The sequence below is a fragment of the Veillonella nakazawae genome, assembly GCF_013393365.1.
Lineage (GTDB): Bacteria > Bacillota > Negativicutes > Veillonellales > Veillonellaceae > Veillonella > Veillonella nakazawae.
Genome location: NZ_AP022321.1, coordinates 85001 through 200343, shown reverse-complemented (window position 1 = coordinate 200343; position 115343 = coordinate 85001). Strand labels below are relative to the sequence as shown.

The following is a 115343-nucleotide window of genomic DNA, read 5'->3' as shown; positions in this document are numbered from 1 at the left end:
GTCAAGAAAAATCTCAACTTTCACCTTATCCTTACATTTGTTCATCACCTAATACCCATATATAATCCAATTACTGATTTCCCTAGTCCCCTCCAAATTCAGAATATTTATATTGTGTTCCTCTAAATACTAATAGTATACTGAAATTACATATGTTATCAGCTTCTACTGATTATTATGCGAAGGAGAGAGTATGAGTTTTTATTTCACTGATCAAATACAGCAGTCTTTCAATAAAATATTCCACCAGTGTAATAAAGATATAGCTTGGGCGGGCAAGGCTGAGCTTGATACCCTTGTGAAACTTGACGAGGAAGGCCAAAAGATTCCTGGTATTGGCGATGTGTATGCTATTTTGGCGCGCGTCTATTCCGGCCCTCAGTTCACCTGGATTGAAGCAGGCTTTCCTGAGGATGACACAAAGGCATATAGTTATTTACATACAGCTATTCGCAAAGGCAGTGCCATCGCTATTTTACAAGCTATGCGTACCTCTGGTGCCCTTACACCAACTATTGAAAAAGAGTTGCCTATGACGAAGGACCAAGCATTCCAGCACGTCTATGAGGGCGCCCAAAAGGGTTGTTCTTACTGTGCCTATGCCATTGCCAATGTATTCCAATGGGGAGATTACCAGTTCTTGCCATCTGCACGAAAGATAGTTAATGAAGGTGAACCATCCGGTGTTGTTCATTTTTTAAAATCTTTATTTGTACAAGTAGATCAACATAGATTGGCAAATAAAGTAACCGCCATTGCGCAGCAATGGTTACATAAATCCGCAGCGGCAGGCCTTGTCATTGCGTACCGCAACTTGCGCCTTACCTATGCCGAGCAAAATAATAAGGCAATGGAAGAACAAGTTATTTTTGAAGGGGCTGCAGCAGGTTTGCCACTCATGACGTATTTAGCTGGCGATATTTGTAAGTCTCGCGGGGAGCATGAACGAGCTCTCGAATATTTTGAGCGTGGCGTAACCATGAATAATGGCATGTGCTTGCGTGAAGCTGCCGAGTACTATGCAAAACCATGTGAGTCTAACAAACGAATTCCTCAAGATATTCAAAAGGCCCTCAGATACTACGAGCGTGCTGCTATAAGCCCAGATTATTTAGACTTTAACGACCACGCTTATGTTACAATGCAAGCCATCATTCTTCGCACATTGAATATCGATGGTCAGTCTCAAGACTGGTCTCGCATCGCTCACTTATTACAACAACCAGCTATTTACACTCTCGATGGTATTTGGCCATATCTCGCTTATGTATTTACTTTCAAAAAAGGTAATACCCCTGCCATAAGAACCGCCATAGAGTGCGTCAATCAGGCTAGCAAATGTTACGATAGATACGGTAGTTATGACTATGCGGACCATCTATGGCAACTGGCCGCCGGCTATTGCTACGAAATTGGGGCCATGACAAAAGAACCTGATTTAGACCAAGCCGTTACGTTCTACGAGCATGCTCGTGAAAGCATCAATCGTCTCAACACAATAAATGATAATTGTTTTGGTACTGGTAAGCCGTTGGCAATTCCTGACGAAGCCTCTGAACGATTAGAAGCCTTTGAACTCGTTGATGGACACTATCAGTACAAAGAAGGCATACAGCAATCTTCTACAACATGTAATCCTATGCCACCTGCATGGCCTCAAAACTCCGTAGATGTATTAGAAATCTTCGAGGACTCTACTACTGGTTGGCGTACTAATAAATACGACTGGAATTTCATCGAGCGCGAATGGGATACACAAAAATACCTCAGTTTTATCATCTATGATAACCGCCAATCCATAGAAAACGTAATTTACGATGTGTACAGTATCGTTATGTTCCATAATGAAGACAAAAACTCTTGTACTATCTATCTATACGGCTACATTGAGGATACTAGCAGACAGGATGAAAACGTGGATCCTAGGGTATATGAAATGAGATACTTCAAGGAGATGTCCATTCCTGCAGGTCTCGCATTAATTAAAAACTTCTATGATAATGCTACATTGCCTGTTATTGATGAAAGCTGGGAGAAAGAGTACAAAAACACTACGCCTCCACGAGAATATGTATTAACTTGTGACAACGATATCTTCTACCTCAATCAATATGAATATCCAAACCAAATGATTAAGGATGCCTTAGAAGGCGTAGCGAATGGCAAGTATAATATTATTGAGGTTCGCCCTTCTAGCCTTGATGATCAATGTATTAGCTATTACATCGAGCGCGCAAAAGGTAAAAACTTACGCATTCGACTCTATGCCACTGTAGATGAAGACAACGTATATGGCTTTGAACGAGAGTCTTGCAACTTAACCTCCATCAACTACTGGATTCAGGAAGCTATAACTAGCAATAAGCTTCCTGACTTAAGCGATTGGGATGAAATTAAAAAGAAATAAGGATATTATTTTATTAAGAACATACTAAAACTAAGAAAGGAGGGATACGTTGGAAACATGGAAACGAACGGTATACATCAGTTTAGTCTGTGTATTCTGTACAGCCTTTGGTGTAAGCCAGTTAGCTCCAATTCTGCCTTTATACTTTCATGATTTAGGCGTACAAACTCCAGAAGCTATGTCCTTATGGTCTGGGTTAGCCACTGGCGCAACCTATATAATCGTTTGCTTAGCAGCACCATTTTGGGGGCGTGTTGCGGACAAAAAAGGTCGTAAAATTACATTAATACGATCTAGCTTTGGCATGGCATTATGCAATGTATTAATTGCTTTTCAAACTACACCCGAAGGGGTTGTTTTAATCCGGCTCATCCAAGGTCTAGTAAGTGGCTTTTACTCGGCATCAATTACATTAATAGCTTCAGAATCACCTATCGAGCGGACGGGTTGGGCCTTAGGATTATTAGCATCTGCTAATCTTGCTGGTTCACTAATAGGGCCTTTATTAGGTGGATATATTGCTGATACAGTAGGCATTCGCAATGACTTCATCATCGTCGGTGCGCTCATGGGTTTAGCTGGTGTGCTGGCTACTATATTCATCCATGAAAATTATGTACCACAACCGAATCCTGAAAAACTTTCCATCCGTAAGTTGAAAGAGCAAATACCGGAATTTAATAGTATTGTCGCATTATGTGTAGCGTCCTTTATCTATGCAATATGCATCATGTCCTTACAACCTGTTATCTCTGTATATATTAAGGGAATCGTTCCTAGTGATACAGAAAATCTAGCATTTATTGCAGGCGCTGTATTCTCCGCTATGGGTATTGCTCAACTTATGAGTAGTTCTCCACTGGGTAAATTAGTCGACAAGATTGGGCCACGGAAAGTATTAGTAGTATCTCTTATTTATGTAGGGATTCTAAATATCCCTCAAGCCTATGTTTCTGATGTATATCAACTGGCAATCATCAGGTTCCTACAAGGTTTTGGTTTAGGTGGCATGTTGCCTGCCTTAAACACTTACCTCTCTTCAAAAACGCCTCGAGAATTTACAGGCCAAGTATTTTCCTATAATCAGTCTTGTTTGTTTTTTGGTTATTTCTTAGGGTCTGTTGGTGGTGCTAGCCTTATGGCATGGCTAGGCTTTACTACCCTATTCTGGGTTAGCGGTGGCTTATTTATTATTTCCGCTCTCTGGATTGGCTTCAAACTTAAATAATATAAAGACATATAAATAGAACCCTATCATGATTGAACTGCACCTCCAAAAATTGGACACAATTTTTGGGGTGCAGTTCATTTTGATCACAATAGGGTTCTTTTATTATGTATTCTAAAATTTAACGTCTTTAATATACCTGTAATTTATGAATTTATAATTTTACAGCTACATTTTAATCTAATTATAGTAACAAGAGCATAATCACTACTGTAGCAATAATACATGGTACAGCATTGCGTTTTGCCATTTCCATAGGGTTAATACCTGCAAGGCCAGCAATGATGATACCTGCGCCTGCTACGGGACTCATACTACGACCGATGCCAGCACCTAATTGAGCCATGGAGCCGAGTTGCATAATACCATAGCCAAAGTCTGCCGCATGAGGTGTTACAGCTCCGTTAAACGCAAGGGCTGCCGCATTACCAGAACCAGAGATAACAGCTAATAAGAATGGACCAAAGGCTGCGCCAATTTGAGCGATTTGTTGAGAGTTCTTCATACCATCAATGAGTGCATTTGTAAGTCCAATGTACTGCATACCCGCAGTAAAGGCTGCCGCCGCAGCCATAAGACCGACTACATCACACATACCATCGCCAGTACCGCGGAAGAATTTCTTAACTGCTTCCGTTACATTCGGACGTACAGCAATAATACCGATAGCTGTACCAATGAGCATAGATACAGGAACAGATATCTCTGGAATTACCGCTACTTGTTTACTACCGAGTACGAGTAATACAAGCGGAATGATTGGGATGATAGCATATAAATAATTTACTTTAAATTCTTTGCCTTCTTCTTCGTTACCATCTTTTAATACATATCCTGTATGTTCCTTTTTAACAATAGCTACGATATTGAGCAAAATAGCTGCTACGACAATGCCAATAATGGCTTGCATAGAGAAACTCGCGATAACGGTCATTACATCTTCACCAGCGAGTTGTGCTACTTGAGGGTTAAACATAAGACCAGGACTCAATGCACTACCCCAAGTCCCTAAGAAAATAGCGGAACCTGCCATCGCTGGATGTACACCGGAGCGAATAAGTGCAGGAATTAATAGAGCACCTACTGCAGCTGCACAGCCTGCCGCTGTAGGCAACGCAATGTTGATCAAGAACGTAATAATAACAGCACCAGGGATGATGATTTTAGTCATCTTTTTAAGGCCTGCAGAGATGAAATATACCATGTGCTCTGTACATTTTGTATATTCCATAACATAACTAAAACCAAGCACTGTACAAATGGTTGGTACAAGACCTGGATTTGTAAGTTCTTTTACAAAGGCTGTCGTACCAGCACCAATCTGTCCACCAATAAAGCACATTAACAAGCCCGATAATAACAACACAAGCCGTGTTTCAAACTGCTTAATAATGGCAATAAACGTCGCCACTACAATAACAATACCAGCAATAACCATAATCTCTCCAATCCATGTATTCCCTACCAATCGCAAGTATCCTCTGCCATTCTATTACGGAATACATCCTTCTAACCACGTAAAATATGATATCTTAGCTAGTTAACACAAATCTAACTAAATTATATCCACCTCAAATATTCCACAATACTCAACCTAGTTAAGTTTAGTACTTTCTAAGCTAAGCTTTCTTAGCACCGTGTCTAATATCTTAGCTCCCGTAACGATGTCATCCATATCTGCAAATTCAGCCGGATTATGGCTAATACCTTCGCGGCATGGGATAAAAATCATTCCTGTAGGAACATCATCAGCCCAATGCATGGCATCATGACCAGCACCGCTTGGCATAGTCATATAGTCTACGCCTACAGACTGAACAGCCTCTTCAATTTCGCGAATCATTGCTGAATGCATCGCCACCGGATAATCTTGTGCAACAGGCTCAATCGTATAGGATAAGCCTCGTTTCTCTGCAATAACATCAATAAATTCCTTAATGAGGGTAACTACAGAATCTCGGGCCACCTTAGAAATACTGCGAATATCTACGCCCAGTTTAACGACCCCAGGAATAACGTTCATCGCTCCTGGCACAACCTCTACTACACCGACTGTACCCACTACTGGAGGCTCTTCTTGCATGGATGCAATCTCCTCAATGCCGAGAATGATTTTAGAAGCCCCACAGAGTGCATCATGACGCAAGTTCATTGGTGTGGCCCCACTATGATCCGCATTACCACGAATGGTTACATAGAACCGTTCTGGTGCAGCAATCCCCGTTACAATACCGATAGGCTTAGCTTCGTACTCTAACACTTTACCTTGTTCAATATGAATTTCTGTGAAAGACTTTACAGGTCTCTTATATTCCATATGCTCAATAGCATCTGGATTTAAATTACGCTCTTTTAATGCGTCATACAAGGAAATGCCTTGTTTATCTACTAAGCGTTGTAAATCTTGCAATGTCAATTCACCGCGCATAGCTTTACTGCCCAATGTAGCCACTCCAAAACGGCTAGACTCTTCACACATAAAGTCCACCACTGCAATGGTATGGTCATGTTCAAAACCATCATCAGTCATACTGCGAACCGCTTCGATAGCAGATAATACACCTACAACACCATCATAATTGCCCCCATTAGGTACGCTATCCGTATGAGAACCAACCATGACAATCGGTAGCTCAGGTTTCTTACCAACCTTATAGCCTATAACATTCCCGAAATCATCTATTTCAACACTCAAGCCCGCATCAGTCATACGGTCAATGATATATTGGCGACCTTCCCAATCAGAATCGGTGAAAGCTAGACGATTTATACCTTCACCAGGTGCAGTCAACTGTGCCATAGAATCAAAGTCCTTAGCTAATCGCTCTCGTCTAATCATATAACACCTCACAATCTAATCCCCATATTACATCTAACTTATAGCCCACTATACATATTTCTATGCATCTATCTATATAGTTATGCATCTATATAGTTATGCATCTATATAGTTATGCATCTATAGTTTGGATATATACATCGCAATATCTCAATCAATATAGCCTATTTTAAATAGTGAGTAGCAATTGTACCTAATGCAACAATGCCATTTAACATATCTTCTTCATCGATATCGAAGAGTGGATTATGATGAGGTGCTTTAATAGCTGAGCCCAATACCATATAGGTTGCTCGACCACCACGATCAATAACACGATTTAAGAAGTAAGCACAGTCTTCACTACCGCCACCGCTATAATCGAATGGAACTTCTTTAAAGATACCTAATGGTTCAATGATAGATTGTACTTCGCGAGCTAAATCATCGCTAATACGGCCTGCAGGAGTTTCACCTTGTTTTGTAATTTCAAAGGTACAATCATGCATTTCTGCGGCACCTTTAATAATGGTCTTAGTGCGTTCAATCATATAATCATTGATCTCTGTAGTAGCACCACGAGTTTCTAATTTAAGTGTTGCTACATCAGGAGTAACATTGCGACCTGTACCACTTTCAAAAACACCTACATTCATGCGTGATGCACCCCCACTATGGCGAGCAATGGCTTGTAAGTTAAGCACAGCTGTACAGCCTGCAAGCATGGCATTTTGAGCCTTTTCTGGAGAACCACCTGCATGGGAAGAATAACCATGGAATACAGCATCAAGTTTTGTAGTCGCTAAAAAGCCATGATCACTACAAGCAAAGCAATTAGATAACTGTTCATTAAATCCGATATGCATGCCGAACATCAAATCTACGTCATCTACTACGCCAGCCTTTACCATCGCTTTAGCACCACGTACGCCTTCCTCTGCTGGTTGGAAGATCAGTTTAATAGTACCCTTCAAGCCATCCTTATGTGTAGCAATATATTCAGCAAGACCAAGGCCCATTGTCATATGTGTATCATGACCACAAGCATGCATAGCCTTCTCATGGCGGGAACGGAAACCATTCTTAGCAGGAGTATGGTTAGATGCTTTAGATTCGATTACATCATTGGAATCCATATCTGCACGGAACGCTACTACAGGACCATCATCACTAAACTTCATAGTTGCCACAATAGCTGTTTTACCATAGCCCATCTTCTCTACTAGTTCAGGATCAGCACCTTCATCCATAGCACGAGCCATTGCCGCTTTCATAACATCCTCGCTAGGCAAACCCATACGAGAATCTAAATCAAGCACTTCTGCACCGAGTGCCACATCATAACCTAAGGCAATTAGCTTTTCAGCTACTTTAGCGGCAGAACGATATTCGAGCCAAGCTGGCTCTGGATACATATGAAAATCTCGACGCATAGCGATAAAATCATCGCGGCGTTGTTGTACAAAATCTTTTACAGACATAGGAACCTCCTAAAAATTAATTAGTACTTATATATTAACTATATGAATAGATAAGTAAATAGTCAACCAAATAGGTCATGTATACAATATAAAGAGACTAGCTATGATATAATAATAGTAACAAAGGAGGTGCCTATGACATTAAATGTTAATAAAGAAAAACTCACCATTTTAGATGTACAATTTGATAATTATGAGGACTTTGATGCAGTTTGGTATGCCGTAGGTTCATCTATGATTGAAGACTTCACTCCTACAACTGAATCAGTTCTAGAATTAAAAAATTATGTTACAAACAGAAGGAAGGAACTACAAATTGGCTAAGAACCAATACAAAAGAAAGTATAATTAAGAACTTAGCTAAAATCTTAGATTGCCTAAATTTCTTTCATCCATTTAGGGAAGGTAATGGTCGCACACAACGTGAAGTTATTCGAGTATTAGCATTATCAAAGGGGTATAAAGCTCAAATTCGTGTTTCTGAAGATGATACTGTATATAATACCTATATGGACGGAACCGTACATGGCGACTTACAGAAACTAGAACTATTATTTGAAAAAATATTAGAAAAAATATAATATTTGATTACAAAAAACACATATACCTCATGGTATATGTGTTTTCGTTTGTTTATTTCATTTCTACTTTATTCAGTTTTTCTAGTACTTCTCGTTTAATTTGACGGTGTCGATCCCAGGCGATAATGAATACGGTTGCAATGATACAAATCATGCCAAAAATACCGACCAGCGTAAGATGATTCCCTAGCAATACCCATCCAAAGATCGCTGCTGAGATTGGTTCTAATGATGAAAGTATAGAGCCTTGTATAGCACCAATGAGTCTAACCCCTTCCATATAAGCATTAAAGGATACGACTGTACCAAGTATGATGATGGCGAATAATCCTAACCAGGTCATGCCATCCCAGAGGGCTTCTGATTCTACTTGTTGAAACATGGCTAAAGATAAAATACCACAGATAAACATGGCAAAGCCCACAATGGATGTGGTGCCATATTTCTTTAATAGCTCAATAGGTTGCAATGTATATACACAGATACTAGCTGCCGATACAAGCCCCCAGAATAAAGCAAGCACATTAAAGTTCGAAACATCTAGCCCTTCTTGCATGACGATACAGAGTGTTCCCACTAAGGCTAATATAATACAGAAAAACTCTGGTACAGATGGCTTTTTAAAGTATCTCAAAAACAAATAGATGATGATCAGCGTAGGCGCAACATATTGAAGGACCGTAGCAATACCGACTCCTGAAATGGCAATGGCCTTGAAGTATGAGTACTGAGATAAAGCAATACCTAAAATACCAAATACTAATAATTTTCCTATATCCTTAGGTTCTGTAAAGATAGAGAAAATACGCTTACCATCCCTTATATAAGCAAGTCCTATCGTCAATATACCTGCTATGAGCAAACGCGCTTCTAGTAGCCACTCCACATTGATATGCTTTGCATTTTCTAGGAATTGTACAGATGTGCCTGAAAGCCCCCAAAATAGGGCACCTAAAATGGCAAGGGCCATACCTTTCCATTGTTTTTTCTCCATACAACCTCCTATCACAACTACTTTCACATTATGTACAATCATAACAAAGAGGCCTCTAAACCGCAATATCCAGCAAAGAGACCTCAAACTATGTACGTTTTTCTAGAGCAATTATAATAACTGTAGCAATAATCATGGCCATGCCAATTAACCCTAATGCACTAAATTGGTTGTCTAACAAAGCCCATCCAAAGAAAGCTGCCGAAATTGGTTCAATAGATGACAGGATTGATCCTGGTACTGCACCTATTCTCTTAACACCTTCTAAATAAGCATTAAAGGATACGATAGTCCCCAAAAAGACAACATTGAAACAGCCAATAACAGTCCATACATCCCACATAGCATACGAATTAGGCTGATGAAATAAAATGGCAGCAACAATACCACTGAGAAGCATACCAAATCCTACAATCGGCAAAGTTCCATATTTATATAGTAAATCTACAGGAGAAACACTATATACAGAGACCCCTACAGCAGATAGAAGTCCCCATACGAGCACTGCCAGTGGAAATTGCTCCATAGAAAAGCCATCATTCCCCATCAAACAAATCGTACCTACCAAGGCCAGTATAACGGAAATAATTTCCCCTTTAGAGGGCCTTTTACCATAACGGGCTAGCATATAAATAATAATCATTGATGGCGCCAAGTATTGAAGCACCGTCGCAATACCGGCCCCTGCTAAAGCAATGGATTTAAAGTATGTATATTGGCATAAAGCCATGCCAAATACGCCAAAAACGATAAGCCCTACCGTATCTTTCAAACTACGAAAGACATGGAAGATAGAATTACCATATTTAAACCATGCATAGACAACAGTCAATAGTCCTGCTGTAATTAATCGCATGGTGACTAGCCATTCCAAGTTCATATCCCTAAAGTTACTTAAGAACTGTACTGAAGCACCTGATACGCCCCATAAAACAGCACCTAATAGGGTTAGTAAGACACCTATAATTTCATATCGCTTCATAGGATTAGTCGCCTAAGAGATCTACATGTACTTTTACAACAACCTTGCGAATTTTAATAGGCTTATCATTAACAGCTAATAGTGGTCTATGGATATCAGATGGGAAGAATACTGTATAGTACCCTTCTAGACAGTGGATGTGTCCTTCATCGACAGCTTCGTTTGGGTAGAAATAACAATCACGATCTGGATGAGACTCCACAGGCTTTACGAGGCCTTTATCTACAAAAAAGCCCATATTTTCTTCCCCATCTACCATGAATTGAATATCTACATAGTTGCGATGAGACTCAGGTTTTGTAGTTTCAAACAATTTTGTTTCTACATCGTCTACATTGGCGTACATCATGTCCCCTTCAATGGTATGACGGCCGCCTGGCAATGCTTTCAAATCTGTATTTTTTAAGAAATCTAAAGCTCGTACGATGGCTTTAGGATAACCCATTTTTGTATAATCTGCAGTAATGCTAGAGAAAAACATATACGATCCTTTCCCGATACATGGAAATAACACCCGATACATAAGCAATTATATTATCTTAATGTTAGCACATATATACATAAAGGACTAGCAATTCTATTATTTCCACTGCATCTATACATACCAATGATTAGGCCCCAATATTCTCCGTTATCGATTAAGCCTATCCTAATCTATTTCAAATCATAGTAAAAGCCCTCCATACGCTACATATATGGAGGGCTCGTGTAAAATACTATTCAAATTTATGACTTACGTCAATTGTTATGCTATTAAGTTGTTACGATATGCAATTATCTATTCAGTTGTAGTGATTCTAACTGTATTTGATACAGTACGTGGACATGTTCTTAACTTTATTCTTGAGTCTTACGAGCAGCGATAATTTCTTCCGCTTGCTTATGTGGAACCTCTTCATAAGTATAGAACTGACGGTTAAATACGCCTTGTCCTTGAGTGATAGAGCGCAATGCAGTTACATAGTCGGCCATTTCAGCCAATGGTACTTGTGCTTTAACAACAGAAATACCTGTTCTTTCACTTTGTTCCATGCCTAATACACGACCTCGACGGCTATTCAAATCACCCATGATGTCGCCCATGAAAGCATCTGGTGCAAACACGTTAACTTCATAGATTGGTTCTAATAGGACTGGTTTCGCCTTAGGAATTACATCCTTGATAGCTTGTGACGTAGCTACTTTAAATGCTAACTCTGAGGAGTCTACGCTATGGTAAGATCCATCCAAGAGTGTCACTTGCACGCCAATCATAGGATATCCCGCAATTAAGCCTTTATCTAGGGTTTCTTTGGCACCCTTTTCCACTGCTGGTATGTATTGTTTAGGTACAGCACCACCAAAGATTTTGTCTACGAATGCAAATTCGCTTCCATCGTATAATGGGTCCACTTGAATCTTAACGTGACCATATTGACCATGACCGCCACTTTGTTTCTTATATTTAGACTCGGTTTCAGCGGAGCCTTTAATTGTTTCGCGGTATGGAATATATGGAGTCACAAGTTTAGCTTGTACGCCATATTTACGATCCATTTTGTTGAGGATATGCTCGAGATGAACCTCGCCCATACAATCGATTTGTAGTTGACGGGCCTCAGCATTTTTCACTACTACGCAAGTAGGATCTTCTTCTGCTACTTTTAGAACAGCACCAGCTAATTTTTCCTCCTCACCTTTTTTCACAGGTTCCAATGCCACTGTGTATAGAGGTTGAGGGAAACGGATAGCGTCGTATGTCACTTTAAAGTCAGGAGCAGTTAATGTATCGCCAGTCTTAGCATTTGCTAATTTCGGTATCACTACGATATCGCCAGCTTTAGCGGCAGATACAGGGATTTGTTGCTTCCCAATAAGGGTAACCATCTTGCCCCATTTTTCTTCTACACCTTGGTTTACATCATAAAGGCGATCGCCTTCTTTTAGTTCACCAGAGAAGATACGTACAAAGCTTTGTTTGCCTGCGAATGGGTCTAACAATGTTTTAAATACGAATGCAGTTAAAGGTTTATCTACATGTACTACACATTGTTCGCCGGTTTCCGCATCAGTTGCGGTCATCACTTTTTTAGTTGCATCCGGCATGTAACGGATCATACGATCCAATACTTGATCTAGGCCAATACGAGATGTGGCACTGCCACACATGATTGGGCACACACGGCCACTAATCATCCCTTCACGCAAGCCTTGGCGAATTTCCTCTAAGGATAATTCTTCGCCTTCTAAATATTTTTCCAACAATTCATCGCTACCTTCAGCCGCGGCTTCTACGGTCATTTCCCGAATTTCTTGAGCCTTTTCGATAAGGTGAGCTGGTACAGCAATCTCTGTTGGTTGGCCGTCCTTGTAAGTAAACGCAGTCATTTTTGCTACGTCTACGACGCCTTCAAAGTTGGCGCCTTCACCGATAGGAATCTGCAATGGCATAATGCCTTTGCCAAATAATTCCCGCATTCTTTCAATAGTACCGAAGAAATCGGCACCATCAACATCCATTTTATTGATAAATGCCATACGTGGCATTTGTAATTCAACTGCATAATCCCATGCGCGAACTGTGTCAGTTTCTACACCAGATGTGGCGGATAGTACCATCAACATACCATCGCAGGCACGCAAAGCGGCACGAACTTCACCATGGAATTCATTATAGCCTGGAGTATCTACGAAGTTAACCTTATGGTCATGCCATTCACATGGAGCCATGCCCAATTGGATTGTTACGTTACGTTTAATTTCTTCAGGTTCAAAGTCCATAATATGTTTATTGTCTTGGCCTTTACCTACGAAATCAACCGCACCAGAGGTTAACAACAAAGATTCGACAAGAGCTGTTTTACCCGCACCATCGTGGGAAACAACAGCAACATTTCTAATTTTATCACTACTGTACTCTTTCATCGGAATCGCCTCCTTAATGGCAAATTACGGCTTTTGCTAATACATTTCGACACCCAAATAGAAAAGTCCTCTTTTTCCGAAAAAATTTATCAAAAAAAGAGGACTCTTTATTAATATTAATTTATATATGAGTATTATCTACCCATTAAAGAGGCACAGCCACTAAGAAGTGCCATGAAAAGTGCCCAAATTATAGCGAAGATTATGGACGTTAAGATACTAGCAATGAATACTTTCATCTTCGTAAGCATTACTTGTGTTGCCATAAGTTCTAAGGATACCCAAATGGATATAACAAGTAAGGCTATTGTTCCTACAAAATAGATAACACCAGCAAAAGCCCTACTATCGAATGCTAAACCTAACATGCCCATTAAAACCAAGATTATCGTATAACCAATACTAAATAATAGTACCCCATACCCTTGTAAATACCAACTAACTTTCATAATCGCTTGTACGTTGTCGGTACCACCCATCTTAGTGATAACCCAGTTATATACATACGAACCGATGGCCACCATCACAAAGGACCAGCCGATACTAATAAGCCATGCAAAGATGAATATAAAGCTGGCACCGATACCGAGTAAATAGGTTAAAGCAGTAAATTCATTATGAGGGAGAAAGGGAATTAACATAGTCCCAAATAAAGCCAATATAATATATGGGATAGCCCACAAGAATACAGTGCCCCAGAATCCTTTTTGCAATGTCCCCGATTGTACAACTTGATCAATACCGCCTTTAAACGGATTCGCAAATAACTGCCAAAAATCAGAATACCATTTTGTCTCCATAATACACCTCATGTAATGGGGCCCCATCTATATATAGATAAAACTACCCCAAAACTTATAATAGGATCAATGAATTAGATACACAGAGAAAACTAAAACTCTCCCGTCCGTTTACCGTAATGTTTGGAGTCACCATTTTGCTTCCACCCAACGGTATCACCAATGGACATAACGCGGCGCGTTAAGCAGTCTTTACATTTGTCTGCATTATCATCTACGCAAGGTTTGTTGTCATATAACAAATACTTTGCCCGATGTTCAGGGATTGTAATGATAGGCATCAAAATATTGGCACCCGCAGCAAGTCCCTTTTCACGGCCCAGTTTATCCAAAGCTTGTAATGCCGTAGTAGCTGCAATATTGACATCTTTCAAGAATAAGCGGGTTAACGCAATCATCTTAAGGCCTAATTGAATACGGCGCAATTTACCAGTTTCATCATCGATGCCCATAGCTAATGCTTCTTGGCCTAGCGGCGTATCGTGATGTACCACATATGGTCCCATACCGATCATGTCGATATCCATGTCGCGATAGAACAAGATATCGTTCACTAAATCTTCCTCTGTTTGGCCTGGCAAACCAATCATGACGCCTGTACCTACTTGGAAACCTACGCGGCGCAAGCTACGTAAGCATTCAATGCGCGTTTCAAAAGAGTGTAGTTCATCTTGAGGATGAATTTTATGATATAGCTCTTTATTTGTTGTTTCAATGCGCAATAAATAACGGCTCGCACCGGCTTCACGCATGCGGCGGTACGCCTCCTCGCTTTGCTCCCCTACGCACATCGTAATGCCAAGGGAACCATCGCCGATGGCCTTAATATCGCGAATGAGATCTACCACATAATCGACGAATATATCATCACTGCGTTCACCAGATTGTAACGTAATAGAACCATATTCATGGTCATACGCCCACTGTGCCATCTTGATAATATCTTCTCGATTCATATCAAAGCGTTCCGTCTTGTCATTTTCACGACGGATACCGCAGTAATTACAATTCTTAATGCATCGGTTCGAAAACTCGATGAGGCCCCGATAATACGCTACAGGCTTTACATATTTCGCCTTCACTTCGTAAGCCTTTTTATATATTAACTGCAACTGTTCTTCATCAGTTACAGACATTAGAAATCTTAGCTCATCCTCTGTTAGCCATTCATCGCCAACGAGGTCTTTTGCAAGGATGTCTTGCACTTGCAAACAATCACTTCCTTTCATAACGAACCGTCATCGATTCGCTTGGTATGGTAATGAAATCTATGTCAGTGACACAGGTAAACCCATTCACTTCGCGCGGCAAATCCCGCACATATTTCACTTGTGCTGTTAAACATTCGTGAGCCATCATACCGCGACTCATTTTTGAGGACGTACTCATCTGTTTAAATGCATCGCCTCGTAATTCCCAAAATTCAACGGTCACTACCTTTGGATGGTTAACCATCTTGGCATATTCTTTAGACGCTAGATTGAGAATCCAATCTTCCTTGTGAAAGTAGGCATCTACCGTTTCACGCCACGTGTCATATAAGTTAATGCCTACCTTATCCACCATATCAAGCCGATAATCGCGTACGCCCATCGTAGGCTCTACAATGCCGTACAAGGCAGACATCACAACAAGATGGCTTTCACCGAAGGCCTTAGCCTCATCGGACAAGTTCTGCCAGTCTAAATATTTGAAAGCAATGCCATCGTAGCTTTCACAAGCTAACCCAACAGGATGGGACTCAAAAGCTTGATAAAAATCAAAGAGCGCCTGCGCCTTATCATCCTTGAGTTTCAAAGCCTTACCAAGGACCGCCACATCTAGGGACTGCACATGTTTTACAATGTCTTGCGTAATGTGCGGTTGAAATTGACCGTCCTGAACCGCAGTATGTACTGCCCCATCATTGCCAACAGTAGTAATCGTTTTGGTCTTACTAGGAGAGAGGACGATTTTCATGGGATAACTCCGCCTTTATAGTTTCCTCTGTCAAATTGTCGATCAACTCAGGATTCCACAACATAAGAGGCACAGCCACTACATGGCTAGCTTTCATTTCTTTACATAAATTAATGCATTCTTTAAGGTAATCAGAATCTTCATCTACAAGATCGCATACGATAACAACGTGACGACCTTTTAAATTTACACCTTCGTAGTCGATGCTGCCAGCAGATACTGTAAGCATGCCAGTTTCTAGACGACCTTCGCTCATGTCGTTCAAGCGAGACATTAGAACGTGTTCGAGCATAGTAGATACAGGTGTTACCACGCGACCAATGCCGATAAGAGCCTCAGGTTGGGCGTGAATAATAACTGTTTTCTTGCGTTTATCAGTTCTAAAATCAACGAGAGCTTTTTCTAAAGCGCCAAAGAACACGAATAATTGCCAAGGATCAAAAGAACCTGTTTGGAACATGTCGATAACAGAGCCATCCTCATCCATATTTAGGCGCGTTAATAATTCCTCTGCAATGTCGTTTACTACAACACTAAAATCAGATTGCATTGCATCTTGTACTTTTACTTCGTCTGCCATTAGGTCCTCCTAATTTCTATCTATTACACTGGTGAGGGAATGTTCCCTACAGGATTTATACTATCTTTAATTGTAACATATTTTATAGCCCACATGGTTATTCATGGATACACTTTTTACATAACAACTATACCAGTTATATGACAAAGTAATTCTAATAAAATAATGTTGCATGATTAATGTAACTTTATAAATTTGAACACCTATTATACAAAAAAAGACCGCTAACACGGTCTTTTCCTATTACCCTACAATGAGTAGGTAAATATTCATAACAGTAACAACAATACCAATGCCCCATAATAGTACATTCGTATATGTATGGTTCGCATATTGCCCCATCACCTTACGGCTACTCGTCATATAGAGCTGCAAGAAAATTGTAATAGGTAGTTGCAAACTCAAGAACATTTGAGAAATCAACAATGCTTGGAATGAATCAGTAACAAATACAATCAACAGCAATGCCGGAATGTATGTTAAAGCCAAGCCTAATCGAGTATGGAAGTCTTTCATATCGTAAGACTCACCAAACATGCCTGCAAATATACTCGCTCCTGCCATACCTGCTGTAGCAGAAGAGGCAAAGCCCGCAAAGAGCAATGCGATAGCAAAGATAGTACCTGCTGCAGGGCCAATGAGAGGTCGTAACAACTCCTCCGCCTGTTCAAGCTCTGTTACTTCAATGCCGTGAGTAAAGAACACTGCTGCCGCCAGTAAAATCATGGCGGAGTTAATCATCCACCCAATCCCCATAGAGAATAAGGTGTCTAGGAATTCATAACGCAATTGGCGCTTCATTATGGAAGGATCTTGCGTATTGAATTGGCGACTTTGGATGATTTCTGAGTGCAAGAACAAATTGTGAGGCATAATAACAGCCCCTAAGATACTCAAAATAACGAGCATCGATTCATTCGGAATCTTAGGATCTACCCAACCAATGCCTGCTGCCGCCCAGTCTACATTGATCATATTGACCTCTACGAGGTACGCCAAGGCAATGAGGGATACGAATCCTGCAATGATACGCTCTAGCTTCCGATAAGAGTTTGTAATGAGCATAACAGTACATATAACGGCCGTTAATACACTACCTATCAGAAGCGGAATGCCAAAGAGCATTTTCAATGCAATAGCAGCGCCGATAAATTCAGCCAATGCCGTTGCCGCAGCTGCAATGCCAGCTGTACTCAACACAAATCGAGATACATAGCGAGGCAAGAATTCATAGGCACATTCTGATAAGCATTGGCCCCGTACAATGCCTAAATGAGCTACGTTATGCTGCAATAAAATCAGCATAATCGTAGATAGTGTTACTACCCATAAAAGTTCGTAACCATAACTAGCACCGGCCGCAAGATTAGCCGCCCAATTGCCAGGGTCGATAAACCCTACAGTTACGATAATGCCAGGCCCTATAAATTTAAAGGCCTCGCTCACCTGGTGCTTACCATTTTGGTGAACAGTAAACAACTGTTTCTTTAAGAAATCAATCATTATAACTCCTTATTAAGGGTTATAGAGTAAAGGTCATCTCCGTTTGCATGCGAGCATCGGTTTTAGATTTTGTATCCTTACCACCGGTATAACGGATGCGCACATTATTATTTACTTTAACACGAGAATCATCAATTTTGAATTTCTTCATTTTTTCTTTGATTTGTTCATCTGTTAAAGCGCGCTCTTCTGGTTTTACCACTTCATCATTAGCTGTATCTAAAGCCTCTTGTTGAGATTTAGATACTTGGTATGTTTTACCAGATTTCTTAGCCTTTTCAGCACGTTTTTCGTCTAATTTTTGACGGCGCTCTCGGGTAACTTTCTTGTCGCGACCGATACGATAGTCCATTACATCACGCATATTTTCTTGATAAATGCGCAATGCATATTGGCGATCGTTTTCGTTCATTTGTTCTCGTTTGGTTACTACCTCATCGATAAGAGGCATAAGCTCATCCTTTGTATAACTTGTATTGCCATCAAAAACAAAACCATGTGTATCTGTAATAGCACCGTGTTTAATTAGCGTTTGTAATGCCGTATACGTCCAATCATTTGGCGTAATTACACCAGCACTCGCATGAAGTTCTACTTTACTAGAACTTCTTACAGTTTCTACATCAGCACTAACACCATCCACCATAGGACGTGCACTTGGAATAGCAATGCTTTCAGCATGAACAAAGCCAACAGAGGCAACAAGACATAATGTGCCGATACCCATAGCGCGACGAAGTAAATTCATGTGACGTGTATATTTCATATTCATAAGAGTCTCCTTAAAATTACATTTTATACAATCTATTATATGAAACCCCTTGTCATACGTCAACTCTATAACCTTACACGCCTGTATACATCAATATTTACAAGACCTTAAACTCATTTGAGTCCTTACACATTAAGGTCCATACCTAGTAAATACTACAATAAACAAAAAGACCTCACATCGCGTGATGTGAGGTCTCAGCATGGCGGAGGATTAGGGATTCGAACCCTAGCGACGGTAACCCGCCCTAACGATTTAGCAAACCGTCCTCTTCAGCCTCTTGAGTAATCCTCCATGCTTTACTGGGTAATCATATCATACCCAATAAGGCATTGTCAATCGTATTATTTCAACATGGATTCGATGAACCAGATTTGTTTTACTACTATATTAAATATAGTATTCTATGTAGCCATCGGGGATTTTCGTTTCCTCCGACTTACCGTTATTAGTACGACGAGGTTTGCGGACATACATATTTTCTGGATCCGTTTCAAAGATAACCATATCTTTAGGAATATCATGTTTAATAACAAGGTTACAACCGATTTTTGTGCGCGCCCCGATAGTAATATCCCCTAAGATTTTTGTACCTGTACCGATGAGCACTTCGTCTTCGATGGTTGGATGGCGTTTTACCTGTTTAGAGGACATACCGCCTAGCGTTACTTGATGGAACAGTGTTACATTATCACCTACGATGGCAGTTTCACCGATTACAACGCCCATACCATGGTCAATAAATAAACCGCGACCGATCGTTGCACCTGGGTGAATTTCAATGCCCGTTACGTGACGAGAATGTAATGCCACACGACGCGCCAAGGTTGGCCATCCCGCCTTATAGAGGCGGTGCGCAAAGAAATGCCAGAATAAGGCCGTAATATGCGGATACGTCCAAATAACCATCCACACGCTTGTTGCGGCTGGGTCAGAATCCATTACGCGCTTAATATTATATTGAATTTTGCCCCATAATTCGCGCAAACCTTGCATCATAGTGACTCCATCTCAAATAACTCTACTCATATAATATATAGTATACAACATATGTGGTCTGTATTCCTATACATAAGATGTTTTATCTATGCTAAATCTGTTACTTTACGTATTCATTATTAGCAAAATCCAAAAGGGATAAATATTTTTCTACCCCATCTGGTGCAATAACCACTATATTCGCCTTTGGTTCTTCTCGTGCAATACGCTTAGCTGCTACGATAGCTGCCCCCGCTGAAAGTCCAATAGAAACACCGCTTTCACGCATAAAGGTTTGTACTTCGCTAAAGGCTTCTTCGTCGCTTACAGTTTGTACGCCGTCCATCAAGCTTTGGTCGAAGTTTTCAGGAATAAAGCCCGCACCAATACCTTGAATTTTGTGTGGACCGCCCTTACCTTCTGTAATGGCCGGAGATCCTGTTGGTTCCACTGCGATAGATTTCAGATTCGGATTATGCTCTTTCAATCGTCTAGTAACACCTGTGAAAGTACCACCTGTACCGATACCTGCCACAAATACGTCTACATTCGGTACTTGTTCTACGATTTCAGTGCCCGTAGTACGGTAATGTATATCTGGATTCGCAGGATTTACAAATTGGCCCAAAGTAAACGCATTAGGATATTTCTCTAAGATTTCATTTGCTCGTTCAAGAGCGCCCTTCATGCCCGTTTCTTTTGGCGTTAAGATGAGCTGTGCACCGTACGCCTTGATAAGTTCACGACGTTCTTTACTCATGCTTTCAGGCATAATAATTACAGTTTTAATATGTAAGATAGCGCCCACCATGGCAAGAGCAATACCTGTATTGCCACTTGTAGCCTCTACGATGATGCTATCCTCATGGATACGGCCTTTCTCCTTGGCGTCTTGTAACATGCCAAGAACGGCACGGTCTTTCACAGAGCCACCTACATTATATTTTTCAAGTTTTACATAAATATTGGTATTTGGTAATTGATATACCGGCGTTTTACCAATCAGTTCAGTTGTTTGATTTGTTACTATGCTCATCTGATCCTCCCTCTAGCGACAGATGATAAAAATCGTCCTCAGGAATATCCCAAGGACGATATGTATTTCACCTTGTTACTCACTATACACTGGGTATAAACGTTTATGCATTCTGATTAATACAACCATACTCTAACACCTGAATCAATTCATTGTCAAGAGAATGAGAATAGCTTTTAAAACCCCAAAAGTACAGGAAATAACTAGGTTCATTTATTTACTTGTAAGCACGTCCACCACCACATCCCACGTGATAGGCACAAAGATGATGGCTAAAGATAATCCAATAAAGAGAACGGCCCCCACCAATACGCTTAGACGAGGAACTAAGGATATAACAACGCTCTTTGCCAATCTATATGCTTCACTTAAGTCATGATGTAGCGCCACATGGCCCCATAAAAAGCCTGCCAGTATATAGGAAATAATATAAGGATCAAGGATCACATGTGTGGCTAGTTCATTATTGGTGTGCATAATGCGGTTGATAACAGGTGAAACTAGTACATTGACTAGCATAGCAAGTACCTTGAACCACACAACGCAGACAATATATGTCCACAGACTCCGCTTGGTCATCCACAGCATGTATAGGTATCCTATTATACTTGCCCCCAGCGAACCCTTCCCACGTTCCATGTATCGCTCCATCCAAGATGGCGGCTCCTTGCCCGCCTCTACTTGGCTGTAGTAAAAGGATAGATTTCTTTCACCATGGGCTACATCGACGAGACCCAAAACTTGGAATACCACAAGCAAAAACAAGACAGCTACAACGACTTGGAAACTTTCACTAAAGAAAATATCCATAAAATCAACACCGAGATGGCCTATGTTCTTAAGATTGCCGTATATATCGTAAAAGGCTAGATATATAGCATTTGTTAGGAAAATATCCATAACAAATAGGAGCAGCACAAAAATGATATAGCCGTTCCATCGAGTCCATTTGGTTTGTGATTCTATATAGGTGTTCGTCCCTACCATAATCGACGCAGGGTGTATAGACAAGGTCACACCAATCATAAAAAACATTATGAACGATGTGACCATTGTTAAATATTCGTATGCCATATTAACGGTATGCTACGCGCTCAGGCTGCATGTCGTGGAAATGAAGGCGCTCTTTTGCAGTCTTTTCCCACTCTGTACCAGGCTTGCCGTAGTTTGCGTATGGATCGATGGACAAACCACCTCGTGGCGTAAACTTGCCCCATACCTCGATGTACTTAGGATCCATCAACTTCACAAGGTCTTTCATAATGATGTTGATGCAGTCCTCGTGAAAGTCCCCGTGATTGCGGAAACTAAATAGGTATAATTTCAAAGACTTGGACTCTACCATTTTCTTATCTGGTACATAAGAAATGTAGATTGTCGCAAAGTCTGGTTGACCTGTCATAGGGCACAAGCTAGTGAACTCAGGACAATTAAACTTAACGAAGTAATCATTATCAGGGTGTTTATTATCAAATGCCTCTAATACCTGTGGTGCATAATCAGTAGGGTAATCGGTCTTGTGACCTAACATCGTTACCCCTTGTAACTCTTTTTCAGATCTGCCGGATGCCATAAGGAACCTCTTTCTATAATACGGTATAAGAAATAATTCGTGTGATACTTAATTATATCATAAGAAATTCTAGTTCTTATTTTCTAAAATGTATTCCATAAGAGGTTTCGCCTCATTATAATTACGGTTCTATATATGTAATTAATTGATAGAACAAAAAACATATATACAGCTTTAAAATTTTTTATTGTTAGCGGACATTCTTACTTTTCCCTTGATTCTCAATAACGGGAATATACTTTTTCTTTACAGCTTAAACGCTACAAAAAATCATAGAATTTCAATATACCTAGAACCGCTAAGAAATAAAAGAATACAATCCACACTACATACATCTGTTTCTTTCTAGCCCAATCATAATAACGACTGTGTGATGGCTGCCTGAATAGGGTAGCTGCAACTAAAACAGGTTGTAAAAACCAAGCCATAACAATTGGCACAGCTATGTAATCTAAGAAATAAAACATGCTAAAAAGCATGAAGGGGTATGCAATAATTATCGCCCAAGAGATAAATTTAATAAAACTATAATTAGAATTAGCAATTAAAGATACTAGTAATGGTGAAAGTTTTTTTCTTAAGAGTATCTTATATATGATCCAATAGAGAACAATTGCCGAGTAAAAGATGACTACGAAAACTAAGGGTAAATGAATATGCACAAATACTAACTCCTTTTACGACTTAAATAGTTATAAATATAGGTCCATACCACATAGCTCAAAAGGATTACAATATATAGAGTAACAAAAAAATAAAAATCGACTTCATCCTTGATCATTTCAGGATTTGTAACAATAGTAAAAGGAATAATTATAAGAAGGAAAAGTACAACACCCCTCACAAAATAATTGTAAATTTTTAAAAATAACATATGAGTATTCCTATCATTAAAACCACTCGTTTACAACACAACTAAAATTTTAATATTAATATATCATAAAATTTATATAAGTTTATATAATAAAAATTAGAACAGTCCATCATGATTGCCACATCCTTAACACCATATATCGGCTATGATAAGAGTACTAAGATAGTAAAAGGACGCTATAGTTCTATATCATTCAGTAACACTTATCACTGAAGATTAGACTATAACGTCCTATCGGGTTTAAATGATCATGATCTTAAGATTAATTCAAATATAATCATTTTTTTAAGAGCTTATATATAAAGTACCATCCCAACATAAATATTCCACTAATAATATAAGCACTACCATAGAAGTATATCCAAAACTCGTCACTAGTAACCTCAGGATCCATAACAAACATTAATGTAATGCCTCCTAGGAAGAACACCATTGCAATCCAAAAGATTAAATTAAATACTTTTAAAAACATTTTCACCTCAATAATATGCTAATGCTTATCAAGCACTTCTCGTTCTTTTTTCTATCTTTATTTTCTTAAGCATCATTTGTCTGTATCCTTTTCAAATCATATTTAATTCTATCTTTAGCATATGTAGGTTCAAGGTATCTAATAATAGGTTAAAACGTATAAAAATATGTATAAAGCTACCAGAAATAACCAAGCATATACGCCTACTTTAAAATTAGACTGATGCATCTCTACTTTATCACTTTCAAACTCATTATTCTTAATCATAAAGTACATTCCAACTAAAGAAATCCCCATACAAAATATCCACCACAACAACATAGTGAATGGAGATATTAAATTACGTATGAAAAATATTCCAAATCCGAGTACTAAGCTAAAAGTATAGATAATTCGAGCTAAACTAAGCTTACCTTTATGCGTAATAAGTTTGTATATGAAAAATATAATACCAAATATTATAATCAGATCTTGATACATTACTTATCTACATCCTTTTTCAAATTATATTTAATTCTATCTTTAACATATATAGGTTCAAGATATCTAATAATAGGTTAAAACGTATAAAAATATGTATAAAGCTACTAGAAATAACCAAGAGTATAAAGCACCTTTAAAAAGTTTTTGATGTTTTTTAGTTTTATCCACATCATAATGCTCACTACTAGGTATATAATACATTCCAATCAATGAAATCCCCATAACAACTGAAGACCAAAAAAATAATACAAATATCGAAACTACTTCATGAAGTAAACCTAATCCAATCCATATAGCCATACCTAACATTGCGACAATTCTAGCTAAAGTGAGCTTCCCTTCATGAGTAATTAATTTATATATAAAAAATATTATTCCTGATATTATAATTAAATCCTGAAGCGTCATTTGTCTATATCCTTTTTCAAATCATATTTAATTCTATCATCTATATTCCTTACTAAGCTTCTTTTGAGAGTCAACGGGATATTGCTTTATTTCCCCGCCAAAGGATCTGCTTTTCCTAAAGGATTAAAAAATGTACAAAGATTTTTCATCATATAACTCATTAGCAAAAATATCGCTTATTGTATGCCCCTCTAAACAGGGAATTGTTAAAAAAACATCTAAATCCGACTCTTTAATGACGTATTCATTATTAATCCATATATGTTTATGTAGCAGTGGATGTTTTTCACCATGAGAAAAATCATTATCTACTATTATATTAACACTATTAGTTATAGGTTGAGATATAAAATTTATACCAGATATAGACATATGCTTATATAAATTGCATAAAATTTAAGTTTATAATAAAATTTTCATATATATTTGGTAACGTTAATACATTCAGAGAAATATAACGCCTTATGGAGGTCCCTTATGAAATTAAAACAGCTTATTTTATCTAGTATCGCTGTAGGTGCACTAGCTTTCACATTTGGCGTTGCACAGCCTGCACAAGCAGCTATCGGCATGGAGAATCCAGGTCCAGCTATGAATCTTGAAAAGCCAGCATCTGTTACAACTGCCCATCATATCAATGTAGATGGTAAGGTTGTAGAGCCTATTAATGGTCAGCAAAATGTAATCTATGTAGATGGTCAACCGCTCGTAGCATTACGCCAAGTGTCTGAAGCATTGGGCTATAAAGTAGCTTGGGATGAACCTACTAAGACAGCATTAGTAGACATGAACATCGCTACACTAGCAATCCAACCAGACTCTGCTGAAGTAGTACGCCATGGCAAATTAAAGATTATCAACCTTGATACATCCGAAACCTTCTTGCCTGCAGCTCGCAAAGTAGACGGCACAATCTTTGTAAAACCTCAAGTGTTCAAATTATTATTGAACGACGTGAAAATTACAAAGGATGAAATCTTCATCGCCCCTCAACGGGCACAATTGGCATCCACTACAAACACAGAGGTATCTCATAAGAATGAACTCAATACATTCTTACCACCAGCTCAAGAGGATGTGAAGAAAAAAGAAGATCCAAAAGCAACAGAAAAACCACTTATCAAAATCAAAAAATCCTTAGCCAAAGATACTGTCACAACAGATGAACAAACAACATCTACAGATGTATCTGAATACCAACGTGCTAACGGATTAGATCGATAAGCGAACTTAATAGATTTTTCCACAAACCTATTAAAGCTGTAACGTAATCTAGGCAAAGAAAAAGGTCCCTCAAGGGGACCTTTTTTATTTGTATATAACTTATATAGTTATTCGAAATTAGTTACACTATATTTGATGACTATATTATTTACCAAAACCATAACGGTTAAGAGCTGTGTTACCATTGCCAAATATAGCCATAATTTTAGCCATGAAATAATCAGCCACTGCTACAGAGTATGCCGCAATATCATTGAAATCAGAGTATTTAGGTGCAGTATTATTCGCATTAGTGCTAACAGTTGTAGTACTAGCTTTAGGAGCAGTCAATTTATTTGTAGCAGGTGCAGGATCTGTAACTGTTACAGTAGAGCCCATGGCTGGATTAACATAACCTGTTGGAGTGGATACTGGTGGGCGTTGGGAATCAGTATATTTATAACCATAAGAAGCGTCTGCGTGTTGTGGTGCCAATGTAGCTACACCAAATGCAAGTACAGATGCAGCCAAAACGATAGAGAATTGTTTTGATACTTTCATAAAAACCTCCAAAAACACAAAAGTATTTATCAAAATCATGATAACGGAAGTTTATTATAAACCAGCCAACTAAACGCACAATGAAAGAGAGTTAACATCATTTATATTTCATTTATCAATTAATTTTGACGCTTTCAACGCTATCTTTTACAGAATCCATTTGTCGTTTCAAAGCTTTAATAGATCCTTTTACATCGTCAGGAATCTTGACGTCTTTAAGACCTTTTGCCGATTCCGAGGCACGTTTACTATTTTCACTAGCTTGCTTCATACCCTCTTTAATTCTGTCCATATTCTCATCTAGCTCATCAAATGATTCTTCATCATAGATGATAAAATTACTGCCCCCGTGGGACGTAATATTTAGTGGCCCCATGGTAAGCTGACCATTATCGATGCGAAGCGCATCTGTGGAAATGGTCGTAATATTCGTATTCACCTTCACATCACTAAAGGACAAATGCCGCCCTTTATTGTGAAAATTCCCAGTAATATTTTTAATAGGAATAAGCATATAGTGGCCTTCTCCAGACCAGAAATTCCCCCATACCTCCATGTCACGAGGCTGGCCCTCGCTTCTAAAGTTCAAATTAGCCGACACAGGTACAACAAATTCAGGTGTTTTGAGAGCCTCACTACTATCTAAATCCTTTGCTATCCCTGTAATCGTATAAGCCCGAGTATCTAAGTTATATATGCCCTTTGCCTCTAGCTTTCCGCCGTATACATTGGCATTTACATTTTCAAAGTTCAAAATGCCGTCTTGGTACGTTACATCGCCTACGACATTTTCAAAGGTAAGCGCAGGAATTCGTAAAACAGGCATCGTTACACGCCCTTTAGCCAATGGACGATTAAAATCACCTGTTACCTTTGTCAGCAAGGTCATTGCATCGTGGATATTATCGCCAAAACCGAGTGATGATGGGTCCACACCCTTTACATCAAACTGCAAGTCTAACTGAGGCATGCGATGCTTTAATACATCCTTTAGATCAACACGACCTTTCAGTGTAAGACCATCACCAATGGCTGTGCCACCGAACTTACCCGTTTCCATATCAATACGAATAGCACGGTTACTATCAAGATGTATTTTAGAATTCACGTTCCTCATTACATAGTGACGATTTTTCTGAAAGATTTCCAGCTGGTTATTTCTCAATGTAATCGTAAGATTTAAATGTTGACCGTCCCAATTAAAGTTACGAACCTTCTTGCCCAGTTCCTCCTGCCGCTCTTGAGTCGTCTTTTTAGGAGGTTTAGGTCGCGGCTCTACCTCATTGAGTGGCTTGTTTACATCAGGTGAAGCAGGCACAAAGTCAAGGCGGTTGTTATCGTCTAAATCGACTACAATGGTCGCATCATTTAGCTCGATTCCGTTTATAGCAGAAGCCTTAAAATTCCGTGTTATTACGTCCCACATATTAACGCGAATCTTTCCATCTGGAACTGTGAGCAACTCTCGGCCTTCTGGATCCTTCCATACCAAGTCAGTAAAGGATAATGTCCCCCACGGTGTTGCAGTTAAACTCTCTACCGTTACAGTCCCTCTCATCATCGTTTGACGAGCCATTACCTCGTTAAAAATAACGCCCATCCCACGGCTCGCTATCGTAGCGAGCACAAAGACTATAATCGCCCCAATGGCAAGAAAAGCAGCAATACCTTTTAAGCCTTTCTTATACAATTGTTTATATTTTGTCCAATAAGAATGCACGTAATGTTTCATAGAACTATTATATCATGTTGAGGATGTAAGTTTTACCTAGCACCTGTTAATAATAGTGCTATAAAGCATTACAAAAAAGAAAACACGAGACGATTACCTCGTGTTTTTATTAATATATTTGTTTTAATATTATTAGAAATCATATTCTGGCAAAGGAGAAATCACGCTGGTAGAGTCTAATGTTTCACCATTCATTTTCACATCAATAAGCAAGTTAATTATATCGTCTCGACTAATATCTTTCTTATGCTGATTAGCAATAATAGTTTGAATAAATAAATTCTTGTCATTTCGTGTAATATAAGATATTTCCATAGCCTTTCGAGAAGGATACTGAACATCCAATAGTATACCTGGTGTATTGTTATGCCATACAGTATAAACATTTACTTTTCCAACTTTTTCATCCTGTTTAGGAAAGACATGATTTACTAATGCCATTGATAAAACCTCATTTCTAGAGATGCCCTTTTTAATGGGGTCAACCAATAACAGATGTGCTAAACCCTCTGTTTCGTACACACGAATAGAGCCACTGTCTTTAACCATATCTTGTTTTAGAACTGTACCATTAATTTTATGATATGTAAAATCACCAAGAGTTTCTACTGTAGTAGGTATAGTAATCATAGGCTTTTCCATAATTGAAGGTATTGTATAATTTGCTAATAAGCCTAAATCACGCTTATAGTTAGCATTTTTATCAGAATTCACAATACCAATATGGTACATATAATTTGGCTTATTTTTAAGTGTAAAATTAATCGTACTAATTGTATTTTTTCCAGCACGACCCTGTGAAGTTGCTACATCCCACGTACCATTTTCAATACCTGGATACGTAAACTTTCCACCATCAATAAAAGCATTACTAGAACCTGGATTGTGTTTTGAGAAAGCAGCCTTCATATCCTCTACGGTAAGTTCATCATAACTTTTACCAGATTCAGCCCAAATGCCTGTATTCTTTACTGGCTCAACCTCAATACCAATCATACCTAGATTAGACATAGCATATTTTGTAAATCCTTCACCTCTATTCGCCACCAAACTCCTATTAGATGTGGTAGGCAAGCTAAACTGAATGGAACGATTTTCTCCAGATAATACATAAATGGAGGAGTTATAATTATGTGCTTTATAATCTAGAGCACCTTTATTTAAGATATTTCTTTTTACTCTATTTTTGTCATCTACAGATAGCTCTGAGGCAAACTTTTTATCTAACGCAGATTCGAGTTGTTTTACTGTCTTCTCTACCTTAGCCTGATCTACGATATTATCAGCATACACCACTGCAGGCATTTTAGGGTTTGCCCCTGGAATCGATACATCTGCACCATGTACAGTAAAAACTGTAGTAGAACCAATAATTGCTGCCATTATAGCCATTCTAATATTCATAATACGCTCCAATACTTTCTCTATTACACACATACAAATAACCATAAATGAATATCACATATATTTATATGTATATTTTACTATTTTATAAAAAAAGCAGCAAATTTATAAACTAAAAGTGCACTCACAAAGGTGAGTGCACTTTATGCGTTATAAAAACAAATATTATGCTTTTACTTGTTTACCGTATTTTACAAGGCTTTCAGCTTCAATTTCTTCTTGAGTGCGATAGTCTTGAGGAATATTGGACAAGCGAATCCAGCTGCGTACAGCTTCTACTAATACGATAAGAATCATGAGGAACATAGCAGCACTGAATGCCACTAGAACCCATTTACCAGCTGGGACATAGCTGTTAAATACGTTTTCAAAGTCGGCAGCGATAGCAACGATAGCCATGAGGATACAAGGAATACCTGTTACCCATGCATAACGTTTGCGGCCAAGTCGCATGATAACTGTAGTACCTACAGCCAATGTCATGGTACCTAGTAATTGGTTAGATACGCCGAATAAAGGCCAGATAATACCGATGTTACCTTGTAGAACTAGGTAGCCCCACAAAATACAAATTAAAGCTGCACAACCATAAACGCCAGGAGCCCAATGTTGGTCGTTGAATTTAGGATGGAAATGACCTAATAATTCTTGAAGTAAGTAACGACCTACACGAGTACCAGCATCGATCAAAGTCATGATGAACAATGCTTCGAACATGATACAGAAGTGATACCAGTACCCCATCAAGTGATCCATGTTAGGCAATCTAGAGAAGATATGAGCCATACCTACTGCAAGGGATACGGCGCCACCAGGACGGTGCATCAAATCTTCGCCAACCATCGCAGACAAAGCTGGCAATTCATGAACTTGAAGGCCTAATGCTTTGAAGGATTCAACAGTGGAGTTGATTGCAAAGTAATCATCTGGATGCAACGCAGTTGCGGCGATCAACGCCATCATAGCGATGAAGCCTTCTGTTAACATTGCACCATAACCGATAGGTAAAATTTCTTTTTCATTAGTAAGCATTTTAGGTGTTGTACCTGTTGCGATAACAGTATGGAAACCAGATAACGCACCACATGCGATAGTAATGAAGATATAAGGGAATACAGACCCTTTCAATACAGGACCGCCACCCCAGATGTAAGGAGTTACAGCTGGCATTTGAATTTCAGGCATTACGATGATAATGCCAAGAGCCAATGCGCCGATTGTACCGATTTTAAGGTATGTGGACAAGTAGTCACGAGGAGCAAGCAATAACCATACTGGCAATGCTGCTGCAAAGAAACCATACACGGCAAGCATGATTTCGATGGTTTGCAAGTCATATGTAAACCAAGAAGCATATTCGCTAGCTGCTACGTTTGGACCGTAGATAATAGCTGCGAAAATCAACGCTACACCGATAATAGTTGCTTCTTGAATTTTACCAGGACGCAACCATTTCAAATAAATACCAATGAAAATAGCGATTGGAATGGTAGCAAATACGGAGAAGAAACCCCATGGGGAGTTATGCAATGCGTTAGCTACTACTACGGCCATACCAGCAAGGGTGATGATCAATAGGAACAATGTAGCAAGCATAGCACCAAAACCAGCAAATTTACTGATTTCTTCACGTGCAATATCCGCAATAGATTTACCATCATAGCGAACGGATGCGAACAAGATAACCATGTCATGTACAGCGCCGGCTAATACAGAACCGATAAGGATCCATAATGCACCAGGCAAATACCCGAACTGGGCTGCGATAACAGGACCTACAAGAGGGCCTGCACCAGCAATCGCTGCAAAGTGATGACCAAATGTTACCCATTTGTTAGTTGGCACGTAATCGTGACCATCATTGTGGACCATAGCTGGCGTTGGACGATTTTCATCCAATGTTAATACTTTCGCCGCTATGAAAGCCCCATAAAAGCGGTACGCTAAAATTAGAATACACGCGGAGGCTATAACTAAGTAAATACCATTCATAACCATATAAACACCTCCAATTGTCTTGTGTGACATGGTGTTATATAAAAAAAACTGATAAATCTTTTGCACATCCATGCCACATTGGCTCTCAAAACTTTTAGTACTTACAATAATATTGTATATCTAAACATAGAAGTGTCAATTATCAATTTCTCATTTTGAATGCACATTATGAGTTAAAGACATAACAAAAAAGCATTCTCCGTTACTTAGAGAATGCTTTTATCGTTTTATTTTGATAGTAATTATCTATTGTCTTACTACGACTCCTGATTTATAAAGGGCCTTTTTAATATCTTTTATAGTTAAAACTTTGTTATGTAACAACACCCCTACAAGAGCTCCAGTCACATTTATCTTTGTAAATAAATCCACAAAATGCTGTATATTTCCAGCACCACCAAAGGCTGTTACAGGTACATCCACAACCTCTGCTAAAGCTTGATATAATTCAATATCAAAGCCAAGCCCCGTGCCATGTCTATCGATACTCGTTACCAATAACTCACCTGCACCATGGCCTACCGCTTCTTTTGCTCATTCTAAAGATACACTGCGACCAACTAGCTCACCTGATGATTGTTCATGATAAAACATAAAAGCTATAAAAGCTGTTATTAGAGTAATCAGAATAATAATCCCAAGAAAAAACTTTCTCATCAATCTAGCCCCAAATTTTTTCTATATCAGCTATGCTATGTGCATCAGAGCCTAGTACAAATGGCACCCCAATGATAGCAGCCATACCTTGAATAAAGCGGCTTGGGTACATTTCACGGCAGTCTGGCTTAAAGAAGCCACTCATATTGTAGTCTAGTTCACGACCTTGTACGCGCATGATATGTAAAATATCGCTTACCACCTGCGCATTGCGGCGATCCAAGTGATGCTCAAAGCCAAAGTGGTGTTGGTATTTCTTGATCAAATCAAAGTGACCAATTCGTTTTGGCGTATATTCGCCAAGGTCAGCACGCACGGCTTGGCGCACGGTGGAGTAATATTTGTAATATAACTCATATTGCTTTTCAATCCACGGACCAAAGCCCTTTTCAAATTCTTCAGGGCTATAGTCTAAGCAATAAAAGGCATTATTCACGCCTTCCATAAAGTGAACAGACAAAATATTGTCATCCGTCAACGGACCATAACGGTCGAGGAACTCTTGAATATCTGTCTCAAAGCCTGGAATGTAATCCACTTCAAAGCCGAGGGAGATATCGATATGCGTGCCATAAGCACGTTGCAATTGACGGCCTAATTCTAGATAGGAATCTACTTGGTTCAATTTCAAAGACGCTGTGTCATAAGCCTTTTGGTCACCGCCGTATTCAACAGCAAAAGCCTTTGGCAATGGCGCATGCTCTGTAAGGCATACCTTTTCAATACGCAACTCAATAGCCTTTTCGATCATCATTGCAGTCCGGTCCCCACTACCATGTGGACACAACTCTGTATGTACATGACCATCTACGAGACGGCTGCGATACTTACTGTATCCAACGAACTGCCGTTCATCTTTCATGTTCATTCAATCACCCTATTCACCCTAACCCGTGGTGAACCCTTATCTATCATCTATACATTTAGTCTGTAATTTAATATCTATGTTTTATTATACCAATAATGCGTATGTTTCGGTATCCTGATATTTACCATGTTTGAAACCAACTTGTGGTGTTAGTCCACAGTAGGTAAATCCAAAACGCTCATGTAGCGCAGTACTTGCCACATTTCCTGCCGTAATAACAGACACCACCGTATGTAATGTTTCCGTTTCTTTGGCATGTTCTAATATATGGGCCATCAATTTAGATGCCACGCCCTTACCTCTATAATCTTGATGAATGTAAATAGATAATTCCACGGTGCTTTTGAAAGCATCCTTTGTTCTATACGGTGAAAGCGATGCATAGCCTACAACTACATCATCTATAAGGCCTGCAAAAATGCAGTGTTCCTGCGTTTGATGCGCCTCATACCACTCCTGCCACTCTGGCAACGTACGCGGCTCAAGATCAAGCGTTGCTACACCGTTCACAACCTCGTAATTATAAATATCTAAACAAGATGGTATATCATCCTTTGTAATTGGTCGTATAGTAAGCACGGTAATATACTCCTAACTTTTCGTCATTCCTATAAATTTATAGCCAGTACCTTGTATATCGCTATTTATGAAATTGAAGTTTTGCTATAATCAAGATGTCACCAACTCCATCCTGGGGAAACAGGTACAGGAAGGAGGTGTACCAATGAGAAAATTCCTCATACTCTTTATTATACCAGTTACGATAAATGTGGTTAGCTACCTCATTTATAAATTGCTCGACTGGTATTTAAACTGGTGATTGAGCGTCGGTTTATCTCCGTGAAAAGATAAATAAAAAGCCCCCTAGGTATTTCGCCATTCCTAGGGGGTCTTTTTACGTGTACCAATTAAGATACCTCATACTCTTTAAGCTAATTATAGTATACCTTATTCTATGAATTTGTCTAGTTCTATCTATTACACAATTACAAATAGTAGTACTGTAATAACAATCAATGCACCAATCACAGCATAGTCCACAGTTTTCAAGCCTACGGATGCAGCAAAGCTATGTGTAGGTCCACCAAAGCCGCGTAGTTCTAGGGACAACGCCATTGTTTCGGAGCGGCCCAAGGATTTTAAGAGCAATGGTTGGATAACGGATGCGTAAGATTTCATGCGTTTAATGAAGTTGCCTTCTAAGGATAAACCACGGCAAGCTTGCGCCTCTTGTACAGCATGACTTTCAGCAATGAAGTCAGGTACAAAACGAAGTGCAGCCGTGAACATAAATGCATATTCGTAAGGAATTTTGCATTGTGTTACGAGCGCAGCTGTAAGGTCTTGCAGTTTTGTAGTTGCCAACAGGCAGATAAACACAAGCGTCATAGCGAGCATACGCAAGCCGGATACGATGGCAGATGTTACATCGCCGCTACCGAGGAATTGGATAACACCAAGGAATACAGCAAAACTAGTCAATGCCGCTACAGCCTTACGTTGTTTAATCAATAAACCAGCTACAAATAACACGACAAGTTCTACAACGACTAAGGCCAATAGAGATGCCCAGTCGCGCAATAGAATGGCCCACACGGATACAGCGAGGGTCATCAAGATTTTTGTTAACGGTACTAAACGTTCCATATGTCCCTCCTATTTTCCGCCCAACTGAGCCACTAACTTAGATTTCAATTCATCCATGGATTTGCAATAACCGAGGGATGGTACCGCTAGTGAAAGTTCCACACTTGGCGGTTTTGTAAGGCCTAGGTCTTGCAATTCGTCCGTAGACTTCTTGAATAATTCCTCTGGACTGCCATCAAAGGCAACGGTTTGGTTACCCATGATGAGTGCACGGCTACATTCGCTAGCCATGATTTCCATATCATGTGTAATAAGAAGGATCGTAATGCCTTCTTGATTAAGTTGACGCAATAGTGCTAACAACTCTTTGGTTTCCTTACCATCTTGACCACTTGTTGGTTCGTCGAGGATGAGGATTTTAGATTGCATTGCTAGTGCAGAAGCGATAGCAACGCGTTGCTTTTCGCCGCGGCGCAATGTTGGAGGATAGGCTTCACGTAAGTGAGCGATACCTGTACGTTCCAACACTTCATCAACGATGCGTTTCACTTCGGATTTACTGCGGCCTAGTGATTCAGGGCCGAAGGCAACCTCTGTAGCTACTGTTGGTCTGAACATTTGGCGATCTGGTTGTTGGAATACATAACCAATAAATTGACCCCGTTTAGATGGCGGCATAGACGTAATATCCGTGCCGTTATAGTACATGCGACCGTCGCTCGCCTTTTCAAGACCTACGAGCAAACGAGTGATAGTCGTTTTACCACAACCATTGCGGCCACCGATGGCAATATATTCGCCCCCTTCGATGGTGAAAGTCACATCACGGAAAATGTCTACAGATGGCACATAGCCAAAGCGGATGTTTTCAACCTTAAGCATGAGCGCCACCGTCCTTTCCTTGTACATCATCAACGCGTTGAATCGGTTTTCTATCTTTTACTACAGTAGTATTGGTTTGGTTATTGTTAGAGTTGCTTTCACCATGCACCTCCGTTTGAATAGCATGAGCCATTTCAATTTGGTGCAAGCCCTTGATAGCAGACTCGATGCTGAGCCAAGGCTCATCGCTGTGGAAGCCCGCTTGTTCAAGTTCCATATACGTAGTGAACACGGATGGCAATGCATCAACGTGAATATTGTGTTCGTACATGTAACGAAGCGTAGTTGGTACATCGTCATCACACGCAATAGAGCCATCCACCATGAGAGCCATGCGGTTTGCATACGGCAATACAGCGTGTAAGTCATGGTCGATAACGACAACGGTAATACCGTGTTTCTTGTTCAAATCACCTACGAGGCGATATAATTCGGCAGTCCCATCTGGGTCGAGGGAGCTTGTTGGTTCATCAAGAACTAGAACAGTTGGGTTCGTAGCCAATACGGAAGCGATGGCCAAACGTTGGCGTTGACCACCGGATAGACTAGTGATTTTGCGATCTTCTAAGCCGATAAGACCTACTTGTGCAAATACCTCTTCAGAACGAGCTTTGATGGTTTCACGGTCATAACCGCGATTTTCCATAGCAAAGGCCACTTCTTCACGAACTGTCATCGTTACGAGTTGAGTGTCGTAATCAGCGAGAACTACACCGATGTGATTAGCCAATTCAGGAATTTCCATTTGCGTAGTCGCTTTGCCATCTACGAAAACCATGCCTTCAAGACGGCCGCCGTAGAATTTAGGCACAGCCCCTACCATAGCCATACAAAGGGTACTTTTACCACAACCGGCAGGACCAGTCACAACGAGGAAGTCACCATCATATACATCAAGATTGATGTTTTCAAGAGATGGTGTAGTCGCCTTAGGATGGTAGTAATTTACGTGTTCAATGGAAATCTTCGCTTGGCGCTCAGGCAAAATCGTCATATGACTATGGTCAGATGTCAATTGATCTGTACTTGGCAACATTCCGCGTTTGGAGAATAGACGTTGTGCCGGAATGTACAAGATTGGCGTAATGGCACCGTTCAAAGCGCCTACGATAAGAACCATCGGCCACATACCATACATATATACATTGTCTGGTAGGTCCAATACTTTCCACAAAATAGTAACGAAGATACCGCCAGATACAACAGTCGCTAAGAAGCCAGATAGGATTGGCGTCAAATCAAAACCATCAATTTTACGGAACTTCACGGACAACATAGCGCGCGTCACGAGAGCTGCGGTCAAAGCACCGCCTGGTTCAGACAACAAGTTGCCGTAAGGGAATGCTGACTTAGATGTCAAAACATTGATGAGGGCCGCTACAAGGCCAATCCCCAATGTTTGACTTAAACTAGGACGTGTCAATAAAATAGCTACGCAGTACGTAGCAATTGTCCAGTTCGGTGTTACCCCAGCCACACTAGGGCTCACCAAATGCAATATCGTGCCCAATGCGAGCATCAATGTGCTGACAGTGACCCATCTAAACTGGCCACCCTGCACATGCGTGTACACAAGATCTTGAATCCGTTCCATAATAGCCTCTTTTCTAAAAATGAATATATAATCTATATTGTATCACTCTTCGAGGATTTATGAAAGACGGGACTTTATTAAAGGACTTTAAGTAAAGCCCATAAAAAAGCACCATCGATTAACGATAGTGCTTATAAGAACTAATGTACTTCATCTAATAATATTCTAAGATAATCACGTCTACTGTTTAATATTCTATCAATATAGATAGTCCGATCTAAGTAACGGTAAAAACTTAAATAATTATGACAAAGTAAATATCTGTATTCAATTTTACTCCCTAGATTAATCAATAATCGCTGTCCCATTTCTGGAAATATACACAACGATTCATTTGTAGTCACTATATCCGAAATGGTTTTCTTAGCTAACTCAATATCACCTGATTCTTCTTCTATAAAAGATTTTATTTCTAGCAAATCTTCTCGTGCTTTTGGTGCATAGCTAATTTGATTATTCATAATTAAATCCCCAATTCACTCTTTAGTTGCTCTGATGAAATCCATCCTTGTTCTTCACCAGACTTACGACCGCTCTCTAAAGCGCCCATAAGTTTTATTGTAGCCATTACACGTTCATAATCTTGGATATCCATAATGGCATATCGGCCTCTACCATTTTTAGTTAAGAATACTGGACTATCTATAGTAACATCTCGTAAAACTTCAGAATAGTTACGTAAATCTGAAATAGGTTTTATATTCGGCATCCAATCACCTCCACAATACTTTAGTGATATAACACTCATCTTTTAAATACCTTATCACTATTGTAGTTAAATTATCAGGTAAATTCAACATCAAATTTTACAGCACCACTCAAAATCACTATCAAGATATATGATACTTTTTTATTCTCACTTTCCCGTCATATTTATATGAGTATTGTGAAAGTTTAGAGCATAACAAAAAATAGCAGGAGAATAATCCTGCTATTTTTATAGTATACTGTAAAGCAAATTTACGATTTATACCCATCAAGCTTATTATAAATAACAAACTCTCTAAGTATATTTTTAATTTTAATTATACATTTCCAATGGGGTTGCTCAACAATTCCTAAATTTTGTTTAGCTCGCTCAATATCTACAGTAGAAATCAAGTCATTAAAGCGTCCATATTCATCAATATTAGTTTCATTAACATGAGCATTTAACAAAGCCCTCAGCTTAGCTTCGTCTACCCCCAACAAGTAAATACAATACTGTATCTTTGCATTCCAGTCGACATTCATATATTCATTAATATAATCAGTCAAAGTCTTATTTTCATCAATAACTAATCGCTTATGTTCTATATCAACCAAAATTTGTCTGGCAGCACGTTGTTCATCTTGCGATAATTGCGCAAAACTTTTATGAAGCATCATTCTTAATTGATCAATTAATGTCTTATCAAAGTCATCAATATTATATGCTCTGATATACTTCTCAAAATTTTTATTCATATAATCAGCATCAATCCGAATAGACTCTTGCTTATGAGCTTTGGCAGTTATATCAAAAGGAATCACTGGATTAGCTTTACCATCAGGTGTACTAGAGCTATATAATTCACCATATCGAACTGCTAATGTGTTATACGTTTCCTCATCTAAATTTAGTCCTAGTTTCTCATCAATATTCTTTTGCCACGTAAACATCTGCAGACGAATGGCTTCCATTAAGATACGCAATTGATAGAATAAGCGACCAAATTTATGTCGACTCGCTATATTATCCGGTAATTTTGAATAGTATTCTATACCTTCTGATATAAACAAATCTGAAATATCCTCTACTATAACATTCATTTTGCGAATATTCTGATCTTTTTTATCTGCATATAACCCTTCAGGTACCGATCCAGAATATAACCTAAAAGCATCTTGAATGTTACGAGACATAGTATGTATCTTACGATAATATCTAATGCTACCAAATGGTTTCTCTGGACCATATAAACGGTTTGTTCTAGAGAAAGCTTGTACTATCTCTTCATAAGCCATAATTTTATCAACATATAGCGTATTTACATATTTTGAATCAAAACCTGTCAGTAATTGTTTAACGACAATTACAACATCAATGTATTTATCTGTATCAATTTCTACATCATTAGAACGATATTGCAGCTTATGCGCAAGTCTAGCACAAACATCACGCTTAAATGAAGTATAACTTGATACAGTAAATTTTTGATTAAAATATGTATTATAGTCCTCTAAGATTTCTTCCAATGCTTCATCTTTGATAACAGCGGTTGTAGGATCCATTTCACCATCTACAGTAGGGTCAAATAAGGCCACTACTTTTAGATTAGGTACACTGCGTCTAAACAATCGATAATAAGAAATCGCTTCAGATATACTATGGGTTGCTAAAATACCATGGAATAATCCTTTATAACTTTGTACCAACCATTTATTGTAAATATCTTCAATTACAGCTCTACGATGGTCATCATTATCATAATGCCCATTTTCTATATAATCCTCAATACCTCTTGTATATCCACGTTCATAATCTCGAACCATAGGTACATTATTTATAAAATGGTAATAGGCTTCTCTTTTTTCGGGAGATTCCATAACATCACTAACGGTATTAGCACCAACCTCACGTAATGCAACAGCATTACGTAAATCTTCATCACTATATGTCGGTACAGATGTAATATCAAAACCTAAAACATTTTTATCTCGAATACCATCAGAAATACAATAGCGATGTAATTCATCACCAAATAAATCGGCAGTGGCTAATGTTTTCTTTGCATTATCTTTAAAAATTGGCGTACCTGTAAAACCAAATAATAAAGCATGAGGGAAGGTTTCCTTAATTGCTCTCAACATATCGCCAAAAGTATTGCGATGACATTCATCAAAAATAAAGACCAATCGCTTTCCCTTAACACGGTTCAACATATCGTCGCGTGTATCATCTTTAGATAATTGATTCATCTTTTGAATAGAGGAAACAATAATCATATCCTTTGGTTCAATGCTATCTAGTTTTTTCAGTAATACAGTACCACTTTCTGTACCTTCTACGGATGTGGCAGAGTCGGCAAACCCTTGATATGCCTGCAAAGACTGTGTTCCTAATTCAACACGGTCCACAAGAAATACGATTTTATCAGCATCGCCTACACTCGCAATAATCTGCGCCGTTTTAAACGATGTCATAGTTTTACCAGATCCTGTTGTATGCCAAATATACCCACCTAGAGGACTGGTATATCCCCAATCAGCTTTACTAACTATATCGGCAATACGACTTGCTGCATAATACTGATAGCTACGCATCACTTTGAGGACACCGTCAGAGCTATCTGGAATTGTATAAAACCCTAACAATTCATGCGCTAAAGGAATTGCTAACAACGTTCCGGCAATTTGAGCCCAATCCCCTATAATTTCATTGTTTACATCGGCCCAATGAAATTGAAATTCTGACTTTAAAGGTTCTCCATTTCCAGGATTAGCAAAATATACCGTTTCTTCTGGTGTCATAGCCACAAAAATTTGTATTAAAGCAAATAATCCAGAGAACAAGCCACGACGATTATATAAATCGATTTGATTAATTGCAAAATCAACCGGAACGCCTGAACGTTTCAATTCAATATGAATAACAGGCATTCCATTAATTAGCAACATGATATCTCCACGTCTATCTCTAGAAACATCATTAAGTCCTTTAAATTGAGGTTGACGTGCTATTTGATAAACACTTTGGCCAGAAGCGATTTCGTTACGATCAAAAATCTTAAGTGATACATTTTTCCCCAAATGCATCATATCAGCTTGATTATCACGTTTAATAGTAACAACTTTACCATTTATCCAATCATTTATCATGGCAGGGCTTTTCAACATCTTAAGTTGCATTAAGATTTGATTCATCTCGCTATCAGTCAACGGATATTTGTCCAGCTTGTCAGGAGAACAGTTATTTTTATAAATAATATCTGCCCAATTCTTTACAAGCGCCTCTTCTGTTGGATATTCAATACACTCTGTTTCCCATCCATGATTAGATAATTGCTGAATAAGGGCTAATTCAAAATCAGCTTCTTTTGTAAAAATCATAATTCACCTAATCTATTAAATCTACACAAATAACTGTTGAAGTAAAGCTTTCTTTATTGACATAAGACGATCCAACTTACGCTGATGAAGGATAATAATTTCTTCGATACTAAGAATTAATTGTGTTATTTTAGTACGTTCATCAACTGATGGTATCAATACAGATATATCAAGAAAATCTGTTTCATGAATTCTCCATTGCCCATATACAACACCTTGTCTAAATCGAATCATCTTAGCAATAAATTTTGGTAATAATGACATTATTCCAATAAATTGACTATCACCAATAGATACACCTTGAAAAATACTATAAACAGGTGATATAACTGCTTTGCCAGTTTTATTTATTCCTATGGATCCTGTCTCCAAATTATTAGAGCTATATATAAAATCGCCTAATTCAGTTCTTTTATATTTTTTCGATTGATCTAACACCAAAAAACTTCTATCATACCTTTCACCTTTTGGAACTACACCAAGACCTTGAACAAATGACATTAATGGATATTCCCTTGTTTCTACTTCTTGTTCATTACGTTCAACTAATACATCTGATAACTTGCGCTGTTCCCAATCTTCAGCAAAGCCCTTAAACCGAACTTCTGGAACTGCACATCTATTTTGAGGAAACATTTTTTGTAAAAGTGCACTCTTATTTAACTTCAATTTCTCAATCTTACGCTGATGAAGGGTAATAATCAATTCTAACGAATCAAGTAATTTAGCAATTTTATCTTGCTCATGCTTTTCCGCAATTGGGATAGGAAAATCAACTAATATGCTTTGATTTAAATGCTTGATAGTACCACCAGTTGCATTTGCAGTAACATATTTCATTAGAAAAGGCGCTTTAAGATAGTGATATAAATATTTGTACGACAACAAAGTATCATCTTTAACGCGTACATTAAAAACGCCAGCATTAAGAGTTGCAGGCTTTGGTAACTCTTCTACTAATGCTACCTTACCTAAAGTACCGTCTTTTGTAATGAGAATACTACCAGTACTTAATTGTATTTTTGTATCCTGATCAAATCTCTTTTTTTCTACATAATGACAAGTACTATATTTAATACGACCATTATCAAAGTCTGTCCCTGTAATTAGTAAATAATCACCACTATCCAAAAATTCACTAGTTCGTAAATTTTGCCAACCAATTCGGGCATTCATAGTGGTTAATTCCGATAACTTACGCTGTTCCCAATCATCAGTAAAGCCTTTAAATCGTAACTTGGGAGTTTTTTTATTGGCATTCATCATTTTGCTCCTAACAATTCTAATAAGGCGGATATCCCCATATCGTCATTAGCTTCTAACTCACGTAATGATGTAATCAACTCTTGCTCTACTACTCTAATGTCATTATCTATAGATTGTAATGAAGTTCCATATTTATTTGCTACATCACGTAAAGACTGAACAAAATCATTAATAATCTTTTTTGAATACGCTTTTAGTTCATTTATTGCTGGTAAAATCCAATGTTGATATAACAATTCATCTATTTGTTTATCAGTAAGATTTTCTATACGATATTTTGTAGCATCTGCTAACTCAGCTACAGCTTCTTTCTGACGTTTTTTTAGTTTTGTTTCTTTAGCATATAAATCTTTAACAGCCTTTAATAATGGATATAATTCGGGTTCATCCTTATAAACCTTAACAGCTGCATTCAATGGTGTCTTCACAAACCCAGTTCTATCATCATTCAAGAATTCCATATCTTGATAATCCATCGGTACAGCTTCAGCAAGTTCAGCGATTCGCTCTTTAATCGCTTCAAGTTCATTCTCTATATGTGTTAGATTTGAAAGTTCATTCTGCAAATATAATTCTTGCACTAATCCAAAAGGAACAATAGCCCCTTTCCACCCGTCTTGAACCTCTACTTGTTTATTATTTTTCTTTTTCATTACCATATTTGGTTCTACAGAAGCAACCAAGGCTTTACCATTATGTCCCATTTTATCGATATCTAATGTAATTTTAGACCAATTATCACTCATAATTTGATAGATATCATAGGTATCGATTAATGGTATATTAGAAAATTGTTCAAATAACTCTTCTGACAATGAGTGCCAAACAGTTTCATCCATTCCATCTTTAAACTCATTAATAACAGCCTTAGCAACATGTTCTATATAATGATCAATCTTTGAAACTAAAGAGTCTGTATATACATTTACAGTAGGATAATCATGCACAATCTTGGCAATATCTCCCTCTACCAATGAATAGTATCCATCTTGGCCTTGTTTGAAGATTTCTTTATCAAGTCCTTCAAATACATTCCAATACGGAGATAATCTTTCTATCTCACCATATGGAATACCGCCATGAACAATACCATATATATCATATATTTCATCATTCTTAGATGTATCTACATAGCGTGGAATATTTAAATTGTAATCATTACTTATAATCTCATCGCGAGATACGACTGTACAATATCCAGGAATCGTATCTCTTTTACAATAAGCATCTACGATACGACGAATATCTGACGCCTGTAACTTATTATTCTTATTGGCTTTCACAAAATATTCTGAAGCATCAATAACAAGTACATCCTGATTCTCTCTCTTCTGACGTAATACCATAATGATTGTAGGGATACTTGTACCAAAGAAAATATTCGCTGGCAACCCAATAATAGCATCAATATGATTATTATCAATAAGAGCTTTACGAATCTGTCCTTCACTATCCCCACGGAACAATACACCATGTGGCAATACGATTGTCATAATACCATTGGGTCGTAAATGATATAAATCATGAAGTAAAAAAGCATAGTCCGCTTTTGTAGCAGGCGCTAGCCCAAATCGACTGTATCTAGGATCATTTTCTTTTCCTTTTGGGTCCCAGTGTTGAGAATATGGAGGATTAGATACGACAGCATCTAGATATAACGGATTATACGTTTGTTGAGGGTCTGCTTCATCAAAATAAGGCCAATCATCTTCTAATGTATCCGCGTTTCTAACCATGATATTAGACGGTTGAATATTGCGCATAATAAGGTTCATTCGCGTCAAATTATACGTCGCTTCTTTTAGCTCTTGAGCATAGTATTTAATACTATTCTTGTCTTTTCTATATTTCTCAATACTTTTACCAATATTTATCAACAGTGACCCTGATCCACTTGTTGGGTCATAAATTGAAATTTCATTTTGACCTTGCAAATGATGTGCTACAACTTCTGACATCAAAACAGAGACTTCATGAGGAGTATAAAATTCACCCGCTTTTTTACCTGCATTGGCAGCAAAATTCGAAATCAAATATTCATATACAAATCCCAACACATCATAATCCTGGGAACCATCCATTGGTATTTCATCAATTAACGAAATTAATTGTTGAATAGCTTTAGATTGGGCCCCAGAGTTATCACCTAACTTAGTTAAACCTAATTGCAATGTGTCAAAAATACCTTTGTATATTCGGTTATATTGATCATTCAATAAACGTTCAAAAGAATTTAACGCATCTTGTACTCTACCTACATCAAGCTGGTTTCCATCCTGAATCCATGTAGAAAACAAATGATTATATGGTATAAAATAGTACAAATCATCTCGAATAGCATCACATAATTCTACATTTGATTCTACTAAAACAGATTTATATTCCGTTTTTGCTATTTGATACTGTGTACTTAATAACTCCTCCTCTTTTTGAGACAAAAACTTGTAAAACATGAATCCTAATATATAATCTTTATACTCATTTGCCTCAATTTTAGAGCGCAATTTATTGGCCGATTCCCAAATTTTATTTGCTAATTGCTGTTTATCCATATGCCACCTCAATTAATTCTATTTATTATTTGTATTATATCATCATAGACAAGTATTGTTTTAAATACGAAAAAGCACCCTGAAAGGGCCTTATATATGGACAAAAAATAAAGCAACACCGAATTAACGATGCTGCCGCTTGAAACCAAAAATGGTTTTTCTATGTAGTTAAATATTACCTTATATGGACCCATGTGTAAATAGCTCTTATAAGCATTCCCCCAAAAGGCAAATTTATATTTTCCATCATAACACATCTTAGATATATTCGCCCCCATTGTAATATAAGAATGACCTAACACCCCAAACGGGACATTAGGCCATTTCTCATTTTCCAATTTTCCAGGAGATGAGCCTAACGCATTCCAGAACGTTAATTGGCTCTTCTTATTTTGTATTATACCACATATATTTTTATTTTACAGCTGAGAAAACTAACTTTTACTATCATAATTAAATTTCTATTCTCACTTTCTCGTCATATAGTTGTGATATAATGCATATAAATACTTATGCCTAGGACATAGGAGGTCTATATGTACAAATATATTACTATTTTAGGGGCCGCTGGCCAAATTGCACAAAAGTTGACTGCTACATTATTAACATATACAGATATGCACCTTACATTATATGGTCGCCAATTGAGTACTCGTTTACATCCAGAAATTTTAGAGCATGAACGAGTTACTGTCATCGAGGGCTCCTTCCAAAATCCTGCAAAATTAGAGCAAGCTGTAACAAATGCAGAGATCGTATTTGTAGGCGCTATGGAGTCTGGCAGTGATATGGCATCCATCGTGAAAGCATTGAGCCGCAAAAATGTACGCCGTGTTATCGGCCTTTCCATGGCTGGTCTCTCTGGTGAATTCCCAGCAGCACTTGAAAAATGGACCTTCGACAACTTACCGATTAGCTATGTACAAGGCGAACGCCAAGCACGCAATGTGTTGCGCGAATCCAATTTAAACTACACAATTTTACGCCTCACATGGCTCTACAATGATCCAGAAAATACAAATTACGAGCTCATCCCTGAAGGCGTTCAATTTAACGATGCCCAAGTTACACGAGAAGCTGTAGTAAAAGCCATCTTCGACATCTTGCATGTAGATGATGAAACTCCATTCCATCGTACAAGCATTGGTATTGGCGAGCCAGGCACACACTACGAGAAACCAAGCTTTCACTAATATATAACTATATGAATTCTTAAATAATAAGGTATATCCAAAATCCAGAGAGTACATTTTTACTCATATAACACAGATTTGGGGTATACCTTTTCTTATACCCATATTTTATAGTTATTTATATAGATAAAGTTCTGTATTTACGCTATACTAATAAATGATTAAGTTATACTAATAGATATGTGAAAGTAAACGCCTATGCGGTTATCGATTACATTTATATACACTTTATTGTATAAATCACCGTAATTTTTGTGTATAAAAATTAACGATATCCATTTTTAGTCCCACTTAGGGCTGAGGGTGATTAAGGAGTTATTATGAATCGCATTGTTGTTATTGGTAGTTGCAACATGGATATTGTAGTGCTCGCCGATAAACGTCCGGCGGCAGGCGAAACAATCATGGGCAACGAATTGCACATCGCTCACGGCGGTAAAGGTGCAAACCAAGCGGTAGCCGCTGCTCGCCTTGGCGCAGAGGTTACTATGGTTGGTTGTATCGGCGAAGATGCATACGGCCAAATAATTATGGATAACCTAAAGGAAAATCATATCAATACAGACTACATCGTTACGGTTCCAGACACTACAACTGGTACAGCTCACATCACATTGGCTGAAGGCGATAACAGCATTATCGTTATTGCAGGCGCTAATGCTAAGGTAGACCAAAGTGTAGTAGATAACGCTTGGTCTGCTATCGAGCAAGCAGATCTTGTAATGGTGCAAAACGAAATTCCTATTCCCACAATCGAATATATCGTTCGTCGTTGTCACGAGGCTAATGTAAAAGTCCTTTTAAATCCAGCTCCAGCGGCGGATCTAAATCCAGAGTGGTTAGAATTGGCAACCTATATTACGCCAAATGAGCATGAGCTATCTGCCCTCTACCCTAATCAATCTACTGAGGAAACATTGTTAGCTAACGAAAATAAAATCATCGTTACCCTTGGTAGCAAGGGCGTAGGTTATGCAGATAATGGCGAAATTCACACTGTATCTGGATTCAAGGTTGAGCCAGTAGATACAACAGGCGCAGGCGATACCTTTAACGGGGCCTTTGCAACAGCTATCGTCAATAGTAAAAGCTTAGCTGACGCGTTGCACTACGGCAATGCAGCTGCGGCCCTCTCCATCCAACGTTTGGGCGCCCAAGGCGGCATGCCTACGAAGGACGAGGTTGCTGTATTCTTGGCAAAGAATTAGCATATTGAATAGACCTTTAAAAGCTCCACTGGCCAGGTCTGCCTTCGCAGGGCCAAAGTCGCTTTGAAAGGTCTATTCAATACAAGCTATACATTCTCATGCAACGAATACATCTGCCCTCTATATAACAAAGGGAGTTAATGAATGAGGCTTTAAAACCTCATTCATTAGAATAGAAAAAGGAGTTATGTATGCAACGACACGGTATTTTAAATAGCCATATCGCTAAGGTTCTTGCAGATCTTGGTCATACAGATACAATTTGTATCTCCGACTGTGGTTTGCCAGTACCTGAAGGGGTTCAAAAGATTGATTTAGCCTTAGATTTTGGTGTACCAAGCTTCGAGCAAGTGGTATCCATCATCGCTAAGCATATGAAATCCGAAGCAGTTCATGTGGCAAAGGAAATTAAGGAAAATAATCCTGAAGCTTATGACTTCTTGGAGTCTACCTTCCCATCCAGTCAATACGAATGGATTAAGACGAGCCATGATGCTTTCAAAGAAGCAACAAAACAATGCAAATGCATTATTAGAACTGGTGAAGCATCTCCGTATGCCAACATTATCTTGCGCGCCGATTGTATTTTCAGCGATCGTCCCTAGAGCAATAGATTAAGAGATACTTTCACCAATCATATAGGAGTAGTTATGGAAATTGTTATGTCAGGCATTGCAAAGGCATTTGGTACGAACCAAGTACTGCGCGATGTAAGTATTACCCTCAAGGAGGGCGAGGTTCACGCCTTGATGGGTGAAAACGGCGCCGGCAAATCCACCCTCATGAATATCCTTACGGGCATTCACAAGGCAGATGCTGGTAAAATCACCATCGACGGCGTAGAGCGGACCTTCCCGAACCCGAGAGAGGCCGAGCTAAACGGTGTAGCTTTCATCCACCAAGAGCTCAACATTTGGCCAAATCTAACATTGTTAGAAAATCTATATTTAATGAGACCGAAGCGCAATAAATTCGGTATGCTCGATAAAAAAGCGATGCTTGAAGAAGCACAAAATACGTGCCGCGAACTAGGCATCGAATTGCCGCTCACAACGGAAGCAGGCCTTTGCTCCGTTGGTCACCAACAGATGACAGAAATCCTCCGTATCTTAATGTTAGATGCAAAGGTTGTCATCATGGACGAACCGACAGCAGCCCTCACAGAGCGTGAAACGGCGACATTGTTCAAAATGATGCGCAAAATGAAAGCCCGCGGCGTGGCTATCGTATATATCTCTCACCGTATGGAAGAGGTATTTAGCGAATGCGATACGATCACGGTTATGCGTGATGGTCACACCATCATTACGAAGCCAACGGCTGAGATTTCTGTAGATGAAGTAGTACGCCACATGGTAGGTCGTTCTATCGATGAGTTCTATCCTGCTCGTACAACTACACCAGGAGAAGTTGTAATGAGTGTTGATAACCTTAAACCAGAAGGTTTTGACAACGAAATCTCCTTCTCCTTGCGCAAAGGCGAAATCCTCGGCGTAGCAGGCCTCATGGGCGCTGGCCGTACAGAAATCATGCGCGCTATCTTTGGTGTAGATAAACACAATGGCGGTACCGTAACAGTTAACGGCTCCGTTCTGAAATGTAAAAAACCTGAAGATGCCATCAAAGCTGGCATTGCTTTCATCACAGAAAATAGAAAGAGCGAAGGCTTGATCCTCGATTTCTCCATCGGTTCCAATATTACATTGCCGAACCTTAGCGAAATTTGTCCATCTCATGTACTGGATAAGGGCAAGCTCAATTCCTTTGCTGACGAATTGTCTAAAAAGCTAGGCGTTAAAACACAATCTATTCACGAACCGGCGTCCTCCCTATCTGGTGGTAACCAACAAAAGGTAGTTATCGCTAAATGGGTTGGTAAAAAGCCATCCATTATCATCATGGACGAACCAACGCGCGGTATCGATATCGGTGCGAAACGTGATATTTATGATTTAATGAACGAATTAACGAACGATGGTGTGTCCATTATCATGGTGTCCTCTGAGTTACCTGAAGTACTAGGCATGAGCGACCGCGTTATGGTCATTCATGAAGGTCGCGTAGCAGGTATCTTGGACCGCTGCGATGCAACACCAGAATCGATTATGACATTAGCCACAGGAGGACAATAATGGACAGCAAAGCTCTACAGTATATAAAAAAATTAGGCCCCCTCATCGGCCTCATCCTATTATTTATCATTATTTCTGTCATGAACGACAGTTTCCTTGAATTCTCTAACTTGCGTAACTTGTTGCGCCAAGTATCTATCAATGCGATCATCGCCTTTGGTATGACGTTCGTCATCTTAACAGGCGGTATCGACTTATCCGTAGGTTCCATCCTTGCCCTCTCCAGTGCAGTAATGGCCAACCTCATCGTAACTGGTACTGACCCTGTATTGGCTATCGTGTTGGCTGCCGGTGCTGGCCTCGTATTGGGCGGTATTAACGGTCTCGTTATTACCTATGGCCGCGTAGCTCCATTTATCGCTACCTTGGCGACCATGACAATCTACCGTGGTGCGACGCTAGTATTCACAGACGGTAACCCAATCTCCGGTCTTACTCAAGATCCTCTATTCCATGGCTTTGGCCAAGGGGATATTGCAGGCCTTCCAGTTCCAGCTATTACAATGTTCCTCGCTTTCATCATCCTCTGGTTTGTATTAAGCCGCACATCCTTAGGTCGTAAAACATATGCCGTAGGTGGTAGTGAAAAGGTAAGTTACATTGCTGGTATCAAGATTGACCGCGTTAAAATCTTTGTGTATGCCTTGACTGGTATGCTCTGTGGTATCGCTGGTGCAATCATCACTTCTCGTCTTAACTCTGCACAACCTACAGCAGGTGCAGGCTACGAACTTGACGCTATCGCGGCGGTAGTTCTTGGCGGTACAAGCCTTGCTGGTGGTCGTGGTCATATCGTTGGCACATTAATTGGTGCCCTAATTATCGGTACCCTCAACAACGGGTTAAATATTCTCGACGTTTCCAGTTTCTATCAACAAGTTGTAAAAGGTATTGTTATTTTACTGGCTGTTCTTGCAGACCGTAAGAAAGCCTAGGAGGTTCCTATGAAAAAACTATTGTTACTGTTGGCGATGGCCGTTATGGTTATTGGTCTTGTAGCAGGCTGTGGTAAAAGCGCTGATAACGGCGGCGACAAAAAATCCGGCACAATCGGCTTCTCTGTTTCCACATTGAACAACCCATTCTTCGTAACTATGAAGGAAGGCGTTGAGGCTCAAGCTAAAGCGCTTGGTCTTAAAGTTAAAATCGTTGATGCTCAAAACGACCCTGCAAAACAAGCAAACGATATTTCTGACTTGCTTGAAAGCGGTGTTTCCGTATTGATTATCAACCCTGTAGACTCTGCAGCTATCTCTACTTCTGTAGAAGCAGCAAATGCTAAAAACATTCCTGTAATCACTGTTGACCGTTCTGCTGATAAAGGCAAAGTAGTAGCTCACATCGCTTCCGATAACGTAAAAGGCGGCGAAATGGCAGCTCAACTAATCGTTGATAAAGTAGGCAAAGCTGCGAAAGTAGCTGAAATCGAAGGTATCCCTGGTGCTTCCGCAACTCGTGAACGGGGCCAAGGTTTCCATAACGTAGCTGACAAAGACTTAACAGTAGTAGCAAAACAAAGCGCTGACTTCGACCGTACAAAAGGTTTGAACGTAGCAACTAACATCTTGCAAGCTAATCCAGACGTACAAGCTATCTTCGCTCATAACGACGAAATGGCATTGGGCGCTATCCAAGCAGCTAAATCCGCAGGCAAAACAATCTTCATCGTAGGCTTCGACGGTACTGCTGACGCAGACAAAGCGGTTAAAGACGGCACATTGGCTGCAACAATTGCTCAACAACCAGACCAAATGGGTAAAATCGCTATCGATACAGCTCAAAAAGTTATCAAAGGCGAAGCTGTAGAAGCTAAAATCCCTGTAGATCTTAAAGTTGTTACAAAATAATTGTATATAGAAACTGGGTACAAAAAAGAGTCGCATCCTTAGATGCGACTCTTTTTATTTTGGTTCTCGTTCTAAAAACTCTTTGAAAAACTCAATAAATTTTGGTAAATACGTTTGATCTAAACTTTCAATAGTCATATGACATTTGTAATTATAAATGGTACAGATGTTAATCTCCATCGTTAGAGCACCCTTTTGATCTAACGAGAATGCAAGCGTATCCCCTTCTCCAGTTAATACATAAGTAAAGGTGGCTGTTCCTTTGCAATTCTCATATAGCTCAACTAATTCTTTGTATCCCCTATGAATACCAGACCAGTCACTAGGGTCAATGTACCCAGCACAGATATTGTAGCCCTGTTTAATATATACGCCAAACACACCAAATTGAGATAATTCTGTATCCATATCAAAAGCAATTATTAAATTAGGTTCATTTACGATTTCATACATCCTATTCACACTCCACAAATAGTAACATTTTCATTTATTATAACATTACATGTATTAACAAAATAGTAACTATAAATAGTTAAAAACCATCATTCAATAGATAAAACTATAAAATAATAACTACATACAAACTACCAATAGTGATTACATATAAAATAATAACTAGAGGTAAAAACAAAAAAGCCCGAGCTATATCTTTTCTAGATATAACTCGAGCTTTATTTAGATTATGTAATTAGAACATGAAGTTTACATCTGTACGCCAGTAATCACCTAATTTGTTGCCGTCCATATCTTTATTGCCAAAGCCATAGTAAGCACCAATCGATACATTTTGGAATGGTACGTAGTTTACATTAGCTACGAAGCCTTTGAACCCATTACGTACATGAGCTACGCCTTTAGTATCTACATAATGTTGGTTGTAGAAGCTATAAGCAGGAGCAAAGGCACTACTAAAGATTGGAGAGTTCCCTTCTTGGTAGTAATATTGACCACGTACGCTATAAGTATGAGCTTTCTTAATGTCATAATTACCATAACCAAGGCTAGCCATCCACGCATGAGAATCAGATACGCCTGGTGCTGTAAGCCATTCGCCGAAGACGTTCCAACGTTTAAAGTTCATATTTGCGTTGAGGCCCCAAATGTTTTTGTATGGAGAATCAATAAAGGATTTAACTTGTTTACCAGTAAGTGCATCCACATCTTGGCCTTGGTACAATTTACCATTATGGAAGCGACCATACATACCACCAAGGGTAACATGTTTATTAAGTTTACCCTTAACTTCAACCATAGCGGCAGTAATAGTATTGTCTTTAGTTTGGTATGTAGGAGCGCCGCCCAACCAGTAACCATAACTAGCGGACACATCAAGCTTGCCATGTTTGTACATGAGGCGAGCACCATCAACGAGATCATCATACATAAGACCTAGAGCTGGTGTATAGAGTTGACGACCTACGCGCAAAGTTGTGTCTTTACCAAAATGATGATCTACATAGGCAAGATTAATTTTGCCTTGTGTTGCATTGCTATTACCAAATTCACTAGAGCCTTGAATACGTACAACAGCATCAGTTTTATCGTTAACCTTAGCATTAAAGATTACACGAGCACGATAATCAAAGGAAGAATGTTTACCATACGCATAGGTATCATTTTTCAATTCGCTGCCACGGTAACGCAATCGATAATTACCAGTTACCTTTACATTCCCTACTTGATTTTCTAATTTTGCTACTCGTACACCTAATGTGTTGAGTTCAGAACCGAATTCATCGGCCAATCGATTAATCATCGCTTGTTGTTCCGCATTGGCTTTATCTTGGTTAGCCATCGCTTTAGCCACCATTTGAGCCATTTCGTAACGCGTAATAGGATTGTTGCCTTTGAAAGTTCCATCAGGGTATCCATTAATAATACCTGCATTTGCTAATTGCTCAACAGATTGGTACGCCCAACTAGAAGCATCTACATCGGAAAATGGATTAGCTGCATACACACTGACAGAACCCAATACCATACAGGAAACTAAACTTGCTACCAACTTTTTATTCATCAAAAAGACCTTCTCTCATATAGATATCACATTTATTCGTGAGGTGTTGTATAGTTAATATCTTGTGCCTTGTAGTTTTCACCATGAGCTAATACGTGAACGATGGTTTCCAATGTGGCACGTACAGTTTCAACAGCCATACTTGGTTGATTTGGTTTATCCACTACTTGAGATGGCAAGTACGGAATGTGCATGAAGCCCGCCTTAATATTGCCTTTTTGTGCTGCATAATGACACACGCCATACATCAAGTGATTGCATACAAAGGTACCCGCTGTATTAGAAACCTTTGCAGGAATGCCATTTTGATGCAATGCGTTAACGATGTTTTTTATGGGCAACGTCGCAAAGTATGCACTAGGACCATCGGATACAACAGGTTCATCTTCAGGTTGGTTGCCTCCATTGTCTGGAATACGGAAGTCATCGCAGTTAATAGCAACACGTTCCACTGTAATATCTGGGCGCCCCCCTGCTTGACCTACACATAGAATAAAGTCTGGTTCGCATTGTTCAGCCGCTGCTTTCACAGTATCAACAGATTTGTAACGTACAGTAGGAACCATTTGAGTCACTACCTTATAATCACCATCGGTATAGCCATCCATTGTTTTTACCGCTTCCCAAGCTGGGTTAATAGGTTCACCGCCAAATGGATCAAAACCGGTAATCAAAATTGTTTTCATCACACTACCTCATAACGATATTCTATGATTTATAACAATAAGTACATGTTGATAAGGACAATTATACACAAAACTACATCATAGTAGATTGTATATAGTATCCAATATCATAAGAATATCGTGCTTTCACGAAAGGTTTAAATAAAGTAATACATTAATAGGATGTTCAATACGAGCATAATTAATGCAATTGGAAGTTGTGCTTTAATAACGCCGTATTGGTCGCGCATTTCAAGGAGCGCTACCGGTACGATGTTAAAGTTTGCCGCCATAGGTGTCATCAATGTACCGCAATAGCCAGCAAGCATTGCGATAGCACCAACAGCAGCTGGGTTTGCACCATGGGCTACAACGAGCATTGGAACACCGATAGCACTTGTAATCATCGCAAAGGCTGCAAAAGCATTACCCATGATCATTGTGAAGATGACCATACCGATGCAGTATGCTACAACTATGAGGAATACATTATCTGCAGGCACCACACTAGCTACAGCACTGGAGATAATTTTACCAACGCCAGCTAAATTAAATAAATAGCCTAGGGCCGCTAATAATTGGGACAAGATAGCAGTCCAACCGATAGCATCGATAAGACGACGACCTTCATGGAAGCCTTGGTTAAATGAACCCTTAGTGATGTAAAGAGCAGCACCCATAGCAATGATTGCGGCAATACCAATGCCTACAAGAGCCCCTAATTTAGTAAAGAAGCCAATGATGAATGTGATGATACCAACAAGTAAAGCCGGTACGAAAATAACATTACCAATACGGACTGCTTCGTCTTTTTTGAATTCAATAGGAGATTCAAAGTAATGACCTTTGCCGAGTTGTTTTACCAAGACGATAGCAGCCATGGCGATAACGAGCCAGCCATTTATTTCCTTTGATAGATAAGAACCAAAGATAAAGGACACGCTGTACAAGAGCCAGAATAAACCTGTACCGATACGATATTTATGTTCTTTATCTAAAAATGATTGAATGGCAAAGATAAATAAGATGATCCCTACGAGAAGGTATACATAATCTAAGGGCTGCATTTTATAGATAAGTTCTAACATATTATTCAGCCTCCTTCTTTAATTCTTCTGGTGTAACAAGGATATTAAATTCATTAGGTACTAATTTACCAGCTTTCATATCCTCTTCGTCACGAGCTACAGAGGCTTGAATTGTTTTATCAAAGATAATAAAGCGAATGAAATTAACGATATAGGCACAAACAGCAGTTGGCAATCCGTATAACACCATATCTGTTAACTCTACAGAATAGCCTAATTGTTCCATAACACCTTTGATAAGCAATAACCCACCAGCAGCAAGGAACAAGTTTTGACCGAAGAAATTGCCTATATTATCTGCAGAAGCAGCTATACCACGCACCTTATCAAGAGTACGTTGAGATACTGGGCGACCTTGCGCTACTGCAGCTTCACTCATAGGTGCGATCAACGGACGTACCATGGCAACCATACCGGACATGTTAATACCAAAAGCTACAGTTACTTGGCGCACAAATAAGTAAATCATAAAGATACGACCAGCCGTAGCAGCGTTGATCTTGCCGATCAAAATTTCTGCCCGTTCACGTAAGCCATGACGTTCCATAAGACCAATAACAGGTAAAATCAAAATAAATAATGACATATAACGATTTTTAACGAAAGCCTCCCCAATGGCACCAACGATATCGTTGATACTGAGACCACCTGCAAGGCCCGTTACAAAACCTGCGGCTACGACAACTAACAAGGCATTAAAGCGCAGCATCAGACCGATGACCATCACTAAAATACCAGATAAGACTAACATAGTCTCACATCCTTTCTACAAACCATCTATAAACTAGTTCTATAGTCCATAGATATAATATATATGTTTACATTATATAATATATATGTTTACTTTATATACCCAAATATGTTTTTTTTGCATAAACAAATAAACCTTATACATTACTCTCATTTGATACAGTTATTATGTCACATTAAGTACACTCTATATCAAAATAGTTATGTATAAGGTTTGATTAGTTACTAGGCAACTACAATAAATCTTTTTTGAAAAGTATAGTAGTATGTTGTTTACCTCTAAAATGAACTTTATCATATGCTTTAAAGCCGAAAGATTCATACATTTTAGGCAACCACGGATGTTCTTTTGCTGTACCTAATGTAACAGCTGGCGTTTTAAATTGATTGATCAATAATTCTTCCGCATAACCAAGGGTTTCCCGAGCATAGCCTTTACCTTTGAACTCAGGCGCCGTTACAAAGTGAGCAATGTGTGGAAATTTATCCGGTGTAGAATATTTAATCCACGGCATACAGAACGTAATAGAACTAACAAGTTGCCCATCAATATACAATCCATATACAGGATAGGTTTCGATCCACTCCTTGGATTCTTCTTCTGTAAAATCGATAGCATCGAATGTAATTGGATAGTCTTTAATCGCTGCATAGCCGTCGATTAATACCTTATGATATTCTGCTGTATCCGCTACTGTTAATTGTCTAAATTCTTTCATGGTCTTCCCTCATATCTATGTTTTTATTCACCGGTTTTGTATATTTATTACTTATGAAGGTTATTATACACCTATATGTATTAAGTTGCAATATACTTACATAAATATTGCATGAAGTTTTGATATCTAATAAGAAAATAGAAGATGATATATTGTAATACTAATATATTACACGGTACTAATACTTCTCTATTATAAAAAGTATCCAATATACATAGTTTGTATAAATATTAATATTTTAGAGTCAACATATTAATATCGGTATAAGCACAAAAAAACAGGATGTATCACTGGGATACATCCTGTTTTTGAGCTTTCACAAGCTCGAGGGGAAGTTATCAATATATTATTGATTAATACGGGAACCGTATACGTCGCGTTGAGTTTTAGGTTCGTTGTTAACGCGAACACGTTCTGTTTTATGACGATCGTTGTCAGTACCAGAAATACGGTCAACACGGAAGTGGTTAAGACGAATGTTTTGTAATTCAGGACCAAATTCGTTCATAGCACGTTTCATGTTGTCATCGATAGGAGCACCATTTTGAAGTGCACGGTACAACATAGTAGCGAATTCGTAACGAGTCATCTTAACGTCGCCTTTGAATGTGCCATCAGGGTAGCCAACAAGGATACCATTACCAGCCAATTGGCTAATGTATTGGTAAGCCCAGTGGTTACGAGGAACGTCTGGGAATTCAGCAGTTTTGCTAGGATCAATTGCATGTGGAGTCAAGATTTGTAACAAGTTGTTATATTTGTTTTCCATGTCTTGAAGACGTGCATTCAATTCAGCAATTTCACGGCCCATAGCTACACGAGAGCGGGACTCAGGAGAACGTTTACCAAGACGAAGAGATACACCAGCGTTCAATTGAGTTTCGCCAGTACCTACAGTACCACCAACGGAGAACATTGTGTCTTCGTTAGGACGGTAGAAAGCGCCCAATGCAGCGGAGTTAGCATTGTGGTAGTGACCATAACCAGCAGCGATTGTCCATTTGTCATCTGGGTTGAAGTCCAATGGATGTAAAGCAGCCAATGCAGCAGAACCTGCACCTACTTTATTAACGCGTTTTTCAACATTACCAACACGGTTGTTCAAGTTAGTAATATTGTTGTTGATTGCGCCTGGTGTAGAATTGTTAATTTGAGTTTGTAAATCGTTTGCTACGGAGTATAATTGGCTACCGTTTACAGCATCTGTAGAATCAGCGGAAATTTTACCAGCTGCTACGTTGTGGATTTGGCGTTCTTGGCCAGCTTTACCAACGGATACAGAGCCTACAGGGCTAGTGCCTGCGAAGCCACCATATGTATGACCAGCTACAGTTGCGTTAGTTACATTTGTTGCAGAACGAGTAGTGGAATTAGCACCTAATGCAATGGAGTTTGCAGTGGACGCATTAGCTTTGTTACCGATTGCAATGCTGTAATCAGCAGTTGCAGCTGCATCAGAACCAAATACGTTAGTACGTACGCCTGTTGCTTGAGCACCAGCACCGAATGCTTGTGCATGATCACCAGTAGCTGTTGCAGAGGAACCAATAGCATTAGCATGGTTGCCATTAGCTGTAGCATCAGCACCGATAGCATTAGCTTTGTAACCAGTGGATTTTGCTTGGTGACCAAGAGCTAAAGAACGTACATCGGAAGCAGTTGCACGAGTACCAATTGCAATGCCCCAAGTTTTGTCAGCTTGAGCTTCGTGACCGATAGCAATAGATTCGCTCATATTTGCTTTTGCTTCATTACCTACTGCCAATGCGGAGCTACCTTTTGCAGTATTTTTAGAACCGATAGCTACGGAGTTGCTATTCCAAGAACCGTTTAATAATGTAGCAGAATCTGGCTCATTATCGAAAGTACGATCACGGAAGTTTGTAGTTGTACCTTCTACAGTATTGTTATAACCATAACCGATAGCATTTGTACCACTGATCACGTTGCTATCACCGAAAGCTTGTGCGAACGCACCTGTTACAGTGTTACCATCACCGAAAGCATTAGCTTGGTTACCATTAATGGAGTTTTGGTTACCGTATGCACTGCTAGAACCATTAGCGCTTGTAATTGTATTACCTTGACCTACAGCGATGCTAGTAGCTGTACCATTTGCAACAGTACCATAAGAAATACTATTATGTGTAGTATCTGGGGTTTGACCAGCTTGATCACCTACGGCTGCAAAAATAAAACCATCTGCTGTAGATACAGGTGTTGCTGCACTTACAGGAGCAACAGTAGCACCTACAGCTGCAGCAGCAGCCAATACAGCAAACGCTAATTTTTTGGAATGTTTGTTTTCTCTCATCTTACACCCTCACTAAATTAAAATTCTTAACCAAACACAATACAATTTTTCAACCTCTCTAAGTTCCGCCTCTCTCCTCGGGCTGATAAAATATACTTCTCACTTCTCACATAAGAAATATATTTGATTCAATTTAAGAAAAATTTATATTGTTGATTACCCGCATAGCATATCAAAGTTTTACGATATAAACAAGCCTTTTTCCCATATAAAGTTCATTAATAACTCTTCATAATTCCAAAAAATAGCATGATTACTGGCATTCTTTGTTGTATCAATATGCTCATCATTTTTAATGATGAGTAAGAAAAATCACACCTTTTTAAGGATTCTACAGAATATATTTTGTATAACTTATAAATAATCGTCGCTTTAATAAGTTTTATAAATATTTCAAATAGCCTATCAGTCCTTATTCACATTAACTTCATGAATACTTTCTGAACTTCCAATGAGAGGATAATTAATCATTTTTCTGGATTTTATAATAATTTTATTTTTATTCTTAATAGTATTCTATATCTACGTAAATAAGTTAATAAGTATACACATATCACCCAAAATATTCGCATAAGTTTACAAAACAAGGCTTAATCTATATATACATCATCCATATTCTTTCCATAGCTATCATAAATACCAAAAAGCTCCTACGTTATATGAACGTTGATATGTACCCATTTTCCTGGACACATATTATTTACTAGCCTAAACACATGGATGCTTCCCTGTATTTTACAGGGGGCATCCATTTTGTTTTTTTCTGGATCCTTCTGTTGTTGTAATAGTTAATGTATTCTTCTATCGCTACTGCAAAAGCATTAAATGATGAATATTCTGTTTCAAAACCATAATATATTTCTGTTTTCAATCTACCAAAAAAGGTTTCCATCACAGAGTTATCATAACAATTTCCTTTTCGAGACATAGATTGAATAATACCGTGTTCTTTGAGTGTTCTCCTAAAGTACTTATGTTGGTATTGCCATCCTTGATCAGAATGGAGGATTAATCCTGAAAGATTCGTAAACTTCTTGAATGCCTTCTCTAACATACGAGAAATTTGTTCTAAGTTGGGCCTTAATGCTAAGTCATAAGCAATAATCTCATTCGTATTCATATCTAAAATAGGCGACAAATAGCATTTTCCCCACGAGAAATTAAATTGAGACACATCTGTAGTCCATTTTTGTAATGGTGCAGTTGTACTAAAATCTCTATTGACGATATTTTCTGCTACTTTACCGACTTTCCCTTTGTAAGAGTGATACTTTTCCTTCGGTCGCTTTCCTGCGAGTCCCATGCTATGCATAAGTCTTTGCACTCGTTTATGATTAACTACAAAACCTCGATTAAGAAGTTCTTGGTATACACGGCGTACACCATACCGACCTTTATGTTCTGTAAAAATCTTTTGAATTTCATCTTTTAGCTCTGTATTCCTTTTATCTACAAGATCTACTTTAGTAAGTTCAAAATAATAGGTAGATTTGGACATTGGCATAGCTTTCAAAAGATACTTTAGTTGATAGCCTTGTTGGCGGAGCATTTTGATGATCGCTGCTTTTTCGCCTTGAGTCGCGCAGCCTCTTTTTCTTCTCTCAAGGCAATCTCTTTTTTTATGACTTCATTTTCAGCTTTAATATAAGCATTTTCAGCTCGTAAGCGAATGAGTTCCTCATATTCACTCTCTTTGAGTTCTCGAGGTGAGATAGTCTTAGGTACTTTCATTTTGCAATCCTTTGGTGGTCGTCCTTTAGGTTTATTAATAAGACCATTGTATCCCAAAGTTTTGTATTTATGAACCCATTGATACAGTTGTCCAGAATTAATACCCGCTATAATAGCTACTGATCTTAAACCTTGACCTGAAAGAACTTGGCATACTAACTCAAATTTTTCTTTTGGAGACCAATACTTATTAGTCCCTCGACATTTATTAATGTCTGAACCATGAAGTCGTTCTAATTTAACCCAATCTCTTATTAGTTTATGAAATGTATCTGTCCTCACACCGTTAGGCGTCTTGGGCCATTCACCTTGATAGAATAATTCAATTGCTTTTCTTTTAAATTCATAACTATATCTCATGAAAATACCCCCTTTACTGGTTGTCCAGTAAAGGGGGTACATATCACGTTAGGAGCTTTTTATATATTAAGCCAACAAGGCTTTTACAAGTTCTTCTGCTTTGCCAAAATCATCTGCATCTGGGTTCCAGTTACATTTAATTTCAGGTTCCACCACGGAGAAACCATATTTAGTTAATTCTTCACGAAGTACCTTCGTAGATTCACCAGACCAACCGTAGGTACCAAATACGGCAGCCTTTTTATTTTTGAACTTCAATTCACGCAAAAAGTCGAGCCAACCAGCTACAGAAGAGATAACACTATTCCCTACTGTCGGAGAACCAACAGCAATCGCTTTTGATTTGAATACTTCTGTCATGATGTCGTTTTTATTTGTTTTACTGATGTTAAAGATCTTAACCCGTGTATCAGGAGATTGTTTAGCAATCTCATCAGCAATTTTATGGGCTAATTTCTTTGTACCATCCCACATAGTGTCATATACGACTGTAATTTGGTCTTCTTGGTATGCTTGAGACCACTCATAATATTTCTCTACGATTTGTAATGGATTTTCACGCCAAATTGCACCATGGCTAGTAGCGATAATATCGATTGGCAAGTTGAGCTTTTGAATTTCTTCAACCTTAGCTTTTACCAATGGAGAGAATGGATTCAAAATATTAGCGTAATATTTCATCGCCTCTGCCCATAGACGACATTGATCAGCCTTATCGGCCCACAATTCTTCAACCGCGAAATGTTGTCCGAACGCATCATTAGAGAACAAAATATTGTCGCCAGTCATGTACGTTGCCATGGAATCTGGCCAGTGGAGCATGCGCATTTCTACGAATACCAAGGATTTACCATTGCCGATATCTACGGAATCCCCTGTTTTCACAGTTTTAAAATTCCATTCTGGATGATGATATTGACCAACCAAGGATTTAACAGCATTTTCTGTACAGTAAATCGGAGTATTAGGGATTTTTTCCATCAATGCAGGCAAGGACCCACTGTGATCGACTTCGCCGTGGTTACATACGATGAAATCAATCTTATTTAAATCAATTTCAGATTCCAAATTGTCTATAAACTCTGAGGAATGAGGTTTCCATACGGTATCGATGAGGACGGTTTTTTCTTCTTCAATCAAGTATGCGTTTTGGCTAGAACCGTTATTAATACTGTAATCTGAACCGTGGAACTCTTGTAATTCCCAGTCAATTTTACCAACCCAAGATACGTTATTTTTTATATGCTTTCTCATAATAACCTCCATAATTCTTGTGAAAGTCTTTCACAATCAATAATATGTATGGCCTATGTGGTATTTGTGTATATGTATCTATCTATATACCTATGCATATATCACAACTCGGTCATTAACTATGGTTTTATTATACCCATATCGCATTGATAAGTCTGTATCTGTAGGTACAGATTTGATAATTATTCTAAAAAACCACTCATAGATAATCAAATTCTATACATTAGCGTACAATAGATTTCCTATGAGTGGTTACGAGCATATGCAGTTTTAATAGCGGGTTGTTTATTATCTACCTTAAATAAGCTAGGATAACGTCCGATTATTTATTCTCAGGCTTAGATAATCCTGGAATTGCTTTATAGATATATAATGCAATATATCCGTCAACCATGCTATGAATGATAGTACCGCCACCAACAAGAACGAATACAACGTAGATAAGATCGATATTCGGCATCGTAGTTGTCGTATAGAATAATAGGCACGCAAGCACTTCACCAATAGCGTGAACAATAGCACAAGCAAGGTTGAAAGTAACAAAGGATAGAGCACCAGTCAATACGCCTGGATGATTTTTAATATAATAGGCCCCCATCAAGGCAAAGATGATATGAGATGCAGCGCGCATAACGATAACGATAGGGAAGCCAGCTACAAAGAAACCTAGCGTAGAGCCTATAACAACACAAGCAGCCATCTTACGAGACAAGAACATAGCCAGGAATATAGGTACATGACTAGCCAATGTATACGAAGCCGGTGGAATGACAACTTTCAAAGGCATCATAATAGGAATCATGATAGCTAATGCCATCAATAAAGCAGTAATAGTTAAATTTCGATACATGGAAGAATTCATAAAGGCCTCCTTGGAAATGTTTTGCCCACTGATTACATCTACAATATTCTAATGCATAAATTTTTAATATATTAAATACGGACTATAAATATCTTTAATTTCCTACACTGCCCCACAAGTTTAGGATTACCACACCCACTACAATAAGAGCAATACCTAATATAGTGTAAATATTATAGCCCTCACTAAAGATAAAAACAGAAATGAGAGCCGTCACCACTAGACCTACGCCAGACCAGGTAGCATAGGTAACACTGAGTGGAATATATTTCAGTACATGCGTCAATGTATAGAAAGATCCTACATAGCCACATACGCAGGCAATAGTCTGTAACGGCCGCGTAAAGCCATCAGAGGATTTCAACATGGTCGTAGCAAATAGCTCAAGCCCTATAGATAAGGCAAGTAAAAAATAAGATAACATAACTCCTCCCACAAAAAAGAGAGGGACTAGCCCTCTCTTATATAATAACCTATATATAATGTTTCTGCATTATAAAGTATATGATAAGATTTTCAAATGATTTAGCTCACTTGATGAGCTTTCAAAACCTTGTTCCCTACGATTATAGACGTTCGATAACAGCTTGCGCCATTTCTGTGGTACCTACGCGTTTCAAGCCTTCGCGGTAGATATCGCCTGTGCGGTAACCATCAACGAGCACTTGTTCAACAGCTTTTTCAATAGCGTCAGCCACTTGAGGCAAATCAAGGGAGTGACGGCACATCATAGCTGCGGACAAGATTGTACCCAATGGGTTCGCCAAGTTTTGGCCCATAATGTCTGGTGCAGAACCGTGGATTGGTTCGTACAACGCCGTGCCAGTACCCATGGATGCAGATGGTAAAAGCCCGATGGAACCAGAGATTACAGCGCCTTCGTCAGACAAGATATCGCCGAACAAGTTTGTTGTGACGATAACGTCGAATTGTGCAGGATTTACAACGAGTTGCATCGCTGTGTTATCTACGTAGAAGTAATCTGTTGCGATGTCTGGATTTGCTGCCGCTTTCTCTTGAGCGATTTTACGCCACAAACGAGAAGAAGCCAATACATTTGCTTTATCTACAGATACAACCTTTTTGTTGCGTTTGCGAGCTGTTTCCATAGCAATGTCCATGATGCGCTCTACTTCGTAACGGCTATATGTTTCTTTATCCCATGCAAACTCATTAGCACCTTCCCCTTGTGCCTCTTCGCGTTCACCGAAATAAATACCGCCAGTCAACTCACGAACGATAACGAAATCTACATCTTGTACGAGTTCCTTTTTAAGAGGAGAATACTCTTGCAAAGATGGATAGATTTTTACAGGACGCAAGTTACAGAACAACCCAAGCTCCTTACGAAGGCCAAGGATTGCTTTCTCAGGACGGATAGCAGGATCTACATTATCCCATTTAGGACCGCCTACAGCGCCAAGCAATACAGCATCAGCTGCTTTACAAGCCTCGATAGTATCCTCAGTCAAAGGCACACCGTATGCATCGATAGACGCACCGCCCGCTTTTTTATCAATCCAATTAACCTTTACACCGGCTTTCTCAAAAGCCACATCACACACAGCCTTCGCTGCAGCAATAATCTCAGTACCGATACCATCACCAGGAATCAATACGATATTCTTTTCGCTCATATTACCTCTCCAATATATGTAATTTCCCTCAGCCACAAATCATTCAACATATTGCTAACTAAAGGGATTTTAATTTTGCTCAAAACCGTAAAAGATAAATACGTAGATCCGAGGTGCATGCGCTAACGCGACTTTAGTAGGTCAAGGCTATGCCGCAGACCGTTAAGCTAGCTGGAGCGGCAGCGCATCACCGAGGATCGGCAACGTAGTATTATTTGCGGTTTTTCGCAAAGTTCACAAGACCTCCAGCTGCCGCAATATCTTGAATGAATTGTGGCAACTCAGTCCCTTGGTATTGTTCGTTTTTAGTCAAGTTGTACACGATACCTTTAGACAAGTCTACGCCGATTGCATCGCCTGCTTCAATGCGATCAACTTGTTCACCGATTTCCACTACTGGTAAACCGATGTTGATAGCATTGCGGAAGAAGATACGTGCAAAGGAGTGTGCTACGATAACAGGCACGCCTTTCGCTTTGATAACGCCTGGTGCGTGTTCACGAGAGGAACCACAACCAAAGTTTTTGCCAGCTACCATGATTTCACCAGCTTTCACATTTGGAGCGAAAGTAGTATCAATGTCCTCCATCGCATGTTCAGCCAATTCGTTCCAGTCTGCAATCGCCAAGTAACGAGCCGGAATGATTACGTCTGTATCTACATCGTCGCCGTAGCGCCAGATTTTTTTGCTTTCAAAATCCATATTAAACCTCCTCAGGGCCTGCAATGCGGCCTAATACAGCACTTGCTGCCGCCACGTAAGGGCTTGCCAAATATACTTCAGAATCAACGTGACCCATACGACCACGGAAGTTACGGTTTGTTGTGGAAACTGTGCGTTCCCCTTCAGCCATGATACCCATGTAACCACCTAGGCAAGGACCACATGTTGGCGTGGACACTGCGCAGTCAGCTTGAATGAAGATGTCCAATAAACCATCTTTCATAGCTTGATCGTATACATCTTGGGAACCAGGGATTACGATACAACGAACGAATGGAGCTACTTTGCGACCTTTGAAGATTTCTGCAGCTGCCACCAAGTCTTCGTAACGGCCATTTGTACAGGAGCCGATGATAACTTGGTCGATTTTAATATCTTTGTCGATCTCGTTGATGTAATGTGTGTTGGATGGCAAATGAGGGAATGCTACCACGGGTTGCAATTTGGACAAGTCAATGGTAATTGTTTGAGCATATACTGCATCAGGGTCTGGATTAATTGGTTCTACAGGACGATTTACGCGGCCTTTAATGTATGCTTCAGTAATTTCATCATATGGGAATACGCCACATTTACCGCCAGCTTCGATAGCCATGTTACAGATTGTAAGGCGGTCAGCCATAGTCATGTGTTGTATGCCTTCACCAGCGAATTCAAGGGCCATGTAACGAGCGCCGTCTACGCCGATTTTACCGATTAAATCAAGGATTACGTCTTTACCAGTTACCCATTTGTTAGGTTTGCCGATAAGCTCAACCTTAATAGTTTCAGGTACTTTGAACCAAGTTTTACCTTCTGCCATAGCAACGCCCGCATCAGTAGAGCCTACGCCTGTGGAGAATGCATTTACCGCACCATATGTACAAGTGTGGGAGTCAGCACCAATCATCATTTCCCCAGGACCGATAAGACCTTTTTCTGGCAAAATAACGTGCTCAATCCCCATTCTACCAACTTCAAAGTAGTTTGTGATGCCATGTTCGCGTACGAAATCGCGCATGACTTTCGCTTGTGTAGCGGATTGAATATCTTTATTTGGTGTGAAATGGTCAGGCACCAAGTAGATTTTATGACGGTCAAATACAGGTTTGCCGATTTTTAAGAACTCTTTACGCGCTGGTGGGAATGTGATGTCGTTCATCAAAACAGCATCCAAATGACATTCGATGATTTGGCCTGGTTTTACAACATCAAGACCCGCGTGGCGAGCCATATTCTTTTCAGTAATGGTCATACCCATATTATTCTTCCTCCTGTTGTTCTAGCTCCATAGCTAGGAATACTGAGTTAACTGCATTAATATATGCGTTCACACTTGATTTAACGATATCGGTGCTAATACCACGACCATGGTATAAGCGACCGTTGTATTCAACCTTAAGGGTTGCTTCCCCAAGGGCATCTTTACCGGCTGTGATGGCACGGATTTGGTAATCTTTTAAGCTAATTGGCAAGCCAACCACACGTTCAACGGCTTTAAGGGATGCGTCTACTGGACCGTCACCTACGGCAGCATCTGCTTTCTCCCCTTCTGGGGTCATGAGGCGAACGTCAGCATATGCGTAGCCTTTTTCACCTAATTTGTAGTATTGAGCCACAAGCTCGAATGCTTTTTTGTGATGTAAGTTATCTACTACAAGAGCGATAATGTCATCATCGTATACTTGTTTTTTACGGTCCGCCAATTCTTTAAATTTAGCGAAGAGGTCGTTGATTTTCTCTTCTGTGAAAGATTGGAAACCAAGTTTTGCCAAATGATCTGCAAAGGCATGACGGCCAGAATGTTTACCCAATACGAGGTCTGTTTTTTCAGCCCCTACGGACTCAGGAGTCATGATTTCATACGTTTCAGGGTTGCTCATCATACCATGTTGGTGAATACCAGACTCATGAGCAAAAGCGTTAGAGCCAACGATTGGTTTATTTGGAGGAACTACGACACCTGTCAAACGACTCACAAGTTTAGAAACTTTCGTAAATTGTTTTGTATCAATGTTCACTTGAAGGTCGCCGAAGTAATCATGGCGTGTTTTAAGAGCCATTACAACTTCTTCAATCGCTACGTTACCAGCCCGTTCGCCTAGGCCATTAATTGTGCCTTCTACTTGGCGTGCACCTGCTTTAATAGCAGCTAACGTATTTGCATTAGCAAGACCTAAGTCATCATGACAGTGAACGGAGATAATTGCATTTTCAATGCCCGGTGTATGTTCTTTAATATAGCGGATTTTATCACCGAACTCATTAGGGTTCATGTAACCTACTGTGTCTGGTACATTAATAATTGTTGCACCACCAGCAATAGCAACACCAAATACTTGGCATGCGAAATCTAAATCAGAGCGTGCCGCATCTTCACCAGAGAACTCGATTTCATCAACCTTACCTTTTGCATATGCCAATACGGATTTAACCTTATCCAATACCTCTTGGCGAGTCATTTTTAATTTATATTCCATATGAAGTTCGGAAATAGCAATGAATACATGCAAACGGCTACGTTCCGCATCTTTCAATGCATCAATCGCTTTTTGTACGTCCTTTTCATTAGCACGTGCCAATGCACAAATTGTTGCACCTTTTACTTCGCGTGCAATCGTTTGTACTGCTTCAAAATCTCCAGGGGATGCTGCTGGGAAACCAGCCTCGATTACGTCGATGCCGAGGCGTACTAGGCCTTTCGCAATTTCAATTTTTTCAGGGGTTTGTAAAGATACACCTGGTGTTTGTTCCCCATCACGAAGGGTTGTATCGAAGAAATATACGCGATTTTGATCCATAATCTTCACCTTTTCTATACTAATAAAACATAACGCTGTATTATATCTATCTATTGTGAAAGTTTAGTAAAATCGCCGATTTCAACGCTATTTCGGCTGAAGCCAACGTAGATACATCAAATCAGTAATTTTACTAGACTTTTACAATAAAAAAAGCCCCTCAGAACAACTGTCGTTGCTCAAAGGGGCGTTATATTCATAACACGGTACCACCCTAATTGGGACTCGTTGCGGGTATAACGGAACCACCGTCGATGACTACTGCTGCATTCGCCACCAAAGCTCACGGGAGAGTGTCAGCGTACAACCTCTATTGCCTCGCACCAACCGGCAACTCTCTGAAAGCAGGATCTGTAAACCTTTATACCCATTCATAGCTCGTATTTAAGATATAAAGGTATTATACGGTATTCTATAGAACTGTGTCAACAGGATGGACATGTGAGTTTTGTGAAAACACAGTTTTATCGTTACAATTTGACATCCCCATGATCTCACGTACACTGTAAATAAGCAGTACCAATGATTGGAGGAATTATTATGAGTGGTTCAAGCAAATTCTTCTTTATTTTATCGGGTATTGTAAGCATTATCCTGGGGATATTCTTACTCTTAAATCCCGTTATTAATCTCATAGCTTTTGCCTGGCTTTTTTCTATTATCTTCTTCGTCAGTGCGGTCAGCTCTATTATAAATTATTTTACGTTATCGTCTGAATTACGTAGCGGCTGGTATCTTATCAGCGGCATTATCAATGCTCTATTCGGTATCTATTTAATATCCGGCGGATTTGCATTCCTACCATTAGTACTCCCAAGCACAATCGGCATCTGGATGGTAATTGAAGCCATCTTTATTTTCATTAAATCAAGAAAGTCCGACAGCATGGTATCACTCATGGGACGTAATGCAAAATGGCTTGCACTAATTCTTTTACTATTAGGCCTATTACTCATATTCAAGCCGATTGCTTCCGGTGAGGTATTTATCTACTTTATCGCTTTCGGTTTCTTATTTGACGGAATTTATTCCATCGGTGAGGCTTTTAAAAAATAGAATATAACTAAATAATTACACTATAAGATCGACCATGTACTGCCAAATAGCTGTCATAAATTACGATGTCTATTTCGTATTTGTGGCAGCTATTTTATTTGTTTTGGCTAGCCGTCATGGTAAATATATTCGCCTACTACATTTGCAAGTGGTTAGACGCTTTTCTAGCTCTTTTATTTAGCAACTAGCCCAACGCTCTAACATTAGCGTAATAATGGGGTTATAGGACAAAAATTAGTACAACCCTGTAGTAATTTAAAATCCCCTTGATCAGTACCAAGATACTCATCAAAGGGATTATATTAATTATGAAAAAGATAAATAGCCCTTCGTTATCCTAGGATCGCTATTAAATTCAAGTCACATCTTAGGCTTTAAATATAACACCATTATGCTCTAGTTGTTCCACTGTTTTTTTACCAATGCCTGGTAGCATCAATACTTCTTGTTTAGTAATTGTTTTAAAATCATCTACTGTGTATAGGCCGGCTTGTGAAAGTGTAATTTGTGCACCGAACCGTATATTGTCATATACCGGATTTCCTCGCAAAGCCCCACCTTTAGCAACCTCTACGGGGCTCATATGAGCGGACTCGCGTTTTCCCATATAACTATCATTAGAGTACCGATTTATAACAGTTCGACCGGTAACACGTTCATACGCATCATATAGAGTCTGCCATAATGGACTTTCAAAATCCACTAATTGAGTTGGTAAAAATGAGATAGCAGTATATAAGCTTATTAATTCTCGTGGGTCAGAATCTATGTTGCTCACTTGGTCTACCATATACATAATAGCCTCTAAATGATCTTCTACAAAATCGTTCCAGCGCGTTGCATCTTGTAATAACCAATCAATATCTTCATATTCATCAACAAGATCTGCTAATACATCATGGGCTATCTTGCTTTCACCACACTCCAAAGCCAATAGAATATACAGCATATGCATAGGCAACATGATATCCGGAGCCTGATTAAATGCATTTTGTATATCATCGCAACATGCAAGATATCGCTGATATACCTTGCGGCCGCGATCCCAGTTGGCAGCGCCACAACAAGCAACCATCATATACACAAGAAATCCTGAATGATCTTGCTTGTCTCCGTGAAAAACTGGCGTAAAGCAGGCAATCGCATCATTATACATATTATATTCTAAATATATCATCCCCATGTCGATGAGGCAACGCATATAAGGACGCGTCTCTATTATATTCCAATCTATTTTCTTTGGTTTTTTCAACGATTCTACTAGCTGCTTCAACTGATAAATTTGAAAGCTTGGATGTAACTCAAGGGCTATGAGTTCTCGTTTAGCATCTACTTCATCAGGACATAATGCAAGGATTTCATTGTATAACTTCCTTGATTTCTCATTCGTATCAGCCTCTTCTGCAGCCTCATATAAATCACGTAATTTCATTTCTATCGTATTATTAAAATCACCACGATTATATTGAGTCATAAATGCTTCTAACAAATCCTCAATAGATTTGAAATCAGATTCATGTTCGGATACAAATTGTTTCTGTAAACGTAATAATAACTCACTATAAAAGTTAAACATATAGTATCTCCTTATACATATGAACGTAAAAATACTACTCATATGTAATATAGCACGAGGGAATATATTAATTCTAGAGGTAATACCTCGACCTATTAATATCTCATCTGAAAATGGGTTGGCAACTAGACGATAAAAGGGTTATAGGACAAAACGTGTTGGTACTTTAATCCCAATCATTGAAAGATAATTTGTCATAGTTATGCAAATCACCCCAAGAAATGGCATCCCCCCAAGTTGGAATTATGCCTTGAAGTTGGGCTCTTTCATTCATAGAACTATATATTGTAGAAATACTTGCATCAGTTGGCATTACCTTAAGTATTTCTTTTGCAGAAAGCGGTCTTGGTGAGTGTAAATAACACCACCAAAAGACCGCTTTTATACGTTTTTCTACAGACATTCCTCGATGGTAACGCAATAAACGTCTGAGTTGTGCGTTTACTCCGCCTTCAATAGGGTTATTAGTCCTCGGACATTCTTTATCCAACACCAATGTTTCATCTAAATATCGAAACATTGTCTCTGTATTAATTAATACCACTAGAGAGTTATAGGCTTTTAGTAATCGTTCATGCGTAGCTCTTAAATTATCATTACTATCACGTGTCATTTCATTTAGAAACTCTTTAAAAGTCACCCTCCAATTAAATAATCGTTGAATCCATATTTTTGCATCTTCCTGTGTTTTTACGTTATATAAATCGCTTGCTAAATCTTTTAACATAATGCCTGCTAATGTCTTAGGCCGCCTAGTAGTGTAACGATGTACTTGCCATACGGCATGAACAATACAACGTTGAAGCTTGGCGGTACGCCAAACTTTTTTTAATGCTTTTCTAAGACCAGGTCCACCATCAGAAACGACCACAATGGGGGTCGCTATTCGCTGCATAAGAGCTTGCCATGAGCGAGACTGTTCTGACCTACATAAATACCACCCTAATACATATTCACCATCATAACAGATCAAAATACAAGCTTTTTTAGCTAAGTAAATACCATCAACGAATACCACATCTCTCGAGGTTTCAATTTTGGGCGGCATAGGCCATATTTGCCAGAAATCAGCTATCTGTCTACGAAATGTACGGCCCTGCCCAGGCATGTCCTGTTATGTTTCTTTACTAAATAACCAATTTAGAAATCGATGAAAACATTTAGTAGTATTATCAATAGTTTGTGTAAAGGTGATGTTACACTGCTTACAATGCCATCGTTGTGATCCAGCTTTAGTTTTCCCATATTTTTGACAAGAAAATCCACAATTTATACATCTTACCAGCATGATTATTCCCTCCACTTAGAACACGATTTTCTAAGAAGATATAACCTTATTGAAGCCAGTAAAATCAAGGATTTTGGGACTTTTTACCAACACATTTTGTCCACCCTCTAAGTTTATCAAAAGAACTTAAAATAGCGATGGAGCCAGTAATTTACTGGCTCCATCGCCTATAAAACCAACACGTTTTGTCCTATAACCCCATTCTCGTTAGTAACTAGCACAATAAAAATAGCAGGGCTGCCACCCTGCTATTTTTTCGTTCATATGAGACTATGTCACATATTGACATCCCTTGTCATATATAGAATAACACTTCACTATAGTGTAGTCAATAAATCCTCTACGCAATCACTCTTAAAAGCTTATCCACTCTAAATTCTCAAAATTATTTAAAATTCGTTTATCCATTTTTACCACTTGATTGGAAAACTCTATTCGATTATTAACAAATGAAATATCTGTATACCATTCCTTTAAACTAGCATACACTTCATTCTCTAAATCAATAATAATGGTTTCAATGGGATCCCAGGTTTTGCATCTTACAGACTCGACCATAACCATACTATTACCTATGAAAGTAACGTCCCTACCATAAATCCAAAACGGTAATACTTTCCCCTTTATAGAAATAGAATATATAGCATCTCCATGAGGTGGTTCCGTTTCATATTGTGCTTTTATATTGTACTTTTCCATTATCTCATTGCTAGCATTTTCTATATATGGCAACGTTGAAATCTTGTAATTATCTGCGTTCATAAAAGCTCCATTATTTTTAATATCAACCACAACAAAGAGGACTGTATATCGCTATTTGTGTAAAAAGTATTTTGCTATACTTATTACGAAGAGAGTCCGTTGACGTGAGTTAGGTTCATCTCCGCGAGGAGGTGATACTATGACAAATCATGAAGTTACCTATGTAATTATCATAGTTCTGTTATCAGTAGTCACTATCATTGCACTAGTTAAGTAGTACAACGATAAACGCCTAACGTATAGAGGAGTGCAGTCCTCTAACACGTTAGGCGTCATCATAATTTTGTTCAGTTTTAGATGAGCCTAACGCCCTAATCACGTTAATGGGCTCTCTTTATATGTATATTATAAGCTAATCAAGCTTAAAAAGATAGTACAGTAATAAACTCAATTAGTACCTACACTGTTAATCATTTCTCTAGCCCGCTCAACAGAAACTGGCTCATTAAATAAAAACACATGGTTCTGCCCCCCATGTTCCCAAGAGGCTAGATAGACAAAATCATCCACCATTCGATAGGTAACAATTATATCATTTACAACCTCTGTTTTCTGAGGTAAGTAATCCTTATAATCACCTGCGATATTACCAGATAGAGTCGATACGCGATACTTAATATACTTTGGCATATCATCTACACGGTCAAAATATGTTCCTTTTAAAAGCTCATGATAGGCATACACAACTTGTAATACATCGTGATCCACAATGGATAAATGTACGGAACGTAATCCCTCTAAACCACTTGGCAACTGCGGTTTAAAGTTCAAATGTTGCTTAGCCTCATATAGGGTATCAAACACCTCTAGAGATTGACCTTTACGAGTGCTTCTATAATCGCTATCCGTCATAGTACAACTACCGAGTCTGTCAGGACATGGAAACTCATTTCTGTCACCATAGGGCTGATCATAAATAGAATTACCATTAAGACGGAATCTCATCAAATCATCTGCGAACACAACATTAATGGAACTTATAAAAGCTAGCGTAGCTAACGCACATACAACCTTTTTCATGATACAATCCCCTGCAAACAAACTACATTTATTAACTAAATTATATCATTAAAATTTGAAACAGCTATCATCATAAATCTATCCTATTTGATAGTATCTATCGCAAATCATTCTACTATTCAAAATTATTGTAAGTGCTATAATGAACTTATAAAAATGAACAGGTGTTCCTATGATAGTAAGTGCATCTTTCGAAACTCATATTTACTAGTTATATTAAGGAGATTATCATGACACATACACAATTAACACAACTCGTACAAGCTTTATTAGATGCACCTACAAGCAATGAAACAGTAAAGGAATTCGCTCAATCTTGGATTAATGCAGAAGGTACACCTAAACAAGAAGAACTTACAAAACAACTCGTATCCGTAGCAGAACAAAACATTGCACTTATCGATGAAACAATCGGCTTTGCAGGGTCTGAACTTGCTATACAAATCCTTGGCGAAGAAGGCGCAGCTAACCTATTACAACATGCTAAAGACATTAAAGCAGAAGGCGCAGAATTCTGCGACTGCCCTGGCTGTGTAGCTGCTAAAAATATTATTGATTTGAAAGCGGAAATTGCATAAGAATATATAGAAAATGGCTCCCTTATAAGGAGCCATTTTTTATATATCGCTTGCTAAAAGTTTTACGTTGTTTCTTGATATCAATATAAAAACTTATATAGAACCAATAGATGCAAAGCCCATAAACAACATATAGTAAATTAATTATATCACCTAAAAAGCTAATATTCTTATATTCATAAGTATTTTTCGTCCAGGAAAAGATAAGCATCATGCATGCAATTCGCAGTAAAATGATTGCGAATATAAAGCATTTGCATTACAATATAAGTAATAGGAGGTGATACTATGGCTAAAACGGCCTCTATCAGTTTGCGTATCGAGCCAGCTGTAAAAGCACAATTAGAAGCACTATATGCTAGCTTTGGCATTTCCGTAACTGATGCGATTAATATTTTTCTCCACACATCACTAATGGAAGGCGGATTCCCATTTCAACCTAAACAACCTCGTTATAATGCAGAAACAGAAGCTGCTATTCAAGAAACGAAAGATATATTAGCAGGAAAAATAAAAGCAAAATCATATGCTAATGTAAAAGAAATGATTGAGGATTTATAGAATTACATATCGAGCCAGATTGGCTTCTAATTTATGCAATTAAAGATGACATATTAGTATTATCTTTAACTCGCACGGGTAGCCACTCAGATTTATTCTAACTAAGCTTAAGAGGAATGTGAAAGCATTCCTCTTTTCTATTCCCCAAAAAATTTATACCAGTTATCATCATAAATCTATCACATTTGATAGTATCTATCGCAAATAATTCTACTATTCAAAATTATTGTAAGTGCTATAATGAACTTATAAAAATGAACATGTGCTCATATGATAGTAAGTGCATCTTTTCAAACTAATATTTACTAGTTATATCAAGGAGACATGACACATACACAATTATCACAACTCGTACAAGCTTTATTAGATGCGCCAAAAAGCACTCCAACTGTAAAAGAATTCGCTCAATCTTGGTTCGATGCAGAGGGCACAGAAAAACAAGTAGAGCTTACAAAACAGCTCGTATCCGTAGCAGAACAAAACATTGCACTTATCGACGAAGTAATCGACTATGCACGCTCTGAACGTACTATACAAAGCCTTGGCGAAGAAGGCGCAGCTAAACTATTACAACACGCTAAAGACATCAAAGCTGAAGGCGCAGAATTCTGTGACTGCCAGGCCTGCGTAGCCGCAAAAAATATTATCGATTTGAAAGCGGAAATCATGTAGCTTACTATACTCCATTAAGTGGTTATCAACTCAAGGTTGATAACCACTTTTTTATATACAAAAACGGCCTCTCATGGAGAAGCCGTTTTACGGAACAATATATTTGTGAAAGCTTTACTTCCACAGTCTACTCAGACATTCTTTTGTATCCGTTGAAGCATTTTAAAGCTCACAGCGATATTAACGAAAATAATCAACAGTGTTACGAACGAATAGCCTAATAGCATACAGTTCGCCGATACCACATCATATATCTGATATGTGCAATATCCAGCCGTGACAATACCGCTAAAAATGCCCGGTATATACTGTTGCAGAAAAATACTTTGAATTACATGCCCAATCACATGGTATATATACGCTATGATGACAGTGATGTAAATGTCGAAGCTTTCAAAATACATACTCAAGCCCAGCACAATCAACAAGAGTATGAATTCCTGACAGACGATGGCATTAAATCTGAAGGGTGTAAAAGTGGCTGCTAAAAATTGTTGTTGCAGTTTAGGATTCCTTCGCATGAATCGTGGAAATAGAAGAATCTCTTCAAGTTCGTGCAATATAAAAATGCTCGGGAATAATAAGAAAAAACCATTCAGATCCATAAGATACCTCGTTCACAAGTAAAACTATTTACCACCTTTTTTTACATATGTATCAAGAACTCTTATTTCCCGTAAATAATCTCGTTCAACAGGACTAATAGTTTGATTCTGGTATTTTTGATATTCAGAAAGGACTTTCGCTTGCATTTGTTGATGAGATATATGTCCCTTATCTTGTAATACAGCTTCGCCTGTAGCTGACAAAATCGCATCTATATGCTTTATCCAATCAGCCATTGTCATAGGGACTTCACGCTGGGCCTGTCTTTCCGCAAAATCCAAGTATCCTGAAACTAATTGATTGAGCCCTTGTAATTCTTTTTCTGTAAGATAATTTTTAGCAATTTGAGCCTCTTTCAATGTAGGTAATTCTCCTTTGAAAGTAGTCAATCCCATAAACTCTTTTTTGCTATCTACACGTTTATAAATAACTTCACTAGCCGTATTATGATGAACAGCAAAATGCATCTTATTTTGTACTGTAGCAAAAAATGATTTTGCTTCTACGGATATCGGATTATAATCAACAGCAGTAGAAAATAAGTCCAGCACTTGACGATAAAAAACCTTTTCACTAGAGCGAATATCTCGAATCCGATCTAATAACTCTTTAAAATAGCTGCCACCACCTAATTCTTTCAGTCGCTCATCATCAATAGCAAACCCCTTTATCAAATAATCCTTTAATACGGTTGATGCATATTTTCTGAATTGAATTCCTCGCGGCGATCGAACACGATATCCTATGGCTAAAATCATATCTAGATTATAATAAGCTAACTTTCTTTCAACTGTCCGAGTACCTTCATTTTGAACTGTCAACTTATAGTTGACAGTTTCTTCTTCAGACAATTCCAAATCTTGAAATATAGATTTAATATGCTTGCTAATATTTTGTTTTGTCGTTTGAAATAATTCTGCTATTTCACTTTGACTTAACCAAACAGAACCATCATCAAGTATAAGATTTATTTTAGCTTTTCCATCTTCAGTATTATAAATAATTATATTATTCATCTGAAAGCCTTTCTACCATTACGCCCATAGTAATTCAATATATGTATATCAAATCTTAAAATTAGTATATGTTAAATTAAAAGAAGCCTTCTATATTACTATCATTGTAACACAGAAGGCTCAAGAATTTATCCACTATTAAATTTTTAAAACTGCATTGATTTAACTTGCACACGCAGTACAGTTTTCAATTTAGCGGGCTCCACCTTTCGCGCATCAGACAAGTAGATTTCCCGATGCCACTCGTCGTTAGCACGTTGCAAATTATGAGCAGAGCAGAATTCATCCACTTTCACAAACGATTCCGGTTCATTATCATAAGGCCCGACATGCAATATCTGCACGCAATCTCCATCCTCTATCGATTCGAGCCGCACGTCCTTAAATCGAGGCAACGATTTTTTCTTGGACACATTAATAATGGCGCCCTCCAACACATCAGGAGTCACAAAATCAGGTTGTCTGATCATCACCCGATATTGCAGATTATTCTTATCAAACTGCTCCGTATGCTCGATCTGCTTCCAAAGCGCCTCCAGCACAAGGAACTTCATGCTCGGCACCGTAACCTGCACCGCCTGCTGCTTTGGACAATACAATTCCTTTTCGTGCTTGCGCCATTCATGCTTTACTGCTGTCATAGTTAACCCCTCTTTCTGAAAAAAATATATGATTTCTTTTATCGTAAGGGAGGATTATGAAAGATAATTAAGAGCCCCTATGCCAAAGCATAGGGGCTCTTTTCACACACTCGCTTCCACAAGTGCTTTTGTATATAGGTGTACCGCTTCTTTAAGTCGTTTTGATTCGATGGTTTCTACGATTTGCCCATCTTTCATAACGATGATTCGGTCTGTTACAGCTTGTAATAGTCCGATGTCATGGCTGACAAACACATAGCCGAAGGGTTGTTCCGAATGGAGTTTTTGTAATAGGTCTAACACTAATTTTTGGTTCACCGCATCAAGGGCTGATGTAGGTTCATCAAAGAGTACTAGTTTTGGATGCATCAACATAATCCTTGCCAGTACCAACCGTTGCAGCTGACCACCGCTGACTTCGTGAGGGTATTTATACACCGTATTTTCTGGCAAGTCTACTCGTTGCATCCATTTACGGATATCGTCCTTTGCTGACGCCACATCCATAAGCCCATAGTTGATATACGGCTCTAAGAGAAATGCTTCTAAGTTCATCCTCGGTGGAATTACCGCCAAGGGATTTTGGAACATCATCTGCATAGAGCGATATATTTCTGTGTGATTTTGAATGGAATGGATTTCCTCACCAAAGAGTCGCAAGATGCCAGATGTAGGTTTTTCTAGCATAGCAATCATCCTAAGCAATGTACTTTTACCGGAACCACTACCACCAGCAATACCTACACGTTCATTGGGAGCCACGGAAAAGGATACGTTATCAACGGCGTGGACCGTATGATTGAGGTTCGTATATTGTTTACATAAATGCTCAACTTGAATCATACTACACCACTTTCATTACGGAATCTAACAAAATACGAGTATACTCATCTTTTGGATGGGCCATGACCTCTTCGGTAGAGCCTACTTCAACGAGTTGCCCCTTATTCATAACCCCAATCCTATTGGCAATGCGCGCCGCCGCCTTGATATTATGGGTTACAATAATCACCGTTGCACCAAGGGCTTGTGTTACCTCTTTTAAAAGGTCTAGCACAGAGGCTTGCACGAGCATATCCAGAGCACTAGTCGGTTCGTCAGCAAATACGATGCTAGGCTTCAAGATGAGGCTTAAAGCTATTGCTAACCGCTGTTGCATACCACCGCTCAACTGAAACGGATAGGACTGCAAGATACGCTCTCCGTCAGTTAAGTGAACAAGATTAAGCATATCTATAACGCGGCTTACATCATAGCTTTCACCATGAGCACAGAACAAATCCTTAAAGTGATTTTCTACGGTGCGATTTGGATTTAGATAGGCGCTGGGATTTTGAAAGATCATAGAAATCTTCGTGCCCCGCAATTGTCGCCAATCACCATCACTCAATGTAGAAACATCGGTTCCGTTTAGCAAAATTTGGCCGCTAATGGTAGCTTGTTTCAACATGCCAAAAGCGGCACGAACTAATGTAGATTTACCAGAGCCACTTTCACCAACGATGGCAAAGACCTCACCAGTGGGCACGGAGAAGGATACATTACGCACCGCCTCTTCCGCACCATATGAAATTGTAACCTTATCAAATACGATACAATCAGATTTATTCAATAGTAGAATCCTTTGTTAATAAGTAGTAATCGATTGGATGTACTGGTACATTTTTAACTTTTGTAGTAGATACAACCGTTGCACTTGGATACAACAAATAGATATCTGCTACGTCATCAACTAAGATTTGTTGCGCTTGTTTTGCAATATTAGAGCGTTCGTTTTGATCAAATGTTACGGACAATTGGTCGATTAACGCATCTACTTGAGGGTTAGAGTAGCCACCAATGTTTGATTTCGCACCAGTTTTGTAGAATAAGCTGAGGAACCAGTAAGGATCGTTTGTAGACATAGTCACTACATTGCGTTCTACTAAATCGAAACCATCTGTACCAAGTGTATCTACTTCATCAGGGCTTTGTAATTTCTTAAGAGTTACAGCAATACCAGCTTTTTTTAATTCTTGTTGAATTTCTTCGTATAAGCTTGTGTCTTTACCCCAAATAGCAATAGTAATCGCTAATTCTTTGCCATCTTTTGCATACATGCCGTTTGCATTCTTAGCGTAACCAGCTTGAGTCAAGATTTGGTCAGCTTTTGCTACATCTGTCATCGGTTTATTAGCAATCGCATCATAGCCTAAGTTGGCAGATGGCGGGAATGGTGCCGCCCCTGGTGTAGAGCCATTGCCAATGATTTTAGCCATGGAATCATAGTTAATAATATGAGCAATAGCGGAACGCACAGCTTTATCATGTAATGGAGATGCTTCTGTGTTGTTTGCTTTCAACATAAACACACGAACGCCAGCAACGTCTTGAATATTGAAACCGTCTTTGAACAAGCTGCGGTTAGCAGAGTCCACTTTTTGAATTACGTCTACGTCTTTAGATTGCAACGCCATAGCGCGTTTGTTATTGTCTTCGATGTCTTTTACAGTTACAGAGTCAAGACCTGGTTTGCCGCCCCAGTAATCTGCGAAGGCCGCAAGTTCAATTGTTTCACCTTTTTTGAAAGAAGTGATTTTGTAAGGACCTGTAAGAACTGGTTTAGATGCTATATCTTTAAGATCTGCAGTGTCCATGATAACGAAAGCTGGTTCAGTCAAGCTAGATAACAAGGAACCATTAGGTTCTGTTGTTTTAATAATCAAGTTTTGACCATCTACTGCGATAGATTCAATCTTAACAGCTTTTGCAGAACGAGCACTTTGTTTCATAGTGTACTCGATAGACTCTTTAACCTTTTGTGGAGTCATAGGCGTACCATTATGGAATTTTACATTTTCACGGATGTGGAATTTCCAAGTTGTAGGATCCACATTTTCCCAAGAGTCTGCTAATTGAGGGGCAAATTTCATATCTGGTGTTACCGTTGCCAATGTTTCACCAGCGCCGATACGCGTCAATGTCCACGCATCCCACTCGTGAGTTGGGTCTAATGTTTCACCAAACCAATACAAACCAACATTCATATGCTTCCCTTGTTTGCCTTGTTTAGCGGTATCACTTCCGCAACCTACCAAGAGAGCTACCATGCACAGCATAGTTAGACATGCTAATAACCAACGTTTCATAACTTCTCCTTTTTGAACATCGCCTCTGTGAAAGAGGCTTTCAACATAAACATCTATACACAGCGCGGTTAGCGAGATACATCGAGGGCATCGCGCAACGCATCACCAATATAGTTAAATAAAACAACAGTAATAAAAATAGCGAGCCCCGGGTAAATTAGCAGCCACGGCGCCGTTTGTAGAAAATCTCGGGAGCTCAACAAGATAGCGCCCCACTCCGGATCCGGCGGTTGCACACCGATGCCTATGAGCGAGAAACTGGCTACCAAAATGATGGCATCACCTAGATGTTGAATAATAACAATCACCAACGGTGGCAATACATTCGGCAGAATATAGCGCCACAGAATTCGTAGATTTGAAGCACCTGACATACGAGCAAAGGTAATATACTCCGCGTGGCGTTCAATCTGTACGAGGCCTCTCGTGATACGGGCATATTCCGCCCATTTCGTAATGCACAAGGAAATGATTACATTCGTTATGCTAGGTCCCATAATACCGATGAAAGCAATGGCAATCACCATGTTCGGAAACCCTAGTACCAAATCAATCAAGCGAGATAACCAACGGTCAATGCTAGGTGTAGAGAATCCTGCTAACCCACCAATAGCGATACCGATGGCCCCACTAATGCCAATGATGGTGAAAGCAATTCCTAATGATGCTTTACCGCCATAAAGGATGCGAGACCACACATCACGACCGAGTTGGTCAGTACCTAATAGATGGGTACTACTAATATCTTGTAAGCGGTCCGCGATATTCGTCGTTTCAGGATCAAATGGTGCTATATAGGGAGCGCATAAGAAAAATGCGATCCATAGAGCTGCTAATACCAACATAACGTATAAAGTATAGGGCTTTTGTCTACTCATAAGAACCTCCTTTTATAGCGGCTCTTCGTTTCGGATTCAGCCAAACACTCAATACATCAATGATGATATTAATTACGATGAACACCAAGGTAATCCAGATGATATAACCTTGCATCAAAATATAATCGCGAGCCATAATGCCTTGTACCATCATGTAACCAATACCTTTTATGGAGAATACCGTTTCAATAACGGCAGAGCCACCTAGCATAGCACCCATAGTTACCCCCATCATAGGCAACAACATAAGTCCCACATGAGGGAATATGTAACGGGTGTAGACCATCCATTCTGGCAAGCCTAATGCTCGCGCCCCCTGTACAAAGGGCTGTCGCGACACTTCTAAAATAGCATTGCGCAACCGACGAATATAGAGACCACATATCCATAAAGCAAGGGTTACCGCGGGCAATACATAGGCAGAAAAGCCATTGGTATTCGTTACCGACACTAGCTGTAATTTAACACCGAATAAGTACAGTAATAATAAACCGACCCAGAACCCAGGGATTGCTAATGCTAGGAATGTAACGAGACGAACTCCATGATCAATCCATGAGTCTTGATACTTTGCAGATAACATACCGAGCGGTATGGTCACCACTATCCCCATAACAAGAGCTAAAGATACGAGCCCCAATGTATTTGGTAGGGCCCCTTTCAACAACGTGGTCACAGGCACTGCATAAAGTATAGACTCACCAAAGTCTCCTTGCACAATTTGACTAAGCCAACGCATATATTGTTGCCACCAAGGGTCATTTAAACCTAGTTGCTCCCTCAGTTGTGCCACCAATACTGGATCAGGTGTAGCCCCTACAAGATTAAACTTCATCGACACGGGGTCGATAGGAGATAATTTTATCAATACAAATGTACCAATAGTAACTACCAATAAAATACCTACAATACTCGCCAAACGCTGTAGTATTAATCGATACAATACATCACCTGCCTTCTTTATCACAAAATAGCTATATTTATATTCTATCAATGTAATACTTAGATAGATATACCCATGTGGGTATTTAGAATCGTTATCATTATGAAAGTTTTGCATAGCAACAAAAACGGCCCCTCATGAGAGGAGCCGCTTCTTATATAACCCTTACTGTGTCCATGCGAGTGCTTCACCACAGCTCGCATGCCTATCCCACTAGGCTGGACTGTTATATTATTTTGTATATGCTGTATGTGCTGTAGGTGCTACAGTGTTAGCAATGATCGCTTTTGCCATGTCGCGATTTACAGGGCGTTCAAAGTACATCGCATGGTTTTGACCATCTTTTGTCCAACCAGCGAGATATACCATTTTTTCGCCACCTTTGAAAGTAACCTTTGTACCGTTTACCTTTTCTGTAGCTGTAACGCGATAATCCTTATGATTACCACTGATATCACCTTTTGTAGTACCTACGCGATACACAATACGTTTGCCTGCCGCTTGGTTCCGCGTTGTATCTTCACCAGCTTGGTAAACATACACAACTTGCAAAACATCTTTATTGATTGTGCTTACAGACTCAATATTATAGCCTACAGGTAATACTTTAGGTAGATGAGGCATAATATTCATGTATTTAGCAGCTTCATCAATAGTAGCAAATTCATGAATTGGGCTTGGCATACCAACCATTGGAGCTGCCTGTTCTGCAACTACAGGTTTAGCTGGATCTGGTTTTACATCTAAAGTACCTTGTGCACCAGCAACAGTGTAAGAACCTACACAAGCACACGCAACTGCTAGTAATACAAATTTTTTGACCATGGGTATAATCTCCCTTCGCATAACATAAAAATTATTAAAAACACATTTATTTTATATGTGATTTTTCCTCAACAATATTACGGATAATAGCCTTCGCCACATCTCGTGTAACGGGACGCTGAAATTCTAAAGAGTGATTTTGTCCATCTTTCATCCACGATGCAAGATAAACCATTTTCTTACCACCTTTGAAAGTAACCTTTGTACCATCTACACTTTCAGTTTCTATCACCTTATGAATTTTATGGTCATCGCTGATATCACCTTTTAATGTAGTAGATGTACGATAAAAAATAAGAGCACCACCGGCCTTATTTACGTACGGATCTATACCGGGTTCATACACGTACACAACCTGCAAAATATCTTTCTCAATAGTAATGACAGATTGAATATTAAATCCTACTGGCAACAGCTTTGGCATTTGAGGTCTAAACCCAATATATTCAGACGCTGCTTCTACAGTGGTAAACACATGTACAGGACTTGGCATAACAACGCCAGGAACAGCTGCTTCAACAGACATTTCTAGGGGTTCAGAAACTCTAGTTTGTGAATCCGTTGTACCTTGAGCCGCAACAACTCCATAAGTACCTACACAGACGCAAGCTAAAGCCATCAACAAAGATTTCTTTAGTATCGAGGTCATAATAATATACCCCACAAAATATATTTTGTAAAATTATATTTATTAAAATATGCTTAATAAGTATATCCTAAATGATATAGGATTTCAAGTAATAAATACAACCTATATCATTTTAACAAGCTTAGTATTTAGCCTATTATTTCTTATGTACCATAAAGCCTGCCGCTTGTTGGTTCGCCATGATGGTTACATCAGAGATTTGCAAGCGTTTAGGTTGGTTTGTTACATATAGTACAACATCGGCCACATCCTCTGGTTGAACAGCCTCAATGCCAGCATATACAGATTTAGCTCGTTCCGCATCACCGTGGAATCGTACTTCACTGAATGGAGTTTCTACGATGCCTGGTTGAATGGTAGTAACCTTAATATCTGTAGCTATGGTATCCATGCGAATGCCATCGCTTAATGTCTTAACAGCTGCCTTTGTAGCGCAGTACACTGCGCCATTAGGATATGCATAAATGCCTGCAGTAGAACCCATATTTACAATATGACCTTCATTTTTATCAATCATAAAAGGTAGTACTGCTTTTGTTACATATAAAAGTCCTTTCACATTGGTATCAATCATAGTCACCGCATCATCAACAGCACTATCTTGGAAAGGATCAAGCCCTTGTGCAAGACCCGCATTATTAACGAGCACATCGACGCCACCAAAAGCCTCGATAGCAGCAGGAACCTTGCTTTCAACATCCTCGCGACTACGCACATCAAGAACTAAAGTCTCAATACGCACGCCATATTCCTTAGACAAACGAGCCTGTACCTCGCCCAATAACTCAGCACGACGACCAGAAATCAACACATTATCTCCATGCTTTGCATAAGCCTCAGCAATACAAAGACCAATACCAGACGTTGCACCAGTGACAAAAATATTACGAGCCATAAAAGCCTCCTCATCATCAATCCGTTCTATTCTAATAAGTTAATTATACCATTATGAAAATAAAAAAACGCTACCCTACCCCCTATAATCGATAAAAATAGTGTATACATTGGAGCCTTCTGCTATTCTCTAGAATGATATGCTGGCGCATCTGTATGTAAGACAAAAATATTTGAGCTCTACTACAGTTAGAAAGCAAATAGGGATACCTATTCGAAGCCGCCTTGGGCGCTACGCGTACCCATGAAGGCTGAGGATAGGTATCCCTATTGTTTTATTTAATTTGATTAGTAGAGCTCAAATACGCTAGCTTTTATTTCAGATGCGCCAACATATCATTTAACACTTCCATGCAATCCCCTACGATGCCATAGTTAGCGTGTTGGAAGATTTCTGCTTGTGGATCGTTGTTAATAGCCACGATTGTGTCAGCACCGGAGATGCCGCTCACGTGTTGGATAGCGCCGGAGATACCAAATGCCAAGTATAGTTTAGGACTTACAGTTTTACCTGTTTGACCTACTTGATATGGCAATTCAATCCATCCTTTTTCAACGAGTGGGCGTGTAGCCCCCACAACGCCACCGATAGCGTCAGCTAGTTCGTAAAGTTTATCGAAGTTTTCTTTGGAGCCCATACCACGGCCACCAGCTACAATGATATCTGCTTCTTGGATATTGTAACCATCTTTGCTGAACGGAATGAAGTCGAGACGCTTCATGCGAATGTCTTCAGGCTTGAGGTCAAATTGTTCAATTTGGATACGACCCCAACTATCTGCGATGCGTTCAGGTTTTTTAAATACGTTAGGACGTACAGAACCCATTTGAGGACGATGGTTTGGAGAAATGATTTCCGCCAAAATATTGCCGCCCAAGGCAGGACGTGTCCATTCAACAAGGCCTTCATTCGTATCTACTGTCAAGATCGTACAGTCCGCAACAACGCCGTTTTGCATACGACCAGACATGCGAGGCGCCAAGTCACGGCCGTTGTTAGTGGCACCAATCAAGAGGATATTCGGCTTATGGTCTTCAAAGAAATCTGTTAATACCTTAGTATAGCCATCCGTTGTATAGTATTTCAAAAGGGGGCTTTCAAAAACGTGAACAATATCAGCACCATGTGCTACCAGTTCCTCTGCTTCGGTTTGCACATTTTCACCAAGGAGCATAACTTGAACGAGCTGGCCCAATTCCTTAGCAATGCGGCGAGCTTGACCGATCAGTTCATACGTAACCGGATGTACCACGTCATCGATGGTATCGGCTACAACAAAGACGTCTCTATATTCATCAAAATTTGTTACGGCCATTACCGGTCACCTCCTTTAGAACCTTCAGTACCTTTAGCAGCTGCTACCGCCTTAAACTCACTAGGGGACACGCTTTCCACAGATGCAGCCCGTTGTACTGGGTCTTTTACATCTACGCCCTCATCATTATCCTCAACTACCTCAACCGGTGCATCATTTGACACCAATAAATGAGCAAATTTTTCAGGCTTAATATGATAAGCCAATTCAAGAACCTTTTTAGCCCCTTCCTCGATGGATGGCAACATTTCTACCTTGCCACGAAGAGGTGGTTGGTATACCTTGCGCACCCGCGTAGGAGAGCCGTTAAGCCCGATACGACTTTCATCAATATTCGGCATATCGCGCAATGTAATATGAGAAATGGTATAACGTTTCGCATAAATAGAGCTCCAAAGACCTGGTTGGCGTGGTTCATTGAGTTCAGCTGTTGCTGTTACAAGCAATGGCAACGGAACCTCTACGATTTCATAGCCATTTTCATGTTGTCGTTTCACAACTGCTTTTCGGGCAGATTGATCAACGGATAATTCACAGGCATAGGTAGCTTGTGCCATACCGAGTTCCTCTGCAATTTGAGGGCCTACTTGTGCCGTATCGCCATCGATAGCCTGCTTACCGCAGAAGATAATTTGGAATTGACGGTTCATAGTCCGTTGAATATGACGGATGGCAGACGCAATGGTATAGCTAGTAGCCAATGTATCAGCACCACCGAACGCGCGGTCTGTAACGAGTACCGCATCATCGGCGCCGAGGGACAAACACTGGCGAAGCGCTTCTTCAGCCTGTGGAGGGCCCATGGATAAAACGGTTACACGACTACCTTCATATTGGTCTTTCACCGTAAGAGCCGCCTCTAACGCATGCATATCGTCAGGGTTTACAATGCTAGGCAAGCCTGTGCGGATGAGATTATTTGTTTCCGGATCCAGCTTAATCTCAGATGTATCTGGAACCTGTTTGATACATACTAATAACTCCATACACTCACCCCTGTCTAAATTCTACGCCCTTAGCGTTATGCGGATATTTCCATGTTTTTACTATTGTTTCACCACAAAGAACGCGGCATGTACCGCACTCTAAGCAACCAGCGAAATCAAAGGCTAAATCGCCATTCTCTTGTAATGTATATAGACCGGCAGGACAGCCGTTTACGAGTTTCATTTTCTCTTCGTGGCTAAAACCAGCGCCATCCACCAAGATATGAGGAGACGTTTCATCTACATAATATTTATTGGCGCCCAAACGCTCTTCTAATTTCATAGGGAACGCACCCCTTTCCAAACATCACGAATCAAGGTAAATAAGCCAATGTCTCCGACACGGCGCATAATTTTTTTCATCATTGGCACTGCACCATCACCATTTACAGTGAATACGTCGCGCATCAAATTGTTAACAAATGCTGGGTATTCATTGAAAATACGTGGATGTGTAGCAAGGAATTTAGGCATATTCTTGTAACGCTTCAAATCCTTCAGCAACCAAGAAGCCTTGATTTGACGTTCATACAACTTAGCCACACGGTCCATATTTTCGTCGCGCAAGGCTACGTTAACCGCATCTGCTGCACACATACCGGACTCGATGGCAAGGTCCATACCACGAATAGTATAGCCAAGATTCATACACATACGTGCCGCATCACCGACGATAACATACCCATTACCGCCCAACTCAGGCATAGATTTATAGCCGCCTTCTGGTACGAGATGAGCACTATGCTCTTTCAATTGACCATTTTTCAATAATGGTGCAATTCTTGGATGGCTTGTGAAAGCTGACAGCATATCGTCTACAGAACGATCGGCTTTGCCAATATCTTCAAGGCCTACAACCATACCTACAGAAAGGCTATCTTTATTTGTGTAAATAAAACCACCGCCTAATAAGCCAGAGGTCATATCGCCTAAAGTGAGCCATGCCATCCCGTCATCACCAGACAGCATGAGTCGATTTTCAAGATCTTCTTTCTTTAGTTTGTATACCTCTTTTACACCTACTGCCATTGTACTTGGATCAGTAGGAGCTATGAGGCCAGACTTTTCTAATAATAATGTATTGGAGCCTTCTGCGATGATAACGAGTTTTGCATATACTTCATCATCGTGGCACCGAACACCCACAACACGTTGTTTTTTGCCTTCTCCTTCAGTAATGAGATCTGTTACTTGTACATTGGATACGAGAAGAGCCCCTTTTTTCTCAGCCTCTTCAGCAAGCCATTTATCGAATTTGGCGCGTAATACTACGTAGGATTCCTCGTTAGGTTGTCCATCTTCGTAGCTGTATTCAATAGTCGTCATTTCATTGCCAGCGCCAATAGAAATGCGTTCTTTTGTTACCTTACGTTCCAATGGGGCACGGTCTCTAAAGTCCGGTACTAACCGTTCTAAAGAATGCGTATAGATACGTCCACCCATCATATTTTTAGCGCCTGGTGCGGTACCGCGTTCAATGAGTAAAACCTTTACCCGTTGCTCCGCGAGGCGTAACGCCGCCGCAGAGCCTGCTGGGCCTGCACCAACAACGATAACGTCAAATGTTTCATTGCGATCAATTGCCATATACTCAGCTCCTTTAAATCAAAGCTTAGACTTACATAAGTTCATATAGTATATATATTTCTCTATTAAGAACCAAAATACCTCTAAAAATTACCACAGAAAAATGAATATATTCTATATTTTTTAACATTATGTTGTAAATAGCTCTATAGGATGTATATATACTCATTATATACTTATACTATTGCATACTATTCATTACCAACAGGTGCAACAAAATTCATCAATTCGTGAAATTTATAAGTTTATCTAGCTTTCACAGTCAAAGTAGCGTATGATAAAAGTAGGAAAAACCCTATACGGAGCAACACGCGTATAATACGACCGCATAATGCAAGACCACGGTCAAGGTTAGGCACTCATTATTTTGGAATTACCAGAGGAGGCCATATGGACCCGTTAAGAATCTTGAAAGCATTATCAAATCCACATCGGTTAGATATTATATTGTGGCTAAAGCAACCAGAGAAAGAATTTGGTGTGCAAGTACACACTAAAACTCTTATCGATTTCCCTAACAGTGTAAGTGTTAAGAGTATTCAAAAGCGCTGTGGTGTATCTCAATCTTCCATCTCTACATTTATGAGCATCTTAGAAAATGCGGAACTCGTAGAGTCTCGCAAGATTGATCAGTATACCTATTTCCGCCGTAACGAAAAAGTAATTCGTGAGTTCGGCGAATGGTATAACAAAGAGGTATCCATCCAATCGGATGATAAAGATGTATCCATTCAATCGGATGATATCGATAAATTATTAAAAACGCTTAACTTAGAAGACACTTCGTATCCTACAACAGAGGAAACCTCTGTGCCTGGCGAGCAACTCGCTGTCGAAATCAATACTAAGGGATTCGATTATGATGAAAACAGAAAATAAAATTCTCCCTTATTCACTATACTTAGGGATAAAAGAAAAAGAGCTATAATACATGTGATTATAGCTCTTTTTGATTTTTATATCATAATTCTATCATTATTTTATTAATTTTACTAACAATATTATGGTAATAATAATTCAACTAAAAATGCCCTCCAAAAGGAGGGCATCTATTATATTAGAATTATACTTCTTCTATCGTTGTGCTTCGTAAGCTCTGAATAGTTTAGATAGTAATTCAGGCGCCAAGCGCAATAGCTCTGGATTTTCACAGAATGATACGCGCAATTGCGTTCTGCCTGGATTATCTTCGCCTTTTTTACCACTGTAGAAACCATTGAGTGGAGCCATGAGAAGTGTATACTCTTTACCGTCATCAAGGCTTACTGCACCATGTTCAGCACACCAAGAGGCAAATTCTACACCGTCAAAGCCAGGTTTTGCTACCTTCCGTACGTCAATAACAAAGTAAATAGACGCTTCTGGACGAGATACGATGAAATCAGGTTCTACCTCTTTAAAACCTTCATAGAGTTCAAAAATCATCTTACGGTAGTAGTCCCGTTGTTGCTCATACCAGTTATGAAGCTCTGCGTGGCTTTCATGAGCCAAAGCACCAAAGATATATTGGCCTAGTGTATTAGCACTAAGGTTCGCTGTATATTCAGCTACAGATTTTTCATAGCACAATTTATTATCTGTAATGATGGCGCCAATGCGTAGACCACAAGCATTCCATACCTTACTAGCCGTTTCAAGGCTGATACGACGGCCTTCAATGCCAGGCACATCCTTATCGGTTAAAGCCCAGATACTAGATGTTTCTTTCCCTTTTTCGTAAGCCAATTCGCGGTACGCTTCGTCAGAAATAATCCACAAATTATGTTTAACACATAATTTTGCATATTCAATCAACGTTTCTTTACTGAATAATTGACCTGTTGGGTTATCGTAAGGAATGATGAGCAACGCACCCGGTTTTGTATCGATAATGCGTTGTTCAACAGTTTCAACGGATGGCAATTCAAACTCGCCATTTTCGTTAAGCTCACGCTCAACAGTGACTGTTTTACGACCGATACGAAGACCTACTGCATCATAGTTTGTATAAGATGGGTTGAACATTAAAAGAGGGCGTTCCTCTTCACCAGCACCGCCACATACGCCAAGCATGATGATTTCCATCGCCATGGATGCACCATCTGTTACGAGTACATCAAGACCAGTTGTATCGAAACCTTGGCTGCGTAAAATGTGAAGGAATGCTTCGCGACATTCATCAGTCCCCGTAGTTGGTACGTATGGCACAATACCATTATGGAATGGACTATTCACACCGCCCAAATCGAACAACCGACGCTGCATGGCGGGATGCATAGGACGCATTACATTACCAATAGAACCATTCACCAAAATTGGTGGGTTCTTACGTTCCAAGAATTTAATTTGTCCTAGGCGAATGCCAGACGGCTTTCGAGCCATCATATACGGCGACAATTCTGGTTGTTTCATTCAGATCCAACTCCTCTAAAAAAGAAACTGCCTCGATGGGGAGGCTATACTAACTGTGAAAGTAACCAATAACACTTACTTTACAAGGAAATATTTGATACATCACAAAACATATTATACAAATACATAGATATATATAGATACATAATATTATAGAGCTTTTACTATAGAAAATCTATAGTTTTATAACACATACTTATTTACATATGCCCAATTTATTGGTTATTGAAAATAAATCTCATATTATTGTACTACTATACCACGATATATTAATGTAAAAATGAAAGAGCCTAACGAAAGGCTCTTTCAGAATGATGATTATTAAGGTTTATAACTATTAAATAGTCACTTCAAGTCCTAAGCGGAAGTTACGACCTTGACCTGGCCACCAGTCACCAGGGTTCCCCCAACGAACGCTAGATTGTTCTGCATAGTAAGTATCAAAGATATTGTTGATACGACCAAATACAGTTACGTTTTCGCGTACTCGGTAGTTTGCGCTGATGTCAGCCAACCAGTAAGTTTTGCGCGGGAATACATTATCGGCTGTACCAGGACGGTTGATGATACCGCGAATATCCAAATGAGCATCCCATTTAGCATCGTTGTAATCAAGACCTGCGTTAACAGCATGTTTTGGTACATATCCATCACGGTTTGCTTTGCGAGTTGGTGTTGCATCGATATGAGTATAAGTATAGCCAAGACGTGCGGACAAGTGCTTAGTCAATTGTTTACGCACATCTGCGTTGATGCCATGAGCTTTTTCAGTATCGAAATTGCGATATTGACCTGTGAAAGCTGCAGGGTTTGTCATAACCCAACCGATTTTATCCTTCGTACTACGGCTGAAGAAGCTAAGATTACTATTCCATGTTTTACCGAATTTGTGGTGTACACCTAAATCAAATTCATGACCTGTTTCCGGTTTCAAATTGCGGTTGCCATTGAAACCATCAAATAATTGGTATGGTGTAGGTGCCAAGAAGTACTCTTTATATGCAGCATATACATTTGTTTTTGCATTTACATCATAGCCTAGGCTGATGGATGGAGATGTATGCGTACCGAAGGAGGAATGATGGTCAATGCGGATACCAGGTGTTACAGTCCACTTAGGAGCAAATTTCCATTCATCTTGAATAAAGTAAGATGCGTTCGTAAGCTTCACGCCGCCCATGTTAACCACTTTATCTTGACGCCAATCAAAGCCGCCTACTACAGTATGGTCTTTTGCTTTATACGTAACTTGATCACCAATACCACGAGTCTTCACATCTGTTAAGTACCCATCGTATGTTGTTTTGTAGTGATTATTCATCAAGTATAATTGATGGCTCCAGCGGCTGCTAATTTTATTATTCCAAATCGCACGCAAGGAGTCATTTGCTTCATTACCATAACGAATGTGATTAAGGGCACCTAAATGGTCAGAGTACATTACATCGCCACGGTATGTATCGTAAGATACTTTCACATCGTTCTTCTCATTGATTTTATTGCCTACCATGAAGGATGCAGTATGGCTGTTACCGTGTTGAGGAATGCGCACGCCATGACCATCTTTATAGGAGCCGATGATATCTTTTTGTAAGCCTACACGCCAGTACCAATCGTTTTTGCTACCTTCGTTAGTAATAGCGTATTGCTCTAAGTCGTTGCTGCCGCCCATAACGCGGAGTTTAGTTTGTACACCTTGCTCAGGTTTTGCAGTGATTACGTTAACTACACCACCGATGGCACCGGAACCATACAAGGTAGAACCTGCACCACGTTGTACTTCAACGCGATCAATGCTAGACATATCTTTTAAAATAGTCATCGGCGGGTTTACACCAGCTGCGCCCATATTGATGCCGTCTACCAAGTATAATACTTGGTCAGACCCATTGATGCGGAATGCATTGGAGTTCGTGTAACCTACGCCACCACCATACGTATTAATGTCTACGCCTGGTACGATGTTCAAGGCTTCGTTCATATTCGTAGCATGGCGCTCACGAATATCGTCACCTGTTACTATGCCTACACTAGCTGGCACTTCTGAAAGCTGTTGTTCACTACGTGTAGCAGTAACAACAATGGTATGCGCTTCTTTCGCATCACCAGCTTCAACAGCTAATACATTAGGAGCACTCAAAGTGCTACCAAATACGAGGGCTAACCCTACGTATAGGGATAATCGTTGCATTCTTGATACTTTCATAAAAAACCTCCACACACACTAAATCACTTGCTATATATATTTTGTGCCATAGAAACCATTGCACGAGTCATGAATTGGGAATAACTCATGACCTGCGAGGAGTCTACGAGGAACACACGACGATTGGCGATGGCCTTAACACCTTGCAACGCAGGATCAGAATAAAGCTGTTCTGCCGCTGCTGGCGTAGTGCCATCAGAAGTATAGTCCACAGACGGAATGATAATAATATCTGGATTGGCTTTAATTAAATCCTCTCGCGTCCCGTTATCAAAAGGCCCTAAACCTAATTGAGCGGCCGCATTGTTTACCTTCAGATATTTAGTCATGTCATCAAAGGTTGACCCTTTGCCACCTGTAAGACCAAATTGCGTGTAAAACGCCACCAAAGGACGTTCCCCACTATGCTTATTTGCTATGTCTTCTACAGTTTTCAAATCTGCATCCATGCTAGCAATCATAGTTTCATCAGAGGCATGTAAAAGACCAGCAATTTCATGAATAACTGCTTTTGCTTCTTCTACCGTAGTCGGCGTCTTATACACATACACTGGTATTTGCATATTCCGCATTTCCCCAATCGCATCAGGAGACATCCAGTTTGGAACTAATACTAAGTCAGGCTGTACAGAGAGCATGGACTCAGCAGTTGCTTTCACATGTTTCTCTACCTTAGCTGACGCCTCAGGCACATTGTTTACCACAGTGCCCACAGCAGCTACTCGGCTCGGATCAACTAAGGATAAGACGATATCCTCTGTACTCGCCGCGATAGGAACGATGCGCTTAGGCTCGCTAGGCACCGTAACGGCTACGCCGGCACCATCTGTCACCTGATGTGTAGCGCCAGTCGTCCCCGTTTGTGTAGGTCCACAACCGACCACCAGCAGTACCATCATGACTATGGTGCATATAATCGATATTCTTTGTTTCATACTAACGCCCTTCTATAACACCTTCTATGGAAAGATATAAAGACTGCAAATCTTGTAATATCTCTTGATCTGCATCCCAATAGCCACGTTGAGCAGCTTCTAACAAGATTTCTGCAATGCGCTGTAATGCCCAAGGGTTTACGTCGCGCATCCAGTCTTGTACCGTTTTGTCTAAGGCATACTTGTTCGCATAGCCTTCATAGACCCAATCGGGAACTATATCGCTCGTCGCATCCCAGCCAAAGCTATGAGACACTACATTAGACATGTCCGATGCCCCTTTGTATCCATGTTTCATCATGGCTTGAATGAATTTTGGGTTCTGTGTTTCCCCTTGTACAACGCGGCGGAACTCATCTGACAAGGACCGCATCACGACGCGACTACGATCTGTGCTATCCCCCACATACGCGCGAGGAGCACTGCCTTTTGCGTTTCGCACCGCCGCAATGAGCCCACCATGATAGCTGTAATAATCATCAGCACTCAAAATATGTGTCTCCCGATTGTCTTCATTCTTGATGGTCACATCCATAGTCGTGAGGCGACGTTGGAATAGCCGCATATCTTGTGGCACATCCTTGTGCAGGTGAAAGCTACTCCACTTGCTATATACTTGCGCAATATCGTTTAAGGACTCCCAGTTTTTACCTTCTATCAAGGCGCCTACCCCGGTGCCATAGGCTTGTGGCGGGTCACCGAAGATACGAAGGCGAGCCTTCTTAGTGGCTAGCAGAGGATCTTCACCTTGTTCTACGAGCCAGTCTACATCGTCGTGAATATGCTTTTTCACATAATTATCTTCTAATGGTTCATCTAGGTCTGCCACCAGTTCAACCGCCTTGTCGAGCCAGCTGATAGCAGTAGGCATCATATCTCGAATGAGACCACTGATACGGCCCATCACGTCGATACGAGGTCGTTGTAATTCCTCTAATGGGATAACCTCTAACCCAGAAATGCGGCCATTGGATTGCCACTTAGGGCGAACCCCTAGCAAATAGAGGAACTCACCTAAACACTGACCGTGACTTCTAGAATTGCTACTAGCCCAAAGGATAATGCCAACCGTCTCCGGATAGCGCTGTTCATTTAAAATATAATCAGCAATGACTTGATCTGCCAAGTCTATACCTAGTTGGTACGCTATCTTCGTCGGTAAAGCACGCTCATCTAAGCCATAGAAGTTTCGTCCTGTAGGAAGTACATCTACTTGACCACTCGATGGCGCACCCCCAGGGCCTGGCTCAACGTAAGTCCCTTGTAAGGCTTTAGATATGGAAATGAGCTCATTCTTGGTTTCACCTAATTTAGGAATGTATTCACAAAGGATAGCCTCAGCCAAAGGTTGTAAACTAGGAACGATCTCATAATCTGTGTTATGCATGACATTAGATACAAAGGTACGTAATTCATTCCAAATACGGTCAATGATTACGCTATTACGAGTGCCCTCATCAGAGAGTTCACCACTGTGCTGCTCTAAATGCGTCCAATCATAGCCCATCTCCGCAGCTAATGTTTCTAAGGCCGATGCAATATCCCCTTGAGGGGTTCGTATGATGGCAGTAATAAATTCTTCTAAATCCGTCCCCTCAGGTCCTTGCCCCAAAATATGTAAGCCATTGCGCATCTGCATATGTTTCAAATCAGTTAGTTTTTCGTGGACTTCCGTAATAACAGCATCTAGCTCCATCGTAGGTCCTTGTTCTTCATCGATAAGATGGCAGGCTAAGGCTTTTTCTCGAATGACCTCTCCAATTTCAGACACACTTTCAGGATGTTCCTGTTCAAAGTGGCTATGCTCATCGAGTAAGGCTTCTAGTTCTTCAAACTCATCGTAGAGACCCGCCGTCGTCATCGGTGGCGACAAGTGGCCCACTAAACAGGCTGAACTACGCCGCTTAGCCTGTATGCCTTCTCCAATGATGGTTGTCCAGTATGGGTAAATATTTGGCAAACTAGAGATGCCAATTTCAGGATAACAGCTAGCACTGAGTCCTGCTCCCTTACCTGGGAGCCATTCTAAGGAGCCATGGGTACCTACATGAATGACTGCATCCGCTTCAAAGACGGTCCGAACCCAGTGGTAGAACGCCAAGTATTGATGCGGTGGTGGCAAACATGGATCGTGGTAAATGGCAGATACATTCTCTCCGAAGCCTCGCGGCGGTTGCACCGTAATCCATAGATTACCATTAGAGAAGCCCGGTATGATTACTTCATCATCGTAGACAAATACATCTCCTGGGGCCTCCCCCCAAGCTTTAACCATTGCAGCTTGTGTGTCTGCTGGCAGCGTAGCAAAGTACGCTTTGTAGTCATCACTGCTCAAGCGACCTTCTGCAGAGGCTAACAACTCATCGGTAAGCATGGATCGGTCATTGGTCATGTGGGACGTTACCATATCCATCAAGTCTGCACTGGTGTCTGGCACCGTATCGACAAGGTAGCCTTCTTCCTTCAGCTGAGCCAATAAGCGTAGCACCGATTCAGGTGTATCAAGGCCTGCGGCAGAACCAATATTAGAGTTCTTCGGCGGATAGTTATGTAAAATAATAGCTATTTTTCGCTCTGATACAGGAATATGGCGCAACTTAGACCATTTAATGGCTCGCTGAACGACGGCGGCAATGCGCTCTTTCACAGGTAAATACACATAGTGACCACGCTCATCAAAGGTCTGACAAGCCACTACACCGCCTTGAATAACACCATCTAACTCAGGCTGTGATATAGATAAATTCACATCTAATGGCGTAACACCTTGCGGGTCCTGAGCCCAAGACGCTTCATCCATATATATGGTGTACCCTTGAATGATTGGGCAATCTTGTAACTTTAATTCCTCCAAGGTTTGAGCCCCTAAGGACTGGAAGGAGAATTTACAAGTATTGATGAGCACATCAAAAGGGAATACATCCTTACCAAACAGGTAATTCATGGACAGTTTCATATTCGGAATGCCCACCCGAGGATTGGACCCATATTGCCCATAAAAGATAATAGGGTTGTAACCATGTTTATAAATCTCTTCAAACAAGGCCTGCTGATAGTAAATATCCCCCATAATCCATTCATCGCGATAGAAATACACCGCTATGGATGGCCAATCCCGATTGCCTTCGGCATCCATAAACTCATCATAGGTTTCATAGATATTTCCATCGCGGCCCATAATGGCTTGCCACGGAATGTGGTCAGGTTTATCCCATTCTGATGTCGGTTTCGTACTGAAAGCTCCGTTAATAAGGCGCACATAGTTCATGACACCACTAGTGCGGCGATAGCTTTCAAGAAGAGTCCGCTGGTCTACATCTATATTGCGATAGAGAATATCTGTTTTCTTAGGTTCTACTACATCGATCCAGTACTTGGGGTGATGTGCATATAGCCATCGTTCCAGACGTTCCAAAAACGGCGAGTCTAAGCCCACCCCCATGTTGGTTACGAGCACTACATCGGCAGCACGCAGGCGACTTTCAAAAGTAGCATCCCATAGAGGCTGTTTTTTCATATTGCAAATATCCACCTCGCCCTGTATCAATTCAGGGTAAGTGGCAACAGCCTTTTCTATATATTGGATTTGTTTTCCTAAGTTAGAAATATACATGAGCCGACTCATGATTTACCTCCGCGATACGCGCAAAATACGATCTGCCGAAATAGTATCCATAGCATAATAACTGCCATTCATCAATTTACATAATTCTTTAGCCAGGCCTAGTTTGATAAAACCCGTTTCCGTGTCGATAACAATACAATCTACAGGCAAAGTACCAAGGATACGAGCCCATTGCTTGGACTCCGCTACAGGGTCCTCAGAATAACCCGACGTAGCTCGACCATCGGTGATACATATAATCTGAATTCGTTCCGCCCGATGGGCACGCAACAATCTATCGCACATGGTGTAGGCCATTCGTAAAGCGTGAGCTAATGGCGTTTTACCGCCTGTAGGCATAGAGGCTAACAGTCGCTCTGCTCGCTCCACGCTGCGCGTGAACGGCAATAATACCTCTGCCGACTCCTTGCGGAACGCAATAAGCCCTACCGAATCACGGTGGATATAAGAATCTCGCAAGAGACTGAGAATAGCTGCTTTAGTGGCCTCCATGCGATGACGCGCCGCCATAGAACCGCTCGCATCCACCACGAATAGTTGATACGCGCCAACGCGCTTTTCCCGAGCCTTGCGGCGATAATCTTGAGGCTTTATCACTATAGATAATCCCTTGCTGCTTTGATGCTCTAATTGCTGGGACTGAGTAGATAGCTTTTCTTGTTCCATTTTAGTAGCAGCCCGCAATCGTTGATACGGCGCTGCCGCTCGCAACGTGTCTACTAGCGCCAAGTCCTCTAGGGCCTTTTCATCCTGATAAGCTCGAATCATGCGCCCTCTCGTATCTTTTGTCTTAGTCATGAGTCGACGACCTGAGCCCTTGCGATACTGACGGTCTACTGTTTTAGAAGATTCTAGTTTCCATTGGAATAATTGGTTAGCTATACGGGCAACAGTATCTGGTAAACATAAAGAAGATAGCTGGTCACATATATCGCCCATATCATTAGTAGCATTATCTCTTAGTTGGTCTTTAGACTCTGAGGAATTGCTACTGCCATTAGCTTCACTTGAATCAGCATCATCATCTTCAGCAGAATCTATATTAGTATCATCTGCATCATTAGCATTTGATTCGTTAGGATTTGATTCATTAGGATATAGCTCATCCCTATTACTATCATCCTGTTCACAGTCATTTGATACATCGGAATCCATTGAATCAGAGGTATCATTACTTTGAGTGCAATCTTGCTCACTGGTGCTACTGGAATTTTCACCTGGTGATGGCTGTGATTCTGGTATTTCAGCCTTTTTCATACGATGTGGCAGTACATATAGCGCCGCTAATTCTGCATGACGAGGCTTACAATAGGAACAGCCTTCTAGAAGAGCTAAGGACTTCATAACTTGTAACAACACATATTCTGCGCCATGACCTACGGTATGCGCTTTAAGTGCATAGGATACGGCAAGAGACATCATTGCATCAGGTGTAGCAATCGCTGAAATCCGCTTATTGTCGATTAAGCTAACTAGAACGTCAGATGCATCCGCTTCGGTTAAAGGTAACACAGTCTCTACGCAAGAAATTTCATCTCGAATTTGTTGTAACACCGCTACCCTTGATTCCAAGGATGCTCGTTCCATAGCTACATGCACATCGACGAGTTCCCATTCCGCGTCAGTTAAAGTTCTATCCTCATGGTTTATCGTCATGATCAGCAAGATATGACGTTGTTTTGCCTCCACTAATAAGGCGTGGCGCACTTCTGGGGATAGAACGTGACCATCATCTAGGAGCCAACATCGCGTGTGCGGATCATCTAATAAACCTGCGTTCATCACCATCTGACCTTGTTGCAGAGACGCTTCAAAGTCGATAGTCTCTTGTAGTTGCGAGTTATCTATATACACAGGAATAAGCCGATACGGAATATGCCATTTCTCGAGGCACTGACGAACTAAAAAGCTTTTACCAACACCAGTACCACCAGAAATAACAACACTATGAATCTGGTCATTTACGAGGCCTATTTTAAGAGCCTCTTGTACAGATGTATCCATAGCTATCCCTCAAGTACCGCAGATACCACTGTATCGATGCGGTCTACATCGTGACCTTGCTCCTCAAAAGGTAATCTTCGCATACGATGTTTTAACGTCAATCTTGCAGCCACCTTAATATCGTCATCTATGATGTGTGAGCGACCATGAAAGGCAGCGTGAGCGCGAGCCGTATGCATCATCGTAATATCTGGACGATGTCCATCGACGCCAACGCCGATACTGATACTAGCGATTTTGAGGAGAATATCATCAGAGGGGATAATAGTTGGTAATAGCTTACGAGACTCTAACAAGCGCTCATGCAAAGCTCGTTCCGATTCCTTATAGGTATCCACGAATTCTGCGGGATTGTCCCCAAAGGTTAGACGTCGCTTGATAACATCCATACGCTGTGCTGGATCTTGCTCACCACAAACCATAACAGATAAACCAAAACGGTCTAATAGCTGTGGTCTAAGGTCCCCCTCTTCAGGGTTCATGGTTCCTACGAGAATGAATCGAGATGGATGAGAATGGCTTACCCCTTCCCGTTCCACCGTATTCACGCCCATTGCCGCTACATCTAGTAAGATATCTACAATATGGTCATCCAAGAGATTAACCTCATCTACATAGAGAATATTTTGATGTGCTGCTTGTAAAATACCTGGTTCAAAGGCTTTTACCCCTTCTTGTAAGGCCTTCTCTAAGTTAATAGACCCCACAACACGATCCTCTGTAGCATTAATAGGCAACTCCACAACGGTCATGGCCGAAGCACTTTCTTCCATAGGAGGTAAAAGGCTCGCCAGTGCACGTACAGCTGTGGACTTTGCTGTGCCCTTTTCACCTTCGATTAAGACACCACCAATGGATGGATTGATAGCATTCAGTAAAAGGGCCAATTTCATTTCTTCTTGACCAACAATAGCAGTAAATGGATATAACATAAGCCTGACCTCATTCGGAATAGCAATATATAGAGATAAACAGGAAATGTGCGGACCTATCCATAGGCAGCCCTATATCTATTTCAGGTGTGGATCGATAGACATTGTGCCGCTAGCATTTGTCTGTTTATATTCCTCAATATCCGTAGTTCCCTTAGGGAATACAAAGATACGTTGTTGTTTAAAGTACGGATCGTCATAGACTGCAGCTGATAGATGGAATGCGGCTCGTAAGTTATCCGCAGTCAATACTTCTCTTGGCGTACCTACATCGATGATATGACCATCGCTAACTAGGACGAGCTTAGTACAGTATTTAGCAGCTAGTTCTAAATCATGAACTACGATTAAAATCGTTTTTCCTTCATCGCATAATCGACGACCTTCATGGAAAATATCATCGGCGTACACTAAATCGAGGGCCGCCGTCGGCTCATCAAGCAATAGCACCTCTGTTTGTTGTGCCAAAGCCTTAGCCAAGAATACCCGTTGTCGTTCACCACCACTCAAAGATTGTACAGAACGATTCCGCAGATGATAAACGCCTACCTCTTTCATAGCCTGTTCAACGATAACCTTATCTTCAGGGCCTTCTTGTTCCCACCATTTCAAATAAGGATAACGAGCGGTCATCACAATATCGATAGCTTCATAATCGAAGGAAACATTTACAGACTGTTGCATATACGCCACATGATGAGCGATTTCCTTGTCGCTCAAAGAAGAGATGCTTTTACCATCCCACAAAACATCTCCACCAGATGTAGGATAAAGGCCACGCAATGCTTTTAACAACGTTGTTTTACCAGAGCCATTAGGTCCGATAATACCAACGAACTCACCACTATCAATAGAGAAGGATGCATCCTTTAGAATAGTGTTTTCCCCTAACGTAACGGATAGAGATTGAACATCTAGTTTCATTAGGCCCCTCCTTTACTACGCAAGCGATGAAGTAAATATAAGAAATACGGTGCCCCTAAGATCGCTGTCATAATACCTACGCGAATCTCAACTGGCTGAGCAATAACGCGACCTAAGGTATCACAGAACACGAGGAAAAGCGCCCCACCCACAGCTGCCATAGGCAATAATAGGCGATGGTCAGGTCCCACCAAAAGACGCACAATATGCGGTACTACAAGGCCAACAAAGCCAATGGAACCACTGACGCACACCGCAGTAGCAGTAACGACAGATGCCAAAAACAGGAATAGCATGCGATACACCATAACAGGCAAACCCAAGGCACGCGCCTCTGTATCGCCGAGAACGAGTACATTCAGATGACGACCGAGCATCATTAATATAACGCTGCCCGTCATGATAGGCCCCACCGCTAGTAGAACGTGGTCCCAGCGACGAAAATCAAGTCCACCCACCATCCAAAATAGGAATTCACGCAAGCGGTATTCATTAATCATAGTCAAAATGCCCGATGTGAAAGCACCGAGCAGCATACTAACAGCTACACCAGCAAGCAACAAGGTGGTCGTATCGAGCTTGTTATTACGCCATGTTAACAATATAGTAATCCCAACAGATACAAAGGCTCCTACGAAGGCAAAGGCAGGCATGTAAAACATGCCAAGAGATGTTACACCAAGGGCGATGGCGATAACTGCACCGAGAGATGCCCCTGCGGAAACGCCCATAATACCTGGGTCCGCCAGTGGATTGGAGAAAACACCTTGCATAACGGCGCCAGCTAGCGCCAATGCACCGCCTACGAGTAGGCCTATAATGAGGCGCGGCATGCGGATAAACCATAATACGGCCTCTTGTTCAGCTGTAATAGGCTCCGTAAAATTCACAGGTAAGCCCATACCATTTAAAATACTTTGTACACCGCCACCGATAGGAATCATGATAGTTCCTACGTGGAGTGCCAATAGACTCACAATACATAGCAATACCCCAATTAGAATAATTGCCATGATTCGTTGCTTCTCTTTAGTCATGAGAATTCCTTTCTAACTGAGGATATACAGTATGCATGATGGCGAGCATCGCTTCGCCAATATGCTGATTCATAGTATATAAATAAGCTGCCGGTAATGGCTTAACACGGTTCTCACGTATAGCCGGCAAATTTTGAAAGGCTGGATTTAGTAAATATCGATCCGCCAAATTCTTGTCCATTCCCTTATAGGAAGGAATAAAAATATAGTCTGGATTCATGGCTATCACCCGTTCCTCCCCAAAGGGTATTCGTGGTGGTAAGCCAATCCTATCAGGTGCATTATAGATACTCATATAGTGACACATATCATCAAAAAGGCTTCCTGTTCCCGTATATCCGTCCATAGATGATACAAAGAGAACCGTCTTGCGCTGCTCAATTGGAATAGATTCTCCTAGGTGCTTTATTTCATCTATTTCACGATGAATCTTCCGAATGTAAAAGCTACCCTTTTCATCTTCGCCGATAACATGAGCAATATCCATCACATTCTGAATCACTCCGTCCACCGTAGAAGGGGTAGGTACCACAACAGTGGCTATACCCATGTGCCGTAAGCCATAGATAACATCAGCCGATATATAATCTGGTGCTATAACAAGATCCGGTTTCAAGGCTATGATTTTCTCCAAAGGATACGAACTCAACACTGGTTTTACCAGCTTTGCGCGCTTTGCCTCTAGCGAATATTCCTCATAGGTAGACAATTTATTAATGCCTACTAAACGTTCTGGTTCTATAAGTCCTAGTAAAATTGTGTCGAACGCAGAAGACAGTGATAAAATCCGTTTTGGATGCTCTGGAACAGCAACTTGAACGCCATCATGACTGTCAACATAGCGAATATATGGTGTTACGCCATCCTCAGATTGAGGTCCACAACCTGTTAAACATACACAAAGGAGTATCATCAAACATATGAAAAATCCAATTTTCTTGTTCATGATGATACTCCTTGTATAGTTCTAATTAGTGATTACATAAAGACTAGAATTTTTGAGTATAGCTAAGTTGGTAATTAAATGGTTCATCCCAGTATTCCCAGTCGCCGTTTGAAATAACATTATGACGGTTTAACAAGTTACGTGCATCTAGCCGCAAGGATGAGTTTTCATTGAACTGATAGCCTACGTATGCATTCCAAGCTACGAGATTTGGATTTGTTCCACCATCGCGGTTCTTCATCCGTTTTGTGACAAAGTTAAGGCTAGAACCAGCTGTCCATTTTGGACTTGTATAATGGATGCCTCCTGTAAATTGTAATTTTGGATTTGCTTGTTTCCAATAGGTCTTATCGATTTCTCGTTGTTTTGGATTAGAATACGATGCACCCACAGTCATTTTTAAGTGATCTGTTAATTTACGACCATATTGGGCTTCGATACCGACATTTCTATAGCGACCACCGTTTACGCGAATCGTGTTTTTACCATTGCTATCTGGCTTCCAAGAGAAGAAGTTTTTAAAGTCCATATAGAAGAGCGCTACTTTCCAGCTATCTTTGTTAGTAATGTGTTTATAGCCTAATTCGTAATTCCAACCTTCTTCAGGTTTCAAATTACGTCCACTAACAGAGGCATAGCCTTTATTAATTTTCTTGAAAGTATCGCTTAAGTTCGGCATTCTAAAGGCTTTACCAGCATTTATGTACATGGATGATTCCTTGTTAATACGATGTTCTAATTGGAACTGAGGAATCAATACGCGTTGATTTTTCACAGGGTCTTTAATATCCGAATAACGCAAGCCTAAAATACTAGTCCATTTAGGATTGATTTGATAGGAGTATGTACCATAAATGGCATAACTATTGCGATGTGGATTTCCATAGTATGGACCAGATGTAGTGCGATATGTTTCGCGTTTACCAAGTACACCTGCAATGAAATAGTCCTTGCCACCGCGGAAGTCCCATTCATGTTGCACATCGAAACCATATTGTCGAGCAATATAGTTGTTATCACTCAACGTATATGTCTTTTTGCTATGTATGCGACTTTTACCATACAAATCTCTATCATTGTAGAAGATTGTACCTGTAGTATTGCCATCTTTATAAACTAAAGACGCATTATTTTTAGTATCTTTATAAGCATATGTTGTAGAGTGAAGCTTTTGCTTAATAGGATTCGTTTCTGTACTCAACTGTCCAAAAGAAGAATTACCTTCAAAACGGCTAAAGTTCAAAGTCAACTTATCATTTAATTTACCGCTCATAAATACACCTAAGGAATTCCCTTTGTTACGAGCTGTATAATATTCATAGCCCCTAGCATAAGCACCGATATCGGAGCGAATAGGGGTTTCTGGATCTTGAGCACCAAAGAAGTTACGTTCCACACCAATTAAGAAGCGAGGCGTGCCATAGTTAATTTTATAAGTTTGGCGCCCCATATTACCAAAACCTACCGTAGCAGAGCCCCCTTCTTTACTTGGAGTCTTAGTAATTACATTGATAACACCACTCATCGCATCAGAACCATATAAAGCAGAGGCCGCACCTTTTAATACTTCAATGCGTTCAATAGAGCTAGTCGGAATAGAACTAAGGCCGCCCTTGCCATTGAGGTTCATCGGTACCCCATTCATGAGAATCAAGGATCCCCGTTCAAGGCCACGGATATTCACACGGCTATCCATAGCCCCATATTCAAGACCAGATGCACCATAGGAGAAAGATGTAATACCAGGCACCATGTTCACCGCATCAAAGGCATTTTTAGCACCGCTATTCATGATATCTTTGTCCGTAATAACATCCATCGCTGCCGGCGTATCTAAATCTAAAAGAGCCATGCGATTTGCTGTTACATTAATGACATGACTTTCAGATGCGCCATTTGCTTCAGTAGATGCTACCGTAGTAGGAGTATCTGTGGCAGCCGTTACATCCACTGCATATGCATGCACAGATAATCCCATCAAAGCCAATCCTATAAGTACAGAAGTCCGTCGTTTCTTAAGATTGTTCATAACAAATCCCTCGTAATACACACTAATTATTCATAAAAACTACATAATTGTATTATTACACACTTAAAAGGACTGCACAAAACCCATACCCCCTATTAGTACTGGATTTTATATAAGTCTCTATAAATAAATATTAGAATTTTTGTGTATAACTCAATTCATATGTAAATGGGTCTCCCCAGTATTCATAATCCCCATTAGTGATAACGTTATGACGGTCTAACAAGTTACGAGCATCGAGACGAAGTGTTGCATCCTTGTTGAAATGATAACCTACATACGCATTCCAAAGGGCAATATTAGGATTTAAGCCACCATCACGATTGCGCAAACGTTTGGTAACAAAGCTAAAGGATGTACCAGCTTCCCAGGTTGGGCTTTCATAACGAATGCCGGTTGTAAACTGTAACTTAGGAGCCGCTTGTTTCCAATAAGTTTCATTCATTTCCTTTTGTCGTGGATTAGAATAGGAACCACTCACGTTCCATTTGAGGCGGTCGGATAAACGTCTACCATATTCAGCTTCGATGCCCACGTTGCGGAATTTCCCGCCATTTACGCGCACCAAAGGTCGACCATTTGCATCCGGTTGCCATTGGAAGAAGTTTTTGAAATCCATATAGAACACATCAACCTTCCAATCATCCTTTTTGTTAATCCGCTTGTACCCAATTTCATAGTTCCAACCTTCTTCTGGTTTGAGGTTTTTACTGCTTACCGCTGTATACCGACGGCTAACGCTACGGAATGTATCGCTCAAACTAGGCATTGTAAAAGCTTTCCCTATGTTCACATACATGGAGGATTGTTTATTAATAGAGTGCAACAATTGGAATTGAGGGGTCAACACATGTTGATCCTTGATTGGGTCATCGATTACGGTGTAACGCAAGCCCAAAATGGATGTCCATTTAGGGTTAATTTCATAAGAATAACTACCATACACAGCATAACTATTGCGTTTAGGATGAATGTACACAGGAACAGCCGTTGCATGATAGGTTTCTTGTTTACCTGTAACACCTGCGATTAAATAGTCCTTACCATCTCTAAAATCCCATTCATGCTGTACATCAAATCCATATTGACGTGCGCGATAGCTTGTTTCAGTTGCCTTAGCTTGGGACGTATTGTGCACCCGGCTCGTACCACGCATCGTACGGTCATTATAGAACAAGGTTCCTGTAGTACCCTTGTCCTTATAAATTAAGGAAGCATTATTGCGATCATCCTTATAATGATACGTCGTAGAATGTCTTGCTTGATTAACCGGATTTGTTTCCGTACTGATTAGACCAAAGGACGATTTACTTTCAGCACGATTAAAATTCAATGTTACCTTATCTGAAAGCTTACCACTCATAAAGAGCCCCAACGAATTGCCCTTGTTGCGAGTACTATAGTAATCGTAGTGTTTAGTACCTGCATAGTCGTAGCGAATCGGTGTGGATGGATCCTGTGTACCCCAATATTTTCTATCGATACCAACGATGAATTTATCTGTACCGTATGACACATCAAAACGTTTAGACCCACGATTACCTACGGCAACCGTAGCAGAGCCACCCTCTGTAGATGGAGTCTTAGTAATAACATTAATAACGCCACCTAATGCCTCTGCACCATACAATGTAGAAGCAGCTCCTTTCACTACTTCGATACGTTTTATGGCACTCGTAGGAATAGAGCCGAGTCCACCTTTGCCATTGAGGTTCATAGGCACGCCATTTACAAGAACAAGGGCACCACGGTCAAGGCCTCGAATATTCGTACGGCTATCCATGCCACCAAAATCGGCACCGCCAGCACCATAAGAATTTATTGTTACCCCTGGTACGGTCGCCACCGCATCAAAAGCAGTGGTAGCACCAGTATTTTTTAACTCCTCAGGTGTAATTATATTCATCGCTACAGGTGTGTCCAAATCTAGGAGGGCTGTGCGATTGGCGGTTACATTGATTACATTGGACGACTCTTGATTCTGATTAGTTGTCATATCTACCGCATAACCATTTACACTCATACTAAGTAACGCCATCATTGTGGCCACATATACACGTTTATTCATTTCATTTATCACCCTATATGTTTTATTAAAACTATGTTAATTCTGTTAATTTGTAGCCTCTGAACTACAGTGGGAATTTGGTTGTAGGGGATATGAACACTCTCATCCCCACTACATAAACTGTAATTCATTTAATTTAATTTAGGCTCATTCCAAATATAATCATTATTCAAATTCATATCTTATATAAAAAACATCTGATTTAGGCTCACCAGTTGTATTGGTAGCCCCACCTGACCTAGCTGCAAGGGCAAGGGCATCATTATCAAGAAGGCTAGAGCCGCTACTCCCCTCAATTTCAGCCCTTACATAATTACCTTCGCCATCAAAATAAACCCTAATAGTGACTGTCCCTGTAATACCTCTTCGTACAGCTTGTGCTGGCATGACTTTATTAGCATCTAAACTAGCACGATAACCGGAAACATCAAAGTATCCCGAACCTTCCGTATCACTAGTCCCAGAATTGCCGCTCTGTGTACCAGGGCCGTCATTTGCTTTACCACCATTGCCAACGGGGCCACCACCTGGACCTGTTGTATCGCCATCACCTGGAATACCCACTGGATTATCTGTATTCCCATGTAGATTTACACTAGCCGCTTCATTGCCACCTAGATAAGGGTTAAGATTTTGCAAGCCCGGTGTCGGTTTTCCCGATAAGTCCGGTAATACACTACCCGACTTACCGCCCGCAGCATTTTCTTTATCATCAGAGACAATTTTCTCTTGCTGTTTCTTCTCCTGCTCAGGAGGTTCCGGTTGCACCATGTCAAGATTGATAACCAAATCTTTCTTTGGCGTTTCTGGTGGTTTTATATGACCGAACAAATCACCTACAACACCCCAGTATGCTAAATTGACCACCAATGCAGCTACGAAAGGAATGCCATATCGTTTACTCACCATATGATCACTTCCGTTCTGTCGCTACGCTAACAAACCGAGCACCACTCATCTTTAGATTATCCAAAATGCTAATAACATCCTTATACGCAATATCTTCAGATGCACGGACGATAAAAGCCTGTTGTGGTTCCTTCGCAACAATAGCTTGAATTTCATTGCCCAAATCATCAGGTCTAATTTCACGTTCGTTCAAATACATCTTATGAGTAGCTGTGAGTGAAATCGTAATCGGCTCAATCGTTTTTGCCGTTGATGCAGAGGCCTTTGGCAAATTGAGCGGAATTTGTTCCTCTGTATTCATATATAACGTACTCATCATGAAAAATACGAGCAAGAAAAATACAATATCAATCATAGGTATAATCATGATGGTAGGTTCTTTTTGTATCCCTACTGAACTACGTTTCATCGTTGACTCCTAATATATAAATCCAAGATAGAACCTAAACGTTGTTCCAATTTTGCAATATCATAATTTACTTTACTTGTGCACCAGCTATGGATAGCTAATGCTACGATGGCTACTGAAAGCCCAGTTGCCGTTGCAATCAACGCTTCGGATACACCACCAGTAATAACGGTAGGGGCACCGATATCGCCACCAACAGCCGCAAAGGAGCGAATCATACCAACTACAGTTCCCAATAAACCAAGCAATGGAGCCATAGTAACCATCATGCTGAGCCAGTTAAGGCCGCGTTTTAAACGTTCATCCATGTAACCTACTACATCGTGAAGGCGATTTTCCAAGCCTTCAAAGTTATATACGGAATCTACAATCGGTGTTACAAATTGACTAAGTGCATCATCATTATTCTTAATCGCTTGTTCTAATGCAATCCAATCATTCGCATTACGACCGGCTTCAATGCTAGACGACAATTGTTGAATTTCACTGTCAATGCGACGATACATACGAATTCGCTCAAATAAAATCGTACATGCTGCCAACATAAATAAAACTAGCGGATACATGACTACGCCACCCGCATTAAAAAGATGAATTGCATACTCCATAATAACCTCCTCAAACTTATAATTATAAATTTGTACTCTACTGCGTATAAAACACAAATCCAATCTGTATTAATCGTTATATTACGATTAACACTAAGTTATTTTATTATTTCATAAACAAATACGTAGCACAATAAACCTATACCCTGTACAGGTATGCTATTTTACGGTATGTATTCTTATAATTACTAATTCCTCTATTGAATACATACATTTGTCTATTATATAAAAACACTAATAATTCTCATGCTAAAAATTATTTATCTGCTCTCAATACATATAAAAAAAGCAGTCTATAGAAATGTTTTCTATAGACTGCCTATACAGATATTATCTAACTTCTTAGCATACTAAGAGGGTTAACATAACACCTCTATCAAGTACATATTTATTAATTCTATACAATTTTATGAATATTATTCATACCTGCATAACCATTCGTTTAAACTATCCTATGACACCGTTATATCATCATAATAAAACTTATGTATGTGCATCCTCTCGCTACGAAATAATGATACATAAACAATATCTTGCCTATCAATACACTATCTTGTATACACCACTTGATCTATTGTATAAATACCTCGTCCAATATGGTAGTACAATCCATTTTATCTTTATAAGCGAACTCTATTATTTCTTACTAGATTTTTTCTTATTAGGTTTTGCTGCTTGTTTGCCTTTCGCAGGACCCGCTGCTTTCACAAAGGAATTATTCAAATTGGTAGCAACCATAAGGGCCACATCAGCGTTAGGAGTTGTGACAATAGAACGACCTGCCACTGTAACAGTAGGTCCATCATAAGATGCACCACCTGGCTGAATTTGACCATTATGATACAAGCGCGCTAATTTACCAGCCATGTAATACGCACGTTCTTCCCCTGTATAACGGCCGCTACCTGCTGGGCTATAGATATTATCACCGTTTACGTAAACTGCGCCTTTAGACACGTTTACGTGGTTTCCAGAATATGTGTACATGCGAGCAATATTATTGTTCACACGGTCTGTTAACTTAGGATGATTGTTCGGTGCCACTACTTGTGAAAGCCCTTCACGATAGTGTTCCCCAACTTTGTTGCGAAGTACCGCCATAGAACCAGCTGCACCGCCCACATTATAAGGAGATTCGCTTAAAATCTTGAAGCCTAGTTCATCGGCTGCTTTTTCTTGACTCATTGTAAATACTTGATTAGACAAGTAGTTGCCCGCTACATTAGATAATAACGCTGCCCCTTCACTACCACCAGCTGCAATACCGACTGCTGTAGAAAGGCCAATTTGCTTTTTAGCGCCATTGATAATATCTTTATGCTCACCATGAGCAATTTCATGGGCCATTACATAAGCCAATTGATCATCATCAAGGGTATCCAAAGCACCTTTATTAATAGACATAACGCGACCAAGCGTTGCAAAAGCATTAAACTCTGTATCAGGGTTTGCATAGACAACGTAAGAACGTTTTACGCTAGGAGAAGCCTCTAACGTTTTCATAATGCGATTTACACGTGCTTGCGCTGCACTATCGTTCAAGTAACCAGTTTTCTCCTTAGTACGTGCCAAGCTTTCTTGTTGGCCTTGTTCGGAGTTATCCATTTTATTTAATGCAGTAGATACATAAGCCATAGCAACAGCACCACCCGCCAATGTTTGTACTGCACTAGATGCAGCATTCACTGGAGCAGTTTGCATAATAGCAGGCGCCATTGTCGCAGCCATCGCTACAGATAATGTAGTTGCTGTAATTTTCTTGTTCATTCTCTCAACCTTTCAAATGATATAACCATATCATAATTAATGAAAATAGTACTCTAACATTTACACACTATGAATATAGTAAATCTTCATCGTAAATATAGAATGAATAATGGAACAATCATTCATCTTTAGCTGAAAGTACTACCGCTTCTTTACCATCTTTAGAAACAGCACCACCATGGGTATAACCCACTACATCAAAGCCTGCCTCAGCACACTGCTCTGCGATGCTTTCATAATTTTCATTCTTACCACGCGTACACGTAGAAAGATGGACCGTAGTAACACCTTTTTTCTTGAAAGACTCGATTTTCTTGGCAAGATCGCCACCACTATGGGTGAAACCTACCAACTCAATATCCTCATCTGCATAACGCTCAAAGGAATCCGCTTTATTCATAAATGCTTTTAAGCAACCGCCACAAGAACAGCGCTGCATTGTATCCTCATTAACGAGAACCGCAATTTTCTTAGTCATAAGACCTCCTATGAAAATATAGTATTAGAATTAGTATAACATAGCTATAAGGAAAATACGTATCCTGAAGCACGTTGATTAATGATAATTATATATAGCTTAACCTAAACAATTAAAATCACGAAATCTTATTAATATCTTTATTTCTCATAAATAAATCTAACAAAGATACTATTAGTAAAACATCTAACGTTTAATTTATAACAATAAATAATACAACTTGATTTCCTCTTTTTATAAACCTTTGAAGATAGTTAACTACCTTGAAACTTGAATACTGATTACAAGAGTAAAATAATCTACTCATTACATCTTTGAGCTACAAAATACAACCTTCATATCTATATAGTTAAGGTAAGAACTCAGATAAACAGTAACTATAAAATTGAGATTTGAACGCATATATGCTATCATAAAAGAAATAATAAGAGCTAAACAGATAAAATCAGAATTTGAGGAGGAATATTATGCCAATAAAAACCTTAGATAATATATTTGAAAAAGACAGAAATAATCCAGAATTTTTAGAAGCTTATTTAGAAGAAAAAGCTAAATTAGAAAATGCAGTAGCTGTTTTAAAAGCACGAGAGGCTGCAGGATTAACACAACGTGATTTAGCTAAGAAATCTGGTGTCCCGCAGTCTACAATTGCACGTATTGAGAAAGGTGCCAATACAAGTCTAAGTACTATGTGTAAAATTGCATTTGCCTTAGATAAACAAGTGAAGATTAGTTTAGTATAAAAAGGCCCCCTATAAGCTAGTTAACGTGACTTATAGGGGGTTTATATCTTTTCTTGTAGAGTAAGATTTACGTATTACATAATATCTTCTTCGCGGCCAAATTTACCGTTTATGTATTCCCCATAAGCGAGGAGAAGCTCTGTTTTATTTGTCATAACAAATGATCCTTGTTTTACCACTGGTTCATTGAGTGGTTCTCCAGCGAGAACGAAGATTTCAAGACCTTCATCACCAGACTCTACCTCAAAACGCTCTCCATCATTGTTGAAAAGTACAAAGTCTCCAAATTCTATGCTTTCACCATTGGCACTACCTGTACCATTAATCACAAGGAAGCCTGTATTCCAAGTCATATTCTCAGAAATAGAGATCCATGAATTAGGTTGAAGTTTTAATTTGTAAATATTCATCGGTGTATGGGATTTAGCAGGACCTGTTATATGTCTGAAAGCACCTGTGTAAACGATGGCATCGATTGTTTCATCAAGAGATTGATACCGCCCCATTGTGGTAGCAGGTATATATTGATATGAAGGTGCATCATTTTTATGACATTCAGGTAGATTTACCCATAATTGTAAAGCATGGAACAAACGTCCCCGCTTTGCATATTCTTTTTCATGAAATTCTTTGTGCAAAATACCACTAGCGGCAGTCATCCATTGCACATCACCAGAATGAATAACACCACTATTACCAGCTGCATCTTTATGTTCAATGGAACCGGAAAAAGAAAATGTTACCGTTTCAAAGCCTTTATGGGGATGTGGAGTGTCACCTGTATCAAAAGGACTGCCCTCAAAATAATATGGCTCGTTATAGTTGAGTAACAAAAATGGAGACATACGATCAAGCATAGGTGACTCATCGCTATCAGGGAAGTACTGACGTACTCTAAATCCAGTGCCTACCCAATGAATATCAGGAGCTTTAATAATTCTTTCAATTGTTCTTACAGGATTCATTCTATCACCTCTTAATCCTATTTGGCTTATATTAATAGTACTTGGCACATATTAATAGTGCTTTTCTCTTAATATTTAAATGATATATGAATAACCATTCATATATCTTAACTCCATTATATCTAATTTTTTCAATATGTCAAGAGGTGGGATATTACAATAGTAATTTACATAAGTTTCGAGCTACTCAACTAGTTTACGATGCGATACCATAGGTGCTGCGCACCGCAGTATCGATTGATTACAAGTATTTGAAGATGCTCAACACTTGTACGGTTCAGTAACATTGGTGCTTCGCACCGCGTTACTGGATGGATATGATTTGCCTCCTACCACTAGCCGCGACTTCCTATCAATCCTCACTGTGGATTTCCCTTCTCTGCTTCGCAGCTCGGTAAATCTTACGTTCGGAAGAAAGTGATGTGTGGCCCCCATGCGTCGCTATGCTCCTCTGTGGCCTCACACCCTACCCTTCCCAGCTCCGTCTGACACGGACACTTAGTTAGATAATACCTCTACAATCTTGGCTGTAGACGGCTCTAGTAGGATTAGCTAGTCGAAGACTAGCAAAAAGAAAAAGGCCTACCTTTAGGTAGACCTTTTTCTTTTAGTCAATCAGCGGCTTCCTATCCTCCCAGGCCGTCTCCAGCCAAGTACTTTCGGCGTTTATGAGCTTAACTACTGTGTTCGAGATGGGAACAGGTGGATCCTCATAGCCATCGCCACTGAATCTGTCAGAGTTTGTACTCTGAAAACCACATAGAAGTTATATATATTTGTTGCACATTCTGCTTAATGTTTGTTTAAGTAAAGCCCTCAATCTATTAGTACCAGTCAGCTCCAAACCTCACGGCTCTTCCACACCTGGCCTATCAACCATGTCGTCTACATGGGAT

At 39.7% G+C, this 115343-nt stretch carries 101 protein-coding genes, 1 tRNA gene, 2 rRNA genes, 2 pseudogenes and 1 other annotated feature (1 of these 107 cut by a window edge); of the genes and pseudogenes, 18 read left to right on the top strand and 88 right to left on the bottom strand.

What is annotated here, in order from left to right; all coding sequences use genetic code 11:
- Positions 1–193: 193 nt before the first annotated feature.
- Complete coding sequence (locus VEIT17_RS00765) at positions 194–2407, top strand: SEL1-like repeat protein (protein WP_178884241.1); 2214 nt, start codon at positions 194–196, stop codon at positions 2405–2407.
- A gap of 49 nt (positions 2408–2456) precedes the next feature.
- Positions 2457–3635, top strand: coding sequence for an MFS transporter (locus VEIT17_RS00760; RefSeq protein ID WP_178884239.1), 1179 nt, complete (start codon positions 2457–2459; stop codon positions 3633–3635).
- Between the two features lie 184 nt (positions 3636–3819).
- Here VEIT17_RS00760 and dcuC read toward each other — a convergent pair whose 3' ends face one another.
- The 3 genes from dcuC to VEIT17_RS00745 form a co-directional block, all read right to left on the bottom strand.
- Positions 3820–5073, bottom strand: a complete 1254-nt coding sequence (gene dcuC / locus VEIT17_RS00755) for a C4-dicarboxylate transporter DcuC (RefSeq protein WP_178885977.1) — start codon at positions 5071–5073, stop codon at positions 3820–3822.
- A 156-nt stretch (positions 5074–5229) separates the two neighbouring features.
- The gene (locus VEIT17_RS00750) at positions 5230–6474 is read right to left on the bottom strand and encodes a M20 family metallo-hydrolase (protein WP_178884237.1); all 1245 of its coding nucleotides are present in this window, start codon (positions 6472–6474) and stop codon (positions 5230–5232) included.
- 164 nt (positions 6475–6638) lie between these two features.
- Entirely contained in the window at positions 6639–7934 is a 1296-nt protein-coding gene (locus VEIT17_RS00745) for an amidohydrolase (RefSeq protein ID WP_178884235.1), read from the bottom strand.
- Between the two features lie 135 nt (positions 7935–8069).
- Between VEIT17_RS00745 and VEIT17_RS00740 the strand changes: the two genes are divergently transcribed.
- Together VEIT17_RS00740 and VEIT17_RS00735 are read left to right on the top strand one after the other, a co-directional pair.
- Positions 8070–8258 (top strand): hypothetical protein, encoded by a 189-nt coding sequence (locus VEIT17_RS00740; RefSeq protein ID WP_060925036.1) that lies wholly within the window; start codon positions 8070–8072, stop codon positions 8256–8258.
- Positions 8198–8515, top strand: a complete 318-nt coding sequence (locus tag VEIT17_RS00735; RefSeq protein ID WP_316062022.1) for a Fic family protein — start codon at positions 8198–8200, stop codon at positions 8513–8515. The genes VEIT17_RS00740 and VEIT17_RS00735 overlap by 61 nt, the downstream gene beginning before the upstream one ends.
- 52 nt (positions 8516–8567) lie before the next feature.
- Here the strand turns inward: VEIT17_RS00735 and VEIT17_RS00730 are convergent, their stop codons facing one another.
- From VEIT17_RS00730 to VEIT17_RS00655, 16 genes are all read right to left on the bottom strand, one after another.
- Entirely contained in the window at positions 8568–9509 is a 942-nt protein-coding gene (locus VEIT17_RS00730; protein ID WP_178884233.1) for a DMT family transporter, read from the bottom strand.
- Between the two features lie 88 nt (positions 9510–9597).
- A complete protein-coding gene (locus VEIT17_RS00725; protein ID WP_178884231.1) occupies positions 9598–10491 on the bottom strand; it encodes a DMT family transporter in 894 nt (297 codons plus the stop codon).
- A gap of 4 nt (positions 10492–10495) precedes the next feature.
- Positions 10496–10972: a NanQ anomerase/TabA/YiaL family protein gene (locus VEIT17_RS00720; RefSeq protein ID WP_178884229.1), complete on the bottom strand. Its 477-nt coding sequence runs from the start codon at positions 10970–10972 to the stop codon at positions 10496–10498.
- Between the two features lie 356 nt (positions 10973–11328).
- Positions 11329–13395: an elongation factor G gene (gene fusA / locus VEIT17_RS00715; protein WP_060925032.1), complete on the bottom strand. Its 2067-nt coding sequence runs from the start codon at positions 13393–13395 to the stop codon at positions 11329–11331.
- 134 nt (positions 13396–13529) lie between these two features.
- Positions 13530–14195 (bottom strand): hypothetical protein, encoded by a 666-nt coding sequence (locus VEIT17_RS00710; RefSeq protein ID WP_178884227.1) that lies wholly within the window; start codon positions 14193–14195, stop codon positions 13530–13532.
- A 92-nt stretch (positions 14196–14287) separates the two neighbouring features.
- Positions 14288–15424: a [FeFe] hydrogenase H-cluster radical SAM maturase HydE gene (gene hydE / locus VEIT17_RS00705; protein WP_242013270.1), complete on the bottom strand. Its 1137-nt coding sequence runs from the start codon at positions 15422–15424 to the stop codon at positions 14288–14290.
- Positions 15411–16154: a YaaA family protein gene (locus VEIT17_RS00700; protein WP_178884224.1), complete on the bottom strand. Its 744-nt coding sequence runs from the start codon at positions 16152–16154 to the stop codon at positions 15411–15413. The genes hydE and VEIT17_RS00700 overlap by 14 nt, the downstream gene beginning before the upstream one ends.
- On the bottom strand, positions 16132–16734 hold the full coding sequence (locus VEIT17_RS00695) for a hypothetical protein (RefSeq protein WP_178884222.1): 603 nt from the start codon (positions 16732–16734) through the stop codon (positions 16132–16134). Before VEIT17_RS00695 ends, VEIT17_RS00700 begins: the two co-directional genes overlap by 23 nt.
- 243 nt (positions 16735–16977) lie before the next feature.
- Positions 16978–18237 (bottom strand): Nramp family divalent metal transporter, encoded by a 1260-nt coding sequence (locus tag VEIT17_RS00690; RefSeq protein ID WP_178884220.1) that lies wholly within the window; start codon positions 18235–18237, stop codon positions 16978–16980.
- 19 nt (positions 18238–18256) lie between these two features.
- Positions 18257–19009 (bottom strand): hypothetical protein, encoded by a 753-nt coding sequence (locus VEIT17_RS00685; protein WP_178884218.1) that lies wholly within the window; start codon positions 19007–19009, stop codon positions 18257–18259.
- Between the two features lie 203 nt (positions 19010–19212).
- Positions 19213–19303: transfer RNA gene (locus VEIT17_RS00680), tRNA-Ser, on the bottom strand.
- 96 nt (positions 19304–19399) lie between these two features.
- Positions 19400–20008 carry a serine O-acetyltransferase EpsC gene (epsC, locus tag VEIT17_RS00675; RefSeq protein WP_178884216.1) on the bottom strand — a complete coding sequence of 203 codons (609 nt, stop codon included), beginning with the start codon at positions 20006–20008 and terminating at the stop codon, positions 19400–19402.
- A 100-nt stretch (positions 20009–20108) separates the two neighbouring features.
- Positions 20109–21023: a cysteine synthase A gene (gene cysK, locus VEIT17_RS00670; protein ID WP_178884214.1), complete on the bottom strand. Its 915-nt coding sequence runs from the start codon at positions 21021–21023 to the stop codon at positions 20109–20111.
- 213 nt (positions 21024–21236) lie between these two features.
- Complete coding sequence (locus VEIT17_RS00665) at positions 21237–21923, bottom strand: hypothetical protein (RefSeq protein WP_242013269.1); 687 nt, start codon at positions 21921–21923, stop codon at positions 21237–21239.
- Between the two features lie 175 nt (positions 21924–22098).
- Positions 22099–22596 (bottom strand): preQ(1) synthase, encoded by a 498-nt coding sequence (queF, locus tag VEIT17_RS00660; protein ID WP_004697960.1) that lies wholly within the window; start codon positions 22594–22596, stop codon positions 22099–22101.
- Between the two features lie 1892 nt (positions 22597–24488).
- Complete coding sequence (locus VEIT17_RS00655) at positions 24489–24833, bottom strand: hypothetical protein (protein ID WP_178884210.1); 345 nt, start codon at positions 24831–24833, stop codon at positions 24489–24491.
- 477 nt (positions 24834–25310) lie between these two features.
- On the opposite strand from VEIT17_RS00655, the gene VEIT17_RS00650 reads away from it, so the two are divergent.
- Positions 25311–26057, top strand: coding sequence for a stalk domain-containing protein (locus VEIT17_RS00650; protein ID WP_178884206.1), 747 nt, complete (start codon positions 25311–25313; stop codon positions 26055–26057).
- Between the two features lie 144 nt (positions 26058–26201).
- On the opposite strand, the gene VEIT17_RS00645 is transcribed toward VEIT17_RS00650, so the two are convergent.
- The 15 genes and pseudogenes from VEIT17_RS00645 to VEIT17_RS00575 all read right to left on the bottom strand — a co-directional run bounded on the left by VEIT17_RS00645 (position 26202) and on the right by VEIT17_RS00575 (position 45208).
- The gene (locus tag VEIT17_RS00645) at positions 26202–26597 is read right to left on the bottom strand and encodes a hypothetical protein (protein WP_178884204.1); all 396 of its coding nucleotides are present in this window, start codon (positions 26595–26597) and stop codon (positions 26202–26204) included.
- 115 nt (positions 26598–26712) lie between these two features.
- Positions 26713–28329, bottom strand: a complete 1617-nt coding sequence (locus tag VEIT17_RS00640; RefSeq protein ID WP_178884202.1) for an AsmA family protein — start codon at positions 28327–28329, stop codon at positions 26713–26715.
- Positions 28330–28461: 132 nt separating this feature from the next.
- Positions 28462–29733 carry a hypothetical protein gene (locus tag VEIT17_RS00635; protein ID WP_178884200.1) on the bottom strand — a complete coding sequence of 424 codons (1272 nt, stop codon included), beginning with the start codon at positions 29731–29733 and terminating at the stop codon, positions 28462–28464.
- Positions 29734–29898: 165 nt separating this feature from the next.
- Complete coding sequence (locus VEIT17_RS00630; RefSeq protein WP_178884198.1) at positions 29899–31731, bottom strand: carbon starvation CstA family protein; 1833 nt, start codon at positions 31729–31731, stop codon at positions 29899–29901.
- A gap of 246 nt (positions 31732–31977) precedes the next feature.
- A pseudogene (locus tag VEIT17_RS00625) lies at positions 31978–32253 on the bottom strand (HisA/HisF-related TIM barrel protein); the annotation flags it as partial.
- Between the two features lie 139 nt (positions 32254–32392).
- Positions 32393–33256, bottom strand: coding sequence for a histidinol-phosphatase HisJ (gene hisJ, locus VEIT17_RS00620; RefSeq protein ID WP_178884196.1), 864 nt, complete (start codon positions 33254–33256; stop codon positions 32393–32395).
- Between the two features lie 84 nt (positions 33257–33340).
- Complete coding sequence (locus tag VEIT17_RS00615) at positions 33341–33841, bottom strand: GNAT family N-acetyltransferase (protein ID WP_178885973.1); 501 nt, start codon at positions 33839–33841, stop codon at positions 33341–33343.
- A gap of 393 nt (positions 33842–34234) precedes the next feature.
- Complete coding sequence (locus VEIT17_RS00610; RefSeq protein ID WP_178884194.1) at positions 34235–34903, bottom strand: energy-coupling factor transporter transmembrane component T family protein; 669 nt, start codon at positions 34901–34903, stop codon at positions 34235–34237.
- Positions 34904–34912: 9 nt separating this feature from the next.
- Positions 34913–35725, bottom strand: a complete 813-nt coding sequence (locus VEIT17_RS00605; RefSeq protein WP_178884192.1) for an energy-coupling factor ABC transporter ATP-binding protein — start codon at positions 35723–35725, stop codon at positions 34913–34915.
- Complete coding sequence (locus VEIT17_RS00600; RefSeq protein ID WP_178884171.1) at positions 35718–37319, bottom strand: energy-coupling factor ABC transporter ATP-binding protein; 1602 nt, start codon at positions 37317–37319, stop codon at positions 35718–35720. The genes VEIT17_RS00605 and VEIT17_RS00600 overlap by 8 nt, the downstream gene beginning before the upstream one ends.
- A 140-nt stretch (positions 37320–37459) precedes the next feature.
- Complete coding sequence (locus tag VEIT17_RS00595; RefSeq protein WP_178884169.1) at positions 37460–37780, bottom strand: type II toxin-antitoxin system RelE/ParE family toxin; 321 nt, start codon at positions 37778–37780, stop codon at positions 37460–37462.
- A 2-nt stretch (positions 37781–37782) separates the two neighbouring features.
- Positions 37783–38028 (bottom strand): type II toxin-antitoxin system prevent-host-death family antitoxin, encoded by a 246-nt coding sequence (locus tag VEIT17_RS00590; protein WP_009351852.1) that lies wholly within the window; start codon positions 38026–38028, stop codon positions 37783–37785.
- Between the two features lie 251 nt (positions 38029–38279).
- Positions 38280–41390 (bottom strand): type I restriction endonuclease subunit R, encoded by a 3111-nt coding sequence (locus VEIT17_RS00585; protein ID WP_178884168.1) that lies wholly within the window; start codon positions 41388–41390, stop codon positions 38280–38282.
- Positions 41391–41411: 21 nt separating this feature from the next.
- Positions 41412–42656, bottom strand: a complete 1245-nt coding sequence (locus VEIT17_RS00580) for a restriction endonuclease subunit S (RefSeq protein WP_178884166.1) — start codon at positions 42654–42656, stop codon at positions 41412–41414.
- On the bottom strand, positions 42653–45208 hold the full coding sequence (locus VEIT17_RS00575) for a type I restriction-modification system subunit M (protein ID WP_178884164.1): 2556 nt from the start codon (positions 45206–45208) through the stop codon (positions 42653–42655). The genes VEIT17_RS00580 and VEIT17_RS00575 overlap by 4 nt, the downstream gene beginning before the upstream one ends.
- Before the next feature lie 536 nt (positions 45209–45744).
- On the opposite strand from VEIT17_RS00575, the gene VEIT17_RS00570 reads away from it, so the two are divergent.
- The 6 genes from VEIT17_RS00570 (at position 45745) to rbsB (ending at position 51588) form a co-directional block, all read left to right on the top strand.
- Positions 45745–46401 carry an NAD(P)H-binding protein gene (locus tag VEIT17_RS00570; RefSeq protein WP_178884162.1) on the top strand — a complete coding sequence of 219 codons (657 nt, stop codon included), beginning with the start codon at positions 45745–45747 and terminating at the stop codon, positions 46399–46401.
- 320 nt (positions 46402–46721) lie between these two features.
- The gene (gene rbsK / locus VEIT17_RS00565) at positions 46722–47609 is read left to right on the top strand and encodes a ribokinase (RefSeq protein ID WP_178884159.1); all 888 of its coding nucleotides are present in this window, start codon (positions 46722–46724) and stop codon (positions 47607–47609) included.
- Between the two features lie 191 nt (positions 47610–47800).
- A complete protein-coding gene (gene rbsD, locus VEIT17_RS00560) occupies positions 47801–48214 on the top strand; it encodes a D-ribose pyranase (RefSeq protein ID WP_178884157.1) in 414 nt (137 codons plus the stop codon).
- 45 nt (positions 48215–48259) lie between these two features.
- Positions 48260–49741 (top strand): sugar ABC transporter ATP-binding protein, encoded by a 1482-nt coding sequence (locus VEIT17_RS00555; protein WP_178884155.1) that lies wholly within the window; start codon positions 48260–48262, stop codon positions 49739–49741.
- Complete coding sequence (locus tag VEIT17_RS00550; RefSeq protein WP_118353423.1) at positions 49741–50676, top strand: ABC transporter permease; 936 nt, start codon at positions 49741–49743, stop codon at positions 50674–50676. Before VEIT17_RS00555 ends, VEIT17_RS00550 begins: the two co-directional genes overlap by 1 nt.
- A gap of 9 nt (positions 50677–50685) precedes the next feature.
- Complete coding sequence (gene rbsB / locus VEIT17_RS00545) at positions 50686–51588, top strand: ribose ABC transporter substrate-binding protein RbsB (RefSeq protein WP_005387469.1); 903 nt, start codon at positions 50686–50688, stop codon at positions 51586–51588.
- A gap of 54 nt (positions 51589–51642) precedes the next feature.
- On the opposite strand, the gene VEIT17_RS00540 is transcribed toward rbsB, so the two are convergent.
- From VEIT17_RS00540 to VEIT17_RS00465, 16 genes are all read right to left on the bottom strand, one after another.
- A complete protein-coding gene (locus VEIT17_RS00540; protein ID WP_178884152.1) occupies positions 51643–52041 on the bottom strand; it encodes a hypothetical protein in 399 nt (132 codons plus the stop codon).
- Positions 52042–52276: 235 nt separating this feature from the next.
- A complete protein-coding gene (locus VEIT17_RS00535; protein ID WP_178884149.1) occupies positions 52277–53605 on the bottom strand; it encodes an S-layer homology domain-containing protein in 1329 nt (442 codons plus the stop codon).
- Positions 53606–53637: 32 nt separating this feature from the next.
- Positions 53638–54291 carry a pyroglutamyl-peptidase I gene (gene pcp / locus VEIT17_RS00530; protein WP_178884147.1) on the bottom strand — a complete coding sequence of 218 codons (654 nt, stop codon included), beginning with the start codon at positions 54289–54291 and terminating at the stop codon, positions 53638–53640.
- 137 nt (positions 54292–54428) lie between these two features.
- The gene (locus VEIT17_RS00525) at positions 54429–55358 is read right to left on the bottom strand and encodes a DUF979 domain-containing protein (protein ID WP_178884145.1); all 930 of its coding nucleotides are present in this window, start codon (positions 55356–55358) and stop codon (positions 54429–54431) included.
- Between the two features lies 1 nt (position 55359).
- Positions 55360–56109, bottom strand: coding sequence for a DUF969 domain-containing protein (locus VEIT17_RS00520; RefSeq protein WP_101928628.1), 750 nt, complete (start codon positions 56107–56109; stop codon positions 55360–55362).
- A 232-nt stretch (positions 56110–56341) separates the two neighbouring features.
- Positions 56342–56827 (bottom strand): GNAT family N-acetyltransferase, encoded by a 486-nt coding sequence (locus VEIT17_RS00515; RefSeq protein ID WP_119207393.1) that lies wholly within the window; start codon positions 56825–56827, stop codon positions 56342–56344.
- Between the two features lie 346 nt (positions 56828–57173).
- Positions 57174–59141 carry an S-layer homology domain-containing protein gene (locus VEIT17_RS00510; RefSeq protein WP_178884143.1) on the bottom strand — a complete coding sequence of 656 codons (1968 nt, stop codon included), beginning with the start codon at positions 59139–59141 and terminating at the stop codon, positions 57174–57176.
- Positions 59142–59844: 703 nt separating this feature from the next.
- Entirely contained in the window at positions 59845–60699 is an 855-nt protein-coding gene (locus VEIT17_RS00505; protein WP_242013293.1) for an IS3 family transposase, read from the bottom strand.
- On the bottom strand, positions 60663–61232 hold the full coding sequence (locus VEIT17_RS00500; protein WP_242013241.1) for a helix-turn-helix domain-containing protein: 570 nt from the start codon (positions 61230–61232) through the stop codon (positions 60663–60665). The genes VEIT17_RS00505 and VEIT17_RS00500 overlap by 37 nt, the downstream gene beginning before the upstream one ends.
- Before the next feature lie 66 nt (positions 61233–61298).
- Positions 61299–62486, bottom strand: a complete 1188-nt coding sequence (locus VEIT17_RS00495) for an oxygen-binding di-iron domain-containing protein (protein WP_016476159.1) — start codon at positions 62484–62486, stop codon at positions 61299–61301.
- A 322-nt stretch (positions 62487–62808) separates the two neighbouring features.
- Positions 62809–63348, bottom strand: coding sequence for a hypothetical protein (locus VEIT17_RS00490; protein WP_178884139.1), 540 nt, complete (start codon positions 63346–63348; stop codon positions 62809–62811).
- Between the two features lie 94 nt (positions 63349–63442).
- A complete protein-coding gene (locus VEIT17_RS00485) occupies positions 63443–63772 on the bottom strand; it encodes a DMT family transporter (RefSeq protein WP_178884137.1) in 330 nt (109 codons plus the stop codon).
- A gap of 142 nt (positions 63773–63914) precedes the next feature.
- Positions 63915–64985, bottom strand: a complete 1071-nt coding sequence (gene leuB / locus VEIT17_RS00480) for a 3-isopropylmalate dehydrogenase (protein ID WP_059361100.1) — start codon at positions 64983–64985, stop codon at positions 63915–63917.
- A 211-nt stretch (positions 64986–65196) separates the two neighbouring features.
- Positions 65197–65688, bottom strand: a complete 492-nt coding sequence (locus VEIT17_RS00475; protein WP_178884135.1) for a 3-isopropylmalate dehydratase small subunit — start codon at positions 65686–65688, stop codon at positions 65197–65199.
- 1 nt (position 65689) lies between these two features.
- Positions 65690–66949, bottom strand: a complete 1260-nt coding sequence (gene leuC / locus VEIT17_RS00470) for a 3-isopropylmalate dehydratase large subunit (RefSeq protein ID WP_178884133.1) — start codon at positions 66947–66949, stop codon at positions 65690–65692.
- 1 nt (position 66950) lies between these two features.
- Positions 66951–68489: a 2-isopropylmalate synthase gene (locus tag VEIT17_RS00465; RefSeq protein WP_005381515.1), complete on the bottom strand. Its 1539-nt coding sequence runs from the start codon at positions 68487–68489 to the stop codon at positions 66951–66953.
- A gap of 180 nt (positions 68490–68669) precedes the next feature.
- Positions 68670–68873 (bottom strand) — a binding site (T-box leader).
- Positions 68874–69029: 156 nt separating this feature from the next.
- On the opposite strand from VEIT17_RS00465, the gene VEIT17_RS00460 reads away from it, so the two are divergent.
- A complete protein-coding gene (locus VEIT17_RS00460) occupies positions 69030–69545 on the top strand; it encodes a DUF308 domain-containing protein (RefSeq protein ID WP_178884131.1) in 516 nt (171 codons plus the stop codon).
- 367 nt (positions 69546–69912) lie between these two features.
- Here VEIT17_RS00460 and VEIT17_RS00455 read toward each other — a convergent pair whose 3' ends face one another.
- The 4 genes and pseudogenes from VEIT17_RS00455 to VEIT17_RS00440 all read right to left on the bottom strand — a co-directional run bounded on the left by VEIT17_RS00455 (position 69913) and on the right by VEIT17_RS00440 (position 74191).
- Entirely contained in the window at positions 69913–71121 is a 1209-nt protein-coding gene (locus tag VEIT17_RS00455) for a hypothetical protein (protein ID WP_024066164.1), read from the bottom strand.
- 166 nt (positions 71122–71287) lie between these two features.
- Positions 71288–72409: pseudogene (locus VEIT17_RS00450) on the bottom strand (IS1249 family transposase).
- A 354-nt stretch (positions 72410–72763) separates the two neighbouring features.
- A complete protein-coding gene (locus VEIT17_RS00445; RefSeq protein ID WP_009351901.1) occupies positions 72764–73171 on the bottom strand; it encodes a hypothetical protein in 408 nt (135 codons plus the stop codon).
- Positions 73172–73558: 387 nt separating this feature from the next.
- Positions 73559–74191, bottom strand: a complete 633-nt coding sequence (locus VEIT17_RS00440; protein ID WP_178884129.1) for a hypothetical protein — start codon at positions 74189–74191, stop codon at positions 73559–73561.
- A 230-nt stretch (positions 74192–74421) separates the two neighbouring features.
- Between VEIT17_RS00440 and VEIT17_RS00435 the strand changes: the two genes are divergently transcribed.
- From VEIT17_RS00435 to VEIT17_RS00420, 4 genes are all read left to right on the top strand, one after another.
- A complete protein-coding gene (locus tag VEIT17_RS00435; protein ID WP_178884127.1) occupies positions 74422–74769 on the top strand; it encodes a hypothetical protein in 348 nt (115 codons plus the stop codon).
- Between the two features lie 288 nt (positions 74770–75057).
- Positions 75058–75330, top strand: coding sequence for a type II toxin-antitoxin system RelB/DinJ family antitoxin (locus tag VEIT17_RS00430; protein WP_038125280.1), 273 nt, complete (start codon positions 75058–75060; stop codon positions 75328–75330).
- Complete coding sequence (locus tag VEIT17_RS00425) at positions 75327–75431, top strand: type II toxin-antitoxin system mRNA interferase toxin, RelE/StbE family (RefSeq protein ID WP_425597283.1); 105 nt, start codon at positions 75327–75329, stop codon at positions 75429–75431. Before VEIT17_RS00430 ends, VEIT17_RS00425 begins: the two co-directional genes overlap by 4 nt.
- Positions 75432–75654: 223 nt before the next feature.
- Positions 75655–76002 (top strand): hypothetical protein, encoded by a 348-nt coding sequence (locus tag VEIT17_RS00420; RefSeq protein ID WP_178884124.1) that lies wholly within the window; start codon positions 75655–75657, stop codon positions 76000–76002.
- Between the two features lie 131 nt (positions 76003–76133).
- On the opposite strand, the gene VEIT17_RS00415 is transcribed toward VEIT17_RS00420, so the two are convergent.
- The 15 genes from VEIT17_RS00415 to VEIT17_RS00345 all read right to left on the bottom strand — a co-directional run bounded on the left by VEIT17_RS00415 (position 76134) and on the right by VEIT17_RS00345 (position 89471).
- A complete protein-coding gene (locus VEIT17_RS00415) occupies positions 76134–76607 on the bottom strand; it encodes an HXXEE domain-containing protein (RefSeq protein WP_178884122.1) in 474 nt (157 codons plus the stop codon).
- Positions 76608–76631: 24 nt separating this feature from the next.
- Positions 76632–77624, bottom strand: a complete 993-nt coding sequence (gene rhuM, locus VEIT17_RS00410) for a virulence RhuM family protein (RefSeq protein ID WP_005387399.1) — start codon at positions 77622–77624, stop codon at positions 76632–76634.
- Positions 77625–77770: 146 nt separating this feature from the next.
- Positions 77771–78265 carry a GyrI-like domain-containing protein gene (locus VEIT17_RS00405; protein WP_178884120.1) on the bottom strand — a complete coding sequence of 165 codons (495 nt, stop codon included), beginning with the start codon at positions 78263–78265 and terminating at the stop codon, positions 77771–77773.
- 102 nt (positions 78266–78367) lie between these two features.
- Positions 78368–79108 (bottom strand): ABC transporter ATP-binding protein, encoded by a 741-nt coding sequence (locus VEIT17_RS00400; protein ID WP_178884118.1) that lies wholly within the window; start codon positions 79106–79108, stop codon positions 78368–78370.
- 1 nt (position 79109) lies between these two features.
- Entirely contained in the window at positions 79110–79877 is a 768-nt protein-coding gene (locus VEIT17_RS00395; RefSeq protein ID WP_178884116.1) for an ABC transporter ATP-binding protein, read from the bottom strand.
- Complete coding sequence (locus VEIT17_RS00390; protein ID WP_178884114.1) at positions 79870–81393, bottom strand: ABC transporter substrate-binding protein; 1524 nt, start codon at positions 81391–81393, stop codon at positions 79870–79872. The genes VEIT17_RS00395 and VEIT17_RS00390 overlap by 8 nt, the downstream gene beginning before the upstream one ends.
- A gap of 68 nt (positions 81394–81461) precedes the next feature.
- Positions 81462–82271 carry an ABC transporter permease gene (locus VEIT17_RS00385; protein ID WP_178884112.1) on the bottom strand — a complete coding sequence of 270 codons (810 nt, stop codon included), beginning with the start codon at positions 82269–82271 and terminating at the stop codon, positions 81462–81464.
- Entirely contained in the window at positions 82264–83214 is a 951-nt protein-coding gene (locus tag VEIT17_RS00380) for an ABC transporter permease (RefSeq protein WP_178885971.1), read from the bottom strand. Before VEIT17_RS00380 ends, VEIT17_RS00385 begins: the two co-directional genes overlap by 8 nt.
- Positions 83215–83445: 231 nt before the next feature.
- Entirely contained in the window at positions 83446–84039 is a 594-nt protein-coding gene (locus VEIT17_RS00375; protein WP_156719333.1) for a hypothetical protein, read from the bottom strand.
- 46 nt (positions 84040–84085) lie between these two features.
- On the bottom strand, positions 84086–84688 hold the full coding sequence (locus tag VEIT17_RS00370; protein WP_178884110.1) for a hypothetical protein: 603 nt from the start codon (positions 84686–84688) through the stop codon (positions 84086–84088).
- A 136-nt stretch (positions 84689–84824) separates the two neighbouring features.
- Entirely contained in the window at positions 84825–85583 is a 759-nt protein-coding gene (locus tag VEIT17_RS00365; RefSeq protein WP_178884108.1) for an SDR family NAD(P)-dependent oxidoreductase, read from the bottom strand.
- Positions 85584–85896: 313 nt separating this feature from the next.
- Positions 85897–86898 (bottom strand): electron transfer flavoprotein subunit alpha/FixB family protein, encoded by a 1002-nt coding sequence (locus tag VEIT17_RS00360; protein WP_178884106.1) that lies wholly within the window; start codon positions 86896–86898, stop codon positions 85897–85899.
- Positions 86898–87884, bottom strand: a complete 987-nt coding sequence (locus tag VEIT17_RS00355) for an electron transfer flavoprotein subunit beta/FixA family protein (RefSeq protein ID WP_178884104.1) — start codon at positions 87882–87884, stop codon at positions 86898–86900. The genes VEIT17_RS00360 and VEIT17_RS00355 overlap by 1 nt, the downstream gene beginning before the upstream one ends.
- 4 nt (positions 87885–87888) lie before the next feature.
- The gene (locus tag VEIT17_RS00350; protein WP_024065077.1) at positions 87889–88167 is read right to left on the bottom strand and encodes a ferredoxin family protein; all 279 of its coding nucleotides are present in this window, start codon (positions 88165–88167) and stop codon (positions 87889–87891) included.
- Positions 88164–89471, bottom strand: a complete 1308-nt coding sequence (locus VEIT17_RS00345) for an FAD-dependent oxidoreductase (protein ID WP_178884102.1) — start codon at positions 89469–89471, stop codon at positions 88164–88166. Before VEIT17_RS00345 ends, VEIT17_RS00350 begins: the two co-directional genes overlap by 4 nt.
- 390 nt (positions 89472–89861) lie before the next feature.
- Here VEIT17_RS00345 and VEIT17_RS00340 point away from each other — a divergent pair, with 390 nt between their 5' ends.
- Complete coding sequence (locus tag VEIT17_RS00340; RefSeq protein ID WP_178884100.1) at positions 89862–90350, top strand: ArsR/SmtB family transcription factor; 489 nt, start codon at positions 89862–89864, stop codon at positions 90348–90350.
- 195 nt (positions 90351–90545) lie between these two features.
- On the opposite strand, the gene VEIT17_RS00335 is transcribed toward VEIT17_RS00340, so the two are convergent.
- From VEIT17_RS00335 to VEIT17_RS00260, 16 genes are all read right to left on the bottom strand, one after another.
- Positions 90546–91862 carry a pyridoxal phosphate-dependent aminotransferase gene (locus tag VEIT17_RS00335; protein WP_178884098.1) on the bottom strand — a complete coding sequence of 439 codons (1317 nt, stop codon included), beginning with the start codon at positions 91860–91862 and terminating at the stop codon, positions 90546–90548.
- A gap of 337 nt (positions 91863–92199) precedes the next feature.
- On the bottom strand, positions 92200–94068 hold the full coding sequence (locus tag VEIT17_RS00330; RefSeq protein WP_178884096.1) for a TonB-dependent receptor plug domain-containing protein: 1869 nt from the start codon (positions 94066–94068) through the stop codon (positions 92200–92202).
- Between the two features lie 23 nt (positions 94069–94091).
- A complete protein-coding gene (locus tag VEIT17_RS00325) occupies positions 94092–95003 on the bottom strand; it encodes an ABC transporter substrate-binding protein (protein WP_178884094.1) in 912 nt (303 codons plus the stop codon).
- Between the two features lies 1 nt (position 95004).
- Entirely contained in the window at positions 95005–98628 is a 3624-nt protein-coding gene (gene cobN / locus VEIT17_RS00320) for a cobaltochelatase subunit CobN (protein WP_178884092.1), read from the bottom strand.
- 3 nt (positions 98629–98631) lie between these two features.
- Complete coding sequence (locus VEIT17_RS00315; RefSeq protein ID WP_178884090.1) at positions 98632–100632, bottom strand: VWA domain-containing protein; 2001 nt, start codon at positions 100630–100632, stop codon at positions 98632–98634.
- A 2-nt stretch (positions 100633–100634) separates the two neighbouring features.
- The gene (locus VEIT17_RS00310) at positions 100635–101564 is read right to left on the bottom strand and encodes a magnesium chelatase ATPase subunit I (RefSeq protein WP_155086811.1); all 930 of its coding nucleotides are present in this window, start codon (positions 101562–101564) and stop codon (positions 100635–100637) included.
- A gap of 78 nt (positions 101565–101642) precedes the next feature.
- Positions 101643–102488 carry an ABC transporter ATP-binding protein gene (locus VEIT17_RS00305; RefSeq protein ID WP_155086810.1) on the bottom strand — a complete coding sequence of 282 codons (846 nt, stop codon included), beginning with the start codon at positions 102486–102488 and terminating at the stop codon, positions 101643–101645.
- A complete protein-coding gene (locus VEIT17_RS00300) occupies positions 102488–103525 on the bottom strand; it encodes a FecCD family ABC transporter permease (protein WP_155086809.1) in 1038 nt (345 codons plus the stop codon). Before VEIT17_RS00300 ends, VEIT17_RS00305 begins: the two co-directional genes overlap by 1 nt.
- A complete protein-coding gene (locus VEIT17_RS00295) occupies positions 103518–104471 on the bottom strand; it encodes an ABC transporter substrate-binding protein (RefSeq protein WP_178884088.1) in 954 nt (317 codons plus the stop codon). Before VEIT17_RS00295 ends, VEIT17_RS00300 begins: the two co-directional genes overlap by 8 nt.
- A 43-nt stretch (positions 104472–104514) precedes the next feature.
- A complete protein-coding gene (locus VEIT17_RS00290; protein ID WP_178884086.1) occupies positions 104515–106500 on the bottom strand; it encodes a TonB-dependent receptor plug domain-containing protein in 1986 nt (661 codons plus the stop codon).
- A 133-nt stretch (positions 106501–106633) separates the two neighbouring features.
- On the bottom strand, positions 106634–108568 hold the full coding sequence (locus VEIT17_RS00285; protein ID WP_178884084.1) for a TonB-dependent receptor: 1935 nt from the start codon (positions 108566–108568) through the stop codon (positions 106634–106636).
- Between the two features lie 165 nt (positions 108569–108733).
- Positions 108734–109477 carry an energy transducer TonB gene (locus VEIT17_RS00280; protein ID WP_178884082.1) on the bottom strand — a complete coding sequence of 248 codons (744 nt, stop codon included), beginning with the start codon at positions 109475–109477 and terminating at the stop codon, positions 108734–108736.
- Positions 109478–109481: 4 nt separating this feature from the next.
- Positions 109482–109886, bottom strand: a complete 405-nt coding sequence (locus VEIT17_RS00275) for an ExbD/TolR family protein (RefSeq protein ID WP_119208825.1) — start codon at positions 109884–109886, stop codon at positions 109482–109484.
- Positions 109883–110494 carry a MotA/TolQ/ExbB proton channel family protein gene (locus VEIT17_RS00270; protein ID WP_005376405.1) on the bottom strand — a complete coding sequence of 204 codons (612 nt, stop codon included), beginning with the start codon at positions 110492–110494 and terminating at the stop codon, positions 109883–109885. Before VEIT17_RS00270 ends, VEIT17_RS00275 begins: the two co-directional genes overlap by 4 nt.
- A 636-nt stretch (positions 110495–111130) precedes the next feature.
- A complete protein-coding gene (locus VEIT17_RS00265) occupies positions 111131–112261 on the bottom strand; it encodes a M48 family metallopeptidase (protein ID WP_178884080.1) in 1131 nt (376 codons plus the stop codon).
- 118 nt (positions 112262–112379) lie between these two features.
- On the bottom strand, positions 112380–112739 hold the full coding sequence (locus VEIT17_RS00260; protein ID WP_060924152.1) for a CGGC domain-containing protein: 360 nt from the start codon (positions 112737–112739) through the stop codon (positions 112380–112382).
- 467 nt (positions 112740–113206) lie between these two features.
- Here VEIT17_RS00260 and VEIT17_RS00255 point away from each other — a divergent pair, with 467 nt between their 5' ends.
- Positions 113207–113482, top strand: coding sequence for a helix-turn-helix domain-containing protein (locus tag VEIT17_RS00255; RefSeq protein WP_060924150.1), 276 nt, complete (start codon positions 113207–113209; stop codon positions 113480–113482).
- Between the two features lie 74 nt (positions 113483–113556).
- Here VEIT17_RS00255 and VEIT17_RS00250 read toward each other — a convergent pair whose 3' ends face one another.
- The 3 genes from VEIT17_RS00250 to VEIT17_RS00240 all read right to left on the bottom strand — a co-directional run.
- On the bottom strand, positions 113557–114447 hold the full coding sequence (locus tag VEIT17_RS00250) for a pirin family protein (protein WP_178884078.1): 891 nt from the start codon (positions 114445–114447) through the stop codon (positions 113557–113559).
- Between the two features lie 613 nt (positions 114448–115060).
- A 5S ribosomal RNA gene (gene rrf / locus VEIT17_RS00245) occupies positions 115061–115177 on the bottom strand.
- 74 nt (positions 115178–115251) lie between these two features.
- Positions 115252–115343, bottom strand: a 23S ribosomal RNA gene (locus VEIT17_RS00240) (it continues 2843 nt past the right edge of the window).

Excerpts from the sequence above, each read along its gene's own strand:
- VEIT17_RS00765 (WP_178884241.1), top strand. The coding sequence starts at position 194 with ATGAGTTTTTATTTCACTGATCAAATACAGCAGTCTTTCAATAAAATA.
- dcuC (WP_178885977.1), bottom strand. The coding sequence starts at position 5,073 with ATGGTTATTGCTGGTATTGTTATTGTAGTGGCGACGTTTATTGCCATT.
- VEIT17_RS00750 (WP_178884237.1), bottom strand. The coding sequence starts at position 6,474 with ATGATTAGACGAGAGCGATTAGCTAAGGACTTTGATTCTATGGCACAG.
- VEIT17_RS00745 (WP_178884235.1), bottom strand. The coding sequence starts at position 7,934 with ATGTCTGTAAAAGATTTTGTACAACAACGCCGCGATGATTTTATCGCT.
- VEIT17_RS00740 (WP_060925036.1), top strand. The coding sequence starts at position 8,070 with ATGACATTAAATGTTAATAAAGAAAAACTCACCATTTTAGATGTACAA.
- VEIT17_RS00730 (WP_178884233.1), bottom strand. The coding sequence starts at position 9,509 with ATGGAGAAAAAACAATGGAAAGGTATGGCCCTTGCCATTTTAGGTGCC.
- VEIT17_RS00725 (WP_178884231.1), bottom strand. The coding sequence starts at position 10,491 with ATGAAGCGATATGAAATTATAGGTGTCTTACTAACCCTATTAGGTGCT.
- VEIT17_RS00720 (WP_178884229.1), bottom strand. The coding sequence starts at position 10,972 with ATGTTTTTCTCTAGCATTACTGCAGATTATACAAAAATGGGTTATCCT.
- fusA (WP_060925032.1), bottom strand. The coding sequence starts at position 13,395 with ATGAAAGAGTACAGTAGTGATAAAATTAGAAATGTTGCTGTTGTTTCC.
- VEIT17_RS00710 (WP_178884227.1), bottom strand. The coding sequence starts at position 14,195 with ATGGAGACAAAATGGTATTCTGATTTTTGGCAGTTATTTGCGAATCCG.
- hydE (WP_242013270.1), bottom strand. The coding sequence starts at position 15,424 with ATGAAAGGAAGTGATTGTTTGCAAGTGCAAGACATCCTTGCAAAAGAC.
- VEIT17_RS00700 (WP_178884224.1), bottom strand. The coding sequence starts at position 16,154 with ATGAAAATCGTCCTCTCTCCTAGTAAGACCAAAACGATTACTACTGTT.
- VEIT17_RS00695 (WP_178884222.1), bottom strand. The coding sequence starts at position 16,734 with ATGGCAGACGAAGTAAAAGTACAAGATGCAATGCAATCTGATTTTAGT.
- VEIT17_RS00690 (WP_178884220.1), bottom strand. The coding sequence starts at position 18,237 with ATGATTGATTTCTTAAAGAAACAGTTGTTTACTGTTCACCAAAATGGT.
- VEIT17_RS00685 (WP_178884218.1), bottom strand. The coding sequence starts at position 19,009 with ATGAATATGAAATATACACGTCACATGAATTTACTTCGTCGCGCTATG.
- epsC (WP_178884216.1), bottom strand. The coding sequence starts at position 20,008 with ATGATGCAAGGTTTGCGCGAATTATGGGGCAAAATTCAATATAATATT.
- cysK (WP_178884214.1), bottom strand. The coding sequence starts at position 21,023 with ATGAGCATAGTAACAAATCAAACAACTGAACTGATTGGTAAAACGCCG.
- VEIT17_RS00665 (WP_242013269.1), bottom strand. The coding sequence starts at position 21,923 with ATGGATATTTTCCTAACAAATGCTATATATCTAGCCTTTTACGATATA.
- queF (WP_004697960.1), bottom strand. The coding sequence starts at position 22,596 with ATGGCATCCGGCAGATCTGAAAAAGAGTTACAAGGGGTAACGATGTTA.
- VEIT17_RS00655 (WP_178884210.1), bottom strand. The coding sequence starts at position 24,833 with ATGACGCTTCAGGATTTAATTATAATATCAGGAATAATATTTTTTATA.
- VEIT17_RS00650 (WP_178884206.1), top strand. The coding sequence starts at position 25,311 with ATGAAATTAAAACAGCTTATTTTATCTAGTATCGCTGTAGGTGCACTA.
- VEIT17_RS00645 (WP_178884204.1), bottom strand. The coding sequence starts at position 26,597 with ATGAAAGTATCAAAACAATTCTCTATCGTTTTGGCTGCATCTGTACTT.
- VEIT17_RS00640 (WP_178884202.1), bottom strand. The coding sequence starts at position 28,329 with ATGAAACATTACGTGCATTCTTATTGGACAAAATATAAACAATTGTAT.
- VEIT17_RS00635 (WP_178884200.1), bottom strand. The coding sequence starts at position 29,733 with ATGAATATTAGAATGGCTATAATGGCAGCAATTATTGGTTCTACTACA.
- VEIT17_RS00630 (WP_178884198.1), bottom strand. The coding sequence starts at position 31,731 with ATGGTTATGAATGGTATTTACTTAGTTATAGCCTCCGCGTGTATTCTA.
- hisJ (WP_178884196.1), bottom strand. The coding sequence starts at position 33,256 with ATGAACATGAAAGATGAACGGCAGTTCGTTGGATACAGTAAGTATCGC.
- VEIT17_RS00610 (WP_178884194.1), bottom strand. The coding sequence starts at position 34,903 with ATGGAACGTTTAGTACCGTTAACAAAAATCTTGATGACCCTCGCTGTA.
- VEIT17_RS00605 (WP_178884192.1), bottom strand. The coding sequence starts at position 35,725 with ATGCTTAAGGTTGAAAACATCCGCTTTGGCTATGTGCCATCTGTAGAC.
- VEIT17_RS00600 (WP_178884171.1), bottom strand. The coding sequence starts at position 37,319 with ATGGAACGGATTCAAGATCTTGTGTACACGCATGTGCAGGGTGGCCAG.
- VEIT17_RS00595 (WP_178884169.1), bottom strand. The coding sequence starts at position 37,780 with ATGAATAATCAAATTAGCTATGCACCAAAAGCACGAGAAGATTTGCTA.
- VEIT17_RS00590 (WP_009351852.1), bottom strand. The coding sequence starts at position 38,028 with ATGCCGAATATAAAACCTATTTCAGATTTACGTAACTATTCTGAAGTT.
- VEIT17_RS00585 (WP_178884168.1), bottom strand. The coding sequence starts at position 41,390 with ATGATTTTTACAAAAGAAGCTGATTTTGAATTAGCCCTTATTCAGCAA.
- VEIT17_RS00580 (WP_178884166.1), bottom strand. The coding sequence starts at position 42,656 with ATGATGAATGCCAATAAAAAAACTCCCAAGTTACGATTTAAAGGCTTT.
- VEIT17_RS00575 (WP_178884164.1), bottom strand. The coding sequence starts at position 45,208 with ATGGATAAACAGCAATTAGCAAATAAAATTTGGGAATCGGCCAATAAA.
- VEIT17_RS00570 (WP_178884162.1), top strand. The coding sequence starts at position 45,745 with ATGTACAAATATATTACTATTTTAGGGGCCGCTGGCCAAATTGCACAA.
- rbsK (WP_178884159.1), top strand. The coding sequence starts at position 46,722 with ATGAATCGCATTGTTGTTATTGGTAGTTGCAACATGGATATTGTAGTG.
- rbsD (WP_178884157.1), top strand. The coding sequence starts at position 47,801 with ATGCAACGACACGGTATTTTAAATAGCCATATCGCTAAGGTTCTTGCA.
- VEIT17_RS00555 (WP_178884155.1), top strand. The coding sequence starts at position 48,260 with ATGGAAATTGTTATGTCAGGCATTGCAAAGGCATTTGGTACGAACCAA.
- VEIT17_RS00550 (WP_118353423.1), top strand. The coding sequence starts at position 49,741 with ATGGACAGCAAAGCTCTACAGTATATAAAAAAATTAGGCCCCCTCATC.
- rbsB (WP_005387469.1), top strand. The coding sequence starts at position 50,686 with ATGAAAAAACTATTGTTACTGTTGGCGATGGCCGTTATGGTTATTGGT.
- VEIT17_RS00540 (WP_178884152.1), bottom strand. The coding sequence starts at position 52,041 with ATGTATGAAATCGTAAATGAACCTAATTTAATAATTGCTTTTGATATG.
- VEIT17_RS00535 (WP_178884149.1), bottom strand. The coding sequence starts at position 53,605 with ATGAATAAAAAGTTGGTAGCAAGTTTAGTTTCCTGTATGGTATTGGGT.
- pcp (WP_178884147.1), bottom strand. The coding sequence starts at position 54,291 with ATGAAAACAATTTTGATTACCGGTTTTGATCCATTTGGCGGTGAACCT.
- VEIT17_RS00525 (WP_178884145.1), bottom strand. The coding sequence starts at position 55,358 with ATGTTAGAACTTATCTATAAAATGCAGCCCTTAGATTATGTATACCTT.
- VEIT17_RS00520 (WP_101928628.1), bottom strand. The coding sequence starts at position 56,109 with ATGTTAGTCTTATCTGGTATTTTAGTGATGGTCATCGGTCTGATGCTG.
- VEIT17_RS00515 (WP_119207393.1), bottom strand. The coding sequence starts at position 56,827 with ATGAAAGAATTTAGACAATTAACAGTAGCGGATACAGCAGAATATCAT.
- VEIT17_RS00510 (WP_178884143.1), bottom strand. The coding sequence starts at position 59,141 with ATGAGAGAAAACAAACATTCCAAAAAATTAGCGTTTGCTGTATTGGCT.
- VEIT17_RS00500 (WP_242013241.1), bottom strand. The coding sequence starts at position 61,232 with ATGAGATATAGTTATGAATTTAAAAGAAAAGCAATTGAATTATTCTAT.
- VEIT17_RS00495 (WP_016476159.1), bottom strand. The coding sequence starts at position 62,486 with ATGAGAAAGCATATAAAAAATAACGTATCTTGGGTTGGTAAAATTGAC.
- VEIT17_RS00490 (WP_178884139.1), bottom strand. The coding sequence starts at position 63,348 with ATGAATTCTTCCATGTATCGAAATTTAACTATTACTGCTTTATTGATG.
- VEIT17_RS00485 (WP_178884137.1), bottom strand. The coding sequence starts at position 63,772 with ATGTTATCTTATTTTTTACTTGCCTTATCTATAGGGCTTGAGCTATTT.
- leuB (WP_059361100.1), bottom strand. The coding sequence starts at position 64,985 with ATGAGCGAAAAGAATATCGTATTGATTCCTGGTGATGGTATCGGTACT.
- VEIT17_RS00475 (WP_178884135.1), bottom strand. The coding sequence starts at position 65,688 with ATGGATTTTGAAAGCAAAAAAATCTGGCGCTACGGCGACGATGTAGAT.
- leuC (WP_178884133.1), bottom strand. The coding sequence starts at position 66,949 with ATGGGTATGACCATTACTGAAAAGAATATGGCTCGCCACGCGGGTCTT.
- VEIT17_RS00465 (WP_005381515.1), bottom strand. The coding sequence starts at position 68,489 with ATGGATCAAAATCGCGTATATTTCTTCGATACAACCCTTCGTGATGGG.
- VEIT17_RS00460 (WP_178884131.1), top strand. The coding sequence starts at position 69,030 with ATGAGTGGTTCAAGCAAATTCTTCTTTATTTTATCGGGTATTGTAAGC.
- VEIT17_RS00455 (WP_024066164.1), bottom strand. The coding sequence starts at position 71,121 with ATGTTTAACTTTTATAGTGAGTTATTATTACGTTTACAGAAACAATTT.
- VEIT17_RS00445 (WP_009351901.1), bottom strand. The coding sequence starts at position 73,171 with ATGAACGCAGATAATTACAAGATTTCAACGTTGCCATATATAGAAAAT.
- VEIT17_RS00440 (WP_178884129.1), bottom strand. The coding sequence starts at position 74,191 with ATGAAAAAGGTTGTATGTGCGTTAGCTACGCTAGCTTTTATAAGTTCC.
- VEIT17_RS00435 (WP_178884127.1), top strand. The coding sequence starts at position 74,422 with ATGACACATACACAATTAACACAACTCGTACAAGCTTTATTAGATGCA.
- VEIT17_RS00430 (WP_038125280.1), top strand. The coding sequence starts at position 75,058 with ATGGCTAAAACGGCCTCTATCAGTTTGCGTATCGAGCCAGCTGTAAAA.
- VEIT17_RS00420 (WP_178884124.1), top strand. The coding sequence starts at position 75,655 with ATGACACATACACAATTATCACAACTCGTACAAGCTTTATTAGATGCG.
- VEIT17_RS00415 (WP_178884122.1), bottom strand. The coding sequence starts at position 76,607 with ATGGATCTGAATGGTTTTTTCTTATTATTCCCGAGCATTTTTATATTG.
- rhuM (WP_005387399.1), bottom strand. The coding sequence starts at position 77,624 with ATGAATAATATAATTATTTATAATACTGAAGATGGAAAAGCTAAAATA.
- VEIT17_RS00405 (WP_178884120.1), bottom strand. The coding sequence starts at position 78,265 with ATGACAGCAGTAAAGCATGAATGGCGCAAGCACGAAAAGGAATTGTAT.
- VEIT17_RS00400 (WP_178884118.1), bottom strand. The coding sequence starts at position 79,108 with ATGATTCAAGTTGAGCATTTATGTAAACAATATACGAACCTCAATCAT.
- VEIT17_RS00390 (WP_178884114.1), bottom strand. The coding sequence starts at position 81,393 with ATGAAACGTTGGTTATTAGCATGTCTAACTATGCTGTGCATGGTAGCT.
- VEIT17_RS00385 (WP_178884112.1), bottom strand. The coding sequence starts at position 82,271 with ATGAGTAGACAAAAGCCCTATACTTTATACGTTATGTTGGTATTAGCA.
- VEIT17_RS00375 (WP_156719333.1), bottom strand. The coding sequence starts at position 84,039 with ATGGTCAAAAAATTTGTATTACTAGCAGTTGCGTGTGCTTGTGTAGGT.
- VEIT17_RS00370 (WP_178884110.1), bottom strand. The coding sequence starts at position 84,688 with ATGACCTCGATACTAAAGAAATCTTTGTTGATGGCTTTAGCTTGCGTC.
- VEIT17_RS00365 (WP_178884108.1), bottom strand. The coding sequence starts at position 85,583 with ATGGCTCGTAATATTTTTGTCACTGGTGCAACGTCTGGTATTGGTCTT.
- VEIT17_RS00360 (WP_178884106.1), bottom strand. The coding sequence starts at position 86,898 with ATGGCCGTAACAAATTTTGATGAATATAGAGACGTCTTTGTTGTAGCC.
- VEIT17_RS00355 (WP_178884104.1), bottom strand. The coding sequence starts at position 87,884 with ATGGAGTTATTAGTATGTATCAAACAGGTTCCAGATACATCTGAGATT.
- VEIT17_RS00350 (WP_024065077.1), bottom strand. The coding sequence starts at position 88,167 with ATGAAATTAGAAGAGCGTTTGGGCGCCAATAAATATTATGTAGATGAA.
- VEIT17_RS00345 (WP_178884102.1), bottom strand. The coding sequence starts at position 89,471 with ATGGCAATTGATCGCAATGAAACATTTGACGTTATCGTTGTTGGTGCA.
- VEIT17_RS00340 (WP_178884100.1), top strand. The coding sequence starts at position 89,862 with ATGGACCCGTTAAGAATCTTGAAAGCATTATCAAATCCACATCGGTTA.
- VEIT17_RS00335 (WP_178884098.1), bottom strand. The coding sequence starts at position 91,862 with ATGAAACAACCAGAATTGTCGCCGTATATGATGGCTCGAAAGCCGTCT.
- VEIT17_RS00330 (WP_178884096.1), bottom strand. The coding sequence starts at position 94,068 with ATGAAAGTATCAAGAATGCAACGATTATCCCTATACGTAGGGTTAGCC.
- VEIT17_RS00325 (WP_178884094.1), bottom strand. The coding sequence starts at position 95,003 with ATGAAACAAAGAATATCGATTATATGCACCATAGTCATGATGGTACTG.
- cobN (WP_178884092.1), bottom strand. The coding sequence starts at position 98,628 with ATGAGTCGGCTCATGTATATTTCTAACTTAGGAAAACAAATCCAATAT.
- VEIT17_RS00315 (WP_178884090.1), bottom strand. The coding sequence starts at position 100,632 with ATGGATACATCTGTACAAGAGGCTCTTAAAATAGGCCTCGTAAATGAC.
- VEIT17_RS00310 (WP_155086811.1), bottom strand. The coding sequence starts at position 101,564 with ATGTTATATCCATTTACTGCTATTGTTGGTCAAGAAGAAATGAAATTG.
- VEIT17_RS00305 (WP_155086810.1), bottom strand. The coding sequence starts at position 102,488 with ATGAAACTAGATGTTCAATCTCTATCCGTTACGTTAGGGGAAAACACT.
- VEIT17_RS00300 (WP_155086809.1), bottom strand. The coding sequence starts at position 103,525 with ATGACTAAAGAGAAGCAACGAATCATGGCAATTATTCTAATTGGGGTA.
- VEIT17_RS00295 (WP_178884088.1), bottom strand. The coding sequence starts at position 104,471 with ATGAACAAGAAAATTGGATTTTTCATATGTTTGATGATACTCCTTTGT.
- VEIT17_RS00290 (WP_178884086.1), bottom strand. The coding sequence starts at position 106,500 with ATGAACAATCTTAAGAAACGACGGACTTCTGTACTTATAGGATTGGCT.
- VEIT17_RS00285 (WP_178884084.1), bottom strand. The coding sequence starts at position 108,568 with ATGAATAAACGTGTATATGTGGCCACAATGATGGCGTTACTTAGTATG.
- VEIT17_RS00280 (WP_178884082.1), bottom strand. The coding sequence starts at position 109,477 with ATGGTGAGTAAACGATATGGCATTCCTTTCGTAGCTGCATTGGTGGTC.
- VEIT17_RS00275 (WP_119208825.1), bottom strand. The coding sequence starts at position 109,886 with ATGAAACGTAGTTCAGTAGGGATACAAAAAGAACCTACCATCATGATT.
- VEIT17_RS00270 (WP_005376405.1), bottom strand. The coding sequence starts at position 110,494 with ATGGAGTATGCAATTCATCTTTTTAATGCGGGTGGCGTAGTCATGTAT.
- VEIT17_RS00265 (WP_178884080.1), bottom strand. The coding sequence starts at position 112,261 with ATGAACAAGAAAATTACAGCAACTACATTATCTGTAGCGATGGCTGCG.
- VEIT17_RS00260 (WP_060924152.1), bottom strand. The coding sequence starts at position 112,739 with ATGACTAAGAAAATTGCGGTTCTCGTTAATGAGGATACAATGCAGCGC.
- VEIT17_RS00255 (WP_060924150.1), top strand. The coding sequence starts at position 113,207 with ATGCCAATAAAAACCTTAGATAATATATTTGAAAAAGACAGAAATAAT.
- VEIT17_RS00250 (WP_178884078.1), bottom strand. The coding sequence starts at position 114,447 with ATGAATCCTGTAAGAACAATTGAAAGAATTATTAAAGCTCCTGATATT.